This is a genomic window from Neobacillus sp. plas4, assembly GCF_057221695.1.
In genome coordinates this window covers 1,443,612-1,558,954 of sequence record NZ_CM170152.1, presented here as the reverse complement: position 1 = coordinate 1,558,954, position 115,343 = coordinate 1,443,612, and the positions used below count along the sequence as shown (strand labels likewise).

Below are 115,343 nucleotides of genomic sequence, written 5' to 3'. Positions count from 1 at the left end.
TTATCGTGAGCTCCAATTAGATACTCCAATTGTAAATTTTAATGGTGCTTTTATGCATCACCCACTTGATTCAAGCTGGGGATATTATCATGATCCTTTAGATATTAAGGTCGCTAAGGACATTGTGGAAGCGTGCCGTTCTTTTCAATTTCACAACATCATTGCAGAAGTCATTGATGAAGTTTATTTTCACTATCATGACGAAAAACTTTTAGATATTTTCGGTATGGGCAATCCATTCATAACGACAGGAGATCTTCGTGACTACTTAAAAGATTCTCCAACAAGTTTGTTAATCCATACTGAAGAAGATGATCTAAAGCAAATACGCCGGCATTTATCAGACGTTCATGCTGAAGTAATTGACCATCGAAGCTGGGCGGCACCATGGCATGTCATTGAAATTATCAAAATTGGCTTAAGTAAGGCTGTTGGGTTAAAAAAAGCCTCAGATTATTTTAATATTCCTCCTGAAAGGATCATTGCTTTTGGAGATGAAGATAATGATCTAGAGATGCTTGAGTATGCTGGGCGCGGCATCGCAATGGGTAATGCCATTGACAAAGTTAAAAGTATTGCGAACGAGGTAACCCTGACGAATGAAGAAGACGGCATTGCCGTATATTTGTCAGATTTGTTAAACTTAAAGTAATAGATGGTATTTCACCAGACTTTACCTAAATGAATTCCTCTTATTAGAGCATACTATTTTTGTGAGGCACTTTCGCTGCTTCATACCAAGCTCACCAAATTGGAGGGATTGCAATGGGTAAACGAAACAAATCGAAACGCTTTGTCCAGCAAGGTGTGGATACCGTTAGTAAACACGCTGAACGTATTCCTTACCACATGACTTACGCTGAAGCGGAAGCCCAGAAAATGTCCAATGTGCGTGACTCCTCGCTTGGAGGGATATAACGATGGGAAACCAGTTATTCCAAGAAGCAAGAAGATTTGTTGAGATGGCGAAAACGGCCGACCCTGCTGAACGGAGTTCTGCAGTTTCGATAGCAAAGAACGCCTTAAGTTCTGCTTTCGCTAATTCTACCTTTGCGGAACAGCGTCAGCTCCAAGAAATGCAAAATGAGCTTGAACAAATTCAATAATAGAAAAGCTGGCACGTTACACTTTCGTGCCAGCTTTTCTATTTTAGCTTTACCAAACCTATTCACGCCGAAAGAAACCATAGATTCCTGTTGTCTGAAGGATATTCGTAAATGCATTAGGATCAACTTCTTTAATAATTCTCTCTAGATCAAATAGCTCGTACCTGGTAATAACGATCATCAGCATGTCTCTTGATTCATTTGAAAATGCCCCCTTCGCTGGAACCATCGTGATTCCCCTTACAAGCTTCGAATGAATAGCTGTTTTTAATTCTTCTGCTTTTTTCGTAATAATCATGGCCGTTAATTTTGCATGCCTTGTATGGATGGCGTCAATTACCCTCGTGGTAGCATACAAAGATACGATTGTATAAAGTGCTTTTTCCCATCCATATAGAAAACCGGCTGTAATAATAATTAGTGAATTTAAAGTAAAGATGTAGTTACCAATCGGCCTATCCTTCATCCTAGATAAAACCATGGCAATGATGTCTAAGCCGCCCGTGGATGCCCCCCATTTTAACGTTAAGCCGACACCAACCGCTAATATCACCCCGCCAAAGACTGAATTTAGGAGGATATCTTTAGATACCTGTGTAATCGGGATTATTTCTAAGAAAAAAGAGGATAGGACAACACTTAGAAAACTATAAACAGTAAATGATTTTCCAACCTTAAACCAGCCCAAAATCGCTACAGGAATATTTAACAGTAACAATAAAATACCCATTGAAATTGTAAAAGGCGTTTGATCAGTTAAAACTTTTGAAAGCAATTGGGCGATTCCTGTAAAACCGCTAGAGTAAACATTTGCCGGTACTAAAAAGAAGTTAATTGCCAGGGCGTTAAGAAATGCACCAACAATAACGATTACTATTTTTTTGGTTTGGAGCCATAACAAAAGCACCATCTCCTCATATATTTTGAAATATAGATAATTGTTTTTTTACCCTGAAACCGATAAACTGAAACTAACTATATTGCTTGAAAGCAGGTGAGCTTCATGCCGGTACAAATACTAGCTGACAGCGCATGCGATTTACCAAAAGATTTTTACTTAGAGCATAACGTGACCTTATTTCCATTAAAGGTTCAGGTTAATGGCCAAGAATATGAAGATGTTAAAACCATTGATCCAAAAACAGTCTATGACGCCATTCGTGGCGGAGATATTCCTAAAACATCACAGGTTTCTCCTTTATTATTTGAGGAAATCTTTACAAAAATGGCTGAAAATAATGAAGATGGAATATATATTGCGTTCTCTTCTGAATTATCTGGTACATATCAGACTTCTGTTATGATTCTTGACCAAGTAAAGGAAAAATATCCAAACTTTAATTTAACAATTGTTGATACTAAGTGTGCCTCACTTGGGTTCGGACTAGTCGTAAGAGAAGCTGCACGGCTTGCTGCAGAAGATGCCTCAAAGGAAGAAATACTTAAAGATGTGGTATTCCGAAGTCAGCATATGGAACAGATTTTTACAGTTGATGACTTAGATTATTTAGCCAAGGGCGGACGTGTCTCGAAAGCTTCAGCCTTTCTGGGTAGCTTACTAAATATCAAGCCAATCCTAAATGTCGAAGATGGCAAACTGGTTCCAATCGAGAAAATACGAGGAAAAAAGAAGGTTTATCGACGTTTGATTGAACTAATGAAGGAGCGCGGTGAAGATTTTGGTGACCAAGTGATCGGGATCAGCCATGCTGATACAAAGGAGACGGTTGAAGTGGTCAAAGCGTTAATCGAGGAAGAATTACAGCCAAGAGAAACGTATGTAACGAATATCGGCTCTGCAGTCGGAGCCCACACAGGACCTGGGGCCATCGCAATTTTCTTTCTGAGTAAATCGCCTTCATAAATAAAACAAAGCAGGGAATTCCCCGCTTTGTTTTATTTATGATCTGTCTTTTTTGAATATTGATTTTTACCCGCTTGACGATTTTTCTCTCGCATCATGTTTTTTTCGTGTCTTAATGCATTATTGTCTTGTGCTTTTTTATCGTTATCTGATGTATGCGGCATAAAGATACTCCTTTCAAAATTCCTTCAGTGTATAGTGTCCGTCATTTCAAATAGGAGTATGTATAGGAAAATTAATCCTTTTTCAGGTACGTCCAGCTTCCTTCCTGGTACACTCTGCCGTCTTTCATAAGTTTACCGAGTGCGCGCTTAAATGCTCCCTTACTTAACTGGAAGCGTTCTTGGATTTCCTCAGGCATACTCTTGTCATTAAAAGGCATTGCACCATTTCTGCTCATTAAATAATCAAAAATACGTTCCGCATCAAGGTCCAGGGATTCCTGTTTTCTAGCAAGTAAAGAAACATTTACTGTTCCATCTTCTTTGACATCAACAATCCGACCTTCCACCATTTGCCCTAACCGCGGCTCTTTTTGTCTTTGTGATTCATGGATGAATCCTTTAAAGCCCTCAATGGTATAAATCCAGCTTCCCACCTTTGCAGTCCGGTAGATATGCCCCTGTATATTCTTGTTAAAATCCTTCCTCGTTGCATTGGTTGATATTGACTCTATTACCGGGTCTGTTGCAAGCTTTGCATATAATAGATAATTGTTATTCACCCTTAAGGTAACATAAACCAAATCGCCTTCCCTAGGCCAGACTGATTTATGGACTGGGAGATCGTCAATTCCTAATAATAGATCCTTTTTAATTCCAATGTCCAAAAATACACCTACATGAGGATTGGTATCCACCACTTTAAGCCAGGCATATTTGCCAATCGCAATTTCGGGTATGGTTGTAGACGCAGATGTTCTTCCTTCAGAATCAACATACAAAAACACCTCGACCGTTTCGTCTTCTTCATATTCTCGGTCCGCTTCATTTATATGCAATAAAACATCTTCATTTCCATCCGTTAAAAAATACCCAAAATCGGCTTTTCGTGCCACCGTTAAGGTAACGGTTTGACCAATAAGTTCTTGTAATGACATGTTAACTCACCTTTTCTCTCCTATTGTTATCCATAGGGTTGTTTGACTTGCTATATTTTACTATAATGTAGGCATAAAGGGAAACATTAGCAGAAATGAAAATAACCGTTATTAAACATATACAGGAGGTATTATTACTATGGCCAAAGACGAATCTTTTGATATCGTATCCAAAGTGGAATTTACTGAAGTCACAAATGCAATTACCGCAACGATGAAGGAAATTAAAACTCGTTACGATTTTAAAGGAAGCAAAAGTGAAGTTACACTAGATAAAGAAGAGCTTGTTTTAGTTTCAGATGATGAATTTAAAATGGATCAGCTGAAAGACGTTTTGCTCGGCAGGTTAATCAAAAGAGGTGTTCCTGTTAAGAATCTGGATTATGGCAAAATGGAAAAATCCTCTGGAGGGACCGTCCGCCAAAGAGCTAAACTTGTTCAAGGGATCGATAAAGAAAATGCTAAGAAAATTAACACGATTATTAAAAACAGCGGACTTAAGGTGAAGAGCCAAATTCAAGATGACCAAGTACGCGTAAGCGGTAAAAACCGTGATGATCTTCAAAAGATTATTTCCTTGGTTCGCGAGGCTGATCTAACAGTCGATGTTCAATTTATTAACTATCGATAAAACATATTTACTGGGTGAAAGAAAAATTTCTTTTCACCTTTTTTATTTTCTCATATTTTCGTTCATTTACCTCAAACTAAAATGGTAAATAACCTTGGAGGTAACATGAATGTCAAATAACCAACAACAGCAAAAAAAGACTTTTCCACCACAGCATCAAAATCATCAGCCTGGTATCGAAAGTGAAATGAAACCGCTTCCTCTCTCAGTCAATTCCAACTATAAAAGTGCAGGGAAATTAGCTGGTAAAACTGCGCTTATCACTGGAGGAGATAGTGGTATAGGAAAATCTGTTGCCATCTATTTTGCAAAAGAGGGCGCAGATGTTGCCATTGTTTATTTAGAAGAACATCAAGATGCGGAGGAAACAAAATCTCTCATTGAAGCAGAAGGGCGTAAATGCCTGCTCATTTCCGGTGACATAGGTAATGAAGATTTTTGTAAGGAAAGTGTTCATAAAGCAATCGAACAGTTTGGTAAGATTGATGTTTTAGTAAATAATGCAGCTGAACAGCACCCGCAGCAAAGTCTGTTAGATATTACCTCAGCACAACTTGAAAAAACGTTTCGGACCAATATATTCTCATACTTTTATATGTCTAAAATGGTCCTGCCACACCTAAAACAAGGTGCGGCGATTATCAATACGGCTTCCGTTACTGCTTATGCCGGCAATGAGCAATTATTAGATTATTCTGCCACAAAAGGTGCAATCGTAACCTTTACTCGTTCCCTGGCAAAATCACTGGCACAGAAAGGTATACGAGTAAACGGCGTTGCACCTGGCCCTATTTGGACACCCCTGATTCCCTCTACCTTTAACGAAGACCAAGTGGCAAGCTTTGGGTCAAATACACCGATGGGCAGAGCCGGGCAGCCATTTGAACTTGCTCCGTGCTATGTATATCTGGCATCCGATGATTCCTCCTATGTAAGTGGACAAATCCTTCATGTCAACGGCGGAGAAATTATAAATGGGTAATCAATGAATATAAAAAGGCGTTACTTCGATATGGAAGTAACGCCTTTTTATAAAGTTTACTTCCTTCTTTTCCTAATCTTTACTATAAAAATAGTGAACAAGACATAAACAACGATTAGTGATCCGATTAGCGGCAGATTAATTCCGCTTTTCTTGGCTAATACATAAACCTCGGCTTCATCTCTATCTATAATGAGGTCGTATCGATTATCCTTACTCCGAACCAGGTCACCTTTTAACAGCCCACGCAGTTCTTTTCCACCTTCAATTTGGTCATTATTTAAGGTGATGCTTTGAGATTCGCTAGTATTATTAATAGCAATAATAGCTGTTTCATCTTGGTAGACACGTTTGTATACGGCCATTCCATCTTTTTCATAAAGCATTTCCATGCTTCCTCTCGTTAACGAAGGAAGTTGGTTTCTTAATTCACCAAGCTTTGTAATATAGTCAATCAGCTCTTTTTCTGTTCGAAAATTCATAGGCTGACGATTATCAGGAATTTCTCCTCCGTTTAATGCAATTTCACTCCCATAAAAGACTACTGGGAGTCCAGGAGTTGAATACATATAGGTTAAAGCCGTCTTCCACCGTGCCCCTGGAAAATGTTTATTCTTAACGATATCACGCGTAAAGCGAGTAGTCATTTCATTGTCAAAAAATACTGGCTGCAACTCGGGCTTATCAACCTCATTATCTTCCAGTCCGCTAAATGATTGATTGACATCAGCAAAGGCATTTCTCAAATTCTCACTATATTGATAATCAGTAATGCTGTCGATTCCAGTACTTTTATAAATATTAAGATCAACCTTACTATTAGTGGAGGTTATCCCTAATAGGAAAAAGTTTTCTTTTTCCTTTTTTACTTCTTTTGAAAATTCGCTCCAAAATGTCTCAGGTACAAAATTTATTTCCGGAAGACTATATCCGTCGATATCGGTTTCATTTATCCACCACTTTGCAGCGTCTAACAAGTAATTTTTGACTTCAGGGTTATCCTGATTAAGATCAGGCAGATCGTTTATCCAGGCATTTTCTAGTTCGTCCTGATCTTTTAAATCATGAATATCCCGTTTCTCATTAAACCAGTCTTGTTTCGTTTTATCCGTAACCCATGGGTGTTCTTTAGAAACATTATTGGTTACAAAATCGATAATAACCTTCATATCACGTTGATGTGCTTCTTGAACCAACTTCCTGAATGTTTTGAGTGATCCAAAATGCTCATCCGTCTTATAAAAATCATTCACCCAATATCCATGGTATCCACCATCCGTATTATCAACGATTGATGTGAGTCGGATTGCTGTAAAGCCCATTTCCTTTATGTAATCAAGCTTGTCCATAACCCCTTGAAAATCTCCGCCATTATAGGCTAAAGGGTCTTGCGTATTCACATCGATATCATTCTTTGTATTGGCATCAAAAAAACGATCGACCATAATCGAATAAATGGTTTCATCCTGCCATTTACGGTCTTCTTTCTCCATTTCAGCCTGTACTGGCAGTGATGTGATAACCAAAAAACAGATTAAAATAAGTGTCATTAAGGTTTTTCTCATGTTCAATCCCCTTCCATACACTCATTTTAATCTAATAATGTTGTGAATCCAACTATTATCGTTTATCATTTTACTATATTAATATTGTAATCTTTAAACCAAATATCAAGTTGAATAAAGTAAGCTAAAAGCTGCGGGCCTGACATCAACTGTCCAAACCATGGCTCTTTGAACGAATTACCCCCAGATTCCACTAGTTTATTTAGTAGATCATGATTGAATAACTCATATAGTACAGATGCCTTATCTCCTAGTATCTTCCTTAATTGTTGTTGAACTGCTAGTGTATATTCTGGATGATGGGTTTTTGGATATGGACTTTTCTTTCGATACAGAACTTCCTCTGGAAGAATCCCTTCAAACGCTTTTCTCAATATCCCCTTTTCTCTGCCGTGAACCATTTTAATATCCCACGGGATATTCCAAACGTATTCAACAAGTCGATGGTCCGCAAATGGAACTCTTACCTCTAGACTTGCACCCATGCTCATTCGATCCTTACGGTCAAGCAGTGTGGTCATAAAATGTGTCATATTAATATAGAAAAGCTCTCTTCGTTTTGCTTCCTCTAGGCTTTCTCCATCCAATCCTGGTGTTTCCAGGATGGCTTGATTGTATTTATCAATCACATAATCCTTTAAATTCAATCTTTCCTGCCAATCCGTTCTTAACAGGTTATTCCTATCATTTACCGAACGCATCCAAGGGAAACTTGGTCTCTCTAAATCTTCCTTGCGGTGGAACCATGGATAGCCTCCAAAAATCTCATCCGCACATTCTCCAGAAAGGCTGACAACAAAGTCATTTTTTATTTCGTTACAAAACCAAAGTAAGGAAGAATCAATGTCAGCCATACCAGGCAAGTCGCGAACATGAACCGCTTCTGTTAAGTCTTTCACTAATTGCTGCTGTGAAATGGTCTTAAAATGATGCTTTGTATTAAACTCATTGGTTACAATGTTAATCCATTTTTCATCCGCATTTGGTTGAAATTCATTTGCCTTGAAAAATTGGTCATTTCCTTCATAGTCAATAGAATACGTGTGAAGCTGACCTTTTCCTTGGTCCTTAAAACATTGAGCAGCAATAGCTGTAATAATACTGGAATCAAGCCCGCCTGATAAGAAAGTAGATAGCGGCACATCCGATACAAGCTGTCTTGTAACAGCATCTGTTACCAAATATCGTACCTTTTCAGCTGTTTCTTCTACATTATCCCTATGCACATCACTCTTTACATTCCAATAGCGCCAAATCCTTAAGCCCTTTTTGGAAAAAGTTAATGCGTGGGCAGGCCTTAACTCTTTAATTCCCTTAAAGATACCAGAGCCAGGTGTCCTTGATGGACCTAAACCAAAAATTTCAGCCAGCCCCTCATATTCCAACTCCGTCTTCATTCCAGGGTTAGCGAGTATGGCTTTTATTTCCGATGCAAATAAAATTCCTTTATTTAATTGTGTAAAAAACAATGGTTTAACCCCTAATCGATCCCGTCCAATAAACAGCTTTTCTTCCTTTTGATCCCAAATGGCAAATGCATAGATTCCGTTTAAATGATTTACGCACTCTTCCGCCCATTCTATATAGGCAGTTAACAGAACTTCTGTATCAGAATGACCTTTAAAAGAATATCCTTTAGTAAGGAGAATTTTGCGGATATCTTCGGTATTATAAAGTTCACCGTTATAACAGATGGTGTACTCATTACCTTCCTTTTGTTTTGTCATTGGCTGTCTGCCGCCCTCAGGGTCAACAACAATTAAACGCTTATGTCCAAACCCCACATGTGTTTGAACCCAGAGGTTTGTTTCATCTGGCCCTCTTCTGGCTAGAGTATTGGTCATTTTTTCGACTGTATATTTTTCTTTTCTTATATCTTTAGTAAAATCAACCCATCCTGATACTCCGCACATATAGCTCTCCTCTCTCCAGTTTTGAACACTGGGTTACATTGCATGTTCTTATTCTATTCAGCCCAATATATTTGGAAAATTGTCCAAATTAAAGATAAACAAGTTATAAAATCTCACAAAGATGTCTACAAAGAAAATGAAAGTATTAGGCACGGAGGTTAAACATGAATCGACAACAAAGAATAAAACTAATGGATTTTCAGCTAAGGGCCTATAACGAAGGTTCAGTTGAACAAATAAGTGATCAATGGATCTTTTTTGACGAAGAAACAGAAGAGGCAGCGATGCTGGATGATTATCTTCAGCAAGAAATAGAAATATTTCGTGTAAATCGTTGGAAGAAAGGAATCTTGATTGAATCTGGGAAGATTCGAAGTGGGAATGAGACTATTATGCTTCGAGACCAAGATTCGGTTAGAATCAGAAAGCATTTAATCTATTCACTGGAAAGGCTTTTAGAGGGAATGAATGATGACGCCTTTTTTCAATTTGTCACGACATTGAACTCGTTAGATTTTTCTATCTATGATTGTATATATTGTTACAATCACCTCTCCTTCTTATCAGATGAAAATCGGAGAGATGGGGTAAACTTTATTGTTTTTGATAACCAAGAACAAATTTGTAATGTTCAGCACCATTTTTGTTATTTTGAAAAGGTAAATGACCGCTTTGAATTTACAATAAATACGGGGAAGAGACTAGTCATCGAAAAGATGATTTCATAGGTACAAAGTGTGTTTTTCATTTGAAGAAAAACACACTTTTTTTTCAATTAATTTCCAATATATCTTGAATACATAGATTTTGCTTTTACGATATCGTTTGTACCATGTACCAAAACTCGCCCATCCTTGAATACCACGATAGAAGTTTCTTTATCTGGAGAAAAACGAAGTAAGAATTGGTTTCCCATAACCTTACCATGCATTTTCAGCCTCTCACCAAGCTTTAGTAAATCACGTTCCTGCTTTTCCCTAAAATAAATCTGTACGGTATCTCGTCCACAAAGAGAACTATACGATTCTTGAAGGGAAGATGACCGATTGAGAAAGTCAAACTGACGGTTTACACATGCCGGACAATGTGGATTCTTTCCATCCATAATATTCATTGAAAATAAAGAGGGATCCCAAATATCAATTTGCTCAAGATTTGGACTTGTAGCTGCCCCTGTCAGCAGTTTGATCGCTTCAATTGCTTGGAAAGATCCAATAATATCTGTAATAGGAGAGAGAACTCCTATGGTGTCACAGGTTTCACCTCTGCCAATTGGTACGTGCGGAAATAAACAGCGATAACATGGTGTGATTCCTGGTTTTATAACAGCATACATTCCTCTAGAACTAACTGCTGCACCATGAATCCAAGGAATCCCATACTTTATCGCAACATCATTTATTAGATAACGAGTCATAAAATTATCGGTACCGTCAATAAGACAATCAAACCCGGACAATAGATCTTCGGCATTATCTACATTTACATCTGCAATAACGGCATCAACTGTGACAGTCGAGTTAATCGTATTCAATCTCTTTTGTGCGGCAATTACCTTTGGAAGATTTAGATTTACATCTTCTTCATTAAAAAGGGATTGTCGCTGTAAATTTGACAAGTCCACTACATCCCTATCAATTAACCTGATGTAACCCACACCAGACCGGACCAAATGATTGGCAGCGATGGTTCCCAATGCGCCAACACCGACAATCGCCACCTTGCTTTTCAGCAATTTTAACTGTCCTTCTTTCCCAATTCCTGAAAAAAGCATCTGTCTTGAATAGCGTCCTAAATCGTCCATCTGAAGTCCTCTTTTCTAAATTAATAGTTCTCTGACGTAACATGTTAATTTTAATGTAATTTCAGAAAACTTTAAATATTAAATAATAAAAAATAATAGTATAATAGAAGTTGGGTTTATTTATCTTTTTAGGAGGGGTATCCTATTCTATCCAAAAATAGGATATTAGCATCTAATATCAATGAAAGAGAGGAAGAAACATTGAATCTAGGTGGATTTTTAAACAAAGAAGTTGTAGTTGATTTAACAGCTGGAACCGTAAATTACAGGCCTATTAATGAGGAGGATGCAAAGAAGTACATAGGCGGCCGTGGTCTGGGTGTCAAATATGTACTTGATAACGGTCCTGAGGTAGAGCCATTATCACCTGAAAATATTCTATGTATCATGACAGGTCCTGTAACAGGATCACGCTCTTCAATGAGCGGACGACTTTGTGTTGTGACAAAATCTCCGTTGACAGGAACAGTAACAGATTCTCATATGGGCGGTTGGACGGCAGCTCGTCTAAAATGGGCAGGTATCGACAATATCATCTTCGCTGGAAAAAGTGATAAACCAGTATACCTTTATATTGAAGATGGAAAGGCAGAATTACGCGATGCTTCTGACTTATGGGGTAAAGGAACAAGAGAAACAGTTAAAACGCTGCAAGCAAAGCATGGAGAACAAGACCTTAGTGTAATGACAATCGGTCAAGCAGGTGAAAATACGGTTCGATTCGCATCGTTTATTAACGAACATGATCGTGCAGCAGGACGTGGCGGTACTGCAGCAGTAGCAGGTTATAAAAAGTTGAAAGCGATTGCGATTAAGGCGCCGCAAAAAGGAAATATGCCACAGCCGAAGTTAGAAATTGAATATAAAGAAGCAAATAAAAAGGCAGTAAAAGCCATTCTTGATGGCGGCCTAACTGCACCAAATAAAGGTGGTCTTTCCGTTTACGGCACAAATGTTTTAACAAACATTATCAATGAAGTGGGTGCTCTTCCGACAAAGAATTCTCAGTTCACTCATTGGGATGAGGCTGAAAAACACAGTGGTGAGTTTGTAAATGAACATTTATTAATTAAGAATAATACCTGCCATGCATGCCCTGTAGGCTGTAAAATCGAAGTTGAAGTAAAGGATGGAAAGTATAAAACTAGAGTCGAAAGTATTGAATTCGAATCTGCTTGGTCACTTGGATCTAATTGTTTGTTAAGTGACGCAGAGGCAATTTCTTATCTAATTGACCGTTGTAATGAGTATGGTCTAGATACGATTGAGCTAGGACATTGCTTCTCCGTTACAATGGAAGCATATGAAAAAGGACTAATCACCGAGGAGCTAATCTGGGGCGATGCCGATTCAATGATTGAATTGACAAAGAAAATTGCATACCGTGAAGGTTTTGGTGGGATCCTTGCCGAGGGTCCAGCAAGAGCAACTGCTTCATGGGGAGCACCAGAGCTATCTATGTCTGTTAAGGGTCAGTCCATTCCAGCCTATGATCCACGCGGAATTCAAGGGATAGGCCTCGGTTATGCAACCAGTAACCGCGGAGCCTGCCATTTACGCGGTTATACGGTAGCAAGCGAAATCGCGGGTATCCCTGAACCAACTGACCGCTTGAAGCCTGAAGGAAAAGGTGAACTATTAAAAATATTCCAAGATATGCTTGCATTCTCTGATTCTATGAATATTTGTAAGTTTTCGTCTTTCTCCGAAAACGCTGAACACTATGCTGAGCAGTATAGCGGGATGACTGGTATTTCAATGACTGCTGATGATGTAATGAAGGCCGGAGAAAGAATCTATAATCTTGAGCGTTATTACAATAATTTAGCAGGATTCAATAAAGAAGATGATGACTATCTTCCAAAACGATTCACGGAAGAGCCAGCCTCCGGTAATAGTGCAGGAGAAGTAAGCCGTATGGACATCATGCTTACTGAGTATTATCAGGTTCGCGGCTGGAAAAACGGAAAAGTGACCGAAGAAAAGCTTCGTGAGCTTGAAATTATTGGCCCAGAAAATCAGTTAGTTTAATAGGTAAAGGCTTCTGCACTATTTTGCAGAAGCCTTTTGTTATGGCGAATCTATCCGCCGATTCTAGTTGTTTTTACACGAAATTTTTTAATAATTTCCTTAAGAGCCTCGCCGTCGTTTGCAGTAAATCGGATATAGACACGATTTACTTTAAAAGTGGAGGTTATGGTAAGTTCCTCTTCACTTAAAATTTCCCCAATCCAGTCATCCGTTTGATAAGTGATAGGATATAAATTTGTAATCTGTTTACCCCCTAATTCCGCGAAATACATTTCAAGATGTTTACGATTAATTCCACGAAACTCCAGTTCCTGCTGTGGCATTTTATCCACCTGCCACTGGAGGAAACAGGGCAAATTGATCGTTCTCATGGACAATCGTGTCAAGCCCATCTAAATGGATAATATTTCTACCATTAATAAAAACATGAACAAAAGGAAGGAGCTCTTTTTCCTCTGTAAAAATTTCATCCTTTAAATCTGGAAACATTTCAATCATTTTATTGAGTATATCGATTACCCGTCTGCCTTCCGGTTTAACCTCTACCCCAACCCCGCCGCAAATTTGCCGGAGATTTGCAAATACTCTTACCAGCATACGATTCCTCACCTCTCCCTTATCTAAATAGTAAAATGATTTGTAACCCTTGTCATCCTTTTTTCAATAAAAAAAGAGCAGCCAGTTAAGGAACCGACAACTCTATCGAAAGGTTAATCTTATACGTGAAAAATTGACATAGGAAGTTTATCAAAACCTAAATACAATACAAGTAAGAAGGCGATAACAAACTGTATCCACAAAACGGACGTCTTTCTATTTTGCGCAACCTTGGCAAGAATCATTTCAAATAATCCTATAACCCATATCCCTACTACCGCTTTTAATATATACAACAAATCAATATTTGACAGCATGAACAATAAGCCTACACCTGTTGCAATAATTAGCAGATAAAGCACGCGCAGGATCATTCTAACAATTTTAGCTCCCTTTTCTTTTCCGCCTTTTAGTAAAAATATCGCGACAATAAATAAGATTAGGGCTAAAACCCAAGCTGTAACGTGACCATGAATCATTTAATCTTCCTCCTATGTATCAATAGCATATTGCAACACTATCATAACATAGGGATTGGAAAATTCCTAAATAAAAAATGCTAATAGTAATAACTTGTTTTCGTTAAGATTGATAGCTATAAATATCCCGAAGCACAATCGTATTGCCTTTGATTTCCTGTACCTCTGCTATATTAGTAATTTTTCTGGTTCCATCAGTTAAGCGTGATAGATGGATAAACACATCAATCGCACCAGCGAGCTGCTCCCTTATAACCCTTATCGGTGTACCCATTCCTGAGAGCAGGGAAATGATTTCTAAGCGGTCAATCAAATTAGTTGGACTATTCGAGTTACCTTCAGCAAGCAAACCATCATGTCCCTTTTTTATAGCTTGGAATATGGAAAAAGCGTCATTGCCGCGAATATCCCCAATAATTCTTTTTTCATCCCTCTGAATCAAATGGGATAGCGCATTCAGAAGAGTAGTTTTACCAGCCCCCGAACCACCTGAGATAAATATATTTAACCTATCCTCCACACATGCACTTAGAAAATGAGCCATTTCTTCTGTTACCATTCCGGAGTTAATTAAGTCTTTTAATTGAAGAGAATTCTTGGAAGTTTTCTTAATGGTTATGGCCGGACCTTTTGTGGCTGCTGGCGGAAGGATAGCATTGACGCAAGAACCATCTGGCAGCCTTGTATCAAGGATTGGTGAGTTTTCATCCATCTTTATTCCTAGTTGTGCTGCGAATTTTCCAATTACATTCACGATATGTTCATTATCACGAAATTGGATTGATGTTAATTCTATCTTACCATTTCTTTCACAATAAACTTGACATGGCCCATTTACCATAATCCCCGAAACATTTTCGTCCAAAAACAAGGAATGTATCGGGCCAAAATGAATCGCTATCTTTGATTCCTTATACTTCTCCAGCAGCGATACCTTTGGATATTCATTAAATTTTGCAATTGGATATTTTTCTCTGACGCTAATTTTCATTTCATTCGGCCGCAAGGAAGCGTTTAACAAAACCTTTGAAAAGTCATGTTTGTGATTTACTGCTTGTCTTTTTGTTTTTTGTTGGATTCGATTTACTAGACCCATCATTCCACCCACCTTGGCTTATTGATAACGGTTTAGCGGGGTTGTTAAAAAATAAATAACCCCGCCTTTACCGAAAGGGGGGTTGCCAAATTTACTACAACAAAGCGCATAGAAGGTCCTATACAAACCATGCTATAGTATATTAAAAAACACCCTATTCTTTCGGTAACTGGCTGGCGTAGTGCATATGTACACCTTAGCCCCTTTAGCTTTGCGTCACTGACTTTCATCAGTTTTGCCTTTATCGAGAATCAGTGTTTTCATCATTCCTACTGATCTCTTATATTTATCATAAGGCCTTTTACCTTTTCTTACATCCTACTATTTTATCATTTTTTATTTATATATAGGTAATATTACTCATTTATATAATTTTCCCAACATTCCTCTAACCTACCTCGTAACACCATTTCAGTTTGGCAGCCTAAAGCCGTACTATTTCTAAAAAAGGTTCACTCTTAACATTTATTAGGCGATTTAATCACATTACACCATCCCATACATACGATAGTAAGAGAATAAATGTAAAGGGTGTTGTTAATGCCAGCTATTGTAGGAGTTGCACAAGTCATAACACTTAACAGCAGTTCCGTTTTTCATATTGGAGATGTCTATAAAATTATGCCATTTTCATCCGCAAGAACTTTCTCCGGAGCTGGTTCCTTTAATACGGGTGAAAGTTTAAATGTTCATAATAATAATTTAAGTAATACGAACACATATGATGCAGATGGTGTAGATCAAGGAATCTTCCTTAATGCTTAAGGAAAGGTTGGTTTTTAATGAATTTTTATATTCAGCAGTCGATTCAAATAAACTTTATTAAAATTAACGCTATTACAAATTCTTCTGTCCTGCAGATTGGAAGCGCTGGAATCATTAAACCTGCCTCCTATTTGTATAATACAGGAGGTTTTACCCAGCCCGCGCCAACTGCAGGAGGTCCTCCAACTATAGGCGGGCAATCTAGCAGCCCTGCAGTGCCATTATCAGGCGGGAGAGAAGATGATTCAAAGTGAGGTGATGGTATATGTACCAGGATTATTCACAGCTTCTTCAATGGGTCCAAATGACCTTGCAGGCACAGGAAAATAGAATTGCTGCTCTGGAACACACCATCCAAAAATTGCAGGAAGAAATGAAGCAATTAAAGGAAAAGCCTAGCGTTCGGGTTGATAAAATTGAATACAAATTCGATCAATTGAAAGTTGAAACGCTGGAAGGAACCTTAAACATTGGTCTAAATCCATCCGATTTGGCTAATATTGAAGATTTTGCTGTAGAAAATCAATCCTTAAAAACACCCATCCATCCTAAAGCACAAATGCAGCGGTCTATGAAAGTAGAGGAATCTATTTATCAGTATTTAGAAACCGAACTGCCAGCACTATTTAAGGAAACCCAAAATCAATTAAATGTTAGATTAGATGATTCCTATTTAGCTTTTATCAAACAAGATATCATGAAACAGCTTCCAGCTAGGATTGATTACCATATACAAAATACGGCAGCCAAAGAACGTGAAGGCGAACATAATACAGAGGAGAGCATTATTGATTTACTCAAGCAGGAAATCAGAAAAGGTATTATAATTTTTATTAATCATTTGCCAGAGAACGTGAAAGGAATGAATACAAAAAATGAACTTTGAAGTATATAATCGGGATATCTGTGTTGATACCATTCGAATTCTAGGCGTTGCAAGTTCTTCACTCGTAATGGTTGGTGACACACAAACAATTCAATTGGCTGCAACTTTCGACACTCCTGCTGAATCACTCATCATCGGGCCGTTTGTGCCACTTTTTTAGGAGTGCTTAAGAATATGCTCCAGAGATCTTCCGTCGTAAACACCATTCATGTGACCTCTGCTTCCTTCGCCTCTATCATCCAGCTTGGAGATTCCCGTATTATTAATGGATTTTCACGTGCCTTGGCTGTTCAAAGGGAAGCTGAAGTTTTTAATTCAAAAGAAGGTAATTTTTCAAACTATAGTGTGTTTTCAGAACCAATCCCTTTTTTGCCAATCAATGAAAGCATGACGATATCTACTCATAATAGCCTTCCCATCATTAAGGTCAATACTATATCTATCCTTGCAATGTCTTCGGTCGCCATACTGCATGTTGGAAACAGTGAAAACGTCTCAATGGAAGCACGGATAAAACATATCAGACATCTGCATCAAGAATGAACAATGACAAGGAAGTTTGAATACGATATTACAAGATTACTAAGGGCAAGTAAAGAAAAGGATGTTAGTAAATGCCAGCGATAATGGGTCCAGTTCAGATTGTGAATGTAAGCGGTGGAATTGTTCAATTCGGGGATACTGTATATATTTCCCCAAAAAGTGCTTCAAAGACCTATACAGGTTCTGGAGGCTTCAATACAGGGGGAATTATATTTACTGCTAGCGGTTTAAGCGGTACAAACGTACTTGATGCTAATTTGCTTGACCAGCCAATTGGCGGGAATAATTAAAACGACATAAACCACTCATGGTTTATGTCGTTTTTGTCTGTTTTTGTTATGTTAGAGTTTCAAAATATTGGCTCCATCAAAGAAGAATAAATATCTTTCATTCACTTTTCTCTTCCAGATTTGTTCCAATGCTTTTGTGTATAAATTAATTTGCATTCTGTACCGCTCTTCAAAGATCGGTTTAGCTTGTTCGAAGCCGCCTTTATAACGATCTGTAATTCCATCCGATTTAAAGTCAATTAGGACGAGTCCCTTTTCATCTTCAAAAACACAGTCGATAATACCTTGGACAAAAACAGATTCCTCTGCCTCTTTCCATGTCGGGTATACTTCCGAAGCTGGTAATGAAAGAGTAAAGGGAATTTCACGATTTATTGCGTTTGCTTTTATCATCCTTTGACCTAAATCTGTTTCAAAAAATTCTACAATTAGTGCTGTATTGATGACTTCCGCCTGCTCCACCGTTAACAGTTCGTTGGTAACCATCGATACTACTTGTGCCTTAACAGTCTCTGGTGTAACAGGTCTTGAAAAATCAACATGCTGCATCACCATATGCAAGGCTGTCCCTCTCTCAGCGGGGCTCAACGACTTTTCCTGCATAAACTTAGGCCGTTTTGTAATTGAATTTTTAAATCTAGATAACAATTCGGTCCCGCTATACTCATCTGACACTTCCCGCTGACGCTTGATTTCTGATACTGATTGCTTCGAGCGGTGAGTCGAAGCATTCGAAAAAGAGTATTCCCAAGTTAAACGAGATGTTATCTCTTCTTTAAAGACTGATGTCACGGGAATTAATACATTTTTTTCTACCTGCTGAAGGTAACTGTCCTCCTCCATGCCCTCGAAGATTTCCTGCTTTTTAATATCTTCGGCACTCTTTCGAGTAATACTCCATGCAGACGGGTGAAAAGCGATGTCATCGGAAATAAGAGAATGATTAATCTCAGTTTTTCTTAATGCGATACTATCGTGATGCCGGATAAGTGCAGGTCCAACCCAATCCATATAACAGCTTGCAGCTGCTCTTTCATAATCCTTAAGCAGCCAATCTGTATGAGTGGATACATCGTTCCACTGTTCAATTTTTTTATCGGCATCCTTCAACGTTCCGATCAAATAAAGTTTTTCCTTTGCACGTGTCAAGGCTACATAAAAAACACGCATTTCTTCAGCCAGCATTTCCATTTTTTTTCTTCGCTTAAAAGCAATTTGAGGTAAAGAAGGATAGGTAATCCTTTTTTCCACATTTACATATTTTGCTGCAAATCCATATTCTTTATCGAGCATGTATGGTTTACGGATATCGGATTGATTAAAACTGCGTGATAATCCTGCTATAAATACGACTGGGAACTCTAGCCCTTTACTGCTATGAATCGTCATAATCCGAACTACATCTTCTTGCTCGCCAAGCGCCCTGGCCGCTCCAAGGTCGTCTCCTCTTTCAATCATTCTCTCAACAAAACGTAAAAAGCGGAATAACCCTCGAAACGAAGTTTGCTCATACTGTCTTGCCCTGTCATACAAGGCACGTAAGTTAGCCTGACGCTGCTTGCCACCCGGTAAACCACCAACAAAGTCATAAAATTGTGTATCTCGATACAGCTGCCATATTAATTCTGATAATGACCCCTGACGTGCCATTAATCGCCATTCATCTAAAAAGTCATAAAAACGACGGACCTTTTCATATAATTGTTCCGCTTGATGATCCGGTTTGCTGCGACAGAACCTCTTTACAGCCTCCCAAAATGTACCCTTGCTGTGTAAACGTACTTGCGCCAGCTCCTCTTCGTTTAGCCCGACAATCGGCGACCTTAGGACAGAAGCCAATGGGATATCTTGAAGAGGGTTGTCAATGACCCTTAGTAGCGACATCATAATGGCTACTTCCGTTGCTTCAAAATATCCCGAGGATAGATTGGCATAGATGGGAATTCCCTGTTGTTTGAATTCCTCCATTATTTGTGGCGCCCACGTCATGGAACGAAGAAGAATGACCATATCTCGATACTTAATCGGACGGTAAGATTCTGTTTTTGGGTTATACACTTTCGTTTCATTTGCAATTAATTGTTTAATCTTTGCAGCCATTACACGAGCTTCAAGCTGAGACTTTTCCAAATCCACCTCATCAAATTCGGTTGGTACTATCTCTATTTCTGATTCGGCCGCTTCGGCGGGCAATTCTTTACTTTCATTATTTTGGTCAATTAGTAATAGTTCAATAGGAAAAGGTTCATCTTCAGGATACGGTGCACCCGGCCTTAATTCAGCCGCCTCATCATATTCTATTTCCCCAACCTTAACACCCATGATTTGTTTAAATAAATAGTTTGTCCCTTCAAGGACCTCTTTCCGGCTTCTAAAGTTCCTTGCAAGATCTATACGTAATCCCGTACCATTACCATCCGGTCTGAAACGATTATATTTTCCCAAAAACAAATTAGGCTCTGCTAAACGAAACCGGTATATGGATTGTTTTACGTCCCCAACCATAAACAGGTTACCATTCACCTCATCTTCTTTCGCTACTAGTTTTAAAATGGTTTCCTGAACCAAATTTAGATCCTGATACTCATCAACAAATACCTCATTGAAGTGATTTCGGTAGGCCAATGCAGCATCTGAAGGTAAAAATTGTAGGCTATCGGTTATTTCACCGGTTAATATTTTTAAACAATAATGCTCCAAATCTGCATAATCTACGAGCCCTTTTTCCCGTTTTGCTTTCTCAAAACGGTCGGAAAAAGCAGTGACCAAATAGACAAGCGTTTCTATGAGCGGACGCATTTCTTCCATATCACGTAAGAAGCCTTCAGGCTTTCTTACGAAAAGCTCTTCTTTAATATCTTGAATTTTCTTTTTTGCCTTTTCACGAAGTTTTTGGGATTTTTCCGTTAACTCTTTATCATATTGATCCCCTTTTACCTGTTTTGCTCTTGTAAAAGTCCAAGTCTGCATTGCCTGATAAAGGGTTGTCCACGAATCGCGATTTGCTTGGATTAGTGTATGAATAACATTTAGGTCATCTATAAAGTTTTCAGCCCTGGGTGCAGGTCCGCCTGGAAGCTTTGTCACTTCTAAGCCACGCTGTATCATTTCTTTAGCACCTTCTAATTGTAGTTCGATATCAAAAAGAAGAGCTTTGATAAAGGGAAAGTCTTCTAGATTTGTTACATCACCAACATCATACATGTCAATCATGGACTGTAAATAATGCCTTGGTAGAGGATTCGACATGGCAAAATCATAAATATCCCTGACGATATCCATTAAGGCACTATCACTCCGGTCACTGGTAAAGGAATCTACTAACTGAAAAAATGGTTCATTATCCTTTTTTCCGTATTCCTCTTCAAACAGCTCGTCCATTACTTCATCCCTCATTAATTGAGCCTCTGTTTCATCTGCGATTCTAAAACTAGGATCAATATCAATGAGATAATAGTTTTTGCGAATAACCTCCATGCAAAAGGAGTGAAGAGTTGAAATTGAAGCTTTATTTAATAGGCTGAGCTGTTTGCGTAAATGTCTTGATCTAGGATCTTTGTTTATCGCTTTTTCAAGTGCCTCCCCGATACGGTGACGCATTTCAGCAGCAGAAGCGTTCGTAAAGGTTACTACTAATAACTCATCGACATCGATTGGTTCTTCTTCCGAAAGAATTTTTTGAATAATTCGTTCTACAAGTACAGCCGTTTTTCCTGAACCAGCTGCTGCTGCGACAAGGATATCTTTATTTTTCCCCATGATAGCTTTCCATTGGTCTTCCGTCCAAGTTGCGCCATCAGGTTTTGGAGGTATCACAAAACTACTCATTTGCCCCAACCTCCTTTCTTATTAATTCAAAAATTGTTTCCTTTGGTTGAGGTGACAGTATTCGGTAATGATTTTCCATGGACTCGTCAAATTGGCAAACAGATTTGTAGGAACAAAAAGTACAAGGTGTTTTGTCTTTTAGTTTAAAAGGTTCAATTGCAACCTGTCCATCAACAATAGCCTCTCCTGTAGATTGATATAGCCTTCGAACATATGCCCTAAGGTCTTCAAATTCATTTAAGCTGGCTACTTTTGACTTTTTGGTTAGATTACCATCCTTTTTAATACCAGCTGAAATAATGTGTGAGTCCCCCGATTCAAGCGATTGATCCATTAGCTTAAGGACATCTTGGTCACCCACCATTAAGCCATTCATCTTAAATCGCTTCATGATTTCCTTTTCAATTTCATCAGCACTCAGCAATTTGCTAGAGCTTATTAATGGATTATGAACATGGAAATAAAGGACTCCAGCCGGGCTTGCCTTCATTTCTATCAATTCATCTGAGTGCGTGATAACAATATCTAAATAGGTTAACATTTGTAATGCCAGCCCGTAGTATACTTCGTTGAGATTAACATCCTTTTCACTTGATTTATAATCAATAACCCGTAAATACGTTTGATTATTTTCGTCCGTTGCCTGATCAACCCTGTCAATGCGCCCGGCTAATTCCATCCGTTTACCATTTTTCAATGAAAATGCTAATGGCGGGAGCTTGCCATTTCGTCCAAAGCTTAATTCCAATCCGATTGGCGAAAATCCACTTACCTTTGCATGCTCACTTAATACTTGAGACGCCCGGGTAATAATCTGTTCTAGTTTTCGTTTTATATAATGATGACGATCAGAGCTTAGTAGAATTTCATTTTGGAGCTTCGGGGCTAACGCATTTACAGCTTCCCTAGCTAGTTCTTCACATTGCTTTTTTGAAAGAGATGCCCAGCTAAGTTTTTGTTCATTGACGAAATCAGATATATGCTTTAAAGCTGCATGAAATAGTTCACCAATGTCAGGCGCCTCTAAACGAAAAACCTGCCGTTCGCGAAGCTTTAGCCCATGCTGTGCGAAATGAGAAAAAGCACAGCCATTATATAGTTCCATCCGTGATACACTTGCCTGTATCGTATCACCATATAGTTCATCCGCTGTTTCCTTTGAAAGCTGTATCGTCTGATTGGTATAGAAAAGGCTGGAAAAAACTTTCTCTGCCGTCTGCTTCCACTCTCCTTGAATATAAAAGTTATAAACATCCCACCACAAATCGGATATCGGATAATTTCGCTTTTTCAACTGAAGCTGCGTGGTTAAATAAGACAGGGTTGTTTTGTAATTTGTGACAAAGTTCAACTGTTCCTCTTCTGATAACTCAGCAGGGTCTGTACCATAAAAATGCTCTTTTATTTCGGGATACATATCTTTCAATCTCTTAATATATGAGGAAGGAATTAATGCCTTCCCTTCGTCATTCGCAAGCGGGTAGCTGACATAAAGAGCCTCGGAAGGTGTGGTTAGTGCTTTATAGGCAATAAAGTTTTCATCCAATAAACGTGTTTTGCTGCTAGGTGCCACTGTTACATCTGCAGCAAGTAACATTTCACGCTCTTCATCCGATAATATCCCTTCATCGGCAATTTTAGCTGGTAAAATCCCCTCATTTACCCCCACGACAAACGCTGCCTTAATGTCTGTTAATCTGGATTTTTCTAAATCTCCAATGATAACCTGGTCAAGAGCTGGAGGAATGAGTGAAAAATAGAGAGATTCAAATCCAGCTTCTAATATAGTTGAGAATGACTTTAAGGAAACATTTTCTTCGCCCAGTATTTCAACATACTGATCTAAAAGATCAATACAAGCATTCCATACCTGTTCGTGCTCGCGCATTTTTACAAGATTGCCTTTTTGTTCCGCGTCGATTTTCCAATTTTCTAGTTTTGCAGGAATATCCAATTCTTCTAAATATAAATAGATTGCTTCACAAAGCTTCCGGCCTGTATCTGCCTTTTTAAGTCTCCTTGACAAACGGAGAATGGGGGCAGTTACCATAAGCTTTAATTCATTTAATTGCTGTTCGATTTCTTTGTCGGCGTCTGTTTGCACATTACTGTCCATTTCCAGTCCCCTGAAGCGACGATATGTCCATCGATCTTTTCTTGTCCATTTACTCCCTTTTATTCCGTACGCAAGTACGTAGTTTTCGAGTCTATCCATTTTTTCGCGCATTGTATCTGGATTTTCCTGAAGCGGGTATAATAATTCGGTCTTTATTGCCCTAAAAACTGGCTCATAACGCCAAAATGATTGAATAACCTCCAGGGTTGAACGAATTAATTCTATCAATGGATGATTTAACATGGTTCGTTTTTGGTCGATGAAATATGGAATCTTATAATCTGTAAAAACTGGCTCTACTATTTCATGATAGTCACCGCCGTTTCTAATCAAGAAAGCCAGGTCTTTGAATCGATAATTCTTTGTCCGAACCAGCCGAAGAATTTCGCGCGCAATCCCTTCGATTTCAGCTCTGCGATTAACTGCTTGACTAATATGGATGTCTCCTCGGCCATAAAAAGGGACTGCTGGTCTTGAATCAAAATTAGCCTCTAAATGTCTTAGTGAAGGATGACTCCATTTCTGCTGCTGAGATAGATAGGTTGAATGCTCGATTTCAATTCCTTCAACTTTTGCCAATTCATATAGAGAGTATGAAGCATCACTTGATAACCGAAACAAATCCAGTTCATCTGGAGGAGTTTCAAACGTTTTACGATCAGTCGTCATGGTTATTGTCACTCTCTGACAATGTTTCATTAATTCTTTGATGACTAAAAATTCCTGAGGTGTAAAGCTATAAAAACCATCAATATAAATTTCCGCTTCTTGCAAATAGGTTGATACAGAAATCTTTTCTGAAAGTAAATGAAAATAGTCTTCGGAATCAATATATTTCCCAAAGACTTCGTCCTCAAATTGTCTATAAATCATTTCTAAATCTTTCAATTTATCCTGTAACGCTCTAGAAGCTGAACCACCACTCTGATTAACCATCATAGTCTCTTGCATTAGCTCATTGGGCTGAATGCAATAACGCTTAAATTCCGTTATCATCTGTTCTACTTGCTGTACAAAACCATTTTTATCAGCTGCTCGCTGAAACAATTTTAATTGATCTTTTTTTTCTTCGATAATTTTTCGAATGAGCATGCTAATTCCAACACTGCTAAGATGATAACGGCTTATACCGCCCGTCTCCTGCAAAATTCTCCATGCCAATCGTGAAAAGCTATATACTTGTGCGCGAATCATTCCACCAAGTACAGGGTCGGTCGCCAATTGATATTCTGCCTGAAACGTCATTTGTTCAGGAACAATATATATAATCGGCGCTCCCTTAGGATTTTCCAGCAGCCGGTCCTTTATTTCGTTCATACACAGGTGCGTCTTACCACTGCCCGTCCTTCCAGTTACCAATCTTAAAGACATGTTACTTCCTCACTTTCCGATTCCCCTTCTTAAACTATATAATCCCATTTTATCACAAAAAGAGCACAAACGTTTGGAAGACTCCATACAGATTAAAACCAATATTGGTAAATTTTAAAATTAAGAAAAGAGTCTTTAAAAACAAAAAAGAGCCGACATCATCATCGTACTCTCTGGTTTCTGATTACCATATTAAAATTGAACATCCACTTCATTTAGCGGCCAATAACGGAGGTCAACTTTTCCTACCACTTGGCTGACAGAGATAAAGCCAAAATGCCTGCTGTCCCAGCTTCCTAAGCGATTATCCCCAAGGACAAATAGCTTTCCTTCCGGTACTGTACTTTCACCGGTAATTTCCTTCAAACTAAAATCACCTGTAAGTTTAATGCCAGGTATATCCTGCTTATAAACAGATAAAAATGGTTCTTTATACTTTTGTCCGTTGATGTATAATTGATCATCTACAAATTCAATTTTATCCCCTGGAAGTCCGATGACACGTTTAACAAAATCCTCTTTCTCATTTGCATGAAAGACAATAACATCAAAACGGCTAAGATCACTAATTTGGTATCCCAACTTATTGACAACTAATTTGTTCCCATCTTGAAGAGTAGGCATCATCGATTCTCCCTCGACAACATAGTTAGAAAAGAAAAATGTTCGTATAAAAGCAAAAATGATAATTCCAATTGCAAAGGCTTTAATCCATTCAATCCCCTCTTTTTTCCATTCATTATTCATTTTTAACTCCTCCTTTTCTTCAATTCTTTACCTCTATTTATCTCCTCATTATGGTCATTTTCAATGCGCTTATTCAATCTTACTTCAATTCTTTTTCCAACATACCAAAGAATAAAAATAACGACTAAAACTATCCCTGTGCGGTAGGGTTGAGTAATCAATGATCGAAGATCATATCCTACAAAACTAATGGTAAAGATCATTACCATCTTGCCAATCGCAACAGCAAGCATGTATTGATACATACTGATTTTTGAAAGACCTGCTACAACATTTACAATTACAGATGGTGTAAATGGGAAACAGAGCAGTAGAAACAACGGTCCAAAACCATGGCGATCCACCCAATCCATCAACTTCCGAACCTTTTGGTGTTTGGAAAGAAAAGAAAATAGTCTCTTTTGTCCGTACCTTCTTATTAGTAAAAATAGTAATAGTGCTCCTAAGCAAGAGCCCACCCAAGAATATAAGAACCCTAACCAAAGCCCGAAAGCACTTGCATTCGCCATTACAAATATGACCAATGGCAAAAATGGCAAAAATGCCTCAATCATGGGCAGCACGATACCTGGTAATGGTCCAAATGACCTGTATTCTTGAATTAAGTCCATTATATTTTCAAGAGTGAACCATGCTTTGAATGCTTCGATGTCCATAAGAATGCTCCTTAAAATTCTGCAGTTTCTTTTTGCTTATTGTGTTAAAAATTGGTGAAAAGCCTCATTATTCATTTCTAAATCTAAATCCAATACAGCACCTTCCCCCTTTATATTTGCATCTTTATATCCATTTTCTATCGGAATCCTAAAAGTCTCAATATTACCTCTACCCTTTGCAAAGAAATCCTTTGCCATAAATAAAATATCACCTGTATCCATATTTGTATTAATATATGGGGTGACCACCCCGATTAATTTTGGCAGCTTTGGAATCGTTTGGATCCCTGTAAGTTGATCCCCAATAGCTTGAAGTGCCTGCTGTTGACGCTGAACGCGGCCAAAGTCACCTATTGCGTCATGCCGAAACCGCACAAAGCTAAGCATTTGCTCGCCATTTAACCTTTGAAGTCCAGGTTCTAACGGAACTTCTATGTATTCTTTCATTCGTTTCTCAACATTTATTTCTACACCTTTAGGGAAGGCTTCATCTATTAATTGTACAAACCCTTCAAAGTCCACAATCGCATAATATTGCAGGTCTATTTCAAAGTTTTCTTTGATTGTTTTTCTCATAAGTTCAGGACCGCCCCGCATAAAAGCAGAATTGATTTTATGCTTACCATGCCCTGGAATACTGACATAACTATCCCTCATAATAGACGATATTTTATATGTCCCTTTATCTTCATTATAATGCGCAATCATGATCGTATCGGCCCGAGCCTTCTCATTCCCCCGGGCATCACTGCCTAGCAACAGAATATTAGTGGCACCATATTGATCCTTTTTACCCTCAAAAGCATAAACTTCACTATTTATATCGCTTTGTTTTTCCTCATTATTAATTTTCTCTAAAGATTGATTAACTCCTTGTTTATATTGAAAAAATACATAACCAGCTGTTGCACTTATTAACACCAAGAGAACTAATAATATAGATGTTGATTTTCTTTTTTTTCTTTTTTTATGTCTTTCATATCTCATACCAACTCACCCATCTATGTATAATGTATTTATTTTTATGGTTCTATTATATAATTCATTTTCTCCGAGATAATATCCTTCTATAAAAAACTTTCTCATACTCGTACCAAATTTTGCAAATAAAAAAACGCAAGCTTTTAAGCATTGCGTTTTAGATTAAATTTTCGTATGATTAAACAAGAACAAACGTTCTAATGATAAAAACTAGAAAGGTGCCGATAATGGATGACCAGAATTCCAGAGGAAGATCGCAATATAATGGAAAAAGCCATCTATTTACCCATGGTATTGATTGTCTTAAATCGTGATTTAACCATAGTAGAAAAGAGTCCTTTTAAATTAAAAAAACCATATTTATTACTAATTGAAGAAACAATGAAGACCATTCAAAAGGAATTAGCAGAAGTAAAAAAATATATGAAGCAGCATAAACTCCAAGTAATCGAGACAAAACGGGACGATGCTTTTACTATGTATATGTTCTTATATAAAGGGTATGAGGAGTCTCATAATTACTTTAATCCAAGAATTCGCAATAAAGTTCAAGAGTTAATGGAGTTTTATTTTCTAAAATAGAACCTATCTCGATAAGACCTTACAGTTACTTCTTTAACTTTTCTTTATCATACGTATTGAAATTTTCCGATGCTTCTATGTTCTTGGGACGTTGTAATAAATAAAAAGATTTCCTTTCATTAAATTCAATTCTTTGCATTAGCTTTGTTCTTAAATACGCTGTCCGCTCTAATTGAGAACTAATCGTGCTGTACGATATCGGAAATTTAAAGGACTGATTGTTGTTAAAAAGAACTAATGTTTCTTGCGGATTAATACGGTCATAATCTTTTACATGTTCATGGGAAATCCAAATGCACTCTTGTCGGTTAGGTGATGTTGTAGGGAAGAAAAATATCCGGTTGGTGGGATCGATCGCAATTGGAATTTTATGCGCGTACCCAACTAATTGTTTCGTACCATTCCTGCGACCTTCATAATCACATCCATAATATTCACAACTGGTTCTTATAATATCAAGCGGTTTGAAGGGGGATAAAAATTCATCTTCTACTTCAACGATCTCTGAATAAATTTTACTGCCATACGCGATAGGTTTAATAAACATCGTATATGGATTTACCTCATATTCTTCAATTTGCCTCAGCTTCATTTTTTCAACTCCATTAGCAATATTACCCATCATAGCATGTTTGTTTCCTAGTTGATTAATTTTTCAAAATTGTTGCGAATTTATTCACAAAGTTACGAAAATATATGTCGGAAAATTATAATAATTGATTGATATTATCAAAAAAAAAACCATATAATATTAAAAAGCATCAGAGGTGATTTTGATGAATGAGAAATCATACACGGAATTAATGAAAATTGGTGCCATGAAACGTCAACGGAAAGAGAACTTCGTTCAGGATTTGTACATTGATATGCTCTTATCAGAAATTCAATTGACGATTGAAAAAGAAAAACTGCAAAAAAAAATTGACCTTGCCATTGACCATCGAGATAAACAACATTTTTACTACCTGTCTAAACAACTTATCGAAATAAACAAACGATTTGGAACGTAGTCACAAAAACGGGAAAGGAGCTCAAAACTCCTCTCCCATTTTTTATTTAGGCCCTTTCTTAATCTACAGCCATTATTTATCTTTTATCCTTTGTTTTATTTCAAATTCTTCCAGAGTAGAAATACGCTCCAACATGGTAGGATGACTATAACGGAATATCTTTACAAGTAATGGCGGATTCACCTGGGTCAGCCCTGATTTTGTTAATTCCTGGAAGGATGTAATGGCTGATTCTGGATTTTGAGTCATATTTATTGCGTATTGATCAGCGCGTTTTTCCTCATAACGAGAAATCAGGTTGCTGAAAGGACTGGAAACAAACATTAACATCGAAAGAATCATAAAAAATAGAGGCAAAGATCGAATGTCTTTGACATCAGGTATTTTTAATTCCTTTCCAAAGCGACTAACTGCCCAATTCATTATTCGATACGTGAGATATAAACCAACTAATGAAAAAAGTAAATACAAGGCAATACCGATATAAATATGCTTCTCAACATAATGACAGATTTCATGTGCCATGATAAATAAAATTTGGTCATTTGATAACTTATTTAAGGTTGTATCCCATAACACAATTCTCGCGTTTGAACCAATGCCTGTTACATAAGCATTCAAAGAATTTGTCTTGTCCGCCATATTTACTTCAAAAACATGTTCTGCCGGGATCTGTGCTTTTTCAGCTAATGATAGTATTTTTGTCTCAAGTTCCTTATTTTTTAAAGGATAAAAGTCATTGTACAAAGGGTCAATCACAATAGGTTGTAAAAACATCAAGAACAAAGTAAACGGTACAGACAATAACCATGCATAAAACCACCAGCGTTTTACACTTCTTTTCATCAACCAGTATAATACTGGCACAATAATCATTAGTGTTCCAAAATTGATCCAGAAATCAATTAGTTCATCCTTCATCCAAGAAGCAAAGCTTTGTGTTGAGATGTTATAGGACTTTGACAAAGTATAGCCGATATAGCTTAAAGGAAATGTTGCAACAAATGCAAAGAACGATAGCCAAATAAGGTAAATAGCTGTTTGAAGCAGTTTGTACTTTGATGAATTTTCAGCCCACGATTTGAACGCTTTAGAAAATCCAACTAATAGTATTAGAAAATAAAAAAGCCATTCGAATGGTGTCGATAGAAAAAACAACAGATTTCTGATTTTTGAATACTCTTCACTTAACATTAACTCCCTGCCATTTAAAAAAGTTGCGGGATCTGCTTTGGTTCCTTGAAATTCGAAGGGCAGGTTTGAGTCTGTAAAATGAAATAAATACCAATAAAAAAACAACCCATATATTACATAGGCCAAAACTGCATAGACTCCCATTTTTCTAACCATGTTTTGTCCTCCTTTTTGTACAACCTCTCTATACATAGTTTAGTATGTACGTTCATATTTAGAACAACAAAAAGCCGGATTTTACCGGCTTAGAGAAAATAAGAATATACAGCTAGGACTGTAATGGACCCAAGAACGACAACAATTACATTCGCTCCTAAAAATGCAGCAGCAAAAGCTGCGGAAGCACCAACGATTCCATACCAGATATCATCTTTTTGAAGCAAAAGAATAGCTGGGAAAATTAATGCACCGAGTGTGGCGTAGGGCACGTTTTTTAGTACTCCTTGAATAAATGTGGGAAGTTCTTTTCCTTTAAACAAAACAAACGGAAGCATTCTTGGTATATATGTAACTAACCCCATCCCAATAATCATCCAAACAATTTCACTTTTCATCCTTTACACCCCAATGTTTTGCTTTTACCACTTCAATCAACTCAATAAGAACAGCTGACAAAATGGTGGAAGAAACAATTGCCCATCCTTGTGCCAATATCTCCCCAAGTGTAAAAATCGAATTAAATATTGCTGCCAGTACAGCAAGATATACTACCTTAACACTTTTTTTCAAAGATGGAACCAGGAGTCCAATGAACATCGCATAAAGGGCAACTCCCATACTCTCCTGCAGTGTTTGTGGAAGGCTTGCTCCAATCAAGTGACCAATCGCGGTAAAAACAACCCAACTCGAGTAGGCAACTGAATTTACGCCAAACATAAAACCAGTTGCTGCTGTTCCTTCTTTGGTCGCCACCACAGAGAATGTTTCATCGGTAATTCCAAAAGAATAGAGCATTTTATTCCCAAGATGGTCATCCTCACACTTTTCATTCAAGGAAGTGGACATCAGAAAATGGCGAATGTTTACAATAAAGGTCGTTAAAACAATTTCTATGATTCCTGTCCCATAGGTAAGCAAACTCAATGAGATATATTGTGAGGCACCAGCAAATACAATCATACTCATTAACACTGATTCATAAATAGATAGTCCTGATGTTTTAGCTAGAAGACCAAACGTAAGTGCTATGGGAAAATATCCAATCCCGATGCTGATACCTGCCTGGAGTCCCTTTTTAAATTCAGACGATTCTTTTCCTATTGCAATTTCCGACAACTTGACCCCTCCAAAGAAAAGCATAAGGCGCCTGCCTATCGGCGACAAGCGTAAGACGAGCCGGCATGAAGGTTGCTTTTTAACCTTCTTGACGGATTGCTTACGACCTCGAGCCAATGGCGCCTGAAGCTAGACAAATTTCACGCTTGAATCAAAGCTAAATTTTAACAAATTTTCGAATAAAATGAAATAAAAAAACATGGCGAAGATTCAGGATGGTTATAAAGTACTTTTTCGACCTCTTGTAGATAGACATTAAATCCACAAACAATAAATCAAATTTAAGTATTCAAATATAAATTTCGTCAAGAAAGAACACGTTACTACTTCCGCATTTGACCATAACAAAATAGTCAGAGTAATCATATTTTAACAGTAGTAATTATGTGATAAGGAAGGGGGATTTCCATGACCTTAATTGGCATGCTCCATCATAGAAAAGATCCAGCTACCGTTATAAAGTCCTATGCCTATGCTGTTGTTGCAAAGGCGGAAGGTGCGGATTTTGTATATTTTACACCGAAGAGTGTAAATTTTGATAACCAGACGATTGAGGGTTATGAATATAAAAATGCTTCTTGGCAGGAAGTAACAACACCTTTCCCAGATGTTATCTACAATACGGGCAGTCCAGAGAAACTTGATGTTTCAAAAGATATTATTAATCAGTTAAAGGAAAGGATTCCTTTTACTACCGTTTCATTGGGGAATAAATGGACAATAAATGAAAGGCTAAAAAAGGGAAAACAATTCTCAAATTATTTAATCCCGGCAAAAGTGCTTAGGAACTGGAATGATCTTAGTGGATTTTTACGAGAATATGAGAACGTTGTGGTAAAGCCTATGGATGGCAGGAAAGGACAAGGAATATACTTTATCCAAACAACCAAGAATGGCTTTATTGTCAATAAGGATTGTAAGGATAAGAGTTATACACAAAAGGAACTGAAGGTGTTTTTAGAAGCTTTACTGCAAGAAAACACTTATATTGTTCAACCATATATTAGCAGTAAAACTAAAAAAGGATTGATCTTTGATTTTCGCCTTCATGCCCAGAAAAATGGGGAAGGTAAATGGGTCATTACCGCCATTTATCCTCGAATCGCAACAGATGGCACCATTATTACCAATATTAATAATGGTGGATATACCAAATATTTAGAACCCTTCCTAAACCAGGAGTTTGGTGAAGAGGAGGCTTTTAATTTAAAGAGGACACTCGAATACTTCACCCTTTCACTTGCTCGGCATCTCGATGAGCTTCAAATGCTTGAATATTCGGAGGTCATAGATGAGATTGGAATTGATGTTGGTTTAGACGAAAACCAGAAACTTTGGATTTATGAAGTAAACTGGCGCCCTGGCTGCCCTCCTGCCTTTTATTTAGAACTTGATGTGGTAAGAAACACAATCCAATATGCATTATACTTGGCCCATCATAATGAAAAGGTTAAGCAGGAAATTAGACGCTTTAAGAAGATGGATTTGGAGAAGAGAAAAATTCCCATTATTGCTGTTACCGGGAGCGCAGGAAAAACAACAACAAAATCTTTTATATCCTCTATCCTTCGTACAAGATGGAATACATTTGAATCAAAGGATTACTGGAATCGAACGGACCATACTCAAATACATGCTGATTTAATTAATTCCAGCCATCAGGCCGTTGTTTTAGAGTATGGGATGGGGTTCCCAGGAGTGATCACCGAACATTGCCGGATTATTCAGCCAAATATTAGTGTGGTCACGAATGTAGGAATGGCACATATTGGAAATTTTGATGGCGATATTAGAAAAATTGCCAAAGCCAAATCTGAATTAATCCATGGAACAAAGAAAAATGGCATTTTATTTATTAACAAGGATGACGAAAATTCCAAATTACTCGAAACTGACCAATTTAAAGGGAATATTATTACAATTGGAGTAAAAAATGATGCGGATTATCGAGCCTATCATGTTTCCTATGCTGATAGCGGCATGAGGTTCAAGGTCATGCTTCACAATAAAGAATGGTCGTTTTTCATTCCGATATATGGTGAGCACCATGTTTATAATGCTTTAAATGCGATTGCCGTGGCAGATTATCTTGGCTTCTCGCCGCAAGAAATTAAATCAGGGTTACTATTCAGAAAGCCGCCGAGACGATTAACGGTCTACCACTTAAATTTTGGGATTAACTTAATCGATGATTCTGTTCACTCCACACCTCAAGGCGTCATTGCAGCCATAGATGTTTTAAAAAATATTAGCCCTGCCAGAAAAATAGCCGTACTCGGCAGGATGATAGGACTTGGCGATAGAAGAATGGAGCAATATCAAAAAATAGGTAACTATTTAGTTAAACAAGGCGTAGATGTTGTGATTACCTATGGCCGGTATGCCAAAGATATTGGACTTGAGGCAATCAAGGCAGGGTTACCTCCACAAAATTTCAAACATTTCCTGAATGAAGATACGATGCACGAATACCTCTTAGATATTTTACTAGAAAAAGATACCATTCTTGTAAAAGGCGCAAGTATAATGAATATGTTTAATACAGTTCAATTTATCAACTCAACCTTAGGTATTAAAGAATAGCAAAAAAAACCCCCATAATAACGAGTATGGGGATTTTTTTTACTCTGTTCGAATATGAAATGTAAGTTCATTTGCAGCTTGCTTTGCTATGCTTTGTGCCTCTTCCAGGGTATCCCCTTTAGCAATAACATATGCATACCGGTGTCCCATGGATAACGGAGGAGTTAAATACGTTCCACTCTTTGGCTTTACGTACACTTCAACTACCCCAGGTGTAGACATTGCCCTGTTTTTCCCTGTAACCTTTTCTAAAATCCCCTTGTTTTCAAGTATCACATATTGTGTATAAACATTGTGCCTTGTACGCATTTCTAGTGACGGTTCCTCTCCGGCTAACATCTTTAATGTCTCTTCCACGAGGCTATAACCATGAGCAGCCTGAATCATCTTGTTCATGGCTCCACCAGATATTCTAGGGTTAATTTCAATCAATTTCCAGCCGTCCTCTGTCAATCTAAGTTCCAAATGAAAAGCACCATTTTTAAATGCTAATAAAGAGACAATTATTTCGATTACATTAAGTAAACTCTCCTCTATATAATACGGTACTTCAGCTAACACACCATATCCAGTAACAATAAACCGTTTACCCTTGGTAATTTCCTGCTTAATAATGGCACCAATTTGGATTTGCCAATTGGTGACTAAAACTTCAACTAGGTATTGGTCACCATCCACATATTCTTCAATAATGATGGTTTCATTTGGATTCTTCGTCCTCAATTTACCTACATTTTTTCCTAGCTCTTTCAAGTTGGAGGCAAAAAGTACATCTCTCGAGCCTGTAGAAGAGGCATACTTCACGACTACTGGGAAATGAAAGTTATTTAGGTCCAATTCAACTGGGAGTTGAGCTTTCTTTGATACTAATTTAAATTCAGGTGTAAAAGATTGATTTGAAAAAAAGGTTCGTGTCTTTTCTTTATTTTCCATTATCGAAATCGCATCAGTGGATAAAAGGTTGTTACAAAATTCATCAGCTAATAACGAAGCTGTATAAACGTAATTATCAACAAAGCTGGTGATCACTACTATCTCGTGTCCCCTTTGTTGTAATAACCTTATTTGGCCTTTTAATTCATCTATATTTTTAGTATCAACCAATGTGAGTAGATGAACATCCTGATATTCGTTTCTTTGCTGGATTTGTTTTTCTTGATCTGTAAATACAACCGTATAATAGCCTAAATCATTTGCAGCTTTTACTGCTTCCCTGCTCGATCCCGATTTATTTACACCGATAAAAATGATCGTTCTCATTCTTCTCACTCCTATTTCCCCTGACAAAGATGAACGCCCTATATGTTATGAAAGAAATGGAGTTTTGGATAGACTTTTTCAGCAATTCATTAAATATGATAATGAGTAAAATATAGTTATTTGTGCAATCCCACGAATAAAGTGTGTCATACACTAAAAAGTGAATTTACTTTACAAGTGGGAAGTGAAATGAAGAAATCATGAAAGCTTTTTCTATTTCAGAAATCAGAAAAATCATCAATGGTGAGCTTCTGCTGGGATCAGATAATTTGGTCATTGATTATATCCCTTATTATAAAAATATACGAAGAAAAAAGAGAAACGTACTCATATTTATTCGAAGAAAATTCGAATTTGATTTAAATTACATTAAATCCAGACTTCCTTGTGCAATCGTCATTGACCATTCTTTCGGTCCACTTAAATCCATTGAAGGGTTAACTGTGATTAGGGTGGCCAATGTAAAAAGCGCACTATGGAAATTTATTGAATACTACCGGCAATTGTTTTCTATTCCAGTTGTAGCTGTAACGGGAACATGTGGTAAGACAACCACGAAGGAAATGATTGCACATATCCTTCGTGAGAAAAAAAATGTTCGATATACAGTAAACAGTAATAATTCTAGGCTTGCTCACCTGCACTATCTTATAGGAATAGATGAGCATACCGATGCGGCCGTCTTCGAAACTGCTGTAGGTATGCCTGGAGATGTCAGGAATGCTTGCAGATATTTTAAACCAACAATTGGTATTATTACAAACATCGGTGCATGTCATTTGAATGCCTGTAAAACCATTGATGCTTATATAAAAGCAAAAGGAGAAATGGCTGCAGGTTTAGAGGATGATGGTGTTTTAATCTTGAATGCTGATGATGAGAAAACAAAGTCAATCAGTTTAGAGAACTTTAAAGGAAAGATTGTGTACTTTGGTATCAAAAATCGTGCTGATTTCCGTGCAACCGGCATTGAATACCGAGATGGCGGGATGAGGTTTGTTCTCCAATCCAATAATGGAAGCATGCCCATCTTTATTCCCGGATATGGAGAGCATCAAGTCGCTAATGCATTAGCAGCATTAGCAGCAGTGAATGAAATAGGCATAGATCTGAAACAAGCGGCAGAACGGTTAAAGACATTCAAAAACCTGGGAAGGCACTTAGAAATCGCTTCTGGTTATAATGGAGCAACCATTATTGATGATACTTGGAACTTCAACACGACCTCATTGGAGGCTGGTATGAAGGTCTTAAATCATGTTGCAGGTAAAAAACATAGAATTGCTTTATTTACGGATATGACTTCATTAGGAGATTATAGCCTTCAACTTCACAAACAAGCTGGTGAAATTGTTAAAAAGTATGGCGCAGATACAATTATTACGTTAGGGAATCGTGCACAGGAAATGGCGAACTATGCAATCGAACTTGGGTTAAAATGCAAGACCTATTCATTTACAGATTACGGCCAGGTTTACACACTTTTAAAAGAATTACTGAATGACAATTCAACCATTTTGATTAAGAGTTTTGGAAATAACACCTCTATGATTGAACTAGCGGCCAACTTAAAAAAATAGGCTGAATTTGAATAGATTTAATGCAATTTATTGAGATTATAGGAAGAAATTTCCACCGTTTCTCCTCCACTTTCTATGTTACGATGGTTTTGTTCCTACGCAGGGAGAAAATACAGAAAGCGAGGAGAAATTTTATATGAATAAGAAATTAATTACAACATCCGTTGCCCTAATGATAACTTTTAGCGGAATGAGTATTCCAACTTTCCATTTAAGTACCAACCATGCAGCTGCTGCAACAACAACCATCCCAAACCCCTACAATAACCAGGCCGCAGTTGACGTAAAAGCAGACCAAATCATCGCAACAGCGAAGAATTTAATTGGAAAAGCTACGTACGGTACGAAGAAATTAACCTACCCATATCAATTTGCTTGTGCAACATTTGTTAATTATGTATTTGCACAAAATGGAGTTGATATAGCGACCGAAACAGAAGAATATATGATGGAACAAGGTTATGAAGTTCCTCGAGACCAACTGCAAAAAGGTGACCTTGTTTTCTTTGACGCCAACCCAGCAAACACGGATCCAACCGATCATCTTGGGATATATATTGGCGATAATAAGATCATTCACATGGCAAACCCTGAATTAAATATTACTATTTCTGATTTGGATAGCACTTCTTATTATCGTAACAACTATGTAAAAGCTAAACGGGTACTTCCAAGTCTATTATCAGCAAACCCTACTACAAAAGGTGACCAAGTTGTTTCTAGTTATTTCGCTTTAAAAGATAAGGTGAAAATCAATTCTACAACGAATAATACAGCAGCAGCTACATTTACAAATGCCGGATTAGTTGATCATATTTATAAGCAGGCTGGTATAAATCTAGGTACAACAAACATGAATGAGCAAATGAAATTGGGTCAGCCTGTTTCTAAAGATAATCTAAAAAAAGGTGACCTTGTCTTCTTTAACAATAAAACAGGTTCAAATACACCAGCATTAGTAGGTATTTACGGAGGCGATCATCGCTTACTCTTAGCCTCTACTGCCTATGGAACGGTTACTAGAATTCTGTTCCTGCCATATTATAATGATTTGCACTATATTACTGCAAGACGTGTAATTACGGAAACACCAGTAACAGTTACACCGACACCGGAACCTGCACCAACGCCTGCGCCGGCTCCAACACCAACACCTGCGCCGGCTCCAACACCAGCACCTGCGCCGGCTCCAGCACCAACGCCAGCACCTGCGCCGGCTCCAACGCCAGCTGTACCAACAAAAGCTGATAATATTGTTACTTCTGCCACAAACCTTATTGGGAAAGCAAACTTTGGTTATGTTTATAATGTAAGTACCTTAACCTTTACACCTGGCGGTTTCACGAAATATATTTATGGTCAGCATGGCATCAACTTAAAATCTACTCTTGCCAGCTACCAAGCGACATTAGGACAGCCTGTCGAGAAAGCGAATCTTCAAAAAGGTGATTTAATTTTCTTTGGCGGAGCCTCAATTAGTAACGTAGGAATTTATGCAGGTGATGATCAATTCATTCATTTAATTAGAGGTAAAGGAACAATAAAAGAAAACTTGAATTCAGATTGGGCAACACAAAATTATAAAACTGCCCGTCGCGTTCAATAATACTCAAAGAGGAGCAATTTTTGCTCCTCTTTTTTCTATTTACCGTAATCTTTTTTCCACAGGGGTTAAGCTTCTCCCTTTAGCTGTGGCTATAAAACCATTCTTTAAGTAGTGATTCAAGGAATATGGTGTACATTTTGCCTTAATTAAGTCCTTGTTTAGGGTAAATACAAATTTATCCCTTTCTTCAAATAAACGTCTATATATTCCTTTACTTCTGTAATCTTTTCGAACAAAGTCAGTATTATAATAAACATATTCCCTTCTTAAAACACATGAAACAATACCAACTACTTCGTCTCCCATTTTTGCCCCAAACCAAATGGTATTCTCAGTATTTCTTACCCTCATTCGTCCTTTAATCACATAAGGTACTATAGGAGCAATTTCTTCAAAAGTCATGCGAGAGACGGTGAGTTCTTCCATAAACATCCACTCCAGTAAGATTTTAAATACGGTTAAGATTAAGTACTTGTCTAATATATATATGAACGGATGTAAACTGTGTTTGTGTTAACCTACCGGTTGAAGGGCCTAAAAAAAACGATGATTTTCATCATCGTTTCAAATACTAATAAATTAAATTGATTAATTCTTCTTTGGAGACATTTCCAAAATAAAAGGTTGTATCAATATCCTTTAGTGCTGTTTCCAAATCGCCTTTTTCATAGCGAACACCTTTGAGTTTATTCTCAATATTACTTACATCCCCCACACCAAAAAAGTCACCATATATTTTACAATTCTCAATGACTCCTCTTTCAACATCTAAGCGCACATCAATCTGCCCTACAGGGAAACGATGGGAATGCTGAAGATTAAACTTTGGAGATTTACCGTAGTTCCAATCCCAGTTTTGATAACGTTCCTTTGAAATTTGGTGAATCTTCTCCCAATCCTCTTCCGTTAATATATATTCCGTTATTTCTTTTCCTTGGAAAATATATTTTAGCAGTGACGAACGGAACTCTTCGATATCGATTTTTTCTTTCAAAAATTCAGAAATATTAGCCACTCTGCTGCGGATTGACTTAATTCCTTTAGATTCAATTTTATCCTTTTTCACCCTTAAGGCGGAGACAATATGTTCCATTTCTGAATTAAAAAGGAGAGTTCCATGAGTAAACATCCGGCCTTTTGTAGAAAATTGTGCATTGCCGGAGATTTTCCTTCCTTCAGCCAAGATATCGTTTCTCCCGCTTAATTCAGCGTTGACCCCCATTTGTTTAAGAGCAGTAATCACCGGCTCAGTAAACTTTCGGAAATTGTGAAAACTATCCCCATCATCTTTTGTAATAAAGCTATAATTTAGGTTGCCAAGGTCATGATATACTGCGCCGCCGCCAGACAGCCTGCGCACTACATGGATACCGTTCCTCTCAACATACTCGGTATTAATTTCTTCTACTGAGTTTTGGTTCTTCCCAATGATGATAGATGGCTCATTTATGTAAAATAATAAATACGTATCATTTATATCAAGATTTTTTAACGCATATTCTTCTATCGCTAGATTTATACGCGGGTCGGTAATTCCTTTATTATCAATAAATAACATACTGCCTTTTCTCCTTCTTATACTAAAATGGTTTGAAATTCATCTGCTAGTTTTATTATACCAGTATATTCAGTATTTGCTTCACTGATAAGCTTTGATGAGTCCCCGTAATGTGGAAGATGGGTTAGAATTAATTGTTTAACACCTGCTTTTTCTGCAAATCTCCCAGCATCAATGCTGTTCATATGACCTGCAGATTTCCCGTCTTGATGCTGATAAAAATTACATTCACATAGTAATAGATCTGCGCCTTTACCAAACTCAATAAATTCTTCTTTATAGGAACTATCACCTGTGTACACGAGTGTCTTCCCGTTTGCTTCTATTCTCATTGCATAACAAGGAACTGGATGATTGGTTTTCAGAAAAGAAACTTGAAATGGTCCAACAGAAAGTACACTATTGGGATCATAGTTTATTCCCTTTGTAATGTCTTTATAGGTCAGTTTCGTAAATTCCGCCTGGTCGAAGGAGTGGCCATAGAGAGGTAATGTTGGGAAACTCTTGTCTAGAAAGCCCTGAATTAGCCTTGCATGCTGTAAAACCCCAATGTCAGCGATATGATCGGGATGATAGTGAGAAAGTATCACGGCATCCAGCTCCTCAGGTTCGATAATATTTTGCAGCTTGCTAAGAACACCACTGCCACAATCAATCAGCAGATTAAATCCATTATGCTCAAGTAAATACCCTGAACTTGCACCATTCTTTTTTGGGTATCCTCCCCAATAACCTATTATTGTAAGTTTCATCTAAACTACCCCCTCTTGATTTTTCATACCTTTACTATACTTGAAAAAGCTGCGAATAAAAAAGAAGCTATTCTCAAAAATAGCTTCTGGTTCATTATTTCACATTTAAATATTCTAATACACCTTTTACAGCTTCCTCACCTTGGTCAATACAATCAGGAAGTCCAACACCGCCAAAGGATGCACTGGCTAAAAAGACGCCTGGCAGATCTGTTTTTATATGGCCTCTAATGGTCTCCAGCCGCTGTTTATGTCCAACTGTATATTGCGGCATTGAATCTTTCCAGCGTGAAACAACTGCAAATTCAGGCTGCATTCCTATATCCATCGTTCTGCTCAAATCATCAAGAACAATCTTTATAATTCTGTCATCAGAAAGATCAACAATCGTTTCATCTCCAGCTCTTCCAACATAACAGCGAAGGAGAACTTTGCCTTTCGGAGTGGAATGAACCCATTTTTTGTGTGTCCAGGTGCAAGCTGTAATAGAATAATCTCCATTTCTCGAAACGACAAACCCAGTTCCATCAATGTCCTTTTTTATTGCTTCCTCTGGTAACGCTAAGGCAACCGTAGCAACCGATGTAGATGGAACTGACTTAAACGGTTCAAAGAATTCATAGTCCGAAAACATAGATTGTGTAATTTTATGCGGTGTTGCAGCAACAATAGAATCCGCTGTCATTGTTTCACCGTTATTTAAGTAAAGCTTGTATTGTTTATTTGTCCTTGTAATTTTATCAACCCGGTGTCCTTTCAGTATTGAGTCAGGGTCAAGTTTTGCTTCAATTGCTTCCGCAAAGGATTGGAGACCGGTTTTAAAGGTTAAAAATACACCTTTTTTCTTCTCGGCAGGTTCTTCAGTTTTCGATTTTGCCGGTGTGTTTTTTTTCATACCCAAAAGAAGACTACGGTATTTTTGTTCAACCTGATAGAACTGCGGAAAGGTCGACATTAAGCTCATTCGATCAATATCGCCCGCATAAATCCCCGATAATAACGGTTCAATTAGATTTTCAACTACCTCATCGCCTAATCTTCTTCGAAAAAACTCACCTAAAGATTGGTCAACATTACCTGGGGATCTTGGTAAAATAAAATCCGCTGCTGCTCTTAACTTCCCCGGAATCGAAAACAAACCAGTTGTAATAAATGGTCCGAGTTCAGTCGGGATTCCCATTATGGAACCCCCAGGCATTGGATAAAGCTTGTCTTTCACCAAACAATAGGATTTTCCGGTCGAATTTGATACTAATTGATCCTCCATTCCAACTTCCTTTGCCAGCCTGGTCATGCTTGTCTTTCTTGCTAGGAATGAATCAGGACCTCTTTCAATAATAAAACCATCTCTAATAACGGTTTGCATTTTACCTCCGAGACGGTGAGATGCTTCAATCAGTTTAATCTCAAGAGGCAGCTTTTTTTCGTTTATTATTTTTTGAAGGTAGTATGCGGCAGTAAGCCCTGCAATACCTCCACCAATAATCGCTACCTTCTGTTTTTCTTCCGCCACGGATGTCACCCTACTTTCGTTTCAGATCAATATCAGTTTGCTAATTTTTTTAAAATGACTGATGTCATTGCTTGGATTAAATCATCATGTGCGTTAGGCATTTTAGGGCGATAATAACTTGCTCCTACTTCCTTTGCTGCCATTCTGCACTCATAATCGTTGTCATAAAGAACCTCTAAGTGTTCACATACAAAGCCAACAGGTGCATAAACAAATGCCTTATATGGATATTCTTTAGCCAAAGTCTTAGTTAAATCTTGAACATCTGGTCCCAGCCAAGGTTCTGGCGTATTCCCTGCGCTTTGCCAGCCGATTGCATAATTCGTTATCCCAGCTTGCTTTGCAATCAAATCTGCTGTTTCCTGAAGTTGATTTGGATATGGGTCACCAAATTGCAAAATCTTTTCTGGAAGACTGTGGGCGGAAACAATCAACATCGCATGATCTTTTTCTTCCTGCGGCATATGGTCATATATTTCTTTGATTTTTCCCGCCCAGTAATGAATAAATTTAGGTTCAGCATACCAGCTGTCAACGGAAGTAATAGCAATACCACCGAGTCTTTCTGCTTCTTCCTTGGCTCTATTATTATACGACTTAATGCTAAACGTTGAGAAATGAGGCGCCAAAACAATACTTACTGCCTCTTCAATTCCATCAGCATGCATTTGTGCAACTGCATCCTCGATAAATGGTTCAATATGCTTTAAGCCAAGATACATTTTAAATTCAATCTTATCTTGTACTGTGTTAATATGCTCTTCTAATGTTTTTGCCTGTTCGAGAGTAAGCTTTGCTAAGGGAGAAATTCCGCCAATAGCTTCATAGCGATTCCGTAACTCTTCTAACATTTCGAGAGTTGGCTTCCTGCCATGCCGAATATGTGTATAATAACGTTCCAAGTCATCTAAAGTATATGGGGTCCCGTAAGCCATTACTAGTAATCCCATTCTCTTTTTAGTCATCTGGTGCACCTCTTTTAAAGTCTAGTTTCCTCAAATCAAGGATTTAGAGGGCCTCTAATTAGTTAGGGCCCTCCTTCTTTTTTCGCATATTATATTGTGCCAAAAAATAATCTATTTTACCATTATTACCACTTGAGTATTTAATTGCTGCGTTTAGACGCAGAATACTCATGGACAAACGATGTTAATCTCTTCAAGGTTGCTGGATTTACGGATGGGAACACACCATGGCCAAGATTAAAGATATAGCCCCCCTGAGCCATGCCTTGATCTAAAATTGCTTTAGCTCTTTCTTCAATTACATCCCAAGGTGCTAACAGTATTGCTGGATCAAGATTACCTTGTACCGTTTTTTGAATTCCCATTTGTCTCGCTTGTTGAATCGGCAAACGCCAGTCCAATCCAACCACATCAATCGGAAGGTCATTCCACTCCAGCGCTAAATGACTCGCGCCGACTCCAAACATAATAAGTGGAACATTTTCTTCTTTTAGTTCTGTAAAAATTCTGTTCATAACCGGTTTAATAAAATAGCGATAGTCCTCTACATTTAATGCCCCGACCCAGGAATCAAAAATTTGTATCGCTTTAGCTCCTGCTTTAATTTGTGATTTTACATATGTAATAATCATATCAGCAAGTTTATCCATCAAAGCAAACCAAGCTTTTGGCTCAGAATACATAAATGCTTTTGTTTTATTGTAATTTTTTGATGGTCCTCCCTCAATCATGTAACTAGCAAGCGTAAATGGAGCCCCAGAAAATCCAATTAAGGGTACAGACAATTGTTCTTGAGTTAATATTTTTATCGTATCTAAAACATAAGATACGTCCTCTTCCGGATGAAGTTCACCAAGTTTTTCAACATCAGCTAAGGAAGTGATTGGATTATCAATAACTGGACCAATACCAGATTTAATTTCTACTTTCATCCCCATTGCTGGAAGTGGAGTCATAATATCTTTATAAAGAATAGCAGCATCTACATTATACTGCTCTACTGGCAGACGGGTAACATACGCACATAACTCAGGCTGATGAGTAATTTCAAACAAAGAGTACTTTTCTTTAATTTCTCTATACTCTGGCTGAGAGCGACCTGCTTGACGCATGAACCAAACTGGAACATGGTCAGTTTTTTCTCCTCTTGCAGCTTTTAAGAATGTTTCGTTTATTTGCTTTGACATGTAAATAAATCCACCTTTCAAAAGACCTGTCTCATTCATTTTAATATATGTAGCTTAAAATAACCAACTTCATAGAGTATAGCACTGTTTTCACTATATCGATTAATCCTATTTGTGTATAGGTTAAGATGGAAAGTGTCAAAGAAAAGTCGTTTTTACAGATTAAATTTTCCTTGGAATCCCTTTCACCACTTTATTGCAGATTCATATTCTGTATTACATCCAAAGGGCGAATACCTATTTTTCGTCCTTAGATGATGAAAGGAGGTCATTGTATGCTTATCGAACTGTCAGCTCTTCATTGGATATATGTTGTCTTTATTGCCCTTATTATCGGATTTATGGTAAAACGAAGAGATACTACACTTATTTGTATTTTAGGGATATTCCTCATTGCTGTCACCGCAACAGGATCCTTAAGCAGTTCAGTTAGTAGTATTTTCAACAGTTTTATTTATGCGATTACGGAGTTATTATCAACCATCTTAGTTATATCAATCATTGTAGCTATGAGTAAAACACTAACTTCTACTGGTATCAACGATGTGATGATTTCACCTTTTACAAGATTGATCCGCAACCCGGCACTCGCCTATTGGACCATTGGTATATTAATGATGGTCATTTCATGGTTCTTCTGGCCTTCGCCAGCAGTTGCTCTTCTAGGTGCTGTGCTGCTTCCTGTAGCGCTGCGGGCAGGTCTGCCTGCTTTGGGTGTTGCCATGGCAATGAACTTGTTTGGACATGGGATCGCTCTATCAGGCGATTTTGTCATTCAAGCTGCACCAAAATTAACCTCTGATGCTGCCGGAATTCCAATCGGTGATGTCATTAGTGCTAGTATTCCTTTAGTTTTCACGATGGGGATAGTAACTACGATTGCTGCCTTTTATTTTCTAAAACGAGATATGAAAAACGGTTTACTTCAGCCAACCCCGTATGTTCCTGTCGATTCAGACTTAGAAACAACTTCTGAGAAGAACCTGCTATCCATTGGACAAAAGCGATTCCTTGCGATTCTCGTGCCAATATTATTTGCAGTTGATGTAGCAGCTATGTTTATCCTTGAACTGACTGGCGGGGAAGCTACTGCTTTAGTTGGCGGGACATCTATTTTTATTCTTCTTCTAATTACCATGGTAAGCCATAAAAACAAGGGGCTAGAAAAGACAACTAGCTATTTAATTGAAGGCTTCACCTTTGGTTTTAAGGTTTTTGGACCTGTCATCCCAATTGCTGCCTTCTTCTATTTAGGTGATGCTGGTTTTGGAAAAATCATTGGGGACTTTTTACCGGACGGATCTCAAGGAATTGTAAACGACCTAGGTATTGCATTAGCGAATATCGTACCTTTAAGTAAAGTGGTCGGAGCGGTGACACTTACTACTGTAGGGGCTATTACAGGTTTGGATGGCTCAGGATTTTCTGGAATATCACTCGCTGGTTCAGTCGCAGGTTTATTTGCTGTTGCGATTGGCAAAGGTGTTGCCACTCTGACTGCACTTGGGCAAATTGCCGCTATTTGGGTAGGTGGCGGAACATTGGTACCTTGGGCATTAATCCCTGCTGCAGCTATCTGTAATGTTGATCCATTTGAATTGGCAAGGCGAAACTTACTACCAGTAATCATTGGACTGGTGGTCACCACAATTGTGGCAATGTTTTTGATATAAAGGCGGGGTTAATATTTACGGTGATATCTGGACAGCGACATCAAAGATTGATGAGGGACAAATCAGGAGATTCCTCAACGAGTTTTGTCCTTCATAACCAGGATGAAGGACAAATCAGGAGATTTCTCAACGAGTTTTGTCCTTCATAACGAGGATGAAGGACAAATCAGGAGATTCTTCAACGAGTTTTGTCCTTCATAACCAGGATGAAGGACAAATCAGAAGATTCTTCAACGAGTTTTGTCCTTCATAACGAGGATGAAGGACAAATCAGGAGATTCTTCAACGAGTTTTGTCCTTCATAACCAGGATGAAGGACAAATCAGGAGATTCCTCAACGAGTTTTGTCCTTCATAACTAGGATGAAGGACAAATCAGAAGATTTCTCAACGAGTTTTGTCCTTCATAACGAGGATGAAGGACAAATCAGAAGATTCTTCAACGAGTTTTGTCCTTCATAAAGTATTTTTGGAAAATAATCAACATCAATCTTTAACAAAGCCAATTTAAAAAGAGGCATGCAGCCTCTTTTTTATTTTCTATTTAATCTCTTCTTAAAGTAAGTGTAAATATAAATGGACAACATCAACCAAACATAACCAAAGGCAAATCCGCCAATGACATCGGTCGGGTAATGTACTTGAAGAATGACACGACTTGCACCAATCAGCAATAGTAACAATACAGTGATGGTCACAACCATTCTTTTAGCAGACGCAGAATTCAGCCCTTCAATCACCAGGTACGCAATAAAGAAATAAAACGTTAATCCCACCATGGCATGTCCACTAGGAAAGCTTAAACTATCCACATGTGCTAAGTGTTCGAGCTCAGGTCTTGGACGTGCAATCCACTCCTTTAAAAGCTTGTTCACTTCATTTCCTAGCGCAGTTGAAAGTGCAATAGCTGCTGCTCCCAAAAAGTGCCGTTTTATTAACAATAACCACACTAATACAACCAATGCAACAATTCCAATCCCCTTTTTATCCCCTAACTCAGTCAACAGGAGAAAAAATGGGTTTAAGCTGTCAGGTACATAGGCAAATAAGTCCGCGAGTCTTTCATCTACCCAAAAAGTTTCGTTTGCAGCCACTTTCATAGAAATATAAATTGATATAATAATTGCTAGAAATAACAATATGTAGGTACTTTTACTTTTCATAAGCCTTAAGTAATCCTTTCTTTAATAAAATACTTTAAAATTATAATGGTAATATAGATAAAAATCTACTTTATAGTAAAAAGGTGTTAAAATAGTTTGAAAATACGATTTATTTTATGGTCAGGGGGTTAATAAAATGATAAATCAATTGTTTGCAAAATTAGAAGATTACTATGAAGAAATGGTTTCGATCCGCAGGTTTATGCATCAGCACCCAGAACTGTCCTTTCAAGAATATAACACAGCCCAGTTTGTAAAGGAGTTCTACGAAAACCTTGGAATAGCTGTAAAAGGTAATGTAGGGGGTAACGGGGTCGTAGCAAGAATTAATGGGAAACTTCCCGGTAAAACAGTTGCCCTCAGGGCAGATTTTGATGCACTTCCTATTCAGGATGAAAAAGAAGTACCATATAAATCATTAGTCCCTGGAGTCATGCATGCATGTGGACATGATGGTCATACTGCAACCCTTCTCGTGTTAGCCAAGGTATTAAATGAGTTGAAGGATGAGCTCAAAGGAAATTACGTCTTTATCCACCAGCACGCTGAGGAATATGCACCAGGCGGGGCGGTCACAATGATTGAAGATGGTTGTCTAGATGGTGTGGATGTCATTTTTGGAACTCATTTATGGGCAAGTGAACCGACCGGTACCATCCAATATCGAACAGGTCCCATTATGGCGGCAGCTGATCGTTTTGAAATTGAAATTCAAGGTAAAGGCGGGCATGGAGCTCAGCCACATAAGACAAAGGATGCCATCGTCACGGCTTCCCAGCTTGTTATCAATCTACAGCAAATCGTCAGCCGGAAGGTAAACCCTGTTGAATCTGCGGTCGTCACAGTTGGCTCATTTTTAGCTGATAATGCCTTTAACGTGATTGCAGATAAGGCGAAGATTATTGGAACCGTCCGTACCTTCAACGATGAAGTTCGCCAGTTCATAGAAGAAGAAATTGATAGAATTATCAAGGGCACTTGCTATCTTTCTGATAGCACGTATAACTATTTGTTTGAAAGAGGTTATCCAGCAGTAGTTAACCATGCAAAAGAAACAGAATTTCTTAAAGCTTCTGCTAGGGAAATTCCCGAGATAATCCATATTGAAGAATCGGAACCGCAAATGGGTGGAGAGGATTTTTCTTATTACTTAAAGAAAGTACCGGGCACCTTCTTTTTTACTGGTGCAAAGCCGCCTGGTAAAGACTCATCCTACCCCCACCACCATCCAAAATTTGATATTGATGAAAAGGCAATGTTAATTGCTGCCAAAACACTTGGTACTGCAGCCATTCGGATTCACCAATCTGAGTAAAAATAAAGCCCCTGACATTATTAAAGTTCAGGGGCCTTTTTAAGTATTCTTAACCGATAGGCATTCATTGCAGTCTCGCCCAAATGTTTTAGCAGATTGTTATTGGCATAAGCGCCAACGAAGGCACCGATACCCGGCACTAGCTGGAACATCTTTACCAGATCAATATAGTCTCTGTATTCTTGTTGAAATTTTCGCCAATCCATTTCAACAAGGGATTGCTTTCTCTTCTCCCAGTTTTCGATTTCAGATAATGTTTCTCGACGAATCTCATCACTTGAAAATGCCAACTGGAAGATATGGAGAATAAATAGCCGTTCTTCAAATTCTTTCGTGTTAAATCCATATATAGCAGCCGCTTCAAAGAGAAATTTCATTTTAATCGATAGAAGTAAAGGAAAATCAGCAAGGCCAAGCAGAATTCCACCTGCTCCCGTCCCTGCCCCTTCAACCAGTGCAGTTTTCTGAAAGACAGCCGTTTTTTTTCGCATTAATTCATCTCGTTCTGCTAGTGTTAATCCAGCAGCTTGATTTTTGTTGGTCGTTAATTGCGAACCAAATAATGTTGTTTTGACCATACCCTTAATGCTTTCAGTCATCATGTTATGGACTTTTTCAGGGATCATTTCATTTATTTTGCCTTGAGCTTTTTTAGATATTCGATTCATCATCCCAGAACGTCTTGTTAATTTTCTTTTCCAGTCTTCTACTTCGTCATATACTTTTAACTCATATTCATTCATGCTTCACTCCCCCTCAGCAAAAAGATATTAGTTTTTTTAAAAATACATTCATGCTTTTAGTCTTTTCTTACTATAAAAATGAACAAATAAATAACTAAACAGCAGTCCTGTCAGGAGGATGATTCCCGTAAACATCCATTGCCCTTTTATCAATAGAACCAAGGCAAACACGGAGGTTTGAATGAAAAGAATGTTCCTAAGAATCGTATGGAAAGCCTCAGTTTTATATGTTTGAGAAACTGGATATAAGTCAATCCAAAGCTTGTTTTGGTGATGATACCATAATGGTAAAAGCTGGAATCCAGTTAAATAAAGAAACAAAAGAGAGAAAACTAATTGCCCTGCTCCAAAGGAGATAAAATACAGTGCAATTGCACCAATGACCGTTAATCGAATAAACAGTCCTAAATAATCTGATGACCTCAAGAATGTCCTAGCAAATAAATAAAGATACGTATTATTTTGCGTAAAGGAAATCGAATGAATAAACAAGTCCAGCCATTTTCTTCTTTTCACTGTATCCTTTAATTTCGGTACATCTGTAAATAAATTGGCTAACCGATAAAAGGAAGCCATCCGTTTCTCTTCTTGAGCTATAAGCAAATCCCACTTCAATCCCATTTTCTTCGTTTTACTATTAAAGGAGAAATAATAAAACGCCAAAATGAATGCAAATATCAATAAAAATAAAATATTTGCATTGCTAAAAAGTAAAAAGGTAAATAAAACATTTATGAAATAGCGGACAAACATGTCCCAAATATAAACTGAAGGCTGCACATAGTAGTGAATCCTCCAATTGACTGCAATATTCCAGGCTTTCATAATCAACAAGGCCAGGAAGAAAATAAAAAATGATTGAAATCCGTTTACGCTCACATGTGCGTACAATGGCATCAATACAGCAAGGAACATTAATAAAATATATCCTTGAAAGACTAGACTAATCAACCCAGAGCGTAAAAAGTATCCTTTTAACCTTGATTCGAGTGGAATTAAAAATACTTGGTCTGCTTCTAATAAAAAAGTATATACAGGGCTGTGGGTTAAAATAATTCCTAATATCAATGCAATAATAATCTCAGCAGGAAAATTTAGTGATAATGTTTTTATCCAATTTTGGTAATAAAATGCAGCTGTACCAATTAAAAATAGCAGGACGACCATCAAATGGCCATTTAATATATATCGAAGATAAACGCCAAATTCTTTTAAACGATGGACTGCCCTGTCTTTCCAGAGCTTCTTATCATCAAACATAATTCTCTTCCTTCGTTAATTGGATATATAAATCATCTAATGAAGCAGCTGGCATCGCGAATTGTTTACGGAGTTCGTTAAGCGTACCTTTTGCACGAACTTTCCCCTCATGAAGAATAACGAAGCGATCACAGTATTTTTCTGCTGTGGAAAGAATATGAGTTGACATTAAGATTCCTGCACCGTTATCTTTCATTTTTTTCATTAAATCAAGCAGCGATTGAATTCCTAGCGGGTCTAATCCAACAAATGGCTCATCAACAATGTAAAGTGAGGGCTGTACCAAAAAAGCACACATAATCATTACCTTTTGTTTCATCCCTTTTGAAAAATGTGCCGGGAACCATTTCATTCTTTTTTCCATACGAAACTCAGCTAATAACCTCTCTATTCTTGTTTCATATGTAGTTTTATCTAATCCATACGCCATAGCCGTTAAAGTTAAATGCTCTTCAAGGGTAAGTTCCTCGTATAACACTGGTGTCTCGGGAACAAAGGTAAACATTTTCCGGTAAACTTCTTTATCTTCATGAATGGAACGTCCCTTTATCTTCACATTGCCCCGATGAGGCTCCATTAAACCGATAATATGTTTAATGGTGGTACTTTTCCCTGCACCGTTTAAACCGATTAATCCCACCAATTCTTTTTCATTCACTTCAAATGTTACGTCTTTAAGTACAGGATTCCTTGTGTATCCACCTGTTAGGTCTTCAATCGATAATAAAGACATGTGTAAGTCCCTCCATATCATAATTACCTTACATTTTACCAAATCACCTTTGATAAAAATAGGATTTCAAATTCTTATTACTTTTTTGTATATTTCTGTTCAAACGGGTTATCATAATATTCGAAGGGGAAACACCTACTCGATGAAGTGATTCATCAAAAATTTGAAATGAGGTGTCTGTCAAAGACATTTTACTTTTCAAACACGCAGATTCTAAACGTTTCAAATAAGGGGATGGTTGTTTTGCACAAGTTGCCTGGTAACCATTTAGAGTTCATGTAACACCAGCTATTTATTAAAAAAATAAATGAGGTGTTTACGGCAGATTATCATCCGTTTTTATAAGTTGAAAAATACTTTAAAAACAACATAGGGGATGGTCAGCTTGAACAATGATTACTCTTTATAAAAAACACTAAATTGTCAAATGAGGTGTTTATCAAAGGTAATTCCCGAATGAACGTATAGTTTGAAGCAATTCCCCTTCGAGAGGACAGGATTCCATGCGGATCCTGTCTTTCTTTTTTATTGTCATTTAATATGGTAAAATACGGATTAAAATAAAGGAAGGGGCTTTTAAAATGAGTGATTGTATTTTTTGTAAAATCGTGACAGGGGACATCCCAGCAGCAAAAGTATTTGAAAATGAACATGTCTTAGCCTTTCTAGATATTAGTCAAGTAACAAAAGGACATACTCTCGTTATCCCTAAAGTACATAAAGAGAATGTTTTTGAACTCACTCCTGATATCGCTAAAAACCTTTTCGAAGCTGTACCTGCAATAGCCAATGCACTAAAGAAGGAATATCATCCGCTTGGTTTAAACCTTGTGAATAACAATGGCGAGGCAGCCGGGCAAACTGTTTATCATTTCCATATGCATTTAATTCCGCGCTATGGACAAGGGGACGGATTTGGGGCCGTTTGGAAATCCAATACGAGTGATTATACATCTCAAACGTTAAAAGAAATGGCAGAAAATATTAGCAAGCATTTATAAAGGATAATAAATTATCTGAAAATTACTTCTTTATTATTTTGATATTCCTGTGCTATAATGATAACAAGTTTTTCGCTGTAGACATTTAGCGTACTACAGGAGAGGCAAATAGCTAGTTTAGCAGAGGAGAGATAAGAAATGAATACAAAGAATCTAGTAGTCCTATCACTTTTAGCAGGAATTGGTGTTGTTTTGCATACCGTAATGCCAGCATTTCTAACCATTAAACCAGACATGATGCTGGCTATGATGTTTTTAGGAATTATTCTTATTCCAGAAATAAAGAGTGTTATGCTTTTATCAATTGTAACTGGAGGATTATCTGCCCTTACAACGGGATTTCCTGGCGGCCAGCTTCCTAATATCATTGATAAGCCAATAACAGCCTTAATATTTTTTGGATTATTTTTGGCATTAAAGCAATACCGTAATTCTATTATTAGTGTTGCTGTCCTAACTGCTATTGGGACGTTAGTTTCTGGCTCCATCTTTTTAGGATCAGCAAATTTAATTGTAGGCTTGCCAGGTCCTTTCACAGCACTATTTGCTGCAGGTGTTTTACCCGCAATTGCGCTGAATACAATTGTTATGGTTATTTTGTATCCAGTTGCTCTTTCAGTTGCTAAAAGAACGAAGCCGTCAACGTCTATCACCATTTCAAAATAAGAAGCAGAAAAAGAACCGAAAAGGTTCTTTTCTGCTATAAACGTAGTAACAATCAAATGCTTGATAACAGAATGGACAGAATTAAAAAAAGTGCTCCACCCCCAGCTAATGAAGAAGCCCGTTTTTTTAATACTTGCTTAGGTGGATAAAATCCGGGTCTTTTTAAAGATAGAATATTCCAAATAGCGCTGGCAAAGAGCAATAGACTTAACAAAAAAAGAATGGTTATCACGCTTTTCATATACAACCCCCTTATGAATACCAAAGCTGCTACTACGATTTATATGATATAGTGTCCTTCCCTATGTTTTTCTATATGGAATATTCAAAAAGTTGGAATTATTAAGGGAAAAAAAGTAAAATAAAAAAGAAATACTTTTTCAAGTAGAAAAAATCATAATTTCTAAAAATTTTGTGAATTTATATCTTTATTAATTTTTATTTTATTGGCATAATGTTAATAGAGAAATAAAAAAGTAGGTGAAATTGGGGATGTCGGAGAAACAGTATTCAATGAAAGAAGCGATGCTATTTAGCCAAAGGATTGCACAATTGAGTAAAGCTTTGTGGAAATCAATTGAGAAGGATTGGCAGCAATGGATTAAGCCTTATGATTTAAATATTAATGAACATCATATCCTTTGGATCGCATACCATTTAAATGGGGCTTCAATTTCGGATGTGGCAAAGTTTGGGGTCATGCATGTCTCAACAGCGTTTAATTTTTCAAAAAAGTTAGAAGAAAGAGGTTTGCTAACATTTTCAAAGAAAGAGAACGACAAACGGAATACGTATATTCAACTCACCCCTCAAGGTGAAGATATCTTTCTGCGAATAATGGAATCCTATCATCCAACAGGTAATGCTGCGTATACAGGTGCATTGCCATTAAGAGATCTGTATGGGAAGTTTCCCGATATTATTGAAATGATGGCAATTGTTCGTAATATATATGGTGATGATTTCATGGAAATCTTTGAACGTTCTTTTCATAATATTGAAACAGAATTTAATGAAGATGATGGTAAACTTAAGAAGACAGAGAAAACAGAACAAGAACTCTCTTAGTCATTGAGGCATTTATTAAACTCTAGAAAAAGAGTTTCGTAAAGGTGCTGCCTTAAACATGATTGAACAACTTCTTTCGCGTCAAGTTCTGCTGGCAATGAATTTAAAAACTCGATGAAAAGCGGATGAAAATGGATAAAACCTTCCGCTTTTTGTTTTTCCATTTTTTTGTTCAAATCCTCACAAATCTCATTAAATGCCTGCACTTCCTGTTCTGATATCCCCTTCTCAATTACCAATCTATAAAAATCAAGGTTGGGGGCAGCTAACATTTTTAACAGCAACTTTTGATGATATTCAAGAAGTTGCACTCGAGATTGTAGTTCAACTAATTTATCCATTTACTTTGACCTCCTGACTCTTGTTCTAAATTATCATACGTTCATTATTTACCTTTTCAAGCTGGAAATAAACCTTTTTGTTTAAATAGTTTTGCAGCATTGTTTATTTTAAATTAATAAAAATTCATTTACTACTTTTCTACCATTCTTTTTAACTATCTTTTTCTGTAAATTTTTGATAATGTAATAAGCATATAAACGAACATCAGGGAGGGAATCGTTGATGATCTCCGTATTTATTGTTTTCGCCATCTTTATTTTGTTTTATGTTAACAAAATGACTAATTCCCTTTGTATTCAAAAGGATATTCCAGAGGAACGTCAGCATAAAGTATTTCGCACAATAAATATATTAGTCACCATATTACTGATTTCATCCTATGTAGAAATTTTGTATACATAGGTTTACCATCATGTAATTCTGTCTGAACAAAAAATAAGAGCGATGAGAAAATTCTCATCGCTTTTTATTCAGCTTATAGCCAAGATGCTCCAATAATGATTAGCAAGATGAAAAGGACTACAATTAACGCAAATCCCCCACCGTGGAATGTTCCAGACACACAATCCTCCCCTTCCTTAAACGGTTAAAGCTGTTGTCTGCATCAGATGTTATACATTTATTAAAACCAAGATGCTCCAACAATAATCAATTGAATGAATAGGACTACAATCAATGCAAATCCTGCTCCGTATCCGTGTCCACCACTCATCGTAATACGGCTCCTTTATTACTTACTACGATATACTATTCAAGCTTTATTCATTTCGTCTAGGCTCTTACCTTATTTCTTAGGAAAAAGTCCAATTTTTTCTTTCTGGGTGTTTATCTAATAAGGATAACAGCTTAGTCAAGGGGCAGATGAATAGGTTTTTAGTTATTTCTTAGATATTATCGTATGTATCAATTCCGTATTAGCTTTAGGTAAATGCCCAAAATTTACGAAACAAATACGCAGAATTTTTTTTGCAGTGGTAAGCAATTATGTTATAGTATAGTTTGTGGACAAAAACCCACAAGAATTTACTGTTTAGGAGAGGTTCCTCATGAAAAAATGGATGTTAGCCCTTACATTAGCTGGCGGGGTTATTGCCTTAAGTGCATGTAATCAGAGCGGCAGTTCTACTGTGGCAGAAAGCAAGGCTGGAGATATTACACAGGAAGAACTTTATGAAGCTATGAAGGAAAAGGTGGGTGCACAAGCATTACAACAGCTTGTATATGAAAAAGTCCTTTCCGACAAATACGAAGTAACCGATAAAGAACTGGATGCGAAGGTTGCGGAATTAAAGGAGCAGCTAGGTGAAAATTTCGATGCTGCACTTGCACAATACGGCTATCAGAATGAAGATGACTTTAAAGAAACCATGAAACTTGGTATGTTGCAAGAAAAAGCTGCTATGAAGGCAATAAAAGTAACGGATAAAGAAGTTAAGGAATACTACGATAACTATAAGCCTGAAATAAAGGCTCGTCATATTCTTGTTGAGGATGAGGCAACAGCAAATGAAGTGAAGCAAAAGCTTGATGCGGGCGAAAAATTCGAAGATGTAAGTAACACTTACTCTACGGATGAGGCTGCTAAAGCAAATGGCGGCGACCTAGGCTGGTTTGGTCCAGGAGCTATGGTTCCGGAGTTTGAAGAAGCTGCTTATGCGCTTAAAAAGGATGAAATCAGTGGCCCTGTTCAGACATCACATGGTTACCATATTATTCAAGTAACTGACAAAAAAGAGAAAAAACCATTTGAAGAAATGAAAGGCCAAATGGAAAAAGAATTAAAACAATCAAAACTAACGAATGAAAAAGTAAACGAAATCATGCAGAAAGAAATTAAAGACGCAGATGTAAAAATAAGTGACAAAGACTTAAAGAACGCACTTAATCCTGCTGCTGCAGCACAACAATAACAATTAATAACATAAATTAAAGTAAGAAGGGACATTGCATCCCTTCTTATTTTTATTCTGCCGTGACTCTTTCTCCCTCACGTCTTTCTTTTTCTGCTTCAAGTCGCGTTAAATATATTTCTCCTTCTTTTTCGATATTTTCCATTTCCAATAAGCGTTCTTCCCTGCCTGTTTTGATCGCCATTAACGCACTAATAACAATACCAACCACAACTGCATATACCCAAATAGGAATAGTCAATTTACATTTGCTCCCTTCATTAGCGGTTGTCCACTTTTTACTTAAACATATTCGATTAAAAGCTAAATATTCATCCTACAAGCAAAAAAAATAACCCCGCAGGAGGGTTATCTATTATTTATGAAATACAGGCTTATAGAATGAACGATTATCTAAAGCAAATACTCGTTCAGTGAATTCACCCGGTTTTACACGTTCTAACGCACGGTCAAGCATGTTCATTTTTGCATCGAGATTATCAATATAATGGAGAATTTCAGCTTCTTTAATGAGCGGCGGCTTCGGGCTGCCCCACTCCGCTTTTCCGTGATGGCTTAAAACAAGGTGCTGGAGGATTAATACTTCTTCACCCGCTATCCCGAGTTCTTCAGCAGCTTTCCCTATCTCATTTACCATAATCGTAATGTGACCAAGCAAGTTTCCTTCGACCGTATACACGGTTGAAAGGGGACCTGATAGTTCTACTACTTTGCCCATGTCATGCAAGATAACACCTGCATAAAGCAAGTCTTTATCAAGGCTAGGGTAAAGTGTGGCAATAGATTTAGCTAAATCTAGCATGCTGACAACATGGTATGCCAATCCAGAGACAAACTCATGGTGATTTTTCGTTGCAGCCGGATATTCCAAGAAAGCCTTATTATGTTTCTTCAATAAATGGCGAGTAATTCTCTGGATGTTCGGATTTTTCATTTCAAAAATATATTGTGTCAGTTTGCCAGTCATGTCTTCTCGACTTAATGGAGCTGTCTCAATGAAGTCTTCCAATTTAACGATGTCACTTGGTCCTGTTCTGCGAATCTGTCTAATCTTCAACTGGTTTTTCCCGCGATAATTATGAGTGTCCCCAATAATCTTAACGATTTTTTGCGCCGTATAGTTCTTTTCATCCTCTTCATTGGCGTCCCAGAGTTTCGCTTCTATTTCACCACTTTGATCTTGCAGGATAAGTGTTAAAAACGGCTTTCCATTACTAGCGATTCCTTTTGTGGCACTTTTTATAAGTAAGTACAAATCTACCTGTACGCCTGTATCATAATCTAGGATTCCTTTATTCATCTTTCTCTCCCCTTCCCCGATAGTAAAAGTATAACATTGTCTATGAAATTACTTCGACATGATCTTTATGAAGATGTTGAATATTTTCAGTTTGAAAATGTGGAAGCAAATGTTTGTGACAGGTAAAAAATAAAATTTGGTTCGTTTTTAATGTGGTCAAAAGCTCTATGATCTTTTTGGTTCGGTTCTCATCAAAGTTCACAAAACTATCATCGATGATTATAGGAAAGTGATACTTTTCATATAATGTAGCAGCAAGCGCCAATCTAATAGAAACGTATACTTGCTCTGTAGTTGCTTGACTTAACTCATTTGCTTCAAATAACGTATAGTCACTTCTTTCAATAAGAAAACCTGTTCCTGACTTTTGCAAATGTATACGGTGATACTGTTCCTCAGTTAGAAAATACAGGTATTCCTCTGCCTTTGCCAGCATTCTTGGTAGATGAGCATTTTTATACTTCTCAACCGTTTGTGATAAAATGTTCTGTGCTATGCAGTAAACAGACCAATCTTTGGCTGCGTCTTCTAATTCAAATTTTTTCTGTTTAAAGATATGAAGCAGCTCAGAATAAGATCCTCCCTCTTCAAGGACTTGAATCTGGTAGTTAATCGCAGCTTGTTCTTTTTGCAGTTCAGCTAATTTTGATGATAAGGCTTTTATTTTATCATGATACTGGCTTATTTGTTCATCCACATTATGGATATGTAATAATCTTTCCTGCTCTTTTCCTGTTAGGACCGAGTATTGTAACTGTTTCTTTATATCCGCAAGCCTTTCAATTAGCTTGATTTTCTTTTCAACTTTCCTGCCCAGCTCATAGAATGCCTCTTCATCTACTACATTGGCTTCTTGAAGAAGTTTTTTCCTTTCCAAGATTAGATGTGCTTGCTCCTGCTTCATTTGTTTAAGATCTGCTTCGAAATCCTCAAGCTTTTCTTTCTTCTCTTGACTCTTTATAAGCCTTCCATGTTCTTCCTTTAATTTATCCCGCAGTAAGAAGGCGGTTTTTGCCAAATCATTTCCATGATCAGCTATATATTCTTTTGAGTAAAATGCAAGTCTTTCAGTAATCTTTGACTGTTCAAGGTTGATATTTTCCAATCTTATGAGCAGATGCCTTTTTTCTCTTCCAACTAATTTATATTGTTCAATCAGCTGAAATGCTTCAAGGAAAAACGAATTGGCAATGTATTCAGGGATATTAAGCTCCTTGCTGAGTTTCAATAGCAATTCTTTATTTTCTGCTTCTTCACTTTCCCACTCTTCAAATTTCCGGATTACCTTTTCATATTGGGTTTGCTGCTGCTCAAGCTTTACTTTTAACAGCTGAAGCTTCTCTCTTAGGAGTTGATCCTGATTCAATTTCTCTTGGATGGCTGAGATGTTACTATTTTTAAAAGACCCAAGTTTTTGAATTAACTGTTTTTCCTTTTCTAACAATTGACTTAGCACCTGGCTGATGTCAGTTTCATTTTTAGGATTACGACGATTCCCCAGAAAAGCACCAATGAGGATGCTGCCTAATATTCCCATAACCAATAGTATCCATTGCTGACTATATAATCCGTAAAAGGCTAGCAACAGTAAAAGCACACCGATTACAAGAAATTGTATTTGCTTTTGTTTATGAATTTTTGCAAAAGCTTTTTTTTCTTGCTCATTTGAATGTTGATAATACTCCATTTTGTCTTGGACAGCTTTTAATTCAAGTTCAACTTTTCCTTTTTCTCTCTCTTCAGTAACTAACTTTTCAAGTCTTGCTCTTTCTTGAACTGCTATCACTTTCGTTTCGGCCTTGTGAACTTTTTCTTCTAGTTCCTCCAGCACGTTTTGCTCCTCGCGAAATTTCTCCTCAAGCTCCTGTTTTACTTCCGAAAGCTTTTGCTTTTTTCGAGAAACCTGCTCAACTTGATTTTTCATATAAATATTTGTATTAATGGCAAATATTTCTTCTTCATTCAAAGGTAAGTGCAGTCTTTCGTTAATATTCGAGATTTTATCTTCTAAATCAACTAATTTTAATTCACATTGTTGTTTTTCTAAAGTCAATTGTTCGTAAATGGGAATCTGGTTTAAAGCAGCAAGCAACTGTGACTCGTGTTCAAGAAATTGCTTATCTGGCTTAATCGCTGCAATTTCATTTCTTAATTGCATCACTCTTTCCATTAAACCAGAAATCTGAGCATTATATGGATAGATAAGCTGATTTAACTTTTCTATTCGCTCAACACCTCTAGCAGGAAATGGAATATCCCCTAACGACACAATTTCATTATTGATCCATCTCTCCTCTTTAACGAGTGAATGAATTTTCTGCCATTCATTTAATTTATCTACCTCACCCTTTAGCTCCAGAAGAGAATGACTTATATTCTTTATTTCTGTATTAATTTTTTCTTTATCTGTAATTAACTTCTCGTATTCTTGATTTTTAGCTGCTGCTTTAGTAAGTTCACTGTTAAGTTCATGAACGGCTTTTAGTTTTTCATTTATCACTGGCTTCTTGCCGCTTGGTTTAAAACGGGCCTCTAATTCCTTTTGAAGCTCTGCCTCAGTCTTTGCTAATCGTTCTGTTCCGAGTGTACCAGTAGAAAATAAAAATCTGCCTAGTTCTTCGCCCTTCATTTGGTGGATGTTTTGCAGCCCATGGATATTAAATGAAAAAATGGCTTGGTACAACCCTTTATCCATATTTCCAAGTAATTGTTTAAGCAGTTCCTCATTACCAGTCGTTCCATCCTCTAGCGTTACCGTAACATCTCCGAGAGCCTTACCTCTTATCCTCTCAACCGTTACAAGTCCATGTCCATCAAAGAATATCCTAAGCTTTCCACCATAACTTGACCCATTTTTGGGCTCATAGCGAAGTTCCGAAGATTGTTTTGTTGGGAACCCAAATAATATGCCATGAAGAAATGCCATGATAGTGGATTTCCCTGCTTCATTTTCACCATAGAACACTTGAAAGTCGGACAAATTTTTTATTTCTATGTTATTTAAATGACCAAAGCCATATATGTGTATCTCTTGGATTTTCAACCTTTCCTCTCACCTCCTACTGATATAAAAGCCCAATTAATAGTCTTTCAGCCTTTTCTACTAATTCTTTCTGCTCACTTTCTGTTAAGCCTTTTAAATATTTTCTGCCGCTTTGATGATGTTCATATAATGGCGCTATTGCAGATTCTACATTTTGATAGTTATCTATGGCTGCAAAAAGCTCTGTATAAAAATCCGCTTCATTCATTAGATGTTTTCTATCATGCTCAAGGTTTTGCTGTATGAGTAAGTCAACGATCCAAACAAATGATTGTTCCTCATTTTCATAGTCTAGAAGTAAATCAAGCAGCTCAGTGTCTAAGATTTTTTTCTCGTGACTATCCTCCAAATGAACATTTTTTAGATTCAAGGTTAACAGAGTTCCCCTTCCTGTTTTCCGGAAACGTTCAATCGTAACTTGGCATAATTGCAAGACTTCTTGAAAAGTATGTGCAGAAGCTGCATCGACAGACACTTCTTCCCATACTACATCGGAAGTTTCAATAAATTTAATATTAGCTTCTACTTCATTTAAACAAACATGGTAACAGCCTTTTATCCCAATTTCCTTCCTATTTCGGCCTTGAAGGTTTCCTGGATAGATAATAGGTGGATTTTCAGATAATATTGTGCGTTTATGAATATGACCTAAAGCCCAATAATCAAATTGTTTCTCCATAAGGTCCTTGATTGAGAAGGGAGCGTAATTATCATGCTCCGTCCGACCTCCTTCATTCCCATGAAGCAGTCCAATATGGAAATCCGCGGGCTCGATTTTGTGATAGTCATCGATCCGTTTTTCTAGGATATGTCGCTGTAAATAGCTGAAGCCGTATATATGGACCTTTTCACCGCGTTTTGTATGTAATACCTTCATTTCAACATCACTTCCAAAAAAGTGGACATTTGAAGGCATATCTAGATGAACCCATGAACCATTTAAGTGGTCATGGTTACCGTGTATAATATAAACAGGAATTTCCTTTTGTAAAAGCTTCTTCATTTCATTACGGAAGCGAGATTGAGCCCGTAAGCTTCTGTCTTCACCATCGAATAAATCTCCTGCGACGACAACAAAATCAACGTTGTGATCAATAGCTGCTGCTGTTAGTTTTTTTAAAGCTGCAAACGTACTCTCTCTCACTCTTGAAAGGATGGCAGCAGGTAAATTCTTCAAGCCTACCATCGGACTGTCCAAGTGCAGGTCAGCTGCGTGTATAAATGATATCTGTTTCATAGAATTTCCTTTCAGTGAGTTTTCCTTCATTGTAGCATCCTAAAAAACCGAATGCACGTTCTGGATGAAATTTTTTAAAAAAGCTTTGCCAATTTTGACAAAGCCTCGTGCTTTTATTCTTTTTTTGTTAATTGCAGCGCCTTTTTTATATCTTTGAAAGAATTTGATTTCCCATACATAAGGACTCCCCCACGATAAACACGAGCACCAAATACTGCTAAGAAGGCAATCGTGCCTACTAGGACCGCAATCCCTAATGCAGCCTCCCAAACTGGAATATTCAGCATTCCGACTCGTAAAAACATAATCATTGGGGTGAAAAATGGTATATAGGATGTAATGACGATAAAAGGTGAATCCGGCTTTCCAAGACCAAACATGGCAATCATAAATCCGGCTACCACGAGTAATGTCATAGGAGTAATCATTTGTTGAACATCTTCAATTCTACTGACCAGTGAACCCAAAAAGGCGGCAAGGGTCGCATAGAGGAAATAACCTAGGATAAAGAAAATAACAGCATAGGCAATTGTTGATAAAGATGTATTCCCAAATCCAAATGCATCAAAAAAGCCGCCTTCTAGAGAAGATAAATTCCTTTTTATCGAGAAGTAACCTACAGATAAAAGTACTGCGAGCTGAGTTAAACTTAATAAACCAATACCGAGTATCTTTGCAAACATCTGTTTAATCGGTGATACACTGGATATCAAGATTTCCATCACTCTCGAAGACTTTTCTGTAGCCACTTCCATTGCAATCATATTGGCATACATGATCACTGCAAAATAGATGATGAACAGCAGGACATAAACAAGTCCTCTAGCCTGATTTAATTCTTCTTCTGTTTTGGCATTTTCTTCAAGAGCCGTTTTCTCGAAGGAAACGGGTTCATAGAGTTGCTGGAGCTGCTCTTGTGTTAAGTTGATTTTTGAAGCTGCCAGCGCCGTTTTCATTTGCTGAAGCCCAGTTTGAAGATCGGTAGATAACGTTGAATCTGCTACACTCATCGCTTTATAAGTAGCTTCAGGCAATTGGTCTTGGTCGTAACGCAGCTCGACAACCCCTGTATATTTGCCTTCTTCTACAGCCTTTTCAGCCTCTTTTTCCGTACCGTTAAACTCAGTCAGCTCCAAGTTTTTATTTAAAACGTTCATTTGTTCTTTAAGCGGTGCATATAGCTGACCTGTTTCATCTAACACAGCAACCTTTTCTTTATCACTGCCTTTATCAAAAACCTCAATGATTGAGCTCATGTTGGTCAAACCTAAAGTGATGACTACGGTCAACAAGGTTGTGATCAAAAATGACTTTGTTTTTAATTTACTGAAATACGTATGGAATAAAATAATCCAAAACTTATTCATATGAATCACCTACTTTCTCGATAAAAATATCATTTAAAGAAGGTTCTTCCAGGTCAAATTTCCGAATGAATCCTTTGTTTACTATATCCTTAAGTATTTTTTCTGCAATGTATTCTCCCTCAATTTGGAGATGGATTCCCTCTGAAGTAGACCTTGACTTAACCACACCGGAGAAATTTTTTAGCGAATCCAATGGAAAATCGGCATGAATCACTAAATTCTTCTTACCAAATGCACGTTTGATTTCTTTTAATGAACCATGTACAACCGGAGATCCTTTATGCATAATACAAAGGTGCTCACACATCTCTTCCACATGGTGCATCTGGTGGCTTGAAAAAACAATGGTCGTTCCATTTTCCTTTAGTGAGAGCACAGCCTCTTTGAGCATTTCAACATTAACAGGATCCAAACCGCTGAAAGGCTCATCAAGAATTAATAATTTTGGTTTATGTATGACCGCGGCAATGAACTGAATTTTTTGTTGGTTTCCTTTTGAGAGCTCTTCTACTTTTTTATTTTCATACTCAGGGACTTTAAATCTCTCCAGCCAGAATTTCAATTCGGAGACTGCCTCGCTTTTTGGCATTCCTCTTAATCTTGCCAAGTAAACGATTTGGTCGCTAACCTTTAATTTTGGGTATAAACCTCTTTCTTCTGGAAGGTAGCCAACTAAATGGCTGGTTGAATAATTAATCGGCTTGTCGTCCCAAGTAATTCGTCCGCCGCTAGCATCCAGCAGTCCTAAGATCATTCGAAACGTTGTTGTCTTCCCGGCACCGTTGGCCCCTAAAAAGCCAAACATTTCTTTTTCAGGTATAACGATGGATAAATCCTTAACGGCCGTAAAGTCGCCGAATCGTTTTGTTACATGGTCAAGTTTTAATACCATACAAATTCCCCCTTCAGAATTTACTATACGTTATTCATCTGGTAAAGTTTCACTTTTGCAAAATACCAAGAATTATGGGAATATTATAATATTAACAGGTATTTAGGAGGAGTAAAAATGAAAACTTACAAGTTAACTGCATTTGAAGCAAATGGAGAAAAAATAGTTGATGAAGCCATTCAAGCTGAACATGATGAGGCAGCAAAGGAATTGGCTGAAAAATTATTAGCTGAAAAGAATTTACTAGAGAAAACACATCGTTTCACATCACCAAGCGGGAAACTATTATTGTTCCATTCCTAGTCTTTTAAAAAGAAAAAAGAAGCGATTTCGCTTCTTTTTTCTCTATTTTATTTATTTTCCAATAAATTTTGCTGGTCTCTTTTCTATAAATGCCCGCATTCCTTCTTGGTGGTCGAATGTTCGACGCATATTTAGCTGACCATGCTTTTCTAGTTCTAATAGTTTTAATAGCTGCGGCCGATTCATGTCAGCTAGTATTTTTTTTGTTTTAATCATCGCCTGCACGGGACGGCTAAGCCATTCAGATAGTCTAGCTTCTAGGACATCTTGCAAATCTCCAGCAGCCACCTCCTGAATTAACCCCATTTCTAAGGCTTCCTGTGCATTCATCATTTTCCCTTCCCAAATTACCTGTTTTGCCTTAATTTCTCCCAATCTTTTTTCTAAAAAGAAATGGGAACCCCCATCTGGTATTAAACCAATTCCAATAAAATTCATGGCCAGTTTGCTGGTATTGTCGGCTATAATGTGATCAGTAGCCAGCGCAAGACTGAATCCAAGGCCTGCAGCTGGACCATTTACAACACTAATAGTCAGTTTTGGAATACTATAAAGTGTAATAATTAATTCACTAATAGAATCCATTACCGGGAAGAATTCGCTTTCACTCAATTCAGAAAGCATGGTTTTAATATCTCCGCCTGCTGAGAACGCTCTGCCGCTTCCTGTTAACACTACAACATCGATGTCATCTGATTCAGCAATTTCTTTAAGCTTGCTGACTAATCCCCTGATCATGTCACCATCAATTGCATTTAACGCTTCCGGCCTATTCATTTCAACGGTTGCAACCCGGCCGTTTACCCTCACTTTTACCTTATCCGTTACAAAATTGATTGTCACCCCAAACGCCTCCCATTCCTTTACTCACTTCCATTATAGCTTGAATTGATGTGATAAAGAATAAATTTTCATAATATATGGAATTTTCACTATGAAGGTTTATGAAACTTTCATACTACAAAAAGGACAAAGAGAGTATTCTCTTTGTCTTTGACGAAATGCAGTGCAGTTCAATGCCTCACCAACCTACTTCCTTAACATTTCATTTTGCACCTGTTCACGTAAGTTCATCTTTAAAAACTTTCCAACTGATGTCTTTGGTATTTCGTCCATAAATAAGATTTCATCTGGAAGCCACCATTTGGCAAACTGCGGTTGTAAAAATTCTATTAACTCTTCTTTTGTCACCTTATCTTTATATGCTTCCTTTAACACCACACATGCTACAGGTCTCTCCTGCCACTGTTCATGCGGGACAGCCACTACTGCCGCTTCAAACACAGCTTCATGGGCCATTAAAGCATTTTCTAAATCGACAGAAGAAATCCATTCACCACCGCTTTTAATTAAGTCTTTGGTACGATCGACGATTTTTACAAACCCTTCCTCGTCAATCGTCACAACATCTCCTGTATGAAGCCAGCCGTCCTGAAATGCCTCCAAAGTTCGCTCATCTTTATAATACTCTGATGCAATCCAAGGGCCCTTGATGCATAATTCTCCCATTTCTTTTCCATCCCAAGCAACTTCGCCAGTCATGCCGATAACTTTAATGCTTAAGCCCGGAACTAGAACCCCTTGCTTTGCTCTTATTTCTAGTCTTTCTTCATAATCTAAATTTTCTTGATAGCTTTTTAATGTTGAAATAACTACGAGCGGACTTGTTTCGGTCATACCATACGCATGCAGGAATGGAATGTTGTGCCGTTGTTCAAAAGCCTTAATCATCCCTTTTGGAGCTGCAGAGCCGCCGCAAAGCACGCCTCTTAAACTGCTAAGGTCATAAGAGCACTCATCAACTTCTTTTAACAACCCCAGCCAAATGGTTGGGACACCCGCCGTAATGGTTACTCTTTCACTTTCAATAAGCTCTGCAATTAGTTTTGGTGTAAAATATGGTCCCGGCAGCACTAGGGATGTGCCAAACCATACTGCAGCAAAGGGCATTCCCCATGCATTGGCATGAAACATTGGTACGACTGGTAATGCAATATCTCTTTCACTCATTGCCGCACTGTCTGCCAGACCTAACGCCATACTATGGAGAAAAATCCCTCTATGAGAATAGACGACTCCTTTTGGATTGCCCGTTGTCGCAGAGGTATAACACATACCAGCAGGGTCATTTTCTTCTATGTCTTCAGGATAGTTAAAATTCGGATTCGCTTCAGCTAATAAATCTTCATAATGATAGATTGGTGAAAGTGTGGTTTCAGGGAGTACCTTGTCATCTGTCATAATCACATAAGCCTTAACGCTTTTTAGCTCAGATGCACATTTTTCAAGTAATGGAATCAAATCAGGATCTACTAAGAGGATACTATCTTCTGCATGATTAATAATGTAGGAAATATGCTGCGGAGCAAGACGAATGTTGATCGTATGAAGGACAGCACCGATACACGGTATTGCAAAATATGCCTCTAGATGACGATGATGGTTCCATGCAAGTGTTCCTACTCTATCACCTTTTTCTATTCCTAGCTTTTTAAGACTATCTGCCAGTCTCCTAGTTCTTTCACCGATTTGCTCGTAGGTCATTCGATGCATACCGCTTGCAGTTCTGGAGATTACCTGTTTTTTAGGAAAATACTTTTCCGCTCTTTCCATCATCTGTGTCATTGTTAAAGGCGTTTGCATCATTGCTAAATCCCTCCATTAATGATAACGTTCTCAAATCATGTTATTCTTTTGTCCTATAAAATATTCGTCATGATTATGACAACCCCTTTATAAAGAACGAAAAATTCGCAAAAAAATCTCCTGCCTTTTATTAAGCAGGAGATCCTTTTTCTGAGAACATTTCATCTAATATTTTTATTTTTTGCTCTGTATACGTTTCAAAGCTTTCATTATATGTTTTTGGATCTTTTGGATTCGCAAACTGAGTGATTTTCCCTGTTAATGGGTCGATGAATTTACTGGCTGCTCCGCATCCAAGCCCAATAATGGTCTGCTGCTCCTCCATAATCATGATATTATAAATACTTTCTTGATTCGGAAACGCATACCCGACATTCTCAAGATTGCCAAGAATGTTTTTTTGCCGATAGAGATAATAGGGCACATAACCGTGACTATCTGTCCACTCTGTTGCCAATTTCATCATTTGCTCTACTTCATCACGATCTGCTACTTTATATTTTTCTTTATTTTTCGTCATCTCCGAGGCGCGTTTGAACGATAACGTATGGACCGTTAATGATTCTGGCATCAGCTTTTCGGTTTCTGAAAGTGAATGTGTAAATTCAGGCATCCCCTCACCTGGAAGACCAATAATAAGATCCATATTAATATTGTTCATGCCCATTTCTCTTGCCAAATGATATTTATCAATGGTTTCCTTAACACTGTGATGGCGCCCAATCGCTTTTAATGTTTCCTGCGTATACGACTGTGGATTAATACTGATTCTGTCTATTTTCCATTTCTTTAATACCGATAATTTCTCAGGGGTAATCGTATCCGGACGTCCTGCCTCGACTGTAATCTCACGGATATTCTCAACGTCTGGGAACGAAGTATACATCTCTTCGTACAGCATATCCATTTCTTCTGCCGTAATACTTGTAGGTGTCCCTCCCCCAAAGTAAACGGTAGTAATTCGTACACCTTTTGCGTTCAGCCATTCACCAATTTTCTTCATTTCAAAATGCAGCCCGCCTAAGAAAGAATCGACAGATCCTTGTCTGCCGTTTATTGCATAGGCCGGGAATGTACAATATGCACATTTTGTCGGGCAAAAAGGAATACCGATGTATATACTAACCTCTTTTTGAAGGGAATAAAGATCAGGAACAACCGCCAGCTGTCTGTCGACAATCTGCTGCATAAGCTGTATTTTTTCATCGGTAATCAGGTAATCATCCTTTAATTGCTGGTGAGCAATTTCTTGGGGAATCGCTTCTTGAACTTTACGATGTAAAAGCTTTGTTGGTCTAATCCCTGTTAAAATCCCCCACTTCTGAGTAATTCCTGTCCAATTTTGCAATAATGTTACATACACATGGGCAACGGCATTTTTTATCTGCTTAAAATACTCCTTCTCTGTTTGAAAAGGCTGCACTGCTTTTTGATAATCGTTTGAAAAGGTTTTGCCCTCTGTATCAAGTAACTCAGCACAAACATGAATAAATTTATCTTCATTTATATTAAATTTTATGGTTAAATCAGCCTTATTGTCTAAAACCTTTACAATCTCTGTTTCTTCAAAAAACAGATTTGCAATCAGCGTTAATTGACGATTTAACCTTTCGTCGTCTAACCCAATAATCGAAATTCTCATTAGAACCACTCTTTCAAATAGCTGTATTCTTAAAATAGTTTTAAAAATCTTAAACGCCTTAAATAAACTTCTTTAAGTGTACATAATCACCAAAATAAGGTCAATACAGTGGAAATCATTCACAAAACCTAAAAGACATCACCGTATGTGACGATGATGCCCGCTTAATTACTTTTTAATAATATTCATTTTTCTTAAAAACTCAATTGGCTGCTGTTTTCTGAAGTGCTCTTTCACCATATAGGCGACACCATGCTCATTTTTCGATCTAGTTACCCAGTCCGCTGCTCTTTTTACCTCAAATTCTGCATTAGACATTGCCACACCTAGACCAGCAGCCTGAATGGCTGGAATATCATCTAATCCATCTCCAATTACAACCATTTCCTTTAACTTGATGCCAAGATGACTGCCTAGAAAGGTCAAGCCATTTAGCTTCGAAACTCCTGCAGGGACGATATCTAACCGTAAACGATCTAATTGAATGGTGTTTATTTCAGTAAACATCTTATCCATTGCTTCTTTTGCGTCCTCCAAATCACTCTCCTCTTCAAAATAAACCTCAATTTTCGGAGGAGTAACGGGCTGATCATGTAAATACTCACTTAGTGATCCAACAAACTGCTGAGAATAAAAAACAGGATCCCCCGATGTAAATACGGTTTTCGCTAGCAAATTGTTATTTAATTTCAGCCTATTTGCTAAAGAAAATTGTTCATGGACTAACCTGATTTGACAAGGCATTCCTTCTAAGAAACGAACGGTATCATAGGTAATATTCTCGTGAATTCTTTCAACATAATTCTGTTTATCCTGGACATTTGCAATAACCGCACCTTGGTGCGTAATAAGCGGGTTTTTTATTTTTAATGCCCTTGCAACCTTCTTGGCTGAGGGAAAACTTCTAGATGTCATAAGCGTTACATAAATTCCCTTTTGCTGAACATACTCAATGGCTTCCTTCGTTGACTTATGAATTTTTCCATTACTTTGCAAGAGAGTTCCATCAATATTTAATGCAAGCAAACGATAAATCATGACGCTGCCCCCTGTTCTTGGTGAAGTTACCCTTATATCACTTTTATGATTTTTTCACCACAGATAGAACAAGGTCAAATAGAAAAGAAAAAACTTCCGGATCTCCCGAAAGCTTTTTTGTTCTCTATGACATGTTACCGTAAAGTTCCTCTAAAGGCTTCATAATTAGTTGATTTAGCTCTCCAATAATCATGCTCATTCTTTGCTCTGCCTGCATTAGTCGAGAAATTCTTTCATTCTGTTGGACTACAGCAACCGTTGATTGTGCCTGTTGAACTTCCTGCTCTGTAATTTGCTGACCCATCATTTGTTTTTGTTGTAAATTCATTTGGACCTGTCGGAAGTTATCAAACATTCTTTTTGCTGCTGGATCTGCATTTACTTCATTATACATTTGCTGTAAATGTTTATATTCATCACTTTGACGAATCGCCTTTTCCAAAGCATAGGCTGCATCGTATAAATTAACTGACATCCATCCCACTCCTCTATAGAAAATAATCTTAATAACTATAACAAACTATGTTGGGAAATGCGAGAATGTTCAATCTTATGACATTTTTGAATCACCAACCATTGGGCGATTACATACGATACCATATCAACGAATGCCTATTTTTCACCAAATATTCGCCGTTAAATGAGGAATGTTCTATGACCCTAATCACGATTGTTCCTATAAGAGCCTCTAATCCGACAGAGCTATTTGTTCATATTTCATCACACTTAATTAATCAGTGGCAGCTAGAAACACGTGATATCAGAATTTCTATAGGAAAGAAAATGGTATCAGTAAAAATTCAGCCAGTAGAAATGCCAGCAAATATGATTTATTTTCCAGAGTTTCTGTTCCAGCATTTTTCCCTGCCGATTCAACACTATAAATTTCACGCCATATATAATAAAGAATTTCATTACCTTTTTTTTGGTCCAGTCATTGGTCTGGTTACCGATTTTAAGAATGAAGGAACCGAAGAACCCCATTTTCGTTCCATTCACAGCTTTTGTGAAGAACTTCATCATGGAATAGCAGACAATGGAGGTTTCCTCTATGTTTTTTCCTATCCAGATTTTTCTGTTCAAGGATTTTATTTCAAGGATGGGCATTGGAAATCTGCTGAACTGCCATTTCCTGACGTTATCTATAATCGGATCCATTCTCGCAGAACAGAATACGGGAAGGAATACCAACAATTTCGTCAATCGCTCGCAGACTTACGTATTCCTATTTTTAATGATCGCTTTCTTTCGAAATGGGAGGTCCATGAGCACTTAATCCATGAAAATCATCTCCACTCCTATATTCCTGAGACCAATATCTACACAAAGGATCATCTAGCAGCTTTTGTACAAAAATATGAGACTGTTTTTATTAAACCTGTACATGGAAGTCAGGGGCGTAACATATACAAACTAGCTAAGGATGGTAACAACACTCTATTGCAATCGTCAGTAACCACGATATCAGGGAGCAAGGAAATTGTTTTGCCCATTGACAAGCTTTATCAGCATTTAAAACCGTTACTGAACAATCGAATCTACATTATCCAGCAGGGTATTCCCCTGCTTACGTATCAATCAAGAGGAATGGACTACAGAGTGCTGTGTCATAAAAACTACCAGAACTCCTGGAATGTAACCTCTGTGGTTGCCAGAATTTCTGCTGAAGAAGAGTTTGTATCAAATATTGCCAGGGGCGGAGAAGTAATGACTCCAATCCATGCTCTAAAAGAAATCATGGACATTTCCGAAGCAAAACAGCTGATATCCAAAATAAAGGAACTAGCGATTGAAACAGCTTTAATCATTGATAGAAAGTCGCCGGGAATAACCGGTGAACTCGGAATTGATATTGGAATCGATATGTGTCATAAACCATGGCTTATTGAAGTCAATTCAAAGCCATCAAAAAACTTTGAGGATGGTCAAATGAAGCTAAGACCGTCCGCTAAGGCGATTATCCAGTTTTGTACGAAACTCGCATTAGATTCGGGACTCAGAATGGAGGATTCATAGATGATAACGTTTGGCATTATGACTTTAAATTTTGAAAGCGAGGCCTCCTATATTTATCAAATAGCCTCCCGCAGTCATTCATTTGGAATAGAGTGTTATCACTTTCTTCCTTCGACTATTAATCCACTTACAAATCAAGTGCAGGGGAGACGTTTTGACAACAAGGAACAGCGTTGGGTGGAGGATGAGTTTCCTATTCCTTCTCTCATCTATGACCGCTGTTTTTATGGTGATGATGAACATTCAAAGCAATGTATCCCGATTGTTTCTTGGTTAAAAAGCAGAGAAGATAGTACCTTTTTAGGTTTTGGGCTGCCCAATAAACTAGATTTATATGAAACATTAAGCCATTCTAGTCTAGCCCCCTATTTACCTCTTTCACAGGCGATTGGAGATAGCTCGGATGTTGTCAATGCCTTAAAAAAACAGAAAAGAATCATTCTGAAGCCAATAAATGGCTCTCAAGGGTTTGGAATTTATTATTTAAAGAAAAACGAAAAGTCCATCCATGTCAAAACAGAAAAAAACAAAAAAATTATCTCAAGGATTTTTCCGAATGAGTCAAAGTTATGCCAATGGCTCCAATCGTTACTCAACTACCGGCCTTATCTGTTGCAGCCTTATCTAGAGCTATCAAATAACGATTCACAGCCTTTTGATATCAGAATTTTACTCCAGAAAGATGAACAAGGTCTATGGGTTGAACGTGGTATGGGAATTCGAGTAGGAAATACTGGAGGCTTATTATCAAACCTAAGTGCAGGCGGCACGGTCAATGATTTCCCTTCATGGTCCTCCACCTTATCATTAGTCAACAAAGAATATATTTGTAATGAATTGAACTTCATAACAACCAATCTCCCGCACATACTTGAAAAGGAAATCCTGCCGTTATTTGAGATTGGTATTGATATCGGAGTGGCAAAGAATGGTGCCCTTTGGATTCTTGATGTTAATTCAAAGCCAGGAAGAAAAGTGATAGTAAAAACAAAGCCAGATTTACAAGAAACCTTATTTCTTGCCCCGCTTCTTTATGGGAAATACCTTACTGATACTGATCATAAAGAAAGGAAAAGCTACTATGAGAAAACGCTATACCATTGAAATTGCTGAGACGAGCAAATTAATTGCATACTGTCCTCAGGAGCTCTTGCAGGATAAGATACTAAAAAAAATTGCCTTTGGATCGAAAGCAGTCGAGGTTGACTTTGTCCCGCATCCTAAGCATGAAAATAGCATAGTAATTAGTAAAGAAATTCAAAAATACCTTCTTTTTCCTAATTTTTCAATAAGATTACATGTATTTGTTGAAGAACAAGTTCTCCATATCGGACCATTAGTTGGTATCTTTACAGCTGGATTCACTCCGTTTCCACTCCGTCCGATTGGAGACAGAACGAACTTTTTCTCTAAATTGTTATCGGTAAAATCAAATGTTGGAGCAATCCCATTTGTTTTTGGTGAACAGCATATTAACTGGGAAAAGGGTACGATTAATGGCTATTTTTATCATGATAACAGTTGGCAGAGCTTAGAGGTGCCATTTCCTCACGTGATCTATGATCGACTGCCGAATCGAAAAAGCGAACGAAACCCAAAATTAGCAAAAGTGAAGGAAACATTACAAAAGGACTACCTCATTCCATGGTATAATCCTGGATTTTTTAGTAAGCTGGATATTTACGAAAGATTACAAGAGGATGATTCAGTCACCATTTACCTTCCAGAGACCCATCCATTCACATCCTTTTCATTGATTGAAGGCATGTTATCAAAATATGGTCATATCTATCTAAAGCCAATAAACGGCAGCCTTGGGTTAGGGGTTCATCAAATCCTCTATGATAAAATTCAGGTCGAGTACTACTGCCGCTATCAAGATCATACTGGTGTGAATCGTTTAAGGAAATTTTCTTCAATTGAAGCTCTATTTCAAACGGTCTTTGCACATCGTAATTTAGACAAAATGATTGTCCAACAAGGAATTCACTTATTGAGACATGAACAACGACCGATTGATTTCCGTATCCATACGAATAAAGATGATGCCGGGGAATGGCATGTCACAGCATTGGCTGCGAAAATAGCAGGACGCGGCAGTGTAACCACCCATGCGAGAAACGGCGGGGAAATTAAAACAGCTGCTGAAATTTTTGAAAAAGAAGAATGCCGCCTTTATACAGAGAAGCTGGTAAAGGCCGCTCTCCTGTTAAGTAAAAGCATCGAAAACAATATGGAAGGCTTTATAGCGGAGATTGGATTTGATTTAGGCATTGATAAGCATGGTAATGTTTGGTTATTTGAAGCAAATTCAAAACCCGGCAGATCGATTTTCAGCCACCCTGAGCTAAGGGATTTTGATCAACTTACCTGTAAATTATCAATGGCTTTTGCGGTTTTTTTAACGGAACAATCTATCCTGTATCCCGAGGATGTTATCAAATGGTAGGTTTATGGAACAATAGTGTAAACCCCGTTATCGGAATTTTAACCGCACGAAAAAAGGATGGCTCGATTGCCGGAAATGGTCCCCTATTTATGGAAATACAAAAACGGCTTATTTCACTAAATGGAATAAGCTTTGTCTTTACACTTGAAGGAGTTCATGAAGAGGTTATTGAAGGGTTTTCCTTTAATCCAGAAGAGAATTCATGGAAAAAAATAACGGCGCCCTACCCAGACCTTGTATATAATCGAATTCCCTTCCGGAAAGCAGAGATAAAAGGCACTGAATTCTTTTCTTCTTTAAAGGATAAAAACATCCCCTTTTTCAATCCAGGATTTATCGATAAATATGAGCTATATGACCTCTTTAGAAGCCATCCATTTCTCCATTCCTATATACCTGCTACTATTCCTGCCGTTCAAAAACCAATACTTAGCTCTTTCCTAGGCAAATTCAGAAGTATTTACTTAAAGCCTGCTCAGTCTGCAAGAGGAAATGGGATATTCAAATTAGAAATAGATTCACATAAACAAGTCCATTTAAAGGGATTAAAGAAAGCCGAATTGTTTTTAACTTTTGACCATTTTTGGATGAAATATGAACACGAATTGATAGAGAAAAACTATTTGGCTCAGGAAGAGATAAAGCCCAGCCTTTATGATGGTAAACGGTTCGACTTTCGTATTCTCGCTCATGCTAAATATGATCATTATATTGTAACAGGAGTTGGAATCAGACAATCACAGGAGCAGGATTTAACCACTCATATCCCTACAGGAGGAAGACTCCTTCCGTATGAACTATTACAGACTGAGGATCATGATCAATTTATTGTAACCATTGTCGAGCACATCGGCAAAGCTCTTTCAGCACAGTATGGTTTTTTTGGTGAATTTTCAATTGATGCAGGGATTAGTCAATCCGGGCAATACTATATTTTCGAGGTAAACTCAAAACCAATGAGCTTTGATGAAGATGAAATAGAAGCTAGAAAAATTGAGCACCTGTGCCGGTTGTTCCTGCAGCTCACTGGTTTTAAGTTTGACTGAAAAATTATTCTGGAATGTTACTGTCTTTTCTCGTAAGCTAGAGGTAGTAACTAGCCTGCAGGGAGATGAAAAGAATGCTGACACACTTTCAATTTAAGCCTTTATTTGAAAATAAAAATATCCCGGGATGGAGTTTTTCTTTTTACTATCAAAAACTACGATATTCTGGTATTTATCACCAAACTGGAAAAATTGAATGGAGTGCTCCTACACCCAAACAGGTGGATATGGAGGATTTGACCAGTCAAATTCACGAGCTAATGCTTTATCATGTCTATGATTAACCGAATGAAATCCTGCCCTTTCCACAAACTAAGGAAAAGCTAAGGAAGGGTAGGATGAAGATGGATGAAAAAAACAGGGTTCAAGTAAAAAAAGACTTAGAGTATGAAGGAAAAGACAATGTCTATTTAGATATTGACAGAATCATAAACGAAGGATTGTCGGGGGGATCTGTCCATTCTCGGCATGATACAACTAATATAGAAGAAGCACGAAACCTTACGGAAGAGGAACCCCCTCACACAACAGAATGAAGGTTGAAAGACTAATTCCTTGTGACTATCAGGAGTTAGTCTTTTTTTATGATATAATTATTGCATTATTCTAAAATGACATAAACGGAGAAGTTGACCTTGCTTAAAAAAATCATATCGTTATACAAGGATTCAGTCCTATATTCTGAACCTCCACTATACATATCTGACAAATACTACATATTCTTTGATCAATCTGAGAAAGATTGGCTTGCAATTCCAAAATCCAGTCTAACTGAAAAAGAGTTAAATCTGCTTCAGGTTCTTTATGAACAAGTAAAAGTTCCTTCAATGCCCTTACCTACACTCTCTAGAAAATGGCATGAATTTTTATTTTTAAATAAGGAACTTCCATCATTCAATTCTGAAAGTGAATTCCGATTTATTCAGTTCCAGATTAAAGGCAGCGGAGTGGATCAAGATGAGATCGAATCTGCCTTACAAGGCTTTTTTTCTGAAGACATCCAAATCATATGGGAAGATCCTTATAATGGTATTGTCATAGAAGAGAAGAGGCAGATTACTCTTTCAGAAAGTGAGATTACTTCCATATCTGATACATTAGAAAGTGACTTTTATGTAAAGGTATTTTTTTATATCGGCAAACTTTATCCCTATTCCAATCAGTTGCGAACCCAGTTTCAACAAGAAAAGGAGTATTTTGAATTTGCAAAGAAACATCTTTCAGGTGCAAATATTCTCTCTTTCGAAAAAGTATTTCCTTCTTTTGTTGCGGCAAACCTTCCTGAACAGATTAAAGAAAAGGTATATAAGAATTTTTCAGGGGTATTTTTAGAGGATCCCGAATTATACGGTACGATTAGAGTTTTTCTGGAGAATAACTTAAACGCCAGTATGACAGCTAAAAAATTGTACGTTCATCGAAACACCCTCCAATATCGAATAGACAAATTTATCGATAAAACAGGCGTTCAATTAAAAGATTTTTACGGAGCTTTCACTGTATTGTTAGCTTGTTTATTATTCGAATATGACAACCTGCACAAAGAATAAGCTGGTAACTTTGTGCAGGTTGTCCATATTGTTTGTAAACCTTTTCATGTACACTTAAGTTAATCAAAACAGGGAGGGTTTACACAATGGCAGAATTAAAATTAGATCATATTTATAAAATTTACGATAATAAGGTTACGGCGGTTACCGACTTTAACCTACATATACAAGATAAGGAATTTATCGTATTTGTTGGTCCATCAGGCTGCGGTAAATCAACAACACTTCGTATGGTTGCAGGACTTGAAGAAATTTCACAAGGTGACTTTTTCATCGACGGAAAAAGAGTAAACGATGTAGCTCCTAAAGATCGTGATATAGCCATGGTTTTCCAAAACTATGCACTTTATCCACATATGACCGTTTATGATAATATGGCTTTTGGTCTAAAACTTCGTAAGTTTCCAAAAGATGAAATTGATCGCCGCGTAAACGAAGCAGCTAAAATCTTAGGATTAGAAGCTTACTTAAAAAGAAAGCCAAAAGCATTATCAGGTGGTCAACGTCAGCGTGTTGCATTAGGACGTGCGATTGTCCGTGACGCAAAGGTATTCTTAATGGACGAGCCTCTTTCTAACCTTGATGCAAAACTTCGTGTTGCCATGCGTGCAGAAATCGCTAAGCTTCACCGTCGTTTAAACACAACTACTATTTACGTAACACATGACCAAACAGAAGCGATGACAATGGCTTCAAGACTGGTAGTAATGAAGGACGGTCTTATTCAACAAGTAGGAACACCGAAAGAAGTATACGAAAAGCCTGAAAACGTATTTGTTGGCGGTTTCATCGGTTCACCTGCAATGAACTTCTTCAATGGTAAGCTTGAAGATGGCAAGTTTGTAGCTGGTAACACTTCTATTTCTGTACCTGAAGGTAAAATGAAGGTTCTTCGCGAGCAAGGTTATGTTGGAAAACCAATTATCCTTGGCGTTCGTCCAGAAGACATCCATGATGAGCCAGTATTCATTGAAGCTTCAACAGGTACAAAAGTCAAAGTAAACGTAGACGTAGCTGAATTAACGGGTGCAGAATTAATGGTTTACTCCAGCATTGACAGCCAGGACTTTGTAGCGCGTCTTGATTCAAGAGCTGATATTCACCCTGGAGATTCACTTGATCTAGCATTTGATATGAATAAAGCACATTTCTTTGATGTAGAAAATGAGTATCGTATTCGCGCAAAGAATGAACAATAGATAAACGTAAAGGTCCCTTCTTCCGGGACCTTTTTATTCTTTTATAAAGATTACATCATCCTTCTGACAGTTTGAACATGTATAGAGGTGCGGGCATTTTTGACCTGAATTTGTGTCCATGTAACCGTCTTCCATCTTCATTAAATCGATATCCATGTACGGGCTGTAATCATCATAAAAATCCATTAACCTTCCGCTATCCAACATTTGCTGTCCACATTGTGTACATATCAGATATACTTCGCGTAAACCATTGCAAATCGGGCATATTGACATTTCTATTCACCCTTTAGTTTTTTGTATGAGGTTAGTTTGTGTTACTAAACACGCACTATGTAATGGGAAAAATTACTAATGAATTAATCGAATAAGCTGTCCATTTTTTATCATAATAAATATTACAAAGCAAGCAACACTTACAAAGCACCACCAACTTATAGCGATGGGTTAAACCATATAAAGGGTCTTAAGCCGGTGCAAATCCGGCTAACCCAGCCACACTAAGGAAAGCAGAAAGCAGCTCCAATATCTTATACTTTAATGATGGGTTAGGCCAAGGTGGCAATGGTTTATCTTAACCATAATGGTTCAATTCCATACTGACCCCAAAATTATTAAGAGGAGTGTTATTCAACTATGGCTAGTAACAACAACTCTAATCAACTTTTAGTACCTGGAGTGGAGCAAGCACTTCAACAAATGAAGTATGAAATTGCATCAGAATTTGGTGTACAACTTGGTGCAGACACAACTTCTCGTGCCAACGGTTCTGTCGGTGGAGAAATCACTAAGCGTCTTGTAGCAATGGCTGAATCACAACTTGGCGGATACCAACGCTAAATATTAGTAACGCACAATCAAACAAATAAATATCATGGCTTAAGCCCCCTCCACCTGCGGAGGGGGCTTTCAATGGGTTAAACCATTTTTTCAGGTTTAACCCATTCGTCAAATTCCTTAGCGGATACATACCCTGTTTTAATGGCCGCTTCCTTTAAGGTGCTGTTTTCTTTGAAAGCCAGCTTGGCAATCTCTGCTGCTTTTTCATAGCCAATATGTGGATTTAATGCTGTCACAAGCATTAAAGATCGTTCCACATGTTTTGTGATTATTTCTTCGTTTACTTCTATTCCAACTGCACACTTTTCATTAAAAGAGCGAATGCTGTCTGTTAACAGGGTAATCGTTTGAATTAGATTGTAAATGATGACCGGCTTAAAAACATTTAATTCAAAATTACCCTGACTTGCTGCAAAGCCAATGGCAGCATCATTACCGAAAACCTGGCAGACTGCCATTGTTAATGCTTCACTTTGAGTAGGATTGACTTTACCAGGCATAATAGAACTTCCCGGCTCATTTGCCGGTATCGTTAACTCACCTATCCCGCTGCGCGGCCCGCTAGCAAGCCATCTCACATCATTGGCAATCTTCATTAAATCGGCTGCAAGTGCCTTTAGGGCACCATGTACATAGACAATTTCATCATGACTTGTTAAGGCGTGAAATTTATTAACGGATGACTGAAATGGGTAACCTGTCAAAGTTGAAAGCTGTTTCGCCATTTTATCCCCAAACTCATGATGGGCATTAATCCCTGTTCCTACCGCAGTGCCGCCAATCGCAAGACTTAGCAGGTACTTGAATGAGTCTGAAATCATTTGTTCACCTTTTTCAAGCATTGCCCTCCATCCGCTGATTTCCTGTCCAAGAGTCAATGGTGTCGCATCCTGCAGATGAGTTCTGCCAATCTTGACGACATTCATAAATGCCTTTTCCTTTTTAATTAAAGTGGTCTTTAATTCGTGAAGAGCGGGAAGTAAATTCTCCGTTATTTTTATGTACGCAGCAATATGCATGGCTGTGGGAAAAGTATCGTTAGAACTCTGCGACATATTTACGTCATCATTTGGATGAATCTTCTCTTTACTTCCTTCTTTCATTAATAATTCATTTGCACGGTTTGCAATAACTTCATTCACATTCATATTGGTCTGGGTGCCGCTTCCTGTCTGCCAAACTGCTAGTGGAAAATGATCGTTATAATCTCCTGAATGGATTTGATCACAAACAGCTACGATTGCCTTCATCTTGATATCAGCTAATTTACCTAGTGAATGATTTACTATCGCTGCTGCTTTTTTAACGAGCGTTAAACCATAGACGACTTCCAATGGCATTTTTTCGGAACCAATAGCGAAATTATTTAGACTTCGCTGTGTTTGTGCTCCCCAAAATTTATCCGCTGGAACCTGAACTTCGCCTAGTGTATCTTTTTCAATTCTAAAATTTACCATTCTTTTCACCTCACTATCATATATATTCCCATTAAAGTAAAAAAAACTACAGACATTTAGCTGTAGTTTAATGTTTAACAATCATATACCCGATATAATATGAAAGAATTAAGAAGCTTCCTATTACATTTACAATTGAGAAGTCTGCCATTTTCATCCCACCCCTTTAATATAAAAGCTTAAACAAATATAAATTAACATACTATCTGGGGTTTCAATGTGATAAAAATAACAGTCTTTCACCAAAATTGTGAAATATTTGTGAACTTTTATCCAGCTATGCTAGAACCACCTTTTTGCAGTTCATACATTTGATAATATCTTTTCTTTAGCATCATCAATTCTTCATGTGTACCGCGTTCAACAATTTTTCCACGGTCTAGGACTAGAATTTGATCTGCACTTCGAATGGTGGATAACCTATGGGCGATGATAAAGGTAGTTCTTCCTTTTTTCAGGACATCCATAGCTTCCTGGATTACTGCTTCTGTTTCTGTATCAATACTAGATGTTGCTTCATCTAAAATTAAGATAGCTGGATTAAAAGCAAGAGCTCGCGCAAAGGAGATTAACTGGCGCTGCCCGCTAGAAAGTGTACTGCCTTTTTCGATTACTGGTTCATCATACCCCTTTTCCAAGTTTTTAAAGACTTTTTCTGCCCCCACATCCTTTAATGCCTTTTCGACCATTTCTTTCGAGATTTCTGGGTCATTTAGGCTTACATTCGAGGCAATCGTACCGGTAAATAAGTACGGATCCTGCAACACAATCCCCATATGATTTCGAATCGTTTGACGAGGTATGCTGCTAATGTCCTTCCCATCAATAAGAATCTTTCCTTTTTGACAATCATAAAAGCGGAAAAGTAGATTCATGATCGAGCTTTTTCCCGATCCAGTGTGTCCTACTAGTGCAACTGTCTGCCCATGTTTAGCTTCAAAATCAATATCCTTTAAGACATATTCGCCTTCTTTGTAGCCAAATGACACATGATCGAATGTAACATTGCCATTAAACCTTTCGATACGTTTAGCACTTACATTTTCACCTTGCTCATCCAATAGCTTAAACACTCTTTCGCCCGCAACTAATGCGCTCTCCAAATTGGCTAGTTGGTTAACAATTCCCTGTACGGGATTAAAAAGACGATTGATGTAATCAACGAATGCATAGAGAACACCCAGTGAAATGACTGATTCAGGATGTAACGATTGACCGCCAAAGTACCAAATGAATGCAACAAAAACTAAGTTTCTTAAAAGGCCCACTAAATTATGTGAAGTTAAGGCATTTAAACTTAATAATTTATTTTGATACGTAAAATGTTCTGTATTAAGCTTTTCAAACTCCTTTTGGGTATCTTGCTCCCTGCTGAATGCTTGAATAATATTCATACCGCCAATGGATTCGTTAATCGTGGCATTAATATCACTTATTCGAGAACGAATAACATGATTATATTTAGCAGCAAACTTACGATATAAGATTACCCAGCCATATAGGATCGGCAATAGGATTAAACAAATGGCAGCCAGCTTCACATCTAAGATAAATAAGGCTGCATAAATGCCGGTAATATAAATCGCACCCGTAAAAAATTGAGCTAATACGGTTACATAAAGTTCGCGAATTGCCTCAGTGTCATTGGTAACCCTTGCTACGACTTTTCCCGCTGGCAGGTTATCAAAATAATGGATGGGAAGCCGTTGAATTTGACCGTATACATCCTCTCGCATTTTTTGGATGATCCGATTGGCTGACTTTTGCAGCATATACCGCTGTCCGTATTGAAATAGCGCTGATATAACTAATAAACCAAAATAAATGATTAGCAATTTGACAATCCCTGGGATTTCAAGTTGGTAGAACGCCATTAGCTCCTTATTTGTTAGCGACTCTGCGGTATACTCAACCTTTTCATTTCCCTTTTGAAGTGTTAAGATTCCCTGTTCGAAGGTTCTCTTTCCATCAAATTCCAGTTTCTCCTCTATAAAGATAAACTTAGCAGCTACCTGCAAAATTCTAATTTCTTTGCCCTTTTCTTCATTTTTAGAGAAATTCTTTGCTTTTTTATAAAATTTCCCTTTATATTCTGCGGCATTTTCTCCATTCTTCTTCGTTTCATACCAAACAGACTCAATCCCTAGAATGTGCTGGTCGATAATATTTTTTGCGATAAATGGACCTGCTAGGTCAGTTCCAACCGAAATAGTCAGCATCAATAGGGCAGCAATAATGATTTTTTTATAGTTTAAGGCATATTGAGTTAATCGCCGTCCTGTATTCATGCTGTAACCTCCTCTTCAAAATTACTTTCCACCTGTTGCCGTAAATATTGTTCTTTATACCAGCCCTCATTCAATAACAATTGTTCATGTGTTCCCTCTTCGATGATTCTGCCTTCATCTAGGACAATAATGTGGTCAGCATGCTGCACTGCTGACATTCGGTGTGTGGTAATGATAGTTGTTTTGTCATTCCTAATCGTACGAATATTATCGACGATTCTCTTTTCCGTTTTCGCATCGACAGCAGATAAGGAGTCGTCAAGAATAAGAATTTCCGGATTTTTTATTAGCGCACGTGCTATGGATATCCTTTGTTTCTGACCCCCTGATAGTGCTACTCCTTTTTCACCAACAAGTGTCTCTAACCCTTCTGGAAGCATATCTAAATCTTTTCGGAGTGCAGCTAAATCGATGGCCTTTTCCAATTCTTCCTCCGTTGCTTCCTTGTTTCCAAATAATATATTTTTCTTTACAGTTCTTGAAAAAAGAACATGATCTTGGGGTACATAGCCAATCCAATCACGGACCTGATTTACTGTCTGCTCTTTAAGTGAGACTCCTGAGATCGAAACCAAACCTGTTCCAAGAGGATATTGCCTTAATAATTGTTTGATTAGAGTGGTTTTCCCACTTCCAGTTTTCCCGACAATTCCTAGTGTTTGCCCTTTTTGCAACTGGAAGGTAATCTTGGATAAATTATCCCCCTTGGAGGTTGGGTATTTGAATGTTACCTCTTTGTACTCAATACTGTCGGCATTTTCAACCATAACCGGCTGTGGAGGTTTCTCTACTGTCTCTTTAAAGGCAAGTGTTTCATTTACCCTGTCCAAAGAAGCATTTCCTCTTTGCATGATATTAATCAATTCTCCGATTGCAAACATCGGCCAAATCAGCATACCCAGATATACATTAAAGGAAACTAAATCACCTAGTGTTATCGACTGTTTGAATACTAAATAGGCTCCATAACCGAGGCCAATCATATAGCTGATTCCGACCAGTATTTTTACGGTTGGATCAAATAATGAGTCAATTCTTGCTACATTGATATTTTTGTGAAAAACATCTTCTGTTAATTGATGAAACCGTCTTGCGTCTGCCTCTTCCTGAACATAGGCACGAATCACTCTCACGCCTGCAACAGATTCTAAAACTCGATCATTTAACTCCCCGAATGCATCCTGTGCTTCCATGAAACGTTTATGAATCCTATTTCCGTAAACCTTCATGATATAAGCCATGATTGGCAGTGGCAGGATAGCGGCAATCGTCAGCTTCCAGCTAATTAATATCCCCATTGTAATAATAAGTATCAGCATCCAGACACTTGAATCTACTAGTGTTAATATCCCAAACCCTGCGGTAACGGATATCGCTTTTAAATCATTGGTTGCCCTCGCCATTAAATCTCCCGTTCGATTTTTCTCATAAAAGGTAGGCGACATTTTTAATAAATGTTTCATAAATCGAGAACGTAACTTCCTTTCAACAAGGAAGGCACCGCCGAATAATTTATACATCCAAACGTACGTAATACCGTATGAAAAAACCATTATTATCATCATATAGCCAACATACTTAAAGATACTCCCCGTACTTATTTCACCAAGATGTATATCATCTATGGCCATTCCGATTAACTTTGGGGGTAAAACATCTAGTACCCCAACTAAAATTAATAATGTAATCGCAATCAGATAACGCTGCCAGTTTTCTCTAAAAAACCAACTTAATTTCTTTAAAACTGAAAACATGTCTAACCCCCCTTGTAAAAAAAAGAAAAAGGCATACCGCAATAGAGTGCAGTATGCCCCACCTAAAAATAGAGACAAAAAAACACACGTTACGTATAAAAAGAACGTAACCTGTGTTTTAATCCATCCAATTTTTTAAATCGACTCACCAAAAAAGGTCAAAAGGACGCAGGTTACATTCGAATATTCAGTTGCAGATAAAGTTCCGTTTACTTCAATCATTTTGTAACCCTCCATTTCCTTTTTTTTCATCCTTTGTTAGAGTATCACCAGTTTATTTAGATGTCAATTGCTATTTTTCAGAATTTTCCTAACGACTAATCTGTCTTTTTTCGAAAAATCTTTCGTACAAATAATAAGTAAAAAAGTGTTGGCATTGGTGCTTGAATAAGACCAACGATTCCCCATAACCAATAATTATGGTTGCGTTTCCTGGCATCTAAGAATAAAAAGATACTTTGAAGCAGCAGTATCCCAGCTATTAGAATGATAACAGCTGGTGAAAGTTCTTGAGTCATTGATTTTTCACCTTCTTACTAAAACGGCTCATGGTATAAAGTGCAATAAAAACCGTGGTAATAATTTGAATTAGTATAAAAACGGTCGGCATTTGATATAAAGAAACAATGACTCCGCTTAAAATCATTAATGCGGTCATAATAAACAAGGATAATTCTTTTCGTAAATTTTTCCTGTTTTTCTCCATTTCAACCTCAACCATTTGTTCAAACCATTGTAAATCAGGAGTATAGATAGGGAATTGATCAACCTTACTTAACCCTTCTTGTAGTTTGTGAATAGCATCTAAGTCATGTTTATTTTGATGTTCGTTTTCGAGTTGGACGACCTTCTGTTTCTTCACCTAGTTTCAGCTCCCTTCTTACTGCCAAAATTCCATTATGGACTCTTGATTTAACCGTACCAGGGGAAATTTTCATCCAAGCACCAATTTCATCATAGGAATATCCATAATAATGTTTAAGTACGATTGGGACCCGTACATCTACTGGCAATTTTCCTAATGCCTCCAAGGCATCATTCCATTCCTCATTACGGCTTTCAAAATGCCATTTTAACTTACGAAAAACTTCCTCTTGTCCTTTCCATTTACGCTCTCTTTTTTGCTTTCTACATTGGTCAATGTATGAATTGGTAGCAATGGAGATTAACCAAGTTGAAAATTTACTTTGACCATTATAGAGATGAATTTTTTGAATACATTTTGCCATAGTATCTTGTGCGAGTTCTTCTGCTATATCGGGATTCATTGTAATTTTCAATAAATACCTTACAAGGAATGGATAATTTTCTTTAAAAACACAAGCAAATGCAAGATGATCCCCTTCTTTTGCACTTTTTATGATTGGATCCATCCGTTAGTCCTCTCTTTCCCCCATCAATCCCTCTTTTATTTATTTATGTATAAGACGTGTATGCACGATTTTCGTTCACTGATTTTTTACTTTTTTATAATCCAAAATCTACTTTATTCTATCACAAAAGGCACGAATTTCTTCGTGCCTGGGTTCGAATACTTACTAACGCGATTGATGAAGGACAAAACTCACCTAGATTCCATACAATTTGTCCTTCATCACATCTATGAAGGACAAAACTCACCTTGTTTCCATTCGATTTGTCCTTCATCACATCTATGAAGGACAAAATTCACCTAGATTCCATTCGATTTGTCCTTCATCATATCTATGAAGGGACAAAACTCACCTTGTTTCCATTTGATTTGTCCTTCATCACACCTATTAAGGACAAAACTCACCTTGTTTCCATTCGATTTGTCCTTCATCACACCTATGAAGGACAAAACTCACCTTGTTTCCATTCGATTTGTCCTTCATCACACCTATGAAGGACAAAACTCACCTTGTTTCCATTCGATTTGTCCTTCATCACATCTATGAAGGACTACATGGGCAATCTCGTTCCGCCACCCTATTAATGATTAAAATTAGGTCCTATTTTATTCCAGCGTTTCTCCCATTTTTCTTTTTGCCTACGCCATTTTTCTTCCCATTTTCTGGCACCTTCATAAAAATTCTCTTCAAGTGATTTTCGAATTATCTCTTCCTCTTCTTGTTTATCTTTCATCAACGTATCAATGTGTGGGACATTAAAACGTGTGGGAGGAGTATCTTTTAATGCTTCTTTCATGATTTCACGGAACACAATTGCTGCCCCTCCACCACTTGTTGTTTTAAGGTAATGTTTCTCATCGGTTTTATCGTATCCTACCCATACCGCTCCAACTAACTCCGGTGTATAGCCAACAAACCATTGATCTTTAACACCTTTAACCCCTTCGATTGGCACTTGTGTTGAACCTGTTTTCCCTGCAATTTCTATGCCTGGTATTTGGGCACTCTTCCCCGACCCCTGCTCTACTACTCCAAGCAGCATCGTATTTATTTGATCCGTCACAGCTTTTGTTGTAACTTTTTCTTTCCTCTCCTTCCACTCTGCTACCAGATTGCCTTCTACATCTATTATTTTATTAATGACATGGGCTTTCTTTCGGACACCATTATTTGCGAAAACAGAATAGGCTTCAGCCATTATTAAGGGAGATACTCCGCGTTCTACACCCCCTAGAGCAAGGGAAAGATTTCGGTCACCCTTTTCTAAAGGAATCCCATATCTTCTCGTTGCCTCTAATCCCTTTTCAATCCCAATTTCATTTAATAGCCACACGGCTGAAACATTTTTCGAATCCTTTACCGCTTCGTACATAGGTACTTCGCCTGCATATTCATGATTGTAATTGCTTGGTTCATACTCCCCAAAGCTCATTGGTTCGTCCTTTAACATATCTGTTATTTTCCAGCCGTTTTCTAGTGCAGGCGTGTAGACTGCCAGCGGTTTTATCGATGAGCCTGGCTGTGCCTTTAATTGAGTTGCACGGTTATAGCCTCTAAAGGTATGTTCCCCGCGTCCTCCAACGATTGCTCGGATGCCGCCGGTTTTTGGATCAAGCAGAATCCCGCCGCTTTGAACAATTTGATCACTTCCCTTTGGAAATAAGGTCTTATTTTCGTAGGTTTTTTCCATCGAATTTTGCATATTAGGATCCAGTTCGGTATAGATTTTATATCCCCCTGTTAATAATTCATCTTGAGACAAATGATATTCCTTAATGGCTTCCTCAAACACTTGGTCAACATAGTGAGGATATTTCCCTCGGTAGGGGTCCCCGCCTCTATTATTTAAGATTACTTTTTCATTTATTGCTTGTTCATACTCCTGTGGTGTTAAATAGCCTTGCTTTTTCATTTGTGCTAGAACAAGGTTTCTTCTCTGTGTTGCTTTTTCTAAGTGATGATAGGGATTTAAAGATGAAGGGGCCTTAATTAAACCTGCAAGTAAAGCTGATTCACCAATCGTCAGATCGTTCACTTCTTTTGCGAAATAATTTCGTGCCGCATGCTTAATTCCCCATGCTCCATCACCAAAATAGATCTGGTTTAAGTACATTTGAAGGATTTCCTGTTTACTGTATTGCCTCTCAATTTTCATTGCTAAAAATACTTCATCTACTTTTCTTTTCAAGGTTTTTTGTGAGGTTAGTAACGTGTTTTTTGTTAACTGCTGGGTAATGGTGCTGCCGCCCTCTACCATACCGCCAGCCTTTATATCCCGGATAAGCGCCCTGGTAATCCCGATAAAGTCAACACCATGGTGTTCATAAAATCGTCTGTCCTCGATGGCGATGACTGCATTTTTCAACGTGTCAGGGACATGTTTAATTGAAATGCCTTCATTTTTGTTGGCTGATATCTTGCTGGCAATTTCACCATGTAAATCATAAAATACTGTCGCTTGAGGGAGTTCATTCTTTAGTGGAGAAATATCCACATCCATCGAATAAGCATATACAATTCCTAAAAAGCCTAAAATCAGAAGAGAAAAGGAAAGAACCATCACTTGGGTCATATGCCACCGCTTCCAATTATTCACAACCTTTTTCATGCTCTCCTCCTTGATGTAAATATACAATTATGTTGGACATCATTTTCTTTTTCCCTAAAAGGGGAAAAATTAACCAAATGGGTGCAAATAAAAAAGCAACCGAAATATTTCCCGATTGCTTCTCTTTATTGGTATAGCTTGGTAACCTCTTTAAAGCGGATTTTCGCTTGTTTCTCATCAAAGCTGCTATAAATCCGATAATGTTTGTCATCCAAAATACGAAAATGTTTACTAAGAATATTCTGCTGAAGGATAAAGCCGTTTTTTCTTAACACTTCTCGCCACCAAATCCGGCCGCCAAATGTTTTCATTTTTCGGTAGTCGATCCCTTCGCGCGCAACTGTCTCTAGAACTTCTAGCGGTTCATTTCCAAATAAAAATTGGACTGTTTCGGTTTCTCGAAACAATGCAACGATTGATACAACCGTTGACCAGCTTGCAAGTACCCTCCCTTTTTCAATCTGTACCAGTGTTTTTTTGGATATACCTATAATCTCAGCCATTTTATCTTGTGTATAACCTGCTTCTGTGCGGATTAATCGTAATTTATCAGAAACTAGCTTAATGATCTCTTCTCTATTCATCTTCGTAACCCACTTTCAATTCCTACTAGTGTAATATTACACAAGTTCCCTACAAATTAAAAGAAAAAAACTGCTATCGTATTTGATGATAGCAGTTTTTTGTTCATTTAGGGGGAATGCCGCACTGACTTTGACTAGAGCAGGATTTTTCAAGATCACAAGCTGCACATTTTCCTTTTTTTGATTTATTTATAAATTTAACCAATGCCCATGTGGCGTAACCAAAAATCGCAGCGCCAATGATAATATTTGCTATCATTGAGATCACCTTCCTACTCTTAGACTAGACCAAACAGCTTGCCGCCCTGATAAATAAACAAGCATAAAACATACGCAAGTATTAGGGCATAAAGAATTGAAAAAGCCGTCCATTTTCTTGAACCTGTTTCTTTATAGATTGTTGCGGCAGTTGCCAAACAGGGGATATATAATAGAATAAAAACCATAAAGCTGTACGCAGCAAGCGGTGTATAGAAATCGCTCAGTAAACCTTGCAAACTCGCATTTTCGGGTACGAAATAAATAATATTCATGGTAGAAATAATAGCTTCTTTTGCTAAAAATCCTGTTATTAGAGAGGCCGCTGCCTGCCATGTCCCAAATCCAATTGGATCAAGAATTGGTGCAAATAAATTCCCAATCGCTGCTAAAAAGCTATCATCCATTTCCACTTTTAATCCATTTGGTCCCGTATAGGATAACAGCCAAATGAAAACAGAGCCAGCAAAGATAAATGTTCCAGCTTTTCGAACAAAGCCCTTTCCCTTATCCCAGGTACTTCTCCAAAGCGACTGGAATTGAGGTAGCCGATATGGCGGCAGTTCAATAACGAACAGAGATATTTCAGATTTCAATAAGGTTTTAGAGAATATTTTTGCTAATAGTAATGCAATTACAATTCCCAGAACATAAAGACTTAACACAAATAGAGCTTTGTGTCCAACAAAAAATGCACCAACAAATAATGCGTATACAGGAAGTCGTGCAGAGCATGACATGAGTGGTGTTAATAATATTGTCATTAGTCTTTCACGTGACGTTTCAATTGTTCTGGCAGCCATGATACCAGGTACATTACAACCAAACCCGATCATCATCGGAATAAATGCCTTTCCATTTAGCCCAACAGACTCCATAATCCGATCCATTACGAGGGCAACCCGTGCCATATAACCTGAATCCTCTAATAAAGAAATAAAAAAGAAAAGAATAAAAATCTGTGGAACAAATACTAGTACCCCGCCGACACCTGCAATGAGACCCTCAATAATCAGCGCATGGATAAAGTCAGAAGCGTGTATCGCAAGTAATAGGCTTTCAAATCCCGCTGTTACCGGTCCAGTCAAAAATCCATCAAGGATGTCAGACAATGGTGTTCCCAGCCAATCAAACGTCAGCATAAACATCAAATACATGCATAGCAGGAAGATTGGCATTCCTAAGTAACGATTGGTAACAATTGCGTCTATTTTTTCCGACAAGGGTTTAGTTGTACCTATTTTTTGAACAGATGACTTTAAAATTTTCTCTATAACTTCTTTCCTCTTCATATATATAAAACTTGCAAGTGTTTTTACATTGTTATTTTCTTGTATAACTACAGACTCTAACTGGGAAATAAGTTCTTCAAGCTTATGAACCTCAACAAAATCAGCGAGATATGTTTTTACATATTCATTGCTCTCAAATAGTTGAATAGCAAGCCATCTAGGTGAATGATTGGTCTTCCCTATTAATTCCATACTTATTTTATTTATGGCATCTTCTACAGCACCACCATAATAAATATGTTTTTTTACCTTTGAATGGTTGGATTCAGTGGAAATAACTTCAATTAATCGATCACACCCTTTTCCACTCCGAGCAACTACAGGAACAACGGGTACCCCTAGGATTAGTGACAGCTTTTCAGGATCAATTTGAATTCCTCGTTTTGATGCGACATCAACCATATTTAGGCCGATTAGAGATGGTTTTTCATATTCAAGCATTTGTAAGGTTAAATGTAAATTACGTTCTAACTGAGAAGCATCTAAAATATTTAACAGCCTGTCTACCTGTTCTTCCAAGAAAAAAGAAGTTACAACCCCTTCATCCTTTGATAATGGATTAAGTGAATAAACACCAGGCAAGTCAATTAACCTTCCTATATTATTCTTAAAGACTCCGACCTTTTTCTCAACGGTTACGCCACTCCAGTTACCAACGTATTCATAGGATCCTGTTAGATTATTAAACAATGAGGTTTTTCCAGTATTCGGGTTTCCAATGAGGGCAACTTCCATTAAACTCTCTCCACTTCTATTAAGCGTGCCTCTTTGCGGCGGAGACCAACACACTGTCCGCATGATTCAATCATCACTGGTCCGCCAAATGGCATGATACATTTAACACAAACTTCTGAACCCTCAGTAATTCCCAGGTCCATCAGCCTTCTCTGTACTAAGCGGCCTACCTTAGAAATATTAACGATGATTCCTTTCTCTCCTACCTTAAATGATCCGAACATTTCTATCACCCTTACATATGTTAATTGAGAATGATTATCTTTATTTATAAGGTAATTTTACCATTTATATCTGCTAAATTATGTGACAAAAAACCGAAATAAAATAAGAAAAGCGTAAGCGCCCTGGTCAGCGGCGTATGGCCTGGAGGGCTCCAACTGAGATAAAGGAAACACGAAGAGCCGTAGGCGATTCGATGGTGACTTATCGTAGGGCGGAGACCGAAGGACACTAGCCGCTAGGGCGCTGGAGCTGGACAGTAATCTAGGTTCAAAAATTCATCCTTTATTTCAAAAAAAAGAGAAAAGTCAAGGACTTTTCTCTTTTTATCTTAGATCATTTTTTTCGGTGCCGCACTTATAATCAGGATTACAATGATTGCACTTACGATAAAGCTTGGAAGCATGTAGGTTCCATTGTAAACAAAGGAATACACAGCTACTGGCTGACCCGCAGGCGCATATTCACCAAAAAATACGATTCCGGAATAGACGTGAGCAAGATATCTTAATGCACTTCCCAAGAATGTACCTAAAACTACATAAGTGATCCAGCTTTTTTTGTGATTATTTGCAAGAGAATTTTTCACCTGTGAAGCAAAAATTCCTGCTAAACCAACGACTGAAAAGGCAATGCCATAATCAATAATACCTTGAAGCAGTGTATAGATTTGCGAAAAGCCTAGAATGAACTGAAGTAATCCAAGTAAAAACCCAGATAGGATACCGCCTTTCCACCCCCAACGAAAGGACATTAAGAAAATTGGTATCATCGCGATCGAAATGGATCCTCCTTGCGGCCATATTTTTAGCGACAAGAGACCTGAAACCAAATCTAATAAATATGCTAGTGCTGAAAATACGGCTACTTCGACTAGAAATAATGTTTTATTGCGCTTTTTTTCCATACTTGTTCCCCCTAATTTTTTTGGAGAACGTTCGATAGGCTTATTCCTGTAATTTAATATGGTGCCTTATTAACAAAAAAAAGCAATGCACGACATATAAGGATTGTCTGCATTGCTTGATATTGATATCTGGCAAACCACATCCCTACGCTAGCGTTAACTAACAGGTTCATAGGGTCAGAACTCGAACGTTCACTCTCAGCCACCGAAAGCAGCTCCCCTTGTGGAAATATTTAATTAATTTCTTAACAAATATACTATTTTTATAGAACTTTTACAAGGAAAACCTCCTAATCATGGTATAATTAAATAACTAGTCTGTTCGGATTTGCCTTAGGAGGAAAAGTGTGATGGTATCTGAAGTACAAACGGAATTAATTACTTTTTTTGATAAGAATAAAAAAAGTTTAATAGAAGAGTGGGAAAATTCAATTGTCATAGCTGATGGAGATCCCTTTAAAGAAAAAATAAGGCAGAATGGGATAACTATGTTTAATATAGTGCTAGACATGCATAAACTGAATGAACAAGATTTATTAGAGATGATTCAACAGCATGCATTAGAAACTTCTGAAGAAAGAGCCCAAGCCAATATTAATATTGGCGATTTTGTCTATAATGTCAATCTCGGAAGAACCATTTTATACAGTTATTTAGGGAAATCTGGTTTACAATGGTCAGTTCTTCAAGAATCAATTAATAGGATAAATTTCTGCTTTGATAAATTCCTTTATTACGCAGTTACTCATTATACAGAAGCTAAAAACAAAATTATTGAAGAAAAAACGATGTTTATTGATTCGACTCATCAAGACCGTTTAACCCTTCTCGGGCAAATGACATCAAGTTTTATCCATGAATTTAGAAATCCACTCACTTCGATTCAAGGATTTATTCAACTTCTTAAGGCTGACCATCCGGATATGAAATATTTAGAGATTATTTCAAGTGAGTTAGACCAGCTGAATTTTCGAATTTCACAATTTTTATTATTATCAAAGAAAGAACTAATAGGAAAAGAAAAAGAGGAATTTCATTTTAATAAATTAATTGATGAGGTTTTAAATTTCTTATATCCTTCAATTTTAGATGGTAAAGTAAAAATAAAAAAAGAAATTGTCGAAGAAATTTCTCTTTATGGATATGCAGATGAAATTCGTCAGGTTTTTATTAATATTATCTTTAATGCCATTGACGTGTTAATTCATCACAGAATTCCAAACCCAACCATCGAAATTAACAGTTATATTGAGAATAACACCCATGTTATGTTATCTATATCCAATAATGGGCCAATGATCCCTTCTGAATTAAGTAAAACGATATTCGAGCCTTTTTTTACAACAAAAAAACTCGGTACCGGGCTCGGGTTGTTCGTGTGCAAAGAAATTATTGAAAAACATAAAGGTGAATTAACCTGTTCATCGTCGCCTAAAATCACGATATTTACAATTAGATTACCATTAGCTGCGTCTCCTTTATAGGAGACTTTTGTTTCTTATTTTATTTTTGAAAATTTATAATTTTCTTATTCATACCTGCGGAACTTTATTCATAAAATATTGATACTAACTATTATTCAAACTAGAACGTTTGACTGTACAGTTGTAATTGACTATAATTATTTTAAAATTTAGTGATCGAGGTGGTATGATGGGGCTGTCTATCGTATCGGTGAATTAGCGGAAATTGCAATGGTCTCTAAGCGGACAATCGATTATTATACTTCACTTGGTTTATTAAACGCAGAGCGTTCCAAATCTAATTACCGAATTTATTCTGAGGAAACGTTAAAGGACTTAAAGTTTATAGAAGAATGTAAGAGTTTACACTTTCCACTTGAAGAGATTAAAAGAAAGCTAGATATGAGGAAAGACAAATCAATTTGTGAAGCAGAAGTGGAAAAACATCTAAATATAGTTATACAGCAAATGCATCAACTGCAAAATGATTTATTTGACCTCATTCCAATTAGTTATAAATTGGATGACCTGCAGAAAGAAAATTTAACTACCAATCTTATGCTGCTTAAATCAGTCTTAAAGAAATCCCTTTTGACTGTTAAGTGTTAATTTTTTTATATTACTAGGAGGTGACTCCTTACCTCGTATTATTCGAGGTAAGGGAAATTATTTGGACATATTTAACTTGGTGATAATAGCCATTTTAATTGCGTTAACTGCTTTTTTTGTAACTTCAGAGTTTGCTATTGTAAAAATCCGGAGTTCAAGAATCGACCAGTTAATTGAGGAAGGTAATTCGAGTGCGATTTCAGCAAAAAAAGTAATTTCGAACTTGGATGAATATCTATCTGCCTGCCAGTTAGGAATTACCATTACTGCCCTTGCTTTAGGTTGGATTGGGGAATCAACGATTGAGCATTTACTTACTCCCCTTTTCAACGGACTAGAAATTCCTGAAGGTGTTTCCCACATATTATCCATTGGGATTGCATTTGCGACCATTACATTTTTACATGTTGTCGTAGGAGAGCTAGCACCTAAAACATTGGCAATTCAAAAGGCCGAATTAATTACGCTTATTATGTCACGACCTCTAATATTCTTTTATAAGGTGATGTACCCCTTTATTTGGATATTAAATGGGTCAGCACGTATTGTGACGAGCATTTTTGGTCTTAAGCCTGTCTCTGAAAATGAAATGGCACATACCGAGGAAGAGCTTCGAATTATCCTATCTGAAAGCTATAAAAGTGGCGAGATTAACCAATCTGAGTTTAAGTATGTAAATAAAATTTTTGAATTTGATAACCGAATCGCCAAAGAAATTATGGTTCCAAGAACGGAAATCGTTTCATTATCAAAGGATGATTCTCTGGATACTTTTCTTCACGTCATCCGGGAAGAAAAATATACTAGATATCCAATTATAGATGGTGATAAGGACCATATAATTGGCTTAGTTAATATTAAGGAAATGGTGACTGATTTAATCAGTAACGAAACTCTTTCCACAAAAACACTAGAACACTATACTCGTCCCATTATTAGAGTCATAGAAACGATTCCAATCCATGACCTGCTCGTTAAAATGCAAAAAGATCGAATGCATATGGCAATTTTAATGGATGAATACGGCGGAACATCCGGTCTAGTTACAGTTGAGGATATTCTTGAAGAAATTGTTGGTGAAATCAGAGATGAATTTGATTCGGATGAAATCCCAATGATTCGGAAAATAAAGGAAAACCACTACATTATTGACTCTAAGGTTTTAGTTACGGAAGTAAATGATTTACTCGGAGTCGATATTGATGATGAAGATGTTGACACCATCGGCGGCTGGATATTAACCGAAAATTATGAGGCAAAAGAAGGAGACTCGATTCATCACGAATCCTATTCATTTAAGATTCTTGATATGGAGGAGCATCATATTAAATATGTCGAGGTAACAAAAAATGTAAGTGATGAAGAAGCAAACTCTAAAAAAATTACCTTGTCACAAACTGAAGTGCTATCCTAATTTCCTTCTTCAAAACAGGCCAAATTTGGTCTGTTTTTTTGTAATATTTTTGTAATAATCCAATCACTCTCCACCTTGAAAACATATTTTAATCTAAAGGGGGGAGAACTACCGATGGAATTAATTTTATTATTTTTAGCTGCAATCCTATCTGGATTTGTATTAATGAGTGTTGAACTGGTATCATTTTTAAGTTTCTTAGGTCCAATTCTTGATATCGTAGGCTCATTAGCAATGATTATTTTTTCTTTAGCACTTCTCTTTACAGCGCTCAAAAAATTATTTGGCAGATAAATTGAAGGCGATTTCAAACGTTTTCGATAAAAAAGATCAGATTATTATTATCTGATCTTTTTTGCAGTTATCTATTTTTTAGGATAATAATTTCCTCTTCGGCTTTGGCTAGCTTAATTAGATGTGAATCAAGCCGACGATTAATGTGTTTAACTTCCTCACTTTTTCCTGCATGCTTCTTTATTTCATTCACCACATTACTCTGCACATCTTCAATACGTTGCAGAGATTCCTTAATATCAGATAAGTCTATTTGGTTGACCTCTACTCGATGTTCAATACTGTCCATTTGCTCTAAACGAGAAAGTCGATGTTCGATATTCTCTAAGGTTTTATTAAAAGTATGAATTAACGTTTTAATGTCTGAAATGTTCTCAGTTAATTTATCAAGTTTTTGCTCCATCGTTTCTAACTCCCTTTTCGTAGTAAATCCATTTTATCATCTTTACTATCTTAATTATGTTACAATTTAGAAAACATTAGCTGGAACATTTAACTTTCCTATTGAACCATTACATCAGCCATTTTCCCTTAATCCTTCCCAGTCTATATATCCTTATTATCCACTTTTAAAGGTAAATATTGCAGAATTTTGAACATTTATAAAAAACATAATCAGCAAACGAAGGATTGTGAATAATGTCACATGCAAACCTTCTGAAAACCCTTACTCTAATATCATAAGGAATGTCCTAACATTTCTTTTAAAAAATATACAAGGTTTCAATCCTATTAGGAATATTACCATTTGGAAAAGGCTGGTGGATTTAAGATGATCATTTCAATTGATGAAAAAGCTGCAAAGTGGTTAACGAATGAATTCCAAAACAATTCCGTAAGAATGTACCCACAATATGATGGTTTTGGTGTGAAAAATAAGGGTTTTAGTCTGGCATTTTCTGCAGAAGCACCATCCAATATTGGATTTACAAAAGAAATAAAAGGTGTTCGGCTTTATGTTGAAGGGAACGATGTTTGGTTTTTCGAGGATACTGAAACATGTTTATCTTATAATGAAGATGTGAAAGAAATTCAAATATCCTTCAAGGAAACAATCGCGATTAACTAGGAAATTCAATTCTATACAGATAATATCTAGGGCACCCATGATTAGCGGGTGCCCTTTTAACTCCATAAATACTATTCAAAACAATATAAATGACTTCACTAACTCTGCATTAATTTTGTTTTAAATCATGAAAATTATATTTTTCCGAAAATTAGAAATAAATTATTAATTATGTTGAAATAATAATTCATTCGTTATATAATGAAAGCGTCATCTAGTAAATATTACCTATATTTTATGAGCTATAGCTTATCCGCCTAATCTCGAGAAAGGGGTTGGACATCTTGGAACACGCTAGACCTCAGATAGTACTATTTCATTTAACTTTTGATTTATCGATCATCTTAACCACCACCATTGCAGCTCTACTAGTTTTCTCCATTGCCTATTTTTGCACTAGAAATCTTACCAAGGGTGTGCCAAAAAAATGGCAAAATTTCATGGAATGGATTATGGACTTTGTAAAGAGCATTATGACTAGCTCAATGGGTTCCACAAATAATTTATTTATTTTATCGACTGGGGTATCACTTTTAATGTATTTGTTTATCGCCAATCTATTGGGTGTCCCATTTTCAATTATCACGAGTGAAGACCACCCAGTATCATGGTGGCGCTCCCCTACCTCAGATGCCCATGTCACTATGACGTTAGCCATCATGATTATCGCCTACACACACTTCATCGATATCCGCCTGCATGGTTTTTAAACATTTCCTAATCAGCTTCTTCAAACCCTTTAAAGCCTTATTCGCAATAAATATCTTGGAACAATTTGCTACAACTTTAACCTTAGGGCTTCGTTTATTTGGTAATATATATGCTGGAGAGGTTATGCTTGCCTTATTGGCTGGTGCTGTCACTCATGGATTTGCGGCAGCAGTTTTAGCAGCATTGCCAATGCTCATTTGGCAAGCATTCTGTGTCTTTATTGGTGCTATTCAGGCTTACATATTTGTAACACTTACGATGGTTTATATTGCTCACCGCTTAACATAACAGCGTATCGGCTGCTTACACTAGACAATAAAATGAAAGGAGTTGTAAAAATTGGGTGATATAACCTTGTTTGGACTCCCCATTTCTTTGGGAACGATGGTATATCAAGCACTTATTTTTACCGTTTTAGTTTTTATTTTAAAGAAACTCGTTTTTAAAAAGTTAGTTGGTGTCTTAGACAGCAGAAAACAACATATCGAAAATCAACTTCAATTAACAGAGCAATATAAGCAAGAAGCTGAAAGAAAACTAGAGCTAAGTACTAAAATTCTTAATCAAGCTAGAAAAGACGCTAGAGAAATAATGAAGAAAAGTGAAAACGAAGCAAAATCAATTATTTTCAATGCTAAAGTCGAGGCTAAAGAAATCCTAAAGGAAGTAAAAGAGGAATCATTCCGTTCCCGTTCATTTATGCATAAAGATAGTAAGGGGGCGTAAAATATGAAACACAAGTTTATTAAACATGTGGGCAGAGTAACTGAAAATCTTGAAATAGGTTTTGAAGAAAAATTTATTTACATTCATTACTCAAAAGGCGACACAGAAAAAACAGCTTGTATTTTAAAAAATAATGATAAAACTAAAAATGATTATCTAGAGCCTTTCTTCAAAGAAAACAATGTCTCTGAAGAAATGAAGAAAGAGGTAAGAAAATTTATTAACAATGAGAAGAACTTTACCGATGAACATTGGGGCGAATTCACAAATTTCTTAATGAAGACCCTTTCTCTAAATATGGTATTAGGTTTAACAGCCGCCATAATTGTCTTTGGATTTTATAAATTAGGCTACTTCTTAGATGGCCGCTATGGCCTCCAACCTTGGCTGACAGTCCTCTGTACGTTTGCAGGCATTGGAATCGGCGGACTTACAGGCTATGTAATGGTTCAAAAATACCTAAAAAAACCAGTGAACACAACGATTCAGAATGAGTATGATTCACAAAGGGAAGTGAACCAAGCAACTGAATATCCAATCATTGATTTAACCATTGATGAGGTTAGGAAAGCCATAAGACAATTTTCAGATAATCTTCCTAAAGGGGTATATCGGACGATTATTGTCGAGGACGATAATCGCATTGACTTTAAACAACTAGCCCATATTTTAGGCGGGATTCCTTCGAAAAAGTTTTATATGTCAAAAGAAACCTATGATCTTTTTGAAGAGGCCGAAAAGAAAATACCGGTTGAAATGGATATGGTTCAAAATGCAGTCGACTTATATGTGAAGGAACGTAAGGAATTCCCCATGCTTCGATTTGATCCCGATCGAAGAGTAAACTATTACCAGTTAATTCAAGATAATTATTTAAAATCCACACCTGAAACACAATTTTATATAACTGAATTAGATGGTCTCATAACCCACATCCGCCCTGAAAAAAGAAAAGTAGAAAACTCCTCATACTAGCAAATGAGGAGTTTTTTTTTGCATTTTTTGGTGATATTGAGATAATAGGAAATAGACACTATACAGTAAAAAAATGAGGGATACAATGATGTCGAGAAAAACGTATAAGTCGCAGCATTTAGCGAAGATTTCTCTTGCTGTGATGGGAGTAGGTTTCGTTGGGACTTTCCCCTTTCAGGATACTCTCTGGGGAACCATTCTCCAGGGAGGATTTGAAGCAGGTTTGGTTGGGGGTTTAGCAGACTGGTTTGCAGTCACTGCATTATTTCGCCATCCTTTAGGGTTACCTATACCACATACTGCACTATTACCAAAAAACCGTAAAAGAATCATTGCAGGTATCATTTCTATGCTCGAAAATGATTGGTTGACAAAAGATAGTATCAGAAAGAAAATAGCAACGATTCCATTTGCAGAAAGATTATTTCCTATTGCCGAACAAGCGATATCAGGTCAACCTGTTAGAACAGGAATAATTAAGGCTATCGAGCATTTGCTACACTCTGTTGATAGTAAGAAAATCGCCCCTGTCATCGAAGTTGAATTAAAATCTAAGCTAAATGATATAGACACAAGTAACTATCTACCACTCGCAATTGAGCAGTTAATAAGCAGGAAATATGATGAAAAGGCACTCGATTTTGTCCTTAAAGAAATTGATGAGTGGTCCAAAAAAGAAAGTACAAAAGAAAGACTTGGCAGGATGGCAGTTGACGCATTAGAAAATATTAAAGCGGATGGTTTTATGCAGTTTGCTCTAAAATCTTTTACCAATATTGTGAATGAAGAGAAATTAGGGAGTATTATTCAGGGTCTTATTCAAAAGGGTGTTATCAGCTTTCAGGATCCCTACAATCAAAATAGACAAACTCTGCTTTTTCATATAAATACAAAGCTTCAGGATATTAAAACCGATAAGAACCTTACCCTGGAATTAAACAATATCAAAGATCAAATGATTACAGAATGGAAAATAGAGGATAAAATTATTGATTTTATAGAACAGCTAAAACAAAAAGCCACTATATTTATAGAATCACCTAACTTTTACGAGAATTATCTCCTTCCACTATTAATAAAAGCCATTGAAAGCTTAAAATCAGATCAGGAAAAGGTAGACGCCATAGAGTCTTGGATTAAACAGCAAATCACAATCTTTGTCGATAATAATCATTCCAAGATTGGAAAACTAGTCGAGGAAAACCTAGAAAAGCTGGATAATAAAACACTTATTGATATGATTGAAAACAATGTCGGAAAAGATCTGCAATGGATTCGGGTCAATGGTGCTGTTTGCGGATTTCTCATTGGGCTTATCTTGGTCGGCATAAAATTAATTTTTTAAAAATCCGGGCTATCTTGAACTTCAAGATAGCTCTTTTTGATAAATTTCACTTTTATGCACATGCTAAAAGGAATAAATAAAAAAGGAGCGATGGTATGAGAAAATATTTGCTTTCCCTTTTTGTATTACTATTAACCTTCAGTCTTCTGTTTCATGAAACGGTTCTAGCTTCTAACCCCCTTCAAGAGCCCATCAGGGGTATCTATGTAACTGCTTCAAACACAAAAAAACCCTTGTTTAATCAATTACTATCACTTATCAACAATACCGATTTAAACGCAATGGTCATTGATATCAAAGATGATCATGGAAATCTAACTTTCATCCCTTCAAAAAATTCAACCTATTACCCAATAGGACGTCCATACATTTCGAATCCTTCTTCACTCATGACTACCTTAAAGTCAAATAATATTTATCCAATTGCAAGAATTGTGGTTTTTAAGGATAATGTCCTAGCTAATAAGAACCCAGACTTATCTTTTAAATCAACGAATGGATTATGGAAGAATGCCCGCGGAGATTCTTTTACAAACCCCTTTCTCAAGGAGGTTTGGGATTATAATATTGGTATAGCCCTTGAAGCAGTTAAATTAGGTTTCAAAGAAATCCAATTCGATTATGTACGTTTTCCTGAGAAGTTTGAAAAAGTGGAAAAGGAGCTTACCTACGATAAATTGTCATTTCAAGGAAACAGGGTTACGGCAGTAAGCGAGTTTGTAAAATACGCAAAGGAGAAACTCTCGCCATATAATGTTAAGGTGTCAGTCGATGTTTTTGGAAATGCTACTGTTATCCCTGAGGCAAGTGGAATAGGACAAAATTTCACAAATATCGCCCAACATGTAGATGTTATTTCTGCGATGATTTATCCAAGCCACTGGACAGCGATATTCGGTATAGAAAAACCTGATTTACACCCCTATCTCCTTGTTGAAGGCTATGCGAAGGTTGAAAAGGAACGATTAAGAAGATTGACCAATCCGCCAATTTCCCGTCCATGGTTACAGGATTTTACTGCCTCTTGGCTCGGAAATGGTAACTATAAGGCCTATGGTAAGAAAGAAGTCGAAGACCAAATCCGAGCATTACATTCACAGGGAATCAATGAGTTCTTATTATGGAATGCAGCAAATAACTATACTCCAAACGTGGATTATACCCCTTTCTAATATAAATTGAATAAAGGCTTCCCAAACTGTCGGGAAGCCTTTATTATTTTTCTTTTATTCTGAGAAGCCGTAAACCATTTAATGTGACAATAAGCGTCGCACCCATATCAGCAAAGATAGCAATCCAAAGTGTCAGCCATCCCGGAATTACTAACAATAATGCCACAAGTTTAATTCCCAAAGAGAAGGTGATATTTTGTTTAATAATTACCAAGGCTTTCCTGCTTAACATAACCGTAAACGGTAGTTTTCCAAGATCATTAGCCATTAATGCAATATCTGCAGTTTCGAGAGCTGTATCGGTTCCAGCTCCCCCCATGGCAACACCAATCGTAGAGGCAGCTAATGCTGGTGCGTCGTTCACCCCATCACCAACCATAGCAACTCGATCATATCGTTTTCGAAGTTCTTTAATGAAAGTTAATTTATCTTGAGGCAATAGATCTGCTTTTATATCAGAAACTCCTGCCATTTTTCCAATGGCATGTGCTGTTTCAGCGTTATCCCCCGTCAGTATTATCGTTTTTTGTATTCCTAAGGAGTGAAGTTTTTGGATAACATCCTTACTGTTATTTCTCAATTCATCACTAACAGCAAGCATTCCCAATACCTCTGATGCAGTACCAGCCACCATTACTGTTTTCCCTTGTTTTTGCAGGTGTGCAATTTGGGCTTTTTGATCATTTGCCAATCCGTTTGGTAAGATTTCCTCAAACAAGTTAGGACTGCCAACATAATACATTAACCCATTTACTCTCCCTTTAATTCCTTTACCTGTTATAGATGTAAAATCCTCAATCATTATGTTTTGATATGATAATTTTTCATCTACTGCTTTTTTCATAATCGCTGAAGCTAGTGGATGTTGCGACCCATTTTCCAATGCGGCAACAATCTTTAGTAATTCATCTGAATCTACAGGGGATTGTGGCAGATAATCCGTAACCACCGGGATCCCCTTCGTTAACGTCCCGGTCTTGTCAAAGGCAATTGCTTTAATGGCTCCCATTTCTTCTAAGTGGATTCCGCCTTTGATAAGAACACCATTCCTAGCCGCATTACCAATTGCGGTTACAATGGATACGGGAGTGGAAATAACAAGTGCACAAGGACAACCTACCACTAATACTGCCAGCCCTTGGTAAATCCATTTTCCCCAATCTGCTTCAAGAAACAGTGGTGGCAGCACGGCTACCCCTAATGCAAAAAGCATGATGATTGGCGTATAGTATTTTGCAAATCTATCAACAATTGCCTGCGAAGGTGCCCGTTCTGCTTGAGCCTCCTCAACCAGGTGAATAATCTTTGCAATCGTTGTATCGTCGACATGTTTGGTAATTTTAACTTCAAGTAAACCTTCTCCATTTAAAGTTCCGGCAAAGACCTCTTCATCAATCGTTTTTGCCGCAGGAACCGATTCACCTGTAATAGCTGCTTGGTTAACAGCAGATTCCCCTTTTACTACGATTCCGTCCAGCGCAATTTTCTGTCCAGGTTTGACAATCATAATATCACCGATTTGAACATCTTCCACTTCGACTGTAAATTCTTTTTTCCCCCTTCTAATCAAGGCTTCTTTAGGAGCAATATCCATTAAAGATCGAATGGACTGACGGGCTTTATCCATTGAGTAAGACTCCAGGGCTTCGCTTATGGCGAATAGAATAACAACAGTGGCCCCTTCACCCCATTCACCGATAAAAGCTGCTCCAATAACAGCAAGGGTCATTAACGTTTTCATATCAAACTCTAAACGGGTTAAATTCTTAATTCCGGTGCTAAATAGGCGGTAACCGCCAATTAAAATCGAAGCCCCATAGGCTATAATCGTAGAAATACTATTTTCCCCATACAATTCCGCCGAAATCCACCCAATCAATAAGAAAACCAGCGAGGCAATCACGGTCGAATGTTTTTGAAAGAATGGTTCTTTTTTCTCTTCCAATTTTTGTTTTTCAGGAAATATTTTTATGTTTTCAAAAGCTCCTGCTTTTTCTATTTCCTCAATGGTGGTTACACCATAAACAGTTAGTTTAGCAGCACCAAAGTTTACTTGCGCATCAGAAACACCATCCAGGTGTTTTACGTTCTTTTCGAACTTTGTCGCACAGCTTACTCAGGTGAACCCTTGTACACGATAAACGGTTTTATCATTTACTTTTTCCAAACCAGCATTACTCATTTGCTTTCAACTCCAATCGGTGAGTAAAGGCATTTCGTATATACATTCAAATGTTCATTTGATTATAGTATATACAATTGGTTTATTAATGGTCAAACGATTATTTGAATGTTTTAATATATTATTTTATTTTCATATTGACAAAAAGATTGTCTTTAACATAGAGTATTGGCAAATACAAATATTTTTGCACTAAGGAAACTTTTTAAGAGGAGGTCAAAGAATGGCTGATAATAAGATTTCACGCCGGGATATTTTAAAAATCGGGACTACAGGGGCACTAGGGATAGCCGGCAGTATTTATTTAAATAAAATGGCACCCCTTTCTAATGTAGTTCATGCTGAAGAGCATCCATCAAGTCACAGTACTCATTCTGTGAATCACAGCAATATGCATGATTCTTCAAAAACAGAAGGATATATGATGGCCAATCGTCTTCTTACTGAATTTGATTATGGAAAAGTAACAAAGCTTTCAGACGGTCGGACTTTACGTGAATATGAGGTTATAGCAGTTGACAAGGAAATTGAAATTGCAAAAGGGATTAAGTTTCCTGGTTGGACCTTTAACGGAACCATCCCTGGGCCAACATTCCGTTGTACCGAAGGAGATCTATTACGATTTTATTTTGTGAACAAAGGAAGCCATCCCCACTCTATTCATTTTCACGGTATTCATCCACCTGAAATGGATGGATTAAGTCCTATCCTGCCTGGCCAATCATTTACTTATGAATTTGAAGCAAAACCCTATGGGTTACAAATTTATCATTGCCACGTACTGCCTTTGGCTCGACATATTCACAAAGGCTTATACGGCAACTTTATTATTGATCCAAAAACGCCGCGAAATCCTGCACTTGAATTAAATATGGTCATGAATGCATATGATTTAGATTTGGATGGAGCAAACGAATTTTATACGGTAAATGGGTATGCCTTTGCCTTTATGAATCATCCAATTAAAGTGAAGAAGGATGAACTTGTCCGTATTTATTTAAGTAATTTAACCGAGTTTGATTTATTAAACTCATTTCATTTACACGCCAACTATTTTACCTATATCCCAACAGGCAGAAATGAAAACCCAACACATTTTACAGACACCATCATGCAATGTCAGGGTGAACGCGGGATACTTGAAGTCCGTTTTCCATACAAGGGAAAATATATGTTTCATGCTCATGTTAGTGAATTTGCTGAGCTGGGCTGGATGGGATTTTTTCAGGTTGAATAGAAAGGAGTGTAAATGATAATGAAAGCAAAATGGCTGATTACCTTACTAATTCCACTAGTTCTTTTAATGCTGGTATTGGGATGGGTATTTAAAAATGGGGCCGGAGTAGAACGAGATCCTGCGGCTCCCATTGAAGTGCTAAATGTCGAGCAAATTAACATTGTCCCATCAGGATTTGAGTTAGATGTCAGTAATACGGGGCCGGAGGCATTAACGATCTCTCAAGTGATTGTTGATGATTCAGTCTGGAATTTCACCATGACTCCGGATTCAACGCTTAATCGATTTGATAGTGCGCAGGTAACCATCCCTTATCCATGGGTTGAAGGTGATCCACATACCATACTTTTACTATCTGAAAACGGAATCATAACAGAAGCTGTAATTGATGCCGCCGCATTAACCCCAGAATTCTCTTGGGATAATGTATTGAATTACGGATTTATTGGTTTTTATGTAGGGATTGTCCCGATTACATTAGGATTATTGTGGTATCCATTTATGAAACGTATGAAAAAAAGCTGGATTAATGCCATTCTTGCTCTTACTGTAGGGCTCCTATTATTTTTATTTTTTGGGACGTTATTCGATGGGTTCGAAATTGGATCTGAAGCACCGTCCGTGTTTCAAGGGAATATGGTCGTTATCATTAGTACTGTTCTTACCTTCCTTCTCTTAATTGGGTTCGATCAATATCAACAACAAAGGCAGAAAAGAAATGGGTATTCACCACTTGGAATCGCCTTATTGATGGCAACAGGAATCGGACTTCACAATTTTGGTGAAGGATTGGCAATTGGTTCCTCCTTCGCCCTTGGTGAAGCTGCATTAGGTACGTTTTTAATTATTGGATTTACCCTGCATAATATCACGGAGGGAATCGGAATTGCGGCACCCTTATTGAAGACTAATCCAAAATTCAGCCAATTTGTATTATTAGGCTCAATCGCTGGTGCACCCGCCATACTGGGAACTTGGTTCGGTGGATTTATCTTTTCACCTATTTGGGGTGCAGTATTTTTAGGAATTGGTGCGGGTGCTATCTTACAGGTAATCTTCGTGATCTCTAAAATGCTGTTAGAAGATCATAAAAAGAACAATGAACCTTTTGTTTCATGGATGAATTTTGCTGGCTTTACAATTGGAATGTTAATCATGTATTTTACAGCTTTCTTTGTAAAATTTTAAGGGGTGCTTAAAAATGGGAAATATCGGATTAAGCGGTGGAATTATCATTTTTGTAATAGCCTTAATCGTTTTTGGACCGAAAAAGCTTCCAGAGCTCGGTCGTGCAGTGGGGACAACGCTTAGAGAGTTTAGACAGTCCACAAAAGGAATAATGGACGATAATCAAGATAAAGAAAAATAACCATAATCCTAATATTAAGAAGGATGTTCTGAAAGTTTTACTTTTAGGAACATCCTTTCACTTTATAAGTATTTCCAATGGACCGCTCTTTCATTATCTCAAAATAAAATTGCCCTATTTATCTCCAATTTGTTGATTAGTACTCCATTGATGGTATTTTGAAGGAGGTCTATATTTTTAAATAATTCAATAATTATAGCCTTAAATGTTTATAGAAAATAGTAAGCCAAAATACAAAGCAAATATAAAACTACATCCGAAAATAGCAGTTACGTTATACCAAAATCCTAACTTAAGAGTGATTAATCTAAAAAAAATTGCATGTTTGTCCATTTCAGATTTACCATAATTCCATACTATATATAGAATCTATAAAGAGGTGGTGAAACATTATGTCATACGAAGGCGGATATGGTGGTGGATCTAGAATGAACTTCGCACTAATCGTGGTTCTATTCATTCTATTAATTATTATTGGTGCAAGTTTCATGAGCGGGTACTAACCCTGTAAATGAATTACAGAACAAAAACACACAACTTCTTTAGTGAATAGAAGCGTCAAGCGACGCTTCTATTTTACTTTTTATTTTATTTTGGGATGCTTAATAAGGCACTGTCTTTTGATAGTTCTATAACGATTACCGCTTTTTTAAAAATACAAATCCAATGCTGATTAATTTTTAAAAAATTAAAGACCTTCAATAAGAAGGTCTAAATTTTCAGATTCGCATTATTTGTTTAGAATAGACCTGCTTCTTTTGCAGCAGCAAAACTATTTCTAGCAAACTCTTCAGGTGTCATGCCAACATTTTCCCAATGCATATACATTAAACGCGGTTTTTCAAACAGCCAATGGTTATGAAATGCCGTTACAATAATTCCTCTCTTTCGTAATGCTGAAATTAATGGATTAATTTCTCTTTGGAGAACAACGGATTCCCCAAGATTAAGACCATTATTTTCAAACGTTAACATAAATGGCAGTGCAAGTGGAGAACGAGTGCGACGACCTAAAATAGTAGCTTTAATATCTCGTAAACGCATTATAGTACAAACAGGAGCTGCTGATATAACCATGCCACCAATAATATCTGCCAGCCGTTGGCACTGTGAAGTACTGATACCCCTAACATCACCAGGGGAATCATGCCTAGTAAATTTTGAACTCGATTCTAATTCAAAATCCATTTCATTCCTAACTCTGTTGTTTGAATTGTACCCACTTGATTCAAATTCTGCATCAGCCTGAATACTATCAAAAGAGTTGCGATCGGTATCACGATTAGAAAATCCGAACCAATTACCAAAAATGTCTCTTCTCTCCATCAAAAACCACCTCCTTGTCCCTTACTATTTTTTAAAAACTCCACCCATAATAAAATTAGACTCCTCTGCGTCTGCGTCTACGTCTACGTCTTTGTTCAACATCAAGATCAACATTTAAATTTTGATCCTGATCATTCTCTTGTTCTTGTTCAGAAGCAACCCTCGAATTACTTCTACTGTTTAAAGTAATATCTACTCTTGAATTACCTGAGTTTGTTATTGTTGCACGAGCCTCATTGGTATTTCTATCAACGTTGCGAACATCTGCCTCAGCCTCAGATTCGCTTCGACTTCTTACTCTATTATCGATATCTGTATCGACATCTACATTTGTATTGACATTATTCCTGTTATGTCGGTTTCTTTCCATTGAAAATCTCCCCTTTCTTGTCCTTGCTAAATATTTTATTCCTTTGATTAAAAATGGCATGGTTGCGTGTCTGAGGTTACTACCTATTTTTTTGAAAATATTGTAAATTAAACCATTACTCCCTCCCTACTTAAGATATTTTCTCGAAAAATAATTCCAACTATGGTCATTTTTACCCAAAAAAGGGCGTTTGTCTTCGGCTTCATGTCCAATCTAGAGAGGCGATTAACGAATAAAATGCTAAAGAGAATAGGGAAAGGTGTTGGTCTAAATGAAAAGGGAAAGAGAGTTTGATAATCGAAGAAACCAATCTGTGTTTAGAGGTTTTGCAAAAAGCAATGACACTAACAACAACAGGAACAGGAACAGGAATAGGAACAACAACAATAATACAAATGTAGATGTTGATGTGGATATTGATAATGAATTTGATAATGAAGTGAGAAATACTTCAGAATCAGAAGCGGAAGCAGAGGTACAAAACACCGATAAAAACACAAATGTGGCTAGGGCAATGATCGATAACTCAGGGAACTCTCGGGTGGATGTACGATTAAACAGCAACAGCAATGCTCGTGCAAGATCTGACCAAGAGCAAGATAATGAACAAGATCAAGACACAAATGTGGATGTTGATTTTTAAGATGGATTCTGACAAATGAATTTTTAAAAAACATTTAAGAAATTTTGAAGGAAATAAAATGTCAAGAAGAGAAAATAACCGTCGTAATAACACAAACACAGATGTGAATGTTGATGTAAATAATGATTTTGAAAACGACATTCGTAATGTTTCAGAGTCAGATGCAGAAGCAGACGTACGCAATGTTGACAGAAACACAAATGTGGCTAGAGTAACTATCAATAACTCAGGTAATTCCCGTGTAGATATTAACTTAAATAGCAGAAGTAATGCACGTGTAAGAACTGATCAAGATCAAGAAAACGATCAAGATCAAAATACTGATGTAGATGTGGATTTTTAATTTAACAATAAATGGTGGGGCCATGTTATTAGGATAGGTGGAAATAATGGGAAAATACACAGGCAAGAGTAAGTACCTCCCTCCTGGTTGGCAAAATTCAAAAAATAATAACTCTTCCGAATCTCTTGCTATCAAAGAAGATACCGTAAGAATTAAAAGCGAAAACATAAATACGATTGGACAAAGTGGCAACTCTGATGTAGATGTGCATGTTGATGTACATGTGGAGACTACACCAATAGCATTTGCCATTCTGACTTCGCTACTTGCTACTAAACAAATGACTGTGGAGGAGTTTGATGAAGCGGTAAGACGGCTTGAAAGTCTTTTCCATGGAAAGGGTTTTAATGTTACTTCATTAATACCGAATAATGTTACTGATGTAAAATTGTTCACAAGAAGTAAAAGAAGAGTGGATTAATTGTACCACTCTTCTTTTCAATAAAATTTATTAGAGAACGAGGGATTAGCAATTTAATTATTTTTATTATAGACCTCCCTTGAGCTTCGTTTCCCCTATTTTGCCGTATCATAGAAAGTTGATAAAAAGAGGGATGTTTATATGGAAAAAAGTTCAACAAACATGTTTGATTTTATCGTCGTTGGAACGGGTCCTGCTGGTGCAGTGATGGCTAAGACACTTTCTGATGATAAACAAACGTCGGTGCTAGCTTTAGAGGCAGGAGAAAATAATGATAGGGATAAGCCGATTAAGGATTCTAGATTTGCTCCAGAATTAGAGGAACAATTTTTCGCACAATATTTTTGGCAAGGAGAAGGTGTACCTCAACCAGGAGTAGATAACAGAACCTTTGAATGGACCACCGGCCGGCTTTCTGGTGGCGGTTCATCTATTAATGGAGAACAATATGTTAGACCTACACCTTCTGTTTTAAGAGATTGGCAAATGCTCTTAGGACCACTCTGGTCACCTGAAAAAGCTATACAAACCTTTAAACAGTTAGAAAATTTTCGTGGTAAAACAAATAGCCCAGAATTTCACGGTTTTGATGGGCGTTTGAATATCAGGCAATCCCCATTAAATCCTCCTAATATGACAAAAAAGCTGGTTTCAGCAATGGAACAAGCAACTGGTTTTCATAAAATACTTGATTATAATGACCCCAAAACCCCTATAGGTCCTTTTACTCGCTGGCAACTATTTCAAAAAAACAATGGACAGCGTGAGAGTTCATCCACTGCATTTTTGTCTTCAGACATTATGAGTCCTAAAGGAATTGGTGTAAATGGGCGTAAATTAAGAGTGGTGTTTAAGTCAACTGCACTACGTATCTTATTCGATGGCAAAACCGCAATTGGTATTGAATTTCTAAGTGAAGGGAAAAAAGTACGTGCATTTGCCCGTAAAAAAGTGATTATATCAGCAGGCATAAACAGTGCCCAACTTTTAATGTTATCGGGGATTGGACCAGCAGACGATCTTCACCAGGTAGGTATTCCTGTTGTATTTAATAATCCAAATGTAGGTGAATTTTTAACCAATCATACTTTAAATACAGCTACATTTACGGTAAATCGGAAAGATATTCCAGAGCTGCAAAATGACCCATTCGCTCTTTATACAGGCGGTGCTTTTTTGCCTAATCCACTTAACAGCAAAAATGACAGACGTCGTGGTGTACAGTTAATAGGGATATTTTCGGAAGGAAGTTTAAATATTGCTATTTTATTTTTACAACCTAGAAGCCGTGGAAGAATTGAAATTCAAAACAATGATCCGTTAAAAATTGTACTTGCGGATGAAGGTTTTCTTGATAACCGTTATGACATGGAGGTAGTTAAAGCAATATATAAAACTTACATTACAGATATTGCCGACAAACTTTCAAAAATTGACCCTAATTATCAGCTGGTTAGTCCCACTCTTGAAACCATTGAAGACGATGAAGAACTGGAAAACTATATAAGAGAAAACTTCGACCATAACCACCATCAACAAAGCTCACTACGTATGGCACCTTTTAATCGCGGAGGGGTAGTTGATCCCTTTGGTAATGTACATGGAGTTGATAATTTAATTGTTGCCGATGCTTCTATCATACCGTTTACAGTCGACGGTAACACTTCTGCAGCCGCTTACCTAATTGGATATACAATAGCGAAACACCTAACACAGTAAAATAACATTGGTGATATACTACTTTTGAAAATACCTTATAGCCATTTTTCGAAAATAGTTGTTTACCAACGGTTTAATGCCTATTCCGATTTTTCATTACTGAATAAACTGATTAATAAATCTTTTGGACAAGGAGGTGATTTTAGTGAGTAGAAGAGAGTATGATTACTCAGGAAATGATAATTACTCAAGAGATTTTGATTTTGACCAGAATATGGATCTAGATTCAAGAAAAAGACCTTCAAATGATAGAAGAAATATGGATAAAAAAAGTAATACCTCAACTTGCCAACAACTTGCAGATATTATTGGAGGAGAGGTTATTACTGCAGCTCCTGCCTGTGTTGTGCAACGTCTTCGTAACATTGATGCTACTATTTTAGGCCGCCGCACCCGATCCCCACTTGCACTTCCATTTGCATTATCCTTTGAAAATAACATTGACGGAAGAACGCTGAATCTAGGAGAAACAGTTATCCTTCAAAAAGAAATTAATCCTTTCCTAACTGCGTTGCGCAAGAGAGGCATTATTGTAACTGCATTTCATAACCATTGGCTTTTTGAGAATCCAAGATTAATGTATATGCACTGGGAGAATGTTGGAGATCCGTTTAAGTTTGCAAGAAACAGTTTTGAAGCCGCTAGAGAAGTTGGTTTGATTTAAAATCAAAGCCATTTGTGACGATTATTATTCTATCTCACAAATGGCTTTAAATATTTTATCCCTATAATATCTTCCATAGCTTATGTAATAGCTACCAGTACTAAATATATAGAGATCATTTTTAGTCATTACAACGGTTTCCTTCAACTTCATGCGATGACCTTTGCGAAGAGTTTTCACCAAATAAAAAAAGGTGTTTGTCCCTCGGTAATTTGTCCATTCCCTTACTCCATTTGAAGAATAAACTATTTAACAGGTAAAGGAAAAGGGGTGGATTAATTGATTAGAAGAGAATTTGATAATCGGGGAAATCAAAGTGGGTTTAGAAGCTCTAAAAACAATAACAGCAATAGCAGCAATAACACTAACATAGATATTGATGTAGATACCGATTTCGAAAACGATGTTCGCAACCGTTCTGAATCAGATGCAAATGCAGACGTACGTAATACTGACAGAAATACAAATGTTGCTAGAGCAACTGTCAACGATTCAGGAAATGCTCGGGTTGATGTTGTATTAAACAGCCGCAGCAATGCTCGTGTAAGAACTGATCAAGAGCAAGACAATGAGCAAGACCAAAATACCGATTTGGATATAGATTTTTAAGTTATTTTATTTATATTTCTTAAACTCTTTTACAAAATTTATAATTTTAGGGGGATTACCAAAATGGCAAGAAGAAATTCAGGAAGAAACCGCCGTAATAACACAAACACAAACGTTAATGTGGATGTAAATACTGATTTTGAAAATGATGTTCGCAACCGTTCAGAATCAGAAGCAGATGCGGAAGTACGTAATACTGACAGAAATACAAATGTTGCGAGAGCGACAATCAATAATTCAGGAAATTCTCGTGTAGATATTGCACTAAATAGCAGAAGTAATGCTCGAGTAAGATCGGATCAAGACCAAGACAACGATCAAGAACAAAATACAGATGTGGACGTTGATTTATAATAAACCATTGAGGGTGGGATAAATGTATTCCACCCTTATAACAAGGGTGGGTGGGAATTAATGGAAAAACACAGAGGTAGAAACGGGTATATCCCTTCTGGCTGGCAAAACTCAAGGATGAATAATAACAACACCTCTGAATCTCTTGCTTTCGAAAAAGATGATGTAAGGATTAAAAGTGAAAACATTAACACGATTGGACAAAGTGGTAATTCCGATGTAGATGTGCAAGTTGACGTATTTGTTGATACCACTCCAATTGCATTTGCCATCCTTACTTCCCTGCTCGCAACCAAACAAATGACTGTGGAAGAGTTTAATGAAGCAGTAAGGCGTCTTGAAAAACTTACCCAAGACCGGGATTTTAATGTTACTTCATTTGTACCTAATAACATTTCTGACGTAAAATTATTCAAAAGAAATTAGAGAAGAGTGGAATAATTTGTTCCACTCTTTTAAGTTTTGATATCGTCTATAGGTATTTCCGATGGACACCTTTTCCATCATAGGAAAATAACATTCTTCTCTCTTCAATCAAAGTTTCAATGTGAACAGGTCTTCCCCATAATTGTTGAATATAGGGTAATACTTTTTCAAGGTATTTAACATCTAATTCGACACCCTCATACCAATGTTTTAGATAAAGCTCGCCATTCTTTAAAAAGTCACCGTCATTGACAGTAATGTATGGGAACCCTCCATTTACCCGCATATTTACTAACTGATCACGTACTTGTTCCCATTGTTTATCCACTATTTTGTAATCCCTTCCCTGCTTTTGAAAAAGATACATATCTTCTCTCATGACAAGGTCTTTATTTAAATAATTGCGTAAAAACGAGATGTCTGATTCAACCTCTCGAACTTCAAACATTTTTTCCCGACCAGAACCAGGTGCAACCCCTCTTTTAATCATTTCATCGGTTGGATTATTATAACGTTCTTCAATGTCTTCAAAGATTTTAATACCTAGGTAGTACGGATTGATTCCTGTTTTTGATGGCTGAACGACTCCGGCATTTAACTTTGCAAATTCAATCGCTTCACCACTTGTTAAGTCCATCTCCCTGATAATTCGTTGGTGCCAATAGGATGCCCAGCCTTCATTCATGATTTTCGTTTCAAGCTGCGGCCAAAAATATAGCATTTCTTCCCGCATCATCGTTAAAATATCTCGCTGCCAATCCGTCAGCTCTCTGCTATACGTTTCAATAAATAAGAGTAGGTCCTTTTCGGGTCTTGGTGGAAATTGTTTTTTTCTAGGCTGAGCCGGCGCCTGTTTCCCTTTATCGTCTAACTTCCATAAATCATCATATGGAGTGGCTGTTTGCTGGACTTCTTCTTCAGCCTCATCTTCAAGTGACCAAGCAAGCTTAGGTCTCATCAGTGAAGGATCAATATGTTCATCAATAGCCAGCACCGCATCGAGAAAAGTCTCCACTTCCTTTTTACCAAATTGAATTTCATAGCGGCGAATTCTCTCTGCTGTGGCGGCCATACTTTCTACCATATCCCGCTTGGTATTTTGGAACCGAACGTTATTTTTAAAGAAATCACAATGGGCAAGTACGTGCGCAACGATTAATTTATTTTGGATGAGTGAATTGGAATCTAATAAGAATGCATAACAAGGATTGGAATTTATAACCAACTCATATATTTTACTTAGCCCTAAATCATAATGAAGTTTCATCTTATGAAACTGCTTGCCAAAGCTCCAATGAGAAAATCTAGTAGGCATACCATAGGCACCAAACGTATAAATGATTTCAGCTGGACAAATTTCATACCGCATAGGATAAAAATCCAAACCAAAGCCTCGTGCAATTTCAGTTATTTCACTAATTGCGTATTCAAGTGCTTTGCGATCGTCCCCATTCATCGCCATTCCCCCTTTACCTCTTACCACAATGTATGAAGTAAATATTGGAATGATGAAACAAGATGTAAAAAACAACAAGTCTACCCACTTATTTTTGCTTTTGAACAAGTTT

Annotated in this window: 121 protein-coding genes, 1 pseudogene and 2 riboswitches (2 of these 124 cut by a window edge); of the genes and pseudogenes, 58 read left to right on the top strand and 64 right to left on the bottom strand. The window is 37.3% G+C overall.

Translation table 11 applies throughout. From position 1 onward, the window contains the following. The 3 genes from AC2TFD_RS07790 to AC2TFD_RS07780 form a co-directional block, all read left to right on the top strand. Nucleotides 1-652, top strand: partial view of a Cof-type HAD-IIB family hydrolase gene (locus AC2TFD_RS07790; RefSeq protein ID WP_335515239.1) — the 3' portion only. 161 nt of this gene lie to the left of the window's left edge; the window shows 652 of its 813 coding nt (coding positions 162-813); its start codon lies off the left edge, out of view; the stop codon is at nt 650-652. Nucleotides 653-765: 113 nt separating this feature from the next. Then, nucleotides 766-918, top strand: coding sequence for a hypothetical protein (locus AC2TFD_RS07785; protein ID WP_179292599.1), 153 nt, complete (start codon nt 766-768; stop codon nt 916-918). Between the two features lie 2 nt (nt 919-920). Next, complete coding sequence (locus tag AC2TFD_RS07780) at nt 921-1,106, top strand: DUF3813 domain-containing protein (protein ID WP_335515242.1); 186 nt, start codon at nt 921-923, stop codon at nt 1,104-1,106. A 58-nt stretch (nt 1,107-1,164) separates the two neighbouring features. On the opposite strand, the gene AC2TFD_RS07775 is transcribed toward AC2TFD_RS07780, so the two are convergent. Beyond that, nucleotides 1,165-2,016 carry a YitT family protein gene (locus AC2TFD_RS07775; RefSeq protein ID WP_484675380.1) on the bottom strand — a complete coding sequence of 284 codons (852 nt, stop codon included), beginning with the start codon at nt 2,014-2,016 and terminating at the stop codon, nt 1,165-1,167. A 93-nt stretch (nt 2,017-2,109) separates the two neighbouring features. On the opposite strand from AC2TFD_RS07775, the gene AC2TFD_RS07770 reads away from it, so the two are divergent. Beyond that, a complete protein-coding gene (locus AC2TFD_RS07770; RefSeq protein ID WP_335515247.1) occupies nt 2,110-2,970 on the top strand; it encodes a DegV family protein in 861 nt (286 codons plus the stop codon). Between the two features lie 32 nt (nt 2,971-3,002). Here AC2TFD_RS07770 and AC2TFD_RS07765 read toward each other — a convergent pair whose 3' ends face one another. Next, on the bottom strand, nt 3,003-3,134 hold the full coding sequence (locus AC2TFD_RS07765; protein WP_081810752.1) for a DUF3941 domain-containing protein: 132 nt from the start codon (nt 3,132-3,134) through the stop codon (nt 3,003-3,005). 71 nt (nt 3,135-3,205) lie between these two features. Beyond that, the gene (locus AC2TFD_RS07760) at nt 3,206-4,069 is read right to left on the bottom strand and encodes a CvfB family protein (protein WP_335515250.1); all 864 of its coding nucleotides are present in this window, start codon (nt 4,067-4,069) and stop codon (nt 3,206-3,208) included. A gap of 139 nt (nt 4,070-4,208) precedes the next feature. Between AC2TFD_RS07760 and AC2TFD_RS07755 the strand changes: the two genes are divergently transcribed. Both AC2TFD_RS07755 and AC2TFD_RS07750 read left to right on the top strand, forming a co-directional pair. Further along, the gene (locus AC2TFD_RS07755; protein WP_335569636.1) at nt 4,209-4,700 is read left to right on the top strand and encodes a YajQ family cyclic di-GMP-binding protein; all 492 of its coding nucleotides are present in this window, start codon (nt 4,209-4,211) and stop codon (nt 4,698-4,700) included. Nucleotides 4,701-4,809: 109 nt separating this feature from the next. Continuing rightward, nucleotides 4,810-5,682, top strand: a complete 873-nt coding sequence (locus AC2TFD_RS07750; RefSeq protein ID WP_335569635.1) for an SDR family oxidoreductase — start codon at nt 4,810-4,812, stop codon at nt 5,680-5,682. 56 nt (nt 5,683-5,738) lie between these two features. On the opposite strand, the gene AC2TFD_RS07745 is transcribed toward AC2TFD_RS07750, so the two are convergent. Further along, on the bottom strand, nt 5,739-7,247 hold the full coding sequence (locus tag AC2TFD_RS07745) for an alpha-amylase family glycosyl hydrolase (RefSeq protein ID WP_335569634.1): 1,509 nt from the start codon (nt 7,245-7,247) through the stop codon (nt 5,739-5,741). A gap of 65 nt (nt 7,248-7,312) precedes the next feature. After that, nucleotides 7,313-9,160, bottom strand: a complete 1,848-nt coding sequence (gene asnB / locus AC2TFD_RS07740) for an asparagine synthase (glutamine-hydrolyzing) (RefSeq protein WP_335569633.1) — start codon at nt 9,158-9,160, stop codon at nt 7,313-7,315. A 164-nt stretch (nt 9,161-9,324) separates the two neighbouring features. Here asnB and AC2TFD_RS07735 point away from each other — a divergent pair, with 164 nt between their 5' ends. Further along, the gene (locus AC2TFD_RS07735) at nt 9,325-9,888 is read left to right on the top strand and encodes a DUF2777 domain-containing protein (RefSeq protein ID WP_335516593.1); all 564 of its coding nucleotides are present in this window, start codon (nt 9,325-9,327) and stop codon (nt 9,886-9,888) included. Between the two features lie 47 nt (nt 9,889-9,935). Here the strand turns inward: AC2TFD_RS07735 and AC2TFD_RS07730 are convergent, their stop codons facing one another. Next, the gene (locus AC2TFD_RS07730; protein ID WP_484675379.1) at nt 9,936-10,964 is read right to left on the bottom strand and encodes a ThiF family adenylyltransferase; all 1,029 of its coding nucleotides are present in this window, start codon (nt 10,962-10,964) and stop codon (nt 9,936-9,938) included. A 201-nt stretch (nt 10,965-11,165) separates the two neighbouring features. On the opposite strand from AC2TFD_RS07730, the gene AC2TFD_RS07725 reads away from it, so the two are divergent. Further along, the gene (locus AC2TFD_RS07725; protein ID WP_335516588.1) at nt 11,166-12,995 is read left to right on the top strand and encodes an aldehyde ferredoxin oxidoreductase family protein; all 1,830 of its coding nucleotides are present in this window, start codon (nt 11,166-11,168) and stop codon (nt 12,993-12,995) included. A 50-nt stretch (nt 12,996-13,045) separates the two neighbouring features. Here the strand turns inward: AC2TFD_RS07725 and AC2TFD_RS07720 are convergent, their stop codons facing one another. The 4 genes from AC2TFD_RS07720 to AC2TFD_RS07705 form a co-directional block, all read right to left on the bottom strand. Further along, the gene (locus AC2TFD_RS07720) at nt 13,046-13,318 is read right to left on the bottom strand and encodes a MoaD-like domain-containing protein (RefSeq protein ID WP_335516585.1); all 273 of its coding nucleotides are present in this window, start codon (nt 13,316-13,318) and stop codon (nt 13,046-13,048) included. A gap of 1 nt (nt 13,319) precedes the next feature. Further along, nucleotides 13,320-13,592: a ubiquitin-like small modifier protein 1 gene (locus AC2TFD_RS07715; RefSeq protein WP_335516584.1), complete on the bottom strand. Its 273-nt coding sequence runs from the start codon at nt 13,590-13,592 to the stop codon at nt 13,320-13,322. A gap of 119 nt (nt 13,593-13,711) precedes the next feature. Further along, a complete protein-coding gene (locus AC2TFD_RS07710; RefSeq protein WP_335516581.1) occupies nt 13,712-14,071 on the bottom strand; it encodes a YisL family protein in 360 nt (119 codons plus the stop codon). 103 nt (nt 14,072-14,174) lie between these two features. After that, a complete protein-coding gene (locus tag AC2TFD_RS07705; protein ID WP_335516578.1) occupies nt 14,175-15,167 on the bottom strand; it encodes a TadA family conjugal transfer-associated ATPase in 993 nt (330 codons plus the stop codon). A gap of 161 nt (nt 15,168-15,328) precedes the next feature. Continuing rightward, nucleotides 15,329-15,417, bottom strand: a riboswitch (cyclic di-GMP riboswitch). A gap of 290 nt (nt 15,418-15,707) precedes the next feature. On the opposite strand from AC2TFD_RS07705, the gene AC2TFD_RS07700 reads away from it, so the two are divergent. The 6 genes from AC2TFD_RS07700 to AC2TFD_RS07675 all read left to right on the top strand — a co-directional run bounded on the left by AC2TFD_RS07700 (nt 15,708) and on the right by AC2TFD_RS07675 (nt 17,651). After that, nucleotides 15,708-15,932 carry a spore germination protein gene (locus AC2TFD_RS07700; protein ID WP_335569631.1) on the top strand — a complete coding sequence of 75 codons (225 nt, stop codon included), beginning with the start codon at nt 15,708-15,710 and terminating at the stop codon, nt 15,930-15,932. A gap of 17 nt (nt 15,933-15,949) precedes the next feature. Further along, entirely contained in the window at nt 15,950-16,186 is a 237-nt protein-coding gene (locus AC2TFD_RS07695; RefSeq protein ID WP_335569630.1) for a spore germination protein GerPB, read from the top strand. Nucleotides 16,187-16,197: 11 nt separating this feature from the next. Next, complete coding sequence (gene gerPC / locus AC2TFD_RS07690) at nt 16,198-16,818, top strand: spore germination protein GerPC (RefSeq protein ID WP_335569629.1); 621 nt, start codon at nt 16,198-16,200, stop codon at nt 16,816-16,818. After that, nucleotides 16,808-16,978 carry a spore gernimation protein GerPD gene (locus AC2TFD_RS07685; RefSeq protein ID WP_090763346.1) on the top strand — a complete coding sequence of 57 codons (171 nt, stop codon included), beginning with the start codon at nt 16,808-16,810 and terminating at the stop codon, nt 16,976-16,978. The genes gerPC and AC2TFD_RS07685 overlap by 11 nt, the downstream gene beginning before the upstream one ends. A gap of 14 nt (nt 16,979-16,992) precedes the next feature. Continuing rightward, entirely contained in the window at nt 16,993-17,361 is a 369-nt protein-coding gene (locus AC2TFD_RS07680) for a spore germination protein GerPE (RefSeq protein ID WP_335518952.1), read from the top strand. A 71-nt stretch (nt 17,362-17,432) separates the two neighbouring features. Beyond that, entirely contained in the window at nt 17,433-17,651 is a 219-nt protein-coding gene (locus tag AC2TFD_RS07675; protein ID WP_335518954.1) for a spore germination protein, read from the top strand. Between the two features lie 51 nt (nt 17,652-17,702). Here the strand turns inward: AC2TFD_RS07675 and addA are convergent, their stop codons facing one another. The 5 genes from addA to AC2TFD_RS07650 form a co-directional block, all read right to left on the bottom strand. Further along, nucleotides 17,703-21,479 (bottom strand): helicase-exonuclease AddAB subunit AddA, encoded by a 3,777-nt coding sequence (addA, locus tag AC2TFD_RS07670; RefSeq protein WP_484675378.1) that lies wholly within the window; start codon nt 21,477-21,479, stop codon nt 17,703-17,705. Further along, on the bottom strand, nt 21,472-24,966 hold the full coding sequence (addB, locus tag AC2TFD_RS07665) for a helicase-exonuclease AddAB subunit AddB (RefSeq protein ID WP_484675377.1): 3,495 nt from the start codon (nt 24,964-24,966) through the stop codon (nt 21,472-21,474). Before addB ends, addA begins: the two co-directional genes overlap by 8 nt. A 192-nt stretch (nt 24,967-25,158) precedes the next feature. Then, nucleotides 25,159-25,713 (bottom strand): signal peptidase I, encoded by a 555-nt coding sequence (lepB, locus tag AC2TFD_RS07660; protein ID WP_335518965.1) that lies wholly within the window; start codon nt 25,711-25,713, stop codon nt 25,159-25,161. Nucleotides 25,714-25,715: 2 nt separating this feature from the next. Further along, nucleotides 25,716-26,369, bottom strand: a complete 654-nt coding sequence (locus AC2TFD_RS07655) for a TVP38/TMEM64 family protein (protein ID WP_335569626.1) — start codon at nt 26,367-26,369, stop codon at nt 25,716-25,718. Between the two features lie 36 nt (nt 26,370-26,405). Continuing rightward, nucleotides 26,406-27,356: an LCP family protein gene (locus tag AC2TFD_RS07650; RefSeq protein WP_335569625.1), complete on the bottom strand. Its 951-nt coding sequence runs from the start codon at nt 27,354-27,356 to the stop codon at nt 26,406-26,408. A gap of 225 nt (nt 27,357-27,581) precedes the next feature. Here AC2TFD_RS07650 and AC2TFD_RS07645 point away from each other — a divergent pair, with 225 nt between their 5' ends. Then, nucleotides 27,582-27,932 (top strand): YhjD family protein, encoded by a 351-nt coding sequence (locus AC2TFD_RS07645; protein ID WP_335569624.1) that lies wholly within the window; start codon nt 27,582-27,584, stop codon nt 27,930-27,932. Between the two features lie 25 nt (nt 27,933-27,957). On the opposite strand, the gene AC2TFD_RS07640 is transcribed toward AC2TFD_RS07645, so the two are convergent. Next, entirely contained in the window at nt 27,958-28,524 is a 567-nt protein-coding gene (locus tag AC2TFD_RS07640; RefSeq protein ID WP_335519378.1) for a competence protein ComK, read from the bottom strand. A 184-nt stretch (nt 28,525-28,708) separates the two neighbouring features. Between AC2TFD_RS07640 and AC2TFD_RS07635 the strand changes: the two genes are divergently transcribed. Then, complete coding sequence (locus AC2TFD_RS07635; protein WP_335569623.1) at nt 28,709-28,942, top strand: IDEAL domain-containing protein; 234 nt, start codon at nt 28,709-28,711, stop codon at nt 28,940-28,942. A gap of 72 nt (nt 28,943-29,014) precedes the next feature. Here the strand turns inward: AC2TFD_RS07635 and AC2TFD_RS07630 are convergent, their stop codons facing one another. The 3 genes from AC2TFD_RS07630 to AC2TFD_RS07620 all read right to left on the bottom strand — a co-directional run bounded on the left by AC2TFD_RS07630 (nt 29,015) and on the right by AC2TFD_RS07620 (nt 31,411). After that, complete coding sequence (locus tag AC2TFD_RS07630; protein ID WP_335519383.1) at nt 29,015-30,292, bottom strand: M48 family metallopeptidase; 1,278 nt, start codon at nt 30,290-30,292, stop codon at nt 29,015-29,017. An 89-nt stretch (nt 30,293-30,381) separates the two neighbouring features. Beyond that, entirely contained in the window at nt 30,382-30,690 is a 309-nt protein-coding gene (locus AC2TFD_RS07625; RefSeq protein WP_335519385.1) for an AzlD domain-containing protein, read from the bottom strand. After that, entirely contained in the window at nt 30,680-31,411 is a 732-nt protein-coding gene (locus AC2TFD_RS07620) for an AzlC family ABC transporter permease (protein WP_335519387.1), read from the bottom strand. The genes AC2TFD_RS07625 and AC2TFD_RS07620 overlap by 11 nt, the downstream gene beginning before the upstream one ends. Before the next feature lie 408 nt (nt 31,412-31,819). Between AC2TFD_RS07620 and AC2TFD_RS07615 the strand changes: the two genes are divergently transcribed. Then, nucleotides 31,820-33,994, top strand: coding sequence for a YheC/YheD family protein (locus tag AC2TFD_RS07615; protein ID WP_335519390.1), 2,175 nt, complete (start codon nt 31,820-31,822; stop codon nt 33,992-33,994). A 39-nt stretch (nt 33,995-34,033) separates the two neighbouring features. Here the strand turns inward: AC2TFD_RS07615 and AC2TFD_RS07610 are convergent, their stop codons facing one another. Then, nucleotides 34,034-35,254 carry an ATP-grasp domain-containing protein gene (locus AC2TFD_RS07610; RefSeq protein ID WP_335519393.1) on the bottom strand — a complete coding sequence of 407 codons (1,221 nt, stop codon included), beginning with the start codon at nt 35,252-35,254 and terminating at the stop codon, nt 34,034-34,036. Between the two features lie 200 nt (nt 35,255-35,454). Here AC2TFD_RS07610 and AC2TFD_RS07605 point away from each other — a divergent pair, with 200 nt between their 5' ends. Both AC2TFD_RS07605 and AC2TFD_RS07600 read left to right on the top strand, forming a co-directional pair. Further along, nucleotides 35,455-36,834 carry a Mur ligase family protein gene (locus AC2TFD_RS07605; protein ID WP_335519397.1) on the top strand — a complete coding sequence of 460 codons (1,380 nt, stop codon included), beginning with the start codon at nt 35,455-35,457 and terminating at the stop codon, nt 36,832-36,834. A 136-nt stretch (nt 36,835-36,970) separates the two neighbouring features. After that, nucleotides 36,971-38,440 (top strand): C40 family peptidase, encoded by a 1,470-nt coding sequence (locus AC2TFD_RS07600; protein WP_335569622.1) that lies wholly within the window; start codon nt 36,971-36,973, stop codon nt 38,438-38,440. A 39-nt stretch (nt 38,441-38,479) separates the two neighbouring features. On the opposite strand, the gene AC2TFD_RS07595 is transcribed toward AC2TFD_RS07600, so the two are convergent. From AC2TFD_RS07595 to hemE, 6 genes are all read right to left on the bottom strand, one after another. Further along, nucleotides 38,480-38,866: a GNAT family N-acetyltransferase gene (locus AC2TFD_RS07595; RefSeq protein WP_335519403.1), complete on the bottom strand. Its 387-nt coding sequence runs from the start codon at nt 38,864-38,866 to the stop codon at nt 38,480-38,482. 145 nt (nt 38,867-39,011) lie between these two features. Continuing rightward, nucleotides 39,012-39,998, bottom strand: coding sequence for a lipoate--protein ligase (gene lplA, locus AC2TFD_RS07590; RefSeq protein WP_335569621.1), 987 nt, complete (start codon nt 39,996-39,998; stop codon nt 39,012-39,014). A gap of 17 nt (nt 39,999-40,015) precedes the next feature. Continuing rightward, a complete protein-coding gene (locus tag AC2TFD_RS07585; RefSeq protein WP_335569620.1) occupies nt 40,016-40,750 on the bottom strand; it encodes an MBL fold metallo-hydrolase in 735 nt (244 codons plus the stop codon). A gap of 94 nt (nt 40,751-40,844) precedes the next feature. Next, nucleotides 40,845-42,263: a protoporphyrinogen oxidase gene (gene hemY / locus AC2TFD_RS07580; protein WP_484675376.1), complete on the bottom strand. Its 1,419-nt coding sequence runs from the start codon at nt 42,261-42,263 to the stop codon at nt 40,845-40,847. 32 nt (nt 42,264-42,295) lie between these two features. Further along, nucleotides 42,296-43,228 carry a ferrochelatase gene (hemH, locus tag AC2TFD_RS07575; RefSeq protein WP_335517689.1) on the bottom strand — a complete coding sequence of 311 codons (933 nt, stop codon included), beginning with the start codon at nt 43,226-43,228 and terminating at the stop codon, nt 42,296-42,298. Nucleotides 43,229-43,368: 140 nt separating this feature from the next. Continuing rightward, nucleotides 43,369-44,415, bottom strand: a complete 1,047-nt coding sequence (hemE, locus tag AC2TFD_RS07570) for a uroporphyrinogen decarboxylase (RefSeq protein WP_335517692.1) — start codon at nt 44,413-44,415, stop codon at nt 43,369-43,371. A gap of 275 nt (nt 44,416-44,690) precedes the next feature. On the opposite strand from hemE, the gene AC2TFD_RS07565 reads away from it, so the two are divergent. After that, nucleotides 44,691-46,088 (top strand): hypothetical protein, encoded by a 1,398-nt coding sequence (locus AC2TFD_RS07565; protein WP_335569619.1) that lies wholly within the window; start codon nt 44,691-44,693, stop codon nt 46,086-46,088. A 532-nt stretch (nt 46,089-46,620) separates the two neighbouring features. On the opposite strand, the gene AC2TFD_RS07560 is transcribed toward AC2TFD_RS07565, so the two are convergent. Further along, nucleotides 46,621-47,250: a phosphatase PAP2 family protein gene (locus AC2TFD_RS07560; RefSeq protein ID WP_335517694.1), complete on the bottom strand. Its 630-nt coding sequence runs from the start codon at nt 47,248-47,250 to the stop codon at nt 46,621-46,623. Between the two features lie 136 nt (nt 47,251-47,386). Here AC2TFD_RS07560 and AC2TFD_RS07555 point away from each other — a divergent pair, with 136 nt between their 5' ends. Then, a complete protein-coding gene (locus tag AC2TFD_RS07555; RefSeq protein ID WP_335569618.1) occupies nt 47,387-48,565 on the top strand; it encodes a M20 family metallopeptidase in 1,179 nt (392 codons plus the stop codon). A gap of 20 nt (nt 48,566-48,585) precedes the next feature. Here AC2TFD_RS07555 and AC2TFD_RS07550 read toward each other — a convergent pair whose 3' ends face one another. From AC2TFD_RS07550 to AC2TFD_RS07540, 3 genes are read right to left on the bottom strand one after another with little or no spacing between them, the layout of a single operon-like run. Further along, entirely contained in the window at nt 48,586-49,308 is a 723-nt protein-coding gene (locus AC2TFD_RS07550) for an EcsC family protein (RefSeq protein ID WP_335517699.1), read from the bottom strand. 48 nt (nt 49,309-49,356) lie between these two features. After that, complete coding sequence (locus AC2TFD_RS07545; protein WP_335569617.1) at nt 49,357-50,568, bottom strand: ABC transporter permease; 1,212 nt, start codon at nt 50,566-50,568, stop codon at nt 49,357-49,359. Further along, nucleotides 50,561-51,301, bottom strand: a complete 741-nt coding sequence (locus AC2TFD_RS07540) for an ABC transporter ATP-binding protein (RefSeq protein ID WP_335517705.1) — start codon at nt 51,299-51,301, stop codon at nt 50,561-50,563. Before AC2TFD_RS07540 ends, AC2TFD_RS07545 begins: the two co-directional genes overlap by 8 nt. A gap of 581 nt (nt 51,302-51,882) precedes the next feature. Here AC2TFD_RS07540 and AC2TFD_RS07535 point away from each other — a divergent pair. Both AC2TFD_RS07535 and AC2TFD_RS07530 read left to right on the top strand, forming a co-directional pair. After that, complete coding sequence (locus AC2TFD_RS07535; protein WP_335520165.1) at nt 51,883-52,302, top strand: HIT family protein; 420 nt, start codon at nt 51,883-51,885, stop codon at nt 52,300-52,302. A gap of 138 nt (nt 52,303-52,440) precedes the next feature. Beyond that, nucleotides 52,441-52,968 (top strand): tryptophan transporter, encoded by a 528-nt coding sequence (locus tag AC2TFD_RS07530; protein ID WP_335520167.1) that lies wholly within the window; start codon nt 52,441-52,443, stop codon nt 52,966-52,968. A 52-nt stretch (nt 52,969-53,020) separates the two neighbouring features. On the opposite strand, the gene yhzF is transcribed toward AC2TFD_RS07530, so the two are convergent. Continuing rightward, entirely contained in the window at nt 53,021-53,209 is a 189-nt protein-coding gene (gene yhzF, locus AC2TFD_RS07525) for a membrane protein YhzF (protein WP_335520169.1), read from the bottom strand. Between the two features lie 251 nt (nt 53,210-53,460). On the opposite strand from yhzF, the gene AC2TFD_RS07520 reads away from it, so the two are divergent. Then, nucleotides 53,461-54,036, top strand: coding sequence for an HTH-type transcriptional regulator Hpr (locus AC2TFD_RS07520; protein WP_335520170.1), 576 nt, complete (start codon nt 53,461-53,463; stop codon nt 54,034-54,036). Here AC2TFD_RS07520 and AC2TFD_RS07515 read toward each other — a convergent pair. Continuing rightward, nucleotides 54,033-54,377, bottom strand: a complete 345-nt coding sequence (locus tag AC2TFD_RS07515) for a DUF1878 family protein (RefSeq protein ID WP_335520173.1) — start codon at nt 54,375-54,377, stop codon at nt 54,033-54,035. The two genes, AC2TFD_RS07520 and AC2TFD_RS07515, sit on opposite strands and share 4 nt — an antisense overlap. Before the next feature lie 223 nt (nt 54,378-54,600). On the opposite strand from AC2TFD_RS07515, the gene AC2TFD_RS07510 reads away from it, so the two are divergent. Continuing rightward, complete coding sequence (locus tag AC2TFD_RS07510) at nt 54,601-54,780, top strand: hypothetical protein (protein ID WP_335569615.1); 180 nt, start codon at nt 54,601-54,603, stop codon at nt 54,778-54,780. 73 nt (nt 54,781-54,853) lie between these two features. Here AC2TFD_RS07510 and AC2TFD_RS07505 read toward each other — a convergent pair whose 3' ends face one another. Together AC2TFD_RS07505 and AC2TFD_RS07500 are read right to left on the bottom strand one after the other, a co-directional pair. Then, nucleotides 54,854-54,940: a YjcZ family sporulation protein gene (locus tag AC2TFD_RS07505; protein WP_335512118.1), complete on the bottom strand. Its 87-nt coding sequence runs from the start codon at nt 54,938-54,940 to the stop codon at nt 54,854-54,856. A gap of 60 nt (nt 54,941-55,000) precedes the next feature. Continuing rightward, a complete protein-coding gene (locus AC2TFD_RS07500; protein ID WP_335512113.1) occupies nt 55,001-55,090 on the bottom strand; it encodes a YjcZ family sporulation protein in 90 nt (29 codons plus the stop codon). Between the two features lie 334 nt (nt 55,091-55,424). On the opposite strand from AC2TFD_RS07500, the gene AC2TFD_RS07495 reads away from it, so the two are divergent. Then, nucleotides 55,425-56,288, top strand: coding sequence for a peptidylprolyl isomerase (locus tag AC2TFD_RS07495; RefSeq protein WP_335512111.1), 864 nt, complete (start codon nt 55,425-55,427; stop codon nt 56,286-56,288). Between the two features lie 52 nt (nt 56,289-56,340). Here AC2TFD_RS07495 and AC2TFD_RS07490 read toward each other — a convergent pair whose 3' ends face one another. From AC2TFD_RS07490 to AC2TFD_RS07465, 6 genes are all read right to left on the bottom strand, one after another. Beyond that, nucleotides 56,341-56,529, bottom strand: a complete 189-nt coding sequence (locus tag AC2TFD_RS07490; protein WP_335512110.1) for a sporulation YhaL family protein — start codon at nt 56,527-56,529, stop codon at nt 56,341-56,343. A gap of 114 nt (nt 56,530-56,643) precedes the next feature. Further along, the gene (gene yhaM, locus AC2TFD_RS07485) at nt 56,644-57,588 is read right to left on the bottom strand and encodes a 3'-5' exoribonuclease YhaM (protein ID WP_335512108.1); all 945 of its coding nucleotides are present in this window, start codon (nt 57,586-57,588) and stop codon (nt 56,644-56,646) included. Between the two features lie 40 nt (nt 57,589-57,628). Further along, on the bottom strand, nt 57,629-60,631 hold the full coding sequence (locus tag AC2TFD_RS07480) for an ATP-binding protein (RefSeq protein WP_335569614.1): 3,003 nt from the start codon (nt 60,629-60,631) through the stop codon (nt 57,629-57,631). Between the two features lie 16 nt (nt 60,632-60,647). After that, nucleotides 60,648-61,868: a metallophosphoesterase family protein gene (locus AC2TFD_RS07475; RefSeq protein ID WP_335512104.1), complete on the bottom strand. Its 1,221-nt coding sequence runs from the start codon at nt 61,866-61,868 to the stop codon at nt 60,648-60,650. Nucleotides 61,869-61,981: 113 nt separating this feature from the next. Then, nucleotides 61,982-63,235, bottom strand: a complete 1,254-nt coding sequence (locus AC2TFD_RS07470) for an ABC transporter permease (RefSeq protein WP_335512102.1) — start codon at nt 63,233-63,235, stop codon at nt 61,982-61,984. Further along, a complete protein-coding gene (locus tag AC2TFD_RS07465; protein WP_335569613.1) occupies nt 63,228-64,127 on the bottom strand; it encodes an ABC transporter ATP-binding protein in 900 nt (299 codons plus the stop codon). The genes AC2TFD_RS07470 and AC2TFD_RS07465 overlap by 8 nt, the downstream gene beginning before the upstream one ends. Before the next feature lie 117 nt (nt 64,128-64,244). Here AC2TFD_RS07465 and AC2TFD_RS07460 point away from each other — a divergent pair, with 117 nt between their 5' ends. Continuing rightward, nucleotides 64,245-64,430, top strand: coding sequence for a YhzD family protein (locus tag AC2TFD_RS07460; RefSeq protein ID WP_283864138.1), 186 nt, complete (start codon nt 64,245-64,247; stop codon nt 64,428-64,430). Nucleotides 64,431-64,481: 51 nt separating this feature from the next. Here the strand turns inward: AC2TFD_RS07460 and AC2TFD_RS07455 are convergent, their stop codons facing one another. From AC2TFD_RS07455 to AC2TFD_RS07435, 5 genes are all read right to left on the bottom strand, one after another. Further along, nucleotides 64,482-65,273: an enoyl-CoA hydratase gene (locus AC2TFD_RS07455; protein ID WP_335512097.1), complete on the bottom strand. Its 792-nt coding sequence runs from the start codon at nt 65,271-65,273 to the stop codon at nt 64,482-64,484. Nucleotides 65,274-65,459: 186 nt separating this feature from the next. Beyond that, nucleotides 65,460-67,076: a long-chain fatty acid--CoA ligase gene (locus tag AC2TFD_RS07450; protein WP_335512095.1), complete on the bottom strand. Its 1,617-nt coding sequence runs from the start codon at nt 67,074-67,076 to the stop codon at nt 65,460-65,462. Between the two features lie 130 nt (nt 67,077-67,206). After that, on the bottom strand, nt 67,207-68,718 hold the full coding sequence (locus AC2TFD_RS07445; RefSeq protein WP_484675375.1) for a coproporphyrinogen III oxidase: 1,512 nt from the start codon (nt 68,716-68,718) through the stop codon (nt 67,207-67,209). Between the two features lie 168 nt (nt 68,719-68,886). Continuing rightward, nucleotides 68,887-69,756, bottom strand: coding sequence for a Cof-type HAD-IIB family hydrolase (locus tag AC2TFD_RS07440; protein ID WP_335512091.1), 870 nt, complete (start codon nt 69,754-69,756; stop codon nt 68,887-68,889). 124 nt (nt 69,757-69,880) lie between these two features. Next, a complete protein-coding gene (locus AC2TFD_RS07435; RefSeq protein ID WP_335512089.1) occupies nt 69,881-70,231 on the bottom strand; it encodes a YlbF/YmcA family competence regulator in 351 nt (116 codons plus the stop codon). A 179-nt stretch (nt 70,232-70,410) separates the two neighbouring features. On the opposite strand from AC2TFD_RS07435, the gene AC2TFD_RS07430 reads away from it, so the two are divergent. From AC2TFD_RS07430 to AC2TFD_RS07395, 8 genes are all read left to right on the top strand, one after another. After that, nucleotides 70,411-71,772 (top strand): YheC/YheD family endospore coat-associated protein, encoded by a 1,362-nt coding sequence (locus AC2TFD_RS07430; protein ID WP_335512087.1) that lies wholly within the window; start codon nt 70,411-70,413, stop codon nt 71,770-71,772. Next, nucleotides 71,773-72,876 carry a YheC/YheD family endospore coat-associated protein gene (locus tag AC2TFD_RS07425; protein WP_335512085.1) on the top strand — a complete coding sequence of 368 codons (1,104 nt, stop codon included), beginning with the start codon at nt 71,773-71,775 and terminating at the stop codon, nt 72,874-72,876. After that, on the top strand, nt 72,854-74,221 hold the full coding sequence (locus AC2TFD_RS07420) for a YheC/YheD family endospore coat-associated protein (RefSeq protein ID WP_335512083.1): 1,368 nt from the start codon (nt 72,854-72,856) through the stop codon (nt 74,219-74,221). Before AC2TFD_RS07425 ends, AC2TFD_RS07420 begins: the two co-directional genes overlap by 23 nt. Continuing rightward, complete coding sequence (locus AC2TFD_RS07415) at nt 74,215-75,267, top strand: YheC/YheD family endospore coat-associated protein (protein ID WP_335512081.1); 1,053 nt, start codon at nt 74,215-74,217, stop codon at nt 75,265-75,267. The genes AC2TFD_RS07420 and AC2TFD_RS07415 overlap by 7 nt, the downstream gene beginning before the upstream one ends. Before the next feature lie 74 nt (nt 75,268-75,341). Beyond that, a complete protein-coding gene (locus AC2TFD_RS07410) occupies nt 75,342-75,551 on the top strand; it encodes a YheE family protein (RefSeq protein ID WP_335512079.1) in 210 nt (69 codons plus the stop codon). Nucleotides 75,552-75,611: 60 nt separating this feature from the next. Continuing rightward, on the top strand, nt 75,612-75,803 hold the full coding sequence (locus tag AC2TFD_RS07405) for a hypothetical protein (RefSeq protein WP_335512116.1): 192 nt from the start codon (nt 75,612-75,614) through the stop codon (nt 75,801-75,803). Between the two features lie 99 nt (nt 75,804-75,902). Next, nucleotides 75,903-76,817: a PucR family transcriptional regulator gene (locus AC2TFD_RS07400; protein ID WP_335512076.1), complete on the top strand. Its 915-nt coding sequence runs from the start codon at nt 75,903-75,905 to the stop codon at nt 76,815-76,817. A gap of 86 nt (nt 76,818-76,903) precedes the next feature. Next, the gene (locus AC2TFD_RS07395; protein ID WP_335512074.1) at nt 76,904-78,016 is read left to right on the top strand and encodes an ABC transporter ATP-binding protein; all 1,113 of its coding nucleotides are present in this window, start codon (nt 76,904-76,906) and stop codon (nt 78,014-78,016) included. A 33-nt stretch (nt 78,017-78,049) separates the two neighbouring features. On the opposite strand, the gene AC2TFD_RS07390 is transcribed toward AC2TFD_RS07395, so the two are convergent. Beyond that, complete coding sequence (locus AC2TFD_RS07390; RefSeq protein ID WP_335512072.1) at nt 78,050-78,292, bottom strand: hypothetical protein; 243 nt, start codon at nt 78,290-78,292, stop codon at nt 78,050-78,052. 360 nt (nt 78,293-78,652) lie between these two features. Between AC2TFD_RS07390 and AC2TFD_RS07385 the strand changes: the two genes are divergently transcribed. Continuing rightward, on the top strand, nt 78,653-78,856 hold the full coding sequence (locus AC2TFD_RS07385; protein WP_335512069.1) for an alpha/beta-type small acid-soluble spore protein: 204 nt from the start codon (nt 78,653-78,655) through the stop codon (nt 78,854-78,856). A 77-nt stretch (nt 78,857-78,933) separates the two neighbouring features. Here AC2TFD_RS07385 and fumC read toward each other — a convergent pair whose 3' ends face one another. The 12 genes from fumC to thiT form a co-directional block, all read right to left on the bottom strand. Beyond that, nucleotides 78,934-80,313 (bottom strand): class II fumarate hydratase, encoded by a 1,380-nt coding sequence (fumC, locus tag AC2TFD_RS07380; protein WP_335512067.1) that lies wholly within the window; start codon nt 80,311-80,313, stop codon nt 78,934-78,936. A 269-nt stretch (nt 80,314-80,582) separates the two neighbouring features. Then, on the bottom strand, nt 80,583-82,601 hold the full coding sequence (locus AC2TFD_RS07375; protein ID WP_484675374.1) for an ABC transporter ATP-binding protein: 2,019 nt from the start codon (nt 82,599-82,601) through the stop codon (nt 80,583-80,585). Next, nucleotides 82,598-84,355 carry an ABC transporter ATP-binding protein gene (locus AC2TFD_RS07370; RefSeq protein ID WP_484675373.1) on the bottom strand — a complete coding sequence of 586 codons (1,758 nt, stop codon included), beginning with the start codon at nt 84,353-84,355 and terminating at the stop codon, nt 82,598-82,600. Before AC2TFD_RS07370 ends, AC2TFD_RS07375 begins: the two co-directional genes overlap by 4 nt. 317 nt (nt 84,356-84,672) lie before the next feature. Further along, the gene (locus AC2TFD_RS07365) at nt 84,673-84,873 is read right to left on the bottom strand and encodes a sigma-Y antisigma factor component (protein WP_335512064.1); all 201 of its coding nucleotides are present in this window, start codon (nt 84,871-84,873) and stop codon (nt 84,673-84,675) included. Then, entirely contained in the window at nt 84,870-85,217 is a 348-nt protein-coding gene (locus AC2TFD_RS07360; RefSeq protein ID WP_335512062.1) for a YxlC family protein, read from the bottom strand. Before AC2TFD_RS07360 ends, AC2TFD_RS07365 begins: the two co-directional genes overlap by 4 nt. Then, entirely contained in the window at nt 85,171-85,728 is a 558-nt protein-coding gene (gene sigY, locus AC2TFD_RS07355) for an RNA polymerase sigma factor SigY (protein WP_335512059.1), read from the bottom strand. The genes AC2TFD_RS07360 and sigY overlap by 47 nt, the downstream gene beginning before the upstream one ends. A gap of 580 nt (nt 85,729-86,308) precedes the next feature. Continuing rightward, on the bottom strand, nt 86,309-88,336 hold the full coding sequence (locus tag AC2TFD_RS07350; protein WP_484675372.1) for a transglycosylase domain-containing protein: 2,028 nt from the start codon (nt 88,334-88,336) through the stop codon (nt 86,309-86,311). Nucleotides 88,337-88,461: 125 nt separating this feature from the next. Beyond that, nucleotides 88,462-88,920, bottom strand: coding sequence for a helix-turn-helix transcriptional regulator (locus AC2TFD_RS07345; RefSeq protein ID WP_335516861.1), 459 nt, complete (start codon nt 88,918-88,920; stop codon nt 88,462-88,464). Between the two features lie 103 nt (nt 88,921-89,023). Further along, the gene (locus tag AC2TFD_RS07340; RefSeq protein ID WP_335516864.1) at nt 89,024-89,179 is read right to left on the bottom strand and encodes a FeoB-associated Cys-rich membrane protein; all 156 of its coding nucleotides are present in this window, start codon (nt 89,177-89,179) and stop codon (nt 89,024-89,026) included. A 19-nt stretch (nt 89,180-89,198) separates the two neighbouring features. After that, nucleotides 89,199-91,205 (bottom strand): ferrous iron transport protein B, encoded by a 2,007-nt coding sequence (feoB, locus tag AC2TFD_RS07335; protein ID WP_484675371.1) that lies wholly within the window; start codon nt 91,203-91,205, stop codon nt 89,199-89,201. Then, on the bottom strand, nt 91,205-91,429 hold the full coding sequence (locus AC2TFD_RS07330; RefSeq protein WP_335569607.1) for a FeoA family protein: 225 nt from the start codon (nt 91,427-91,429) through the stop codon (nt 91,205-91,207). Before AC2TFD_RS07330 ends, feoB begins: the two co-directional genes overlap by 1 nt. A 329-nt stretch (nt 91,430-91,758) precedes the next feature. Next, the gene (thiT, locus tag AC2TFD_RS07325) at nt 91,759-92,334 is read right to left on the bottom strand and encodes an energy-coupled thiamine transporter ThiT (protein WP_335513414.1); all 576 of its coding nucleotides are present in this window, start codon (nt 92,332-92,334) and stop codon (nt 91,759-91,761) included. A gap of 125 nt (nt 92,335-92,459) precedes the next feature. After that, a riboswitch (TPP riboswitch) is annotated at nt 92,460-92,566 on the bottom strand. 118 nt (nt 92,567-92,684) lie between these two features. Between thiT and AC2TFD_RS07320 the strand changes: the two genes are divergently transcribed. From AC2TFD_RS07320 to AC2TFD_RS07305, 4 genes are all read left to right on the top strand, one after another. Next, on the top strand, nt 92,685-93,818 hold the full coding sequence (locus AC2TFD_RS07320) for a histidine kinase N-terminal domain-containing protein (protein ID WP_335568932.1): 1,134 nt from the start codon (nt 92,685-92,687) through the stop codon (nt 93,816-93,818). A gap of 186 nt (nt 93,819-94,004) precedes the next feature. Then, nucleotides 94,005-94,406, top strand: coding sequence for a MerR family transcriptional regulator (locus AC2TFD_RS07315; protein WP_335513417.1), 402 nt, complete (start codon nt 94,005-94,007; stop codon nt 94,404-94,406). Nucleotides 94,407-94,467: 61 nt separating this feature from the next. After that, nucleotides 94,468-95,820 carry a hemolysin family protein gene (locus AC2TFD_RS07310; RefSeq protein ID WP_335513412.1) on the top strand — a complete coding sequence of 451 codons (1,353 nt, stop codon included), beginning with the start codon at nt 94,468-94,470 and terminating at the stop codon, nt 95,818-95,820. A gap of 114 nt (nt 95,821-95,934) precedes the next feature. After that, a complete protein-coding gene (locus AC2TFD_RS07305) occupies nt 95,935-96,114 on the top strand; it encodes a hypothetical protein (protein ID WP_335513410.1) in 180 nt (59 codons plus the stop codon). Nucleotides 96,115-96,181: 67 nt separating this feature from the next. On the opposite strand, the gene AC2TFD_RS07300 is transcribed toward AC2TFD_RS07305, so the two are convergent. Continuing rightward, entirely contained in the window at nt 96,182-96,517 is a 336-nt protein-coding gene (locus tag AC2TFD_RS07300; RefSeq protein WP_335513408.1) for a hypothetical protein, read from the bottom strand. A 369-nt stretch (nt 96,518-96,886) separates the two neighbouring features. Between AC2TFD_RS07300 and AC2TFD_RS07295 the strand changes: the two genes are divergently transcribed. From AC2TFD_RS07295 to AC2TFD_RS07270, 6 genes and pseudogenes are all read left to right on the top strand, one after another. Next, a complete protein-coding gene (locus tag AC2TFD_RS07295) occupies nt 96,887-97,183 on the top strand; it encodes a HesB/YadR/YfhF family protein (RefSeq protein WP_335513406.1) in 297 nt (98 codons plus the stop codon). 284 nt (nt 97,184-97,467) lie between these two features. Continuing rightward, nucleotides 97,468-98,182 (top strand): annotated as a pseudogene (gene atpB, locus AC2TFD_RS07290) (F0F1 ATP synthase subunit A). A gap of 51 nt (nt 98,183-98,233) precedes the next feature. Continuing rightward, nucleotides 98,234-98,620, top strand: coding sequence for a F0F1 ATP synthase subunit B (locus AC2TFD_RS07285; protein ID WP_335568933.1), 387 nt, complete (start codon nt 98,234-98,236; stop codon nt 98,618-98,620). Nucleotides 98,621-98,623: 3 nt separating this feature from the next. After that, complete coding sequence (locus AC2TFD_RS07280) at nt 98,624-99,595, top strand: AtpZ/AtpI family protein (RefSeq protein WP_335568934.1); 972 nt, start codon at nt 98,624-98,626, stop codon at nt 99,593-99,595. 88 nt (nt 99,596-99,683) lie between these two features. Next, nucleotides 99,684-100,940 carry a DUF445 domain-containing protein gene (locus AC2TFD_RS07275; RefSeq protein WP_335568973.1) on the top strand — a complete coding sequence of 419 codons (1,257 nt, stop codon included), beginning with the start codon at nt 99,684-99,686 and terminating at the stop codon, nt 100,938-100,940. 95 nt (nt 100,941-101,035) lie between these two features. Beyond that, nucleotides 101,036-102,112 (top strand): putative glycoside hydrolase, encoded by a 1,077-nt coding sequence (locus AC2TFD_RS07270; protein ID WP_335568935.1) that lies wholly within the window; start codon nt 101,036-101,038, stop codon nt 102,110-102,112. A gap of 43 nt (nt 102,113-102,155) precedes the next feature. Here the strand turns inward: AC2TFD_RS07270 and AC2TFD_RS07265 are convergent, their stop codons facing one another. Then, nucleotides 102,156-104,294: a heavy metal translocating P-type ATPase gene (locus AC2TFD_RS07265; RefSeq protein ID WP_335568936.1), complete on the bottom strand. Its 2,139-nt coding sequence runs from the start codon at nt 104,292-104,294 to the stop codon at nt 102,156-102,158. A gap of 223 nt (nt 104,295-104,517) precedes the next feature. Here AC2TFD_RS07265 and AC2TFD_RS07260 point away from each other — a divergent pair, with 223 nt between their 5' ends. The 4 genes from AC2TFD_RS07260 to AC2TFD_RS07245 all read left to right on the top strand — a co-directional run bounded on the left by AC2TFD_RS07260 (nt 104,518) and on the right by AC2TFD_RS07245 (nt 107,403). Then, nucleotides 104,518-105,531 carry a multicopper oxidase domain-containing protein gene (locus AC2TFD_RS07260; RefSeq protein WP_335568937.1) on the top strand — a complete coding sequence of 338 codons (1,014 nt, stop codon included), beginning with the start codon at nt 104,518-104,520 and terminating at the stop codon, nt 105,529-105,531. A gap of 18 nt (nt 105,532-105,549) precedes the next feature. After that, nucleotides 105,550-106,719 carry a ZIP family metal transporter gene (locus AC2TFD_RS07255; RefSeq protein ID WP_335513391.1) on the top strand — a complete coding sequence of 390 codons (1,170 nt, stop codon included), beginning with the start codon at nt 105,550-105,552 and terminating at the stop codon, nt 106,717-106,719. 13 nt (nt 106,720-106,732) lie between these two features. Further along, on the top strand, nt 106,733-106,900 hold the full coding sequence (locus AC2TFD_RS07250; protein WP_335513389.1) for a twin-arginine translocase TatA/TatE family subunit: 168 nt from the start codon (nt 106,733-106,735) through the stop codon (nt 106,898-106,900). A gap of 392 nt (nt 106,901-107,292) precedes the next feature. Next, a complete protein-coding gene (locus AC2TFD_RS07245; protein ID WP_335568938.1) occupies nt 107,293-107,403 on the top strand; it encodes a YjcZ family sporulation protein in 111 nt (36 codons plus the stop codon). Between the two features lie 235 nt (nt 107,404-107,638). Here the strand turns inward: AC2TFD_RS07245 and AC2TFD_RS07240 are convergent, their stop codons facing one another. Beyond that, the gene (locus AC2TFD_RS07240) at nt 107,639-108,226 is read right to left on the bottom strand and encodes a DUF1259 domain-containing protein (RefSeq protein ID WP_335568939.1); all 588 of its coding nucleotides are present in this window, start codon (nt 108,224-108,226) and stop codon (nt 107,639-107,641) included. Nucleotides 108,227-108,281: 55 nt separating this feature from the next. After that, the gene (locus AC2TFD_RS07235; protein WP_484675370.1) at nt 108,282-108,596 is read right to left on the bottom strand and encodes a hypothetical protein; all 315 of its coding nucleotides are present in this window, start codon (nt 108,594-108,596) and stop codon (nt 108,282-108,284) included. 271 nt (nt 108,597-108,867) lie between these two features. Here AC2TFD_RS07235 and AC2TFD_RS07230 point away from each other — a divergent pair, with 271 nt between their 5' ends. From AC2TFD_RS07230 to AC2TFD_RS07195, 8 genes are all read left to right on the top strand, one after another. Continuing rightward, entirely contained in the window at nt 108,868-109,239 is a 372-nt protein-coding gene (locus AC2TFD_RS07230) for a hypothetical protein (RefSeq protein WP_335568940.1), read from the top strand. Between the two features lie 58 nt (nt 109,240-109,297). Beyond that, nucleotides 109,298-109,582: a hypothetical protein gene (locus tag AC2TFD_RS07225; protein ID WP_484675369.1), complete on the top strand. Its 285-nt coding sequence runs from the start codon at nt 109,298-109,300 to the stop codon at nt 109,580-109,582. Between the two features lie 46 nt (nt 109,583-109,628). Beyond that, nucleotides 109,629-110,003, top strand: a complete 375-nt coding sequence (locus AC2TFD_RS07220) for a hypothetical protein (protein ID WP_484675368.1) — start codon at nt 109,629-109,631, stop codon at nt 110,001-110,003. A 141-nt stretch (nt 110,004-110,144) separates the two neighbouring features. After that, nucleotides 110,145-111,722: a GMC family oxidoreductase gene (locus AC2TFD_RS07215; RefSeq protein WP_484675367.1), complete on the top strand. Its 1,578-nt coding sequence runs from the start codon at nt 110,145-110,147 to the stop codon at nt 111,720-111,722. A gap of 145 nt (nt 111,723-111,867) precedes the next feature. Next, nucleotides 111,868-112,386, top strand: a complete 519-nt coding sequence (locus AC2TFD_RS07210; protein WP_484675366.1) for a DUF1259 domain-containing protein — start codon at nt 111,868-111,870, stop codon at nt 112,384-112,386. A 279-nt stretch (nt 112,387-112,665) separates the two neighbouring features. Beyond that, nucleotides 112,666-112,995: a hypothetical protein gene (locus AC2TFD_RS07205; RefSeq protein ID WP_335568942.1), complete on the top strand. Its 330-nt coding sequence runs from the start codon at nt 112,666-112,668 to the stop codon at nt 112,993-112,995. A 63-nt stretch (nt 112,996-113,058) separates the two neighbouring features. Continuing rightward, the gene (locus AC2TFD_RS07200; protein WP_335568943.1) at nt 113,059-113,349 is read left to right on the top strand and encodes a hypothetical protein; all 291 of its coding nucleotides are present in this window, start codon (nt 113,059-113,061) and stop codon (nt 113,347-113,349) included. Nucleotides 113,350-113,409: 60 nt separating this feature from the next. Further along, the gene (locus tag AC2TFD_RS07195) at nt 113,410-113,775 is read left to right on the top strand and encodes a hypothetical protein (RefSeq protein ID WP_335509635.1); all 366 of its coding nucleotides are present in this window, start codon (nt 113,410-113,412) and stop codon (nt 113,773-113,775) included. A 46-nt stretch (nt 113,776-113,821) separates the two neighbouring features. On the opposite strand, the gene AC2TFD_RS07190 is transcribed toward AC2TFD_RS07195, so the two are convergent. Both AC2TFD_RS07190 and AC2TFD_RS07185 read right to left on the bottom strand, forming a co-directional pair. Then, nucleotides 113,822-115,231: a SpoVR family protein gene (locus AC2TFD_RS07190; protein ID WP_335509633.1), complete on the bottom strand. Its 1,410-nt coding sequence runs from the start codon at nt 115,229-115,231 to the stop codon at nt 113,822-113,824. 88 nt (nt 115,232-115,319) lie between these two features. Continuing rightward, nucleotides 115,320-115,343 carry the 3' end of a M14 family zinc carboxypeptidase gene (locus AC2TFD_RS07185; RefSeq protein WP_484675365.1) on the bottom strand. It continues 966 nt past the right edge of the window, so only the last 24 of its 990 coding nucleotides appear in the window; its start codon lies off the right edge, out of view; it ends in the stop codon at nt 115,320-115,322.

Coding starts and splice junctions, on each gene's coding strand:
- AC2TFD_RS07785 (WP_179292599.1), top strand. CDS start 766: ATGGGTAAACGAAACAAATCGAAACGCTTTGTCCAGCAAGGTGTGGAT.
- AC2TFD_RS07780 (WP_335515242.1), top strand. CDS start 921: ATGGGAAACCAGTTATTCCAAGAAGCAAGAAGATTTGTTGAGATGGCG.
- AC2TFD_RS07775 (WP_484675380.1), bottom strand. CDS start 2,016: ATGGTGCTTTTGTTATGGCTCCAAACCAAAAAAATAGTAATCGTTATT.
- AC2TFD_RS07770 (WP_335515247.1), top strand. CDS start 2,110: ATGCCGGTACAAATACTAGCTGACAGCGCATGCGATTTACCAAAAGAT.
- AC2TFD_RS07765 (WP_081810752.1), bottom strand. CDS start 3,134: ATGCCGCATACATCAGATAACGATAAAAAAGCACAAGACAATAATGCA.
- AC2TFD_RS07760 (WP_335515250.1), bottom strand. CDS start 4,069: ATGTCATTACAAGAACTTATTGGTCAAACCGTTACCTTAACGGTGGCA.
- AC2TFD_RS07755 (WP_335569636.1), top strand. CDS start 4,209: ATGGCCAAAGACGAATCTTTTGATATCGTATCCAAAGTGGAATTTACT.
- AC2TFD_RS07750 (WP_335569635.1), top strand. CDS start 4,810: ATGTCAAATAACCAACAACAGCAAAAAAAGACTTTTCCACCACAGCAT.
- AC2TFD_RS07745 (WP_335569634.1), bottom strand. CDS start 7,247: ATGAGAAAAACCTTAATGACACTTATTTTAATCTGTTTTTTGGTTATC.
- asnB (WP_335569633.1), bottom strand. CDS start 9,160: ATGTGCGGAGTATCAGGATGGGTTGATTTTACTAAAGATATAAGAAAA.
- AC2TFD_RS07735 (WP_335516593.1), top strand. CDS start 9,325: ATGAATCGACAACAAAGAATAAAACTAATGGATTTTCAGCTAAGGGCC.
- AC2TFD_RS07730 (WP_484675379.1), bottom strand. CDS start 10,964: ATGGACGATTTAGGACGCTATTCAAGACAGATGCTTTTTTCAGGAATT.
- AC2TFD_RS07720 (WP_335516585.1), bottom strand. CDS start 13,318: ATGCCACAGCAGGAACTGGAGTTTCGTGGAATTAATCGTAAACATCTT.
- AC2TFD_RS07715 (WP_335516584.1), bottom strand. CDS start 13,592: ATGCTGGTAAGAGTATTTGCAAATCTCCGGCAAATTTGCGGCGGGGTT.
- AC2TFD_RS07710 (WP_335516581.1), bottom strand. CDS start 14,071: ATGATTCATGGTCACGTTACAGCTTGGGTTTTAGCCCTAATCTTATTT.
- AC2TFD_RS07705 (WP_335516578.1), bottom strand. CDS start 15,167: ATGGGTCTAGTAAATCGAATCCAACAAAAAACAAAAAGACAAGCAGTA.
- AC2TFD_RS07700 (WP_335569631.1), top strand. CDS start 15,708: ATGCCAGCTATTGTAGGAGTTGCACAAGTCATAACACTTAACAGCAGT.
- AC2TFD_RS07695 (WP_335569630.1), top strand. CDS start 15,950: ATGAATTTTTATATTCAGCAGTCGATTCAAATAAACTTTATTAAAATT.
- gerPC (WP_335569629.1), top strand. CDS start 16,198: ATGTACCAGGATTATTCACAGCTTCTTCAATGGGTCCAAATGACCTTG.
- AC2TFD_RS07685 (WP_090763346.1), top strand. CDS start 16,808: ATGAACTTTGAAGTATATAATCGGGATATCTGTGTTGATACCATTCGA.
- AC2TFD_RS07680 (WP_335518952.1), top strand. CDS start 16,993: ATGCTCCAGAGATCTTCCGTCGTAAACACCATTCATGTGACCTCTGCT.
- AC2TFD_RS07675 (WP_335518954.1), top strand. CDS start 17,433: ATGCCAGCGATAATGGGTCCAGTTCAGATTGTGAATGTAAGCGGTGGA.
- addA (WP_484675378.1), bottom strand. CDS start 21,479: ATGAGTAGTTTTGTGATACCTCCAAAACCTGATGGCGCAACTTGGACG.
- addB (WP_484675377.1), bottom strand. CDS start 24,966: ATGTCTTTAAGATTGGTAACTGGAAGGACGGGCAGTGGTAAGACGCAC.
- lepB (WP_335518965.1), bottom strand. CDS start 25,713: ATGAATAATGAATGGAAAAAAGAGGGGATTGAATGGATTAAAGCCTTT.
- AC2TFD_RS07655 (WP_335569626.1), bottom strand. CDS start 26,369: ATGGACATCGAAGCATTCAAAGCATGGTTCACTCTTGAAAATATAATG.
- AC2TFD_RS07650 (WP_335569625.1), bottom strand. CDS start 27,356: ATGAGATATGAAAGACATAAAAAAAGAAAAAAAAGAAAATCAACATCT.
- AC2TFD_RS07645 (WP_335569624.1), top strand. CDS start 27,582: ATGACCAGAATTCCAGAGGAAGATCGCAATATAATGGAAAAAGCCATC.
- AC2TFD_RS07640 (WP_335519378.1), bottom strand. CDS start 28,524: ATGAAGCTGAGGCAAATTGAAGAATATGAGGTAAATCCATATACGATG.
- AC2TFD_RS07635 (WP_335569623.1), top strand. CDS start 28,709: ATGAATGAGAAATCATACACGGAATTAATGAAAATTGGTGCCATGAAA.
- AC2TFD_RS07630 (WP_335519383.1), bottom strand. CDS start 30,292: ATGGTTAGAAAAATGGGAGTCTATGCAGTTTTGGCCTATGTAATATAT.
- AC2TFD_RS07625 (WP_335519385.1), bottom strand. CDS start 30,690: ATGAAAAGTGAAATTGTTTGGATGATTATTGGGATGGGGTTAGTTACA.
- AC2TFD_RS07615 (WP_335519390.1), top strand. CDS start 31,820: ATGACCTTAATTGGCATGCTCCATCATAGAAAAGATCCAGCTACCGTT.
- AC2TFD_RS07610 (WP_335519393.1), bottom strand. CDS start 35,254: ATGAGAACGATCATTTTTATCGGTGTAAATAAATCGGGATCGAGCAGG.
- AC2TFD_RS07605 (WP_335519397.1), top strand. CDS start 35,455: ATGAAAGCTTTTTCTATTTCAGAAATCAGAAAAATCATCAATGGTGAG.
- AC2TFD_RS07600 (WP_335569622.1), top strand. CDS start 36,971: ATGAATAAGAAATTAATTACAACATCCGTTGCCCTAATGATAACTTTT.
- AC2TFD_RS07595 (WP_335519403.1), bottom strand. CDS start 38,866: ATGGAAGAACTCACCGTCTCTCGCATGACTTTTGAAGAAATTGCTCCT.
- lplA (WP_335569621.1), bottom strand. CDS start 39,998: ATGTTATTTATTGATAATAAAGGAATTACCGACCCGCGTATAAATCTA.
- AC2TFD_RS07585 (WP_335569620.1), bottom strand. CDS start 40,750: ATGAAACTTACAATAATAGGTTATTGGGGAGGATACCCAAAAAAGAAT.
- hemH (WP_335517689.1), bottom strand. CDS start 43,228: ATGACTAAAAAGAGAATGGGATTACTAGTAATGGCTTACGGGACCCCA.
- hemE (WP_335517692.1), bottom strand. CDS start 44,415: ATGTCAAAGCAAATAAACGAAACATTCTTAAAAGCTGCAAGAGGAGAA.
- AC2TFD_RS07565 (WP_335569619.1), top strand. CDS start 44,691: ATGCTTATCGAACTGTCAGCTCTTCATTGGATATATGTTGTCTTTATT.
- AC2TFD_RS07560 (WP_335517694.1), bottom strand. CDS start 47,250: ATGAAAAGTAAAAGTACCTACATATTGTTATTTCTAGCAATTATTATA.
- AC2TFD_RS07555 (WP_335569618.1), top strand. CDS start 47,387: ATGATAAATCAATTGTTTGCAAAATTAGAAGATTACTATGAAGAAATG.
- AC2TFD_RS07550 (WP_335517699.1), bottom strand. CDS start 49,308: ATGAATGAATATGAGTTAAAAGTATATGACGAAGTAGAAGACTGGAAA.
- AC2TFD_RS07545 (WP_335569617.1), bottom strand. CDS start 50,568: ATGTTTGATGATAAGAAGCTCTGGAAAGACAGGGCAGTCCATCGTTTA.
- AC2TFD_RS07540 (WP_335517705.1), bottom strand. CDS start 51,301: ATGTCTTTATTATCGATTGAAGACCTAACAGGTGGATACACAAGGAAT.
- AC2TFD_RS07535 (WP_335520165.1), top strand. CDS start 51,883: ATGAGTGATTGTATTTTTTGTAAAATCGTGACAGGGGACATCCCAGCA.
- AC2TFD_RS07530 (WP_335520167.1), top strand. CDS start 52,441: ATGAATACAAAGAATCTAGTAGTCCTATCACTTTTAGCAGGAATTGGT.
- yhzF (WP_335520169.1), bottom strand. CDS start 53,209: ATGAAAAGCGTGATAACCATTCTTTTTTTGTTAAGTCTATTGCTCTTT.
- AC2TFD_RS07520 (WP_335520170.1), top strand. CDS start 53,461: ATGTCGGAGAAACAGTATTCAATGAAAGAAGCGATGCTATTTAGCCAA.
- AC2TFD_RS07515 (WP_335520173.1), bottom strand. CDS start 54,377: ATGGATAAATTAGTTGAACTACAATCTCGAGTGCAACTTCTTGAATAT.
- AC2TFD_RS07510 (WP_335569615.1), top strand. CDS start 54,601: ATGATCTCCGTATTTATTGTTTTCGCCATCTTTATTTTGTTTTATGTT.
- AC2TFD_RS07500 (WP_335512113.1), bottom strand. CDS start 55,090: ATGAGTGGTGGACACGGATACGGAGCAGGATTTGCATTGATTGTAGTC.
- AC2TFD_RS07495 (WP_335512111.1), top strand. CDS start 55,425: ATGAAAAAATGGATGTTAGCCCTTACATTAGCTGGCGGGGTTATTGCC.
- yhaM (WP_335512108.1), bottom strand. CDS start 57,588: ATGAATAAAGGAATCCTAGATTATGATACAGGCGTACAGGTAGATTTG.
- AC2TFD_RS07475 (WP_335512104.1), bottom strand. CDS start 61,868: ATGAAACAGATATCATTTATACACGCAGCTGACCTGCACTTGGACAGT.
- AC2TFD_RS07470 (WP_335512102.1), bottom strand. CDS start 63,235: ATGAATAAGTTTTGGATTATTTTATTCCATACGTATTTCAGTAAATTA.
- AC2TFD_RS07465 (WP_335569613.1), bottom strand. CDS start 64,127: ATGGTATTAAAACTTGACCATGTAACAAAACGATTCGGCGACTTTACG.
- AC2TFD_RS07460 (WP_283864138.1), top strand. CDS start 64,245: ATGAAAACTTACAAGTTAACTGCATTTGAAGCAAATGGAGAAAAAATA.
- AC2TFD_RS07450 (WP_335512095.1), bottom strand. CDS start 67,076: ATGATGCAAACGCCTTTAACAATGACACAGATGATGGAAAGAGCGGAA.
- AC2TFD_RS07445 (WP_484675375.1), bottom strand. CDS start 68,718: ATGAGAATTTCGATTATTGGGTTAGACGACGAAAGGTTAAATCGTCAA.
- AC2TFD_RS07440 (WP_335512091.1), bottom strand. CDS start 69,756: ATGATTTATCGTTTGCTTGCATTAAATATTGATGGAACTCTCTTGCAA.
- AC2TFD_RS07435 (WP_335512089.1), bottom strand. CDS start 70,231: ATGTCAGTTAATTTATACGATGCAGCCTATGCTTTGGAAAAGGCGATT.
- AC2TFD_RS07430 (WP_335512087.1), top strand. CDS start 70,411: ATGACCCTAATCACGATTGTTCCTATAAGAGCCTCTAATCCGACAGAG.
- AC2TFD_RS07425 (WP_335512085.1), top strand. CDS start 71,773: ATGATAACGTTTGGCATTATGACTTTAAATTTTGAAAGCGAGGCCTCC.
- AC2TFD_RS07420 (WP_335512083.1), top strand. CDS start 72,854: ATGAGAAAACGCTATACCATTGAAATTGCTGAGACGAGCAAATTAATT.
- AC2TFD_RS07415 (WP_335512081.1), top strand. CDS start 74,215: ATGGTAGGTTTATGGAACAATAGTGTAAACCCCGTTATCGGAATTTTA.
- AC2TFD_RS07410 (WP_335512079.1), top strand. CDS start 75,342: ATGCTGACACACTTTCAATTTAAGCCTTTATTTGAAAATAAAAATATC.
- AC2TFD_RS07405 (WP_335512116.1), top strand. CDS start 75,612: ATGGATGAAAAAAACAGGGTTCAAGTAAAAAAAGACTTAGAGTATGAA.
- AC2TFD_RS07395 (WP_335512074.1), top strand. CDS start 76,904: ATGGCAGAATTAAAATTAGATCATATTTATAAAATTTACGATAATAAG.
- AC2TFD_RS07390 (WP_335512072.1), bottom strand. CDS start 78,292: ATGTCAATATGCCCGATTTGCAATGGTTTACGCGAAGTATATCTGATA.
- AC2TFD_RS07385 (WP_335512069.1), top strand. CDS start 78,653: ATGGCTAGTAACAACAACTCTAATCAACTTTTAGTACCTGGAGTGGAG.
- fumC (WP_335512067.1), bottom strand. CDS start 80,313: ATGGTAAATTTTAGAATTGAAAAAGATACACTAGGCGAAGTTCAGGTT.
- AC2TFD_RS07375 (WP_484675374.1), bottom strand. CDS start 82,601: ATGAATACAGGACGGCGATTAACTCAATATGCCTTAAACTATAAAAAA.
- AC2TFD_RS07370 (WP_484675373.1), bottom strand. CDS start 84,355: ATGTTTTCAGTTTTAAAGAAATTAAGTTGGTTTTTTAGAGAAAACTGG.
- AC2TFD_RS07365 (WP_335512064.1), bottom strand. CDS start 84,873: ATGACTCAAGAACTTTCACCAGCTGTTATCATTCTAATAGCTGGGATA.
- sigY (WP_335512059.1), bottom strand. CDS start 85,728: ATGGATCCAATCATAAAAAGTGCAAAAGAAGGGGATCATCTTGCATTT.
- AC2TFD_RS07350 (WP_484675372.1), bottom strand. CDS start 88,336: ATGAAAAAGGTTGTGAATAATTGGAAGCGGTGGCATATGACCCAAGTG.
- AC2TFD_RS07345 (WP_335516861.1), bottom strand. CDS start 88,920: ATGAATAGAGAAGAGATCATTAAGCTAGTTTCTGATAAATTACGATTA.
- AC2TFD_RS07340 (WP_335516864.1), bottom strand. CDS start 89,179: ATGATAGCAAATATTATCATTGGCGCTGCGATTTTTGGTTACGCCACA.
- feoB (WP_484675371.1), bottom strand. CDS start 91,205: ATGGAAGTTGCCCTCATTGGAAACCCGAATACTGGAAAAACCTCATTG.
- AC2TFD_RS07330 (WP_335569607.1), bottom strand. CDS start 91,429: ATGTTCGGATCATTTAAGGTAGGAGAGAAAGGAATCATCGTTAATATT.
- thiT (WP_335513414.1), bottom strand. CDS start 92,334: ATGGAAAAAAAGCGCAATAAAACATTATTTCTAGTCGAAGTAGCCGTA.
- AC2TFD_RS07320 (WP_335568932.1), top strand. CDS start 92,685: ATGGTATCTGAAGTACAAACGGAATTAATTACTTTTTTTGATAAGAAT.
- AC2TFD_RS07305 (WP_335513410.1), top strand. CDS start 95,935: ATGGAATTAATTTTATTATTTTTAGCTGCAATCCTATCTGGATTTGTA.
- AC2TFD_RS07300 (WP_335513408.1), bottom strand. CDS start 96,517: ATGGAGCAAAAACTTGATAAATTAACTGAGAACATTTCAGACATTAAA.
- AC2TFD_RS07295 (WP_335513406.1), top strand. CDS start 96,887: ATGATCATTTCAATTGATGAAAAAGCTGCAAAGTGGTTAACGAATGAA.
- AC2TFD_RS07280 (WP_335568934.1), top strand. CDS start 98,624: ATGAAACACAAGTTTATTAAACATGTGGGCAGAGTAACTGAAAATCTT.
- AC2TFD_RS07275 (WP_335568973.1), top strand. CDS start 99,684: ATGTCGAGAAAAACGTATAAGTCGCAGCATTTAGCGAAGATTTCTCTT.
- AC2TFD_RS07270 (WP_335568935.1), top strand. CDS start 101,036: ATGAGAAAATATTTGCTTTCCCTTTTTGTATTACTATTAACCTTCAGT.
- AC2TFD_RS07260 (WP_335568937.1), top strand. CDS start 104,518: ATGGCTGATAATAAGATTTCACGCCGGGATATTTTAAAAATCGGGACT.
- AC2TFD_RS07255 (WP_335513391.1), top strand. CDS start 105,550: ATGAAAGCAAAATGGCTGATTACCTTACTAATTCCACTAGTTCTTTTA.
- AC2TFD_RS07250 (WP_335513389.1), top strand. CDS start 106,733: ATGGGAAATATCGGATTAAGCGGTGGAATTATCATTTTTGTAATAGCC.
- AC2TFD_RS07245 (WP_335568938.1), top strand. CDS start 107,293: ATGTCATACGAAGGCGGATATGGTGGTGGATCTAGAATGAACTTCGCA.
- AC2TFD_RS07240 (WP_335568939.1), bottom strand. CDS start 108,226: ATGGAGAGAAGAGACATTTTTGGTAATTGGTTCGGATTTTCTAATCGT.
- AC2TFD_RS07235 (WP_484675370.1), bottom strand. CDS start 108,596: ATGGAAAGAAACCGACATAACAGGAATAATGTCAATACAAATGTAGAT.
- AC2TFD_RS07230 (WP_335568940.1), top strand. CDS start 108,868: ATGAAAAGGGAAAGAGAGTTTGATAATCGAAGAAACCAATCTGTGTTT.
- AC2TFD_RS07225 (WP_484675369.1), top strand. CDS start 109,298: ATGTCAAGAAGAGAAAATAACCGTCGTAATAACACAAACACAGATGTG.
- AC2TFD_RS07220 (WP_484675368.1), top strand. CDS start 109,629: ATGGGAAAATACACAGGCAAGAGTAAGTACCTCCCTCCTGGTTGGCAA.
- AC2TFD_RS07215 (WP_484675367.1), top strand. CDS start 110,145: ATGGAAAAAAGTTCAACAAACATGTTTGATTTTATCGTCGTTGGAACG.
- AC2TFD_RS07200 (WP_335568943.1), top strand. CDS start 113,059: ATGGCAAGAAGAAATTCAGGAAGAAACCGCCGTAATAACACAAACACA.
- AC2TFD_RS07195 (WP_335509635.1), top strand. CDS start 113,410: ATGGAAAAACACAGAGGTAGAAACGGGTATATCCCTTCTGGCTGGCAA.
- AC2TFD_RS07190 (WP_335509633.1), bottom strand. CDS start 115,231: ATGAATGGGGACGATCGCAAAGCACTTGAATACGCAATTAGTGAAATA.